This window comes from Cupriavidus sp. 22TCCZM04-2 (genome assembly GCF_057798895.1).
In genome coordinates, this window is record NZ_JBYOJS010000005.1 from 166,801 (window position 1) to 282,143 (window position 115,343).

91 protein-coding genes and 1 tRNA gene (1 of these 92 running past the window's edge) are annotated in these 115,343 nt (G+C 66.4%); 44 read left to right on the forward strand and 48 right to left on the reverse strand.

The genetic code is table 11. The features are described 5' to 3' along the window. Positions 1 to 60 precede the first annotated feature (60 nt). The 4 genes from AC3FKG_RS10810 to AC3FKG_RS10825 all read right to left on the reverse strand — a co-directional run bounded on the left by AC3FKG_RS10810 (position 61) and on the right by AC3FKG_RS10825 (position 4,831). Complete coding sequence (locus tag AC3FKG_RS10810; protein ID WP_483709863.1) at positions 61 to 1,272, reverse strand: ABC transporter substrate-binding protein; 1,212 nt, start codon at positions 1,270 to 1,272, stop codon at positions 61 to 63. A gap of 86 nt (positions 1,273 to 1,358) precedes the next feature. Continuing rightward, the gene (locus AC3FKG_RS10815) at positions 1,359 to 2,090 is read right to left on the reverse strand and encodes an ABC transporter ATP-binding protein (protein WP_488743043.1); all 732 of its coding nucleotides are present in this window, start codon (positions 2,088 to 2,090) and stop codon (positions 1,359 to 1,361) included. 13 nt (positions 2,091 to 2,103) lie between these two features. Beyond that, positions 2,104 to 2,880 carry an ABC transporter ATP-binding protein gene (locus AC3FKG_RS10820; protein WP_488743044.1) on the reverse strand — a complete coding sequence of 259 codons (777 nt, stop codon included), beginning with the start codon at positions 2,878 to 2,880 and terminating at the stop codon, positions 2,104 to 2,106. Between the two features lie 331 nt (positions 2,881 to 3,211). Beyond that, a complete protein-coding gene (locus tag AC3FKG_RS10825) occupies positions 3,212 to 4,831 on the reverse strand; it encodes a GMC family oxidoreductase (protein ID WP_483709866.1) in 1,620 nt (539 codons plus the stop codon). A 249-nt stretch (positions 4,832 to 5,080) separates the two neighbouring features. Here AC3FKG_RS10825 and AC3FKG_RS10830 point away from each other — a divergent pair, with 249 nt between their 5' ends. Then, a complete protein-coding gene (locus AC3FKG_RS10830) occupies positions 5,081 to 5,968 on the forward strand; it encodes a LysR family transcriptional regulator (protein ID WP_488743045.1) in 888 nt (295 codons plus the stop codon). Here the strand turns inward: AC3FKG_RS10830 and AC3FKG_RS10835 are convergent. Genes AC3FKG_RS10835 through AC3FKG_RS10845 form a run of 3 tightly spaced genes read right to left on the reverse strand, consistent with a single transcriptional unit; the run spans position 5,965 to position 9,862 of the window. Then, positions 5,965 to 6,909, reverse strand: coding sequence for an alpha/beta hydrolase (locus tag AC3FKG_RS10835; protein WP_488743046.1), 945 nt, complete (start codon positions 6,907 to 6,909; stop codon positions 5,965 to 5,967). The two genes, AC3FKG_RS10830 and AC3FKG_RS10835, sit on opposite strands and share 4 nt — an antisense overlap. Positions 6,910 to 6,962: 53 nt before the next feature. Next, positions 6,963 to 7,406: a Cu(I)-responsive transcriptional regulator gene (gene cueR / locus AC3FKG_RS10840; protein ID WP_483709870.1), complete on the reverse strand. Its 444-nt coding sequence runs from the start codon at positions 7,404 to 7,406 to the stop codon at positions 6,963 to 6,965. After that, positions 7,403 to 9,862 carry a heavy metal translocating P-type ATPase gene (locus tag AC3FKG_RS10845; protein WP_488743102.1) on the reverse strand — a complete coding sequence of 820 codons (2,460 nt, stop codon included), beginning with the start codon at positions 9,860 to 9,862 and terminating at the stop codon, positions 7,403 to 7,405. The genes cueR and AC3FKG_RS10845 overlap by 4 nt, the downstream gene beginning before the upstream one ends. A 174-nt stretch (positions 9,863 to 10,036) precedes the next feature. Between AC3FKG_RS10845 and AC3FKG_RS10850 the strand changes: the two genes are divergently transcribed. Further along, positions 10,037 to 10,237 carry a heavy-metal-associated domain-containing protein gene (locus tag AC3FKG_RS10850; RefSeq protein ID WP_488743047.1) on the forward strand — a complete coding sequence of 67 codons (201 nt, stop codon included), beginning with the start codon at positions 10,037 to 10,039 and terminating at the stop codon, positions 10,235 to 10,237. 61 nt (positions 10,238 to 10,298) lie between these two features. Here AC3FKG_RS10850 and AC3FKG_RS10855 read toward each other — a convergent pair whose 3' ends face one another. Both AC3FKG_RS10855 and AC3FKG_RS10860 read right to left on the reverse strand, forming a co-directional pair. Continuing rightward, positions 10,299 to 11,024, reverse strand: a complete 726-nt coding sequence (locus AC3FKG_RS10855; RefSeq protein WP_483709872.1) for an OmpW/AlkL family protein — start codon at positions 11,022 to 11,024, stop codon at positions 10,299 to 10,301. Positions 11,025 to 11,308: 284 nt separating this feature from the next. Beyond that, complete coding sequence (locus AC3FKG_RS10860) at positions 11,309 to 13,270, reverse strand: alkyl/aryl-sulfatase (protein WP_488743048.1); 1,962 nt, start codon at positions 13,268 to 13,270, stop codon at positions 11,309 to 11,311. Between the two features lie 215 nt (positions 13,271 to 13,485). On the opposite strand from AC3FKG_RS10860, the gene AC3FKG_RS10865 reads away from it, so the two are divergent. After that, the gene (locus AC3FKG_RS10865; RefSeq protein WP_488743049.1) at positions 13,486 to 14,109 is read left to right on the forward strand and encodes a TetR/AcrR family transcriptional regulator; all 624 of its coding nucleotides are present in this window, start codon (positions 13,486 to 13,488) and stop codon (positions 14,107 to 14,109) included. Positions 14,110 to 14,112: 3 nt separating this feature from the next. On the opposite strand, the gene AC3FKG_RS10870 is transcribed toward AC3FKG_RS10865, so the two are convergent. Beyond that, positions 14,113 to 15,069 carry a delta(1)-pyrroline-2-carboxylate reductase family protein gene (locus AC3FKG_RS10870; RefSeq protein ID WP_488743050.1) on the reverse strand — a complete coding sequence of 319 codons (957 nt, stop codon included), beginning with the start codon at positions 15,067 to 15,069 and terminating at the stop codon, positions 14,113 to 14,115. Between the two features lie 59 nt (positions 15,070 to 15,128). Beyond that, positions 15,129 to 16,142 (reverse strand): aldo/keto reductase, encoded by a 1,014-nt coding sequence (locus tag AC3FKG_RS10875; protein ID WP_488743051.1) that lies wholly within the window; start codon positions 16,140 to 16,142, stop codon positions 15,129 to 15,131. A gap of 96 nt (positions 16,143 to 16,238) precedes the next feature. On the opposite strand from AC3FKG_RS10875, the gene AC3FKG_RS10880 reads away from it, so the two are divergent. Continuing rightward, positions 16,239 to 17,177, forward strand: a complete 939-nt coding sequence (locus AC3FKG_RS10880; protein ID WP_483709877.1) for a LysR family transcriptional regulator — start codon at positions 16,239 to 16,241, stop codon at positions 17,175 to 17,177. On the opposite strand, the gene pbpC is transcribed toward AC3FKG_RS10880, so the two are convergent. The 4 genes from pbpC to AC3FKG_RS10900 form a co-directional block, all read right to left on the reverse strand. After that, a complete protein-coding gene (gene pbpC, locus AC3FKG_RS10885) occupies positions 17,154 to 19,337 on the reverse strand; it encodes a penicillin-binding protein 1C (protein WP_488743103.1) in 2,184 nt (727 codons plus the stop codon). The two genes, AC3FKG_RS10880 and pbpC, sit on opposite strands and share 24 nt — an antisense overlap. A 131-nt stretch (positions 19,338 to 19,468) precedes the next feature. After that, on the reverse strand, positions 19,469 to 20,179 hold the full coding sequence (locus AC3FKG_RS10890; protein ID WP_488743052.1) for a lysoplasmalogenase: 711 nt from the start codon (positions 20,177 to 20,179) through the stop codon (positions 19,469 to 19,471). Then, positions 20,176 to 26,238 carry an alpha-2-macroglobulin family protein gene (locus AC3FKG_RS10895; RefSeq protein WP_488743053.1) on the reverse strand — a complete coding sequence of 2,021 codons (6,063 nt, stop codon included), beginning with the start codon at positions 26,236 to 26,238 and terminating at the stop codon, positions 20,176 to 20,178. The genes AC3FKG_RS10890 and AC3FKG_RS10895 overlap by 4 nt, the downstream gene beginning before the upstream one ends. Positions 26,239 to 26,335: 97 nt before the next feature. Continuing rightward, positions 26,336 to 26,809 (reverse strand): Lrp/AsnC family transcriptional regulator, encoded by a 474-nt coding sequence (locus AC3FKG_RS10900; RefSeq protein ID WP_483709880.1) that lies wholly within the window; start codon positions 26,807 to 26,809, stop codon positions 26,336 to 26,338. Positions 26,810 to 26,964: 155 nt separating this feature from the next. On the opposite strand from AC3FKG_RS10900, the gene phhA reads away from it, so the two are divergent. The 4 genes from phhA to AC3FKG_RS10920 all read left to right on the forward strand — a co-directional run bounded on the left by phhA (position 26,965) and on the right by AC3FKG_RS10920 (position 30,892). Then, positions 26,965 to 27,915: a phenylalanine 4-monooxygenase gene (gene phhA / locus AC3FKG_RS10905; protein WP_488743054.1), complete on the forward strand. Its 951-nt coding sequence runs from the start codon at positions 26,965 to 26,967 to the stop codon at positions 27,913 to 27,915. Between the two features lie 98 nt (positions 27,916 to 28,013). Beyond that, entirely contained in the window at positions 28,014 to 28,316 is a 303-nt protein-coding gene (locus AC3FKG_RS10910; RefSeq protein WP_483709882.1) for a 4a-hydroxytetrahydrobiopterin dehydratase, read from the forward strand. 165 nt (positions 28,317 to 28,481) lie between these two features. Next, positions 28,482 to 29,186, forward strand: a complete 705-nt coding sequence (locus tag AC3FKG_RS10915; protein WP_211952709.1) for a response regulator transcription factor — start codon at positions 28,482 to 28,484, stop codon at positions 29,184 to 29,186. 59 nt (positions 29,187 to 29,245) lie between these two features. Continuing rightward, a complete protein-coding gene (locus AC3FKG_RS10920; protein WP_483709884.1) occupies positions 29,246 to 30,892 on the forward strand; it encodes a sensor histidine kinase in 1,647 nt (548 codons plus the stop codon). A 39-nt stretch (positions 30,893 to 30,931) separates the two neighbouring features. Here the strand turns inward: AC3FKG_RS10920 and AC3FKG_RS10925 are convergent, their stop codons facing one another. Beyond that, on the reverse strand, positions 30,932 to 31,453 hold the full coding sequence (locus AC3FKG_RS10925; protein WP_488743055.1) for an SET domain-containing protein: 522 nt from the start codon (positions 31,451 to 31,453) through the stop codon (positions 30,932 to 30,934). Between the two features lie 1,038 nt (positions 31,454 to 32,491). On the opposite strand from AC3FKG_RS10925, the gene AC3FKG_RS10930 reads away from it, so the two are divergent. After that, on the forward strand, positions 32,492 to 32,770 hold the full coding sequence (locus AC3FKG_RS10930; protein WP_211952706.1) for an HU family DNA-binding protein: 279 nt from the start codon (positions 32,492 to 32,494) through the stop codon (positions 32,768 to 32,770). A 252-nt stretch (positions 32,771 to 33,022) separates the two neighbouring features. Then, positions 33,023 to 33,994, forward strand: a complete 972-nt coding sequence (locus AC3FKG_RS10935) for a DUF2272 domain-containing protein (protein ID WP_483709887.1) — start codon at positions 33,023 to 33,025, stop codon at positions 33,992 to 33,994. Positions 33,995 to 34,058: 64 nt separating this feature from the next. Here the strand turns inward: AC3FKG_RS10935 and dinB are convergent, their stop codons facing one another. The 3 genes from dinB to AC3FKG_RS10950 all read right to left on the reverse strand — a co-directional run bounded on the left by dinB (position 34,059) and on the right by AC3FKG_RS10950 (position 37,506). Further along, complete coding sequence (gene dinB / locus AC3FKG_RS10940; protein ID WP_488743056.1) at positions 34,059 to 35,144, reverse strand: DNA polymerase IV; 1,086 nt, start codon at positions 35,142 to 35,144, stop codon at positions 34,059 to 34,061. 151 nt (positions 35,145 to 35,295) lie between these two features. Next, positions 35,296 to 36,207: an EamA family transporter RarD gene (gene rarD, locus AC3FKG_RS10945; protein WP_488743057.1), complete on the reverse strand. Its 912-nt coding sequence runs from the start codon at positions 36,205 to 36,207 to the stop codon at positions 35,296 to 35,298. A gap of 165 nt (positions 36,208 to 36,372) precedes the next feature. Continuing rightward, positions 36,373 to 37,506 carry a TRAP transporter substrate-binding protein gene (locus AC3FKG_RS10950; RefSeq protein ID WP_483709891.1) on the reverse strand — a complete coding sequence of 378 codons (1,134 nt, stop codon included), beginning with the start codon at positions 37,504 to 37,506 and terminating at the stop codon, positions 36,373 to 36,375. A gap of 453 nt (positions 37,507 to 37,959) precedes the next feature. Between AC3FKG_RS10950 and AC3FKG_RS10955 the strand changes: the two genes are divergently transcribed. Next, a complete protein-coding gene (locus AC3FKG_RS10955) occupies positions 37,960 to 39,561 on the forward strand; it encodes a carbohydrate porin (RefSeq protein WP_488743058.1) in 1,602 nt (533 codons plus the stop codon). On the opposite strand, the gene AC3FKG_RS10960 is transcribed toward AC3FKG_RS10955, so the two are convergent. From AC3FKG_RS10960 to def, 10 genes are all read right to left on the reverse strand, one after another. Further along, positions 39,545 to 40,276, reverse strand: coding sequence for an aquaporin (locus tag AC3FKG_RS10960; RefSeq protein WP_483709894.1), 732 nt, complete (start codon positions 40,274 to 40,276; stop codon positions 39,545 to 39,547). The genes AC3FKG_RS10955 and AC3FKG_RS10960 overlap by 17 nt on opposite strands. A gap of 352 nt (positions 40,277 to 40,628) precedes the next feature. Continuing rightward, positions 40,629 to 41,120, reverse strand: a complete 492-nt coding sequence (locus AC3FKG_RS10965) for a hypothetical protein (protein ID WP_483709896.1) — start codon at positions 41,118 to 41,120, stop codon at positions 40,629 to 40,631. Between the two features lie 214 nt (positions 41,121 to 41,334). Then, positions 41,335 to 41,410, reverse strand: a tRNA-Phe gene (locus AC3FKG_RS10970). Positions 41,411 to 41,462: 52 nt separating this feature from the next. After that, complete coding sequence (locus AC3FKG_RS10975; RefSeq protein ID WP_488743059.1) at positions 41,463 to 42,173, reverse strand: response regulator; 711 nt, start codon at positions 42,171 to 42,173, stop codon at positions 41,463 to 41,465. Positions 42,174 to 42,224: 51 nt separating this feature from the next. Further along, the gene (locus AC3FKG_RS10980) at positions 42,225 to 44,663 is read right to left on the reverse strand and encodes a sensor histidine kinase (RefSeq protein ID WP_488743060.1); all 2,439 of its coding nucleotides are present in this window, start codon (positions 44,661 to 44,663) and stop codon (positions 42,225 to 42,227) included. Continuing rightward, positions 44,660 to 45,514 (reverse strand): DUF4390 domain-containing protein, encoded by an 855-nt coding sequence (locus AC3FKG_RS10985; RefSeq protein ID WP_488743061.1) that lies wholly within the window; start codon positions 45,512 to 45,514, stop codon positions 44,660 to 44,662. Before AC3FKG_RS10985 ends, AC3FKG_RS10980 begins: the two co-directional genes overlap by 4 nt. Before the next feature lie 9 nt (positions 45,515 to 45,523). After that, the gene (gene rsmB / locus AC3FKG_RS10990; RefSeq protein WP_483709902.1) at positions 45,524 to 46,897 is read right to left on the reverse strand and encodes a 16S rRNA (cytosine(967)-C(5))-methyltransferase RsmB; all 1,374 of its coding nucleotides are present in this window, start codon (positions 46,895 to 46,897) and stop codon (positions 45,524 to 45,526) included. 176 nt (positions 46,898 to 47,073) lie between these two features. Further along, positions 47,074 to 47,934 carry a zinc metalloprotease HtpX gene (gene htpX / locus AC3FKG_RS10995; protein ID WP_483709903.1) on the reverse strand — a complete coding sequence of 287 codons (861 nt, stop codon included), beginning with the start codon at positions 47,932 to 47,934 and terminating at the stop codon, positions 47,074 to 47,076. Between the two features lie 197 nt (positions 47,935 to 48,131). After that, positions 48,132 to 49,136: a methionyl-tRNA formyltransferase gene (gene fmt / locus AC3FKG_RS11000; protein WP_488743062.1), complete on the reverse strand. Its 1,005-nt coding sequence runs from the start codon at positions 49,134 to 49,136 to the stop codon at positions 48,132 to 48,134. Positions 49,137 to 49,278: 142 nt separating this feature from the next. Beyond that, positions 49,279 to 49,785 (reverse strand): peptide deformylase, encoded by a 507-nt coding sequence (gene def, locus AC3FKG_RS11005; protein WP_488743063.1) that lies wholly within the window; start codon positions 49,783 to 49,785, stop codon positions 49,279 to 49,281. A gap of 161 nt (positions 49,786 to 49,946) precedes the next feature. Between def and AC3FKG_RS11010 the strand changes: the two genes are divergently transcribed. From AC3FKG_RS11010 to AC3FKG_RS11025, 4 genes are all read left to right on the forward strand, one after another. Beyond that, positions 49,947 to 51,116, forward strand: coding sequence for a LysM peptidoglycan-binding domain-containing protein (locus AC3FKG_RS11010; RefSeq protein ID WP_488743064.1), 1,170 nt, complete (start codon positions 49,947 to 49,949; stop codon positions 51,114 to 51,116). Positions 51,117 to 51,127: 11 nt separating this feature from the next. Next, complete coding sequence (dprA, locus tag AC3FKG_RS11015; protein WP_483709909.1) at positions 51,128 to 52,240, forward strand: DNA-processing protein DprA; 1,113 nt, start codon at positions 51,128 to 51,130, stop codon at positions 52,238 to 52,240. A gap of 79 nt (positions 52,241 to 52,319) precedes the next feature. Beyond that, complete coding sequence (locus AC3FKG_RS11020; protein WP_488743065.1) at positions 52,320 to 52,724, forward strand: thioredoxin family protein; 405 nt, start codon at positions 52,320 to 52,322, stop codon at positions 52,722 to 52,724. A 147-nt stretch (positions 52,725 to 52,871) separates the two neighbouring features. Continuing rightward, positions 52,872 to 55,559, forward strand: a complete 2,688-nt coding sequence (locus AC3FKG_RS11025; RefSeq protein WP_488743066.1) for a DNA topoisomerase III — start codon at positions 52,872 to 52,874, stop codon at positions 55,557 to 55,559. Between the two features lie 53 nt (positions 55,560 to 55,612). On the opposite strand, the gene AC3FKG_RS11030 is transcribed toward AC3FKG_RS11025, so the two are convergent. Continuing rightward, positions 55,613 to 56,518 carry a LysR family transcriptional regulator gene (locus AC3FKG_RS11030; RefSeq protein WP_483709913.1) on the reverse strand — a complete coding sequence of 302 codons (906 nt, stop codon included), beginning with the start codon at positions 56,516 to 56,518 and terminating at the stop codon, positions 55,613 to 55,615. 189 nt (positions 56,519 to 56,707) lie between these two features. Between AC3FKG_RS11030 and AC3FKG_RS11035 the strand changes: the two genes are divergently transcribed. Continuing rightward, positions 56,708 to 56,965: a hypothetical protein gene (locus tag AC3FKG_RS11035; protein ID WP_488743067.1), complete on the forward strand. Its 258-nt coding sequence runs from the start codon at positions 56,708 to 56,710 to the stop codon at positions 56,963 to 56,965. Positions 56,966 to 57,228: 263 nt separating this feature from the next. Here the strand turns inward: AC3FKG_RS11035 and AC3FKG_RS11040 are convergent, their stop codons facing one another. The 3 genes from AC3FKG_RS11040 to AC3FKG_RS11050 all read right to left on the reverse strand — a co-directional run bounded on the left by AC3FKG_RS11040 (position 57,229) and on the right by AC3FKG_RS11050 (position 60,175). Continuing rightward, positions 57,229 to 57,684, reverse strand: coding sequence for a hypothetical protein (locus tag AC3FKG_RS11040; protein WP_483709916.1), 456 nt, complete (start codon positions 57,682 to 57,684; stop codon positions 57,229 to 57,231). A gap of 198 nt (positions 57,685 to 57,882) precedes the next feature. Beyond that, the gene (locus AC3FKG_RS11045; protein WP_211946023.1) at positions 57,883 to 58,077 is read right to left on the reverse strand and encodes a YbdD/YjiX family protein; all 195 of its coding nucleotides are present in this window, start codon (positions 58,075 to 58,077) and stop codon (positions 57,883 to 57,885) included. Between the two features lie 25 nt (positions 58,078 to 58,102). Continuing rightward, complete coding sequence (locus tag AC3FKG_RS11050; RefSeq protein ID WP_483709918.1) at positions 58,103 to 60,175, reverse strand: carbon starvation CstA family protein; 2,073 nt, start codon at positions 60,173 to 60,175, stop codon at positions 58,103 to 58,105. Positions 60,176 to 60,572: 397 nt separating this feature from the next. On the opposite strand from AC3FKG_RS11050, the gene AC3FKG_RS11055 reads away from it, so the two are divergent. Next, positions 60,573 to 61,979 (forward strand): cache domain-containing protein, encoded by a 1,407-nt coding sequence (locus tag AC3FKG_RS11055; protein ID WP_488743068.1) that lies wholly within the window; start codon positions 60,573 to 60,575, stop codon positions 61,977 to 61,979. After that, the gene (locus AC3FKG_RS11060; RefSeq protein WP_488743069.1) at positions 61,976 to 62,674 is read left to right on the forward strand and encodes a response regulator; all 699 of its coding nucleotides are present in this window, start codon (positions 61,976 to 61,978) and stop codon (positions 62,672 to 62,674) included. Before AC3FKG_RS11055 ends, AC3FKG_RS11060 begins: the two co-directional genes overlap by 4 nt. An 80-nt stretch (positions 62,675 to 62,754) precedes the next feature. Here AC3FKG_RS11060 and AC3FKG_RS11065 read toward each other — a convergent pair whose 3' ends face one another. Beyond that, on the reverse strand, positions 62,755 to 64,611 hold the full coding sequence (locus AC3FKG_RS11065) for a phosphoenolpyruvate carboxykinase (GTP) (RefSeq protein WP_488743070.1): 1,857 nt from the start codon (positions 64,609 to 64,611) through the stop codon (positions 62,755 to 62,757). 487 nt (positions 64,612 to 65,098) lie between these two features. Here AC3FKG_RS11065 and AC3FKG_RS11070 point away from each other — a divergent pair, with 487 nt between their 5' ends. From AC3FKG_RS11070 to AC3FKG_RS11130, 13 genes are all read left to right on the forward strand, one after another. After that, positions 65,099 to 66,124 (forward strand): D-2-hydroxyacid dehydrogenase family protein, encoded by a 1,026-nt coding sequence (locus AC3FKG_RS11070; protein WP_483709923.1) that lies wholly within the window; start codon positions 65,099 to 65,101, stop codon positions 66,122 to 66,124. Between the two features lie 216 nt (positions 66,125 to 66,340). After that, entirely contained in the window at positions 66,341 to 67,513 is a 1,173-nt protein-coding gene (locus AC3FKG_RS11075) for an MFS transporter (RefSeq protein ID WP_483709925.1), read from the forward strand. Positions 67,514 to 67,641: 128 nt separating this feature from the next. Continuing rightward, the gene (locus tag AC3FKG_RS11080) at positions 67,642 to 68,277 is read left to right on the forward strand and encodes an MOSC domain-containing protein (protein WP_488743071.1); all 636 of its coding nucleotides are present in this window, start codon (positions 67,642 to 67,644) and stop codon (positions 68,275 to 68,277) included. A gap of 268 nt (positions 68,278 to 68,545) precedes the next feature. After that, complete coding sequence (locus AC3FKG_RS11085) at positions 68,546 to 69,787, forward strand: efflux RND transporter periplasmic adaptor subunit (protein ID WP_488743072.1); 1,242 nt, start codon at positions 68,546 to 68,548, stop codon at positions 69,785 to 69,787. Positions 69,788 to 69,790: 3 nt separating this feature from the next. After that, entirely contained in the window at positions 69,791 to 72,988 is a 3,198-nt protein-coding gene (locus AC3FKG_RS11090) for an efflux RND transporter permease subunit (protein ID WP_488743073.1), read from the forward strand. A 65-nt stretch (positions 72,989 to 73,053) separates the two neighbouring features. After that, the gene (locus AC3FKG_RS11095) at positions 73,054 to 73,905 is read left to right on the forward strand and encodes a ChaN family lipoprotein (RefSeq protein ID WP_483709930.1); all 852 of its coding nucleotides are present in this window, start codon (positions 73,054 to 73,056) and stop codon (positions 73,903 to 73,905) included. 274 nt (positions 73,906 to 74,179) lie between these two features. Then, complete coding sequence (locus AC3FKG_RS11100) at positions 74,180 to 75,148, forward strand: tripartite tricarboxylate transporter substrate binding protein (protein WP_483709931.1); 969 nt, start codon at positions 74,180 to 74,182, stop codon at positions 75,146 to 75,148. 264 nt (positions 75,149 to 75,412) lie between these two features. Then, the gene (locus AC3FKG_RS11105; protein ID WP_483709932.1) at positions 75,413 to 75,886 is read left to right on the forward strand and encodes a tripartite tricarboxylate transporter TctB family protein; all 474 of its coding nucleotides are present in this window, start codon (positions 75,413 to 75,415) and stop codon (positions 75,884 to 75,886) included. Between the two features lie 28 nt (positions 75,887 to 75,914). Beyond that, the gene (locus AC3FKG_RS11110; protein ID WP_488743074.1) at positions 75,915 to 77,429 is read left to right on the forward strand and encodes a tripartite tricarboxylate transporter permease; all 1,515 of its coding nucleotides are present in this window, start codon (positions 75,915 to 75,917) and stop codon (positions 77,427 to 77,429) included. A 111-nt stretch (positions 77,430 to 77,540) separates the two neighbouring features. Continuing rightward, on the forward strand, positions 77,541 to 78,599 hold the full coding sequence (locus tag AC3FKG_RS11115) for an AbrB family transcriptional regulator (protein ID WP_483709934.1): 1,059 nt from the start codon (positions 77,541 to 77,543) through the stop codon (positions 78,597 to 78,599). A gap of 65 nt (positions 78,600 to 78,664) precedes the next feature. After that, positions 78,665 to 79,090, forward strand: coding sequence for a PaaI family thioesterase (locus AC3FKG_RS11120; RefSeq protein WP_483709935.1), 426 nt, complete (start codon positions 78,665 to 78,667; stop codon positions 79,088 to 79,090). Between the two features lie 31 nt (positions 79,091 to 79,121). Then, entirely contained in the window at positions 79,122 to 80,018 is an 897-nt protein-coding gene (locus AC3FKG_RS11125) for a patatin-like phospholipase family protein (RefSeq protein WP_483709937.1), read from the forward strand. A gap of 63 nt (positions 80,019 to 80,081) precedes the next feature. Beyond that, positions 80,082 to 81,551, forward strand: coding sequence for a dihydrolipoyl dehydrogenase family protein (locus AC3FKG_RS11130; protein WP_488743075.1), 1,470 nt, complete (start codon positions 80,082 to 80,084; stop codon positions 81,549 to 81,551). A gap of 81 nt (positions 81,552 to 81,632) precedes the next feature. Here AC3FKG_RS11130 and AC3FKG_RS11135 read toward each other — a convergent pair whose 3' ends face one another. Beyond that, on the reverse strand, positions 81,633 to 83,126 hold the full coding sequence (locus AC3FKG_RS11135) for a sensor histidine kinase (RefSeq protein ID WP_488743076.1): 1,494 nt from the start codon (positions 83,124 to 83,126) through the stop codon (positions 81,633 to 81,635). 1 nt (position 83,127) lies between these two features. After that, positions 83,128 to 83,805 carry a response regulator gene (locus AC3FKG_RS11140; protein ID WP_276099002.1) on the reverse strand — a complete coding sequence of 226 codons (678 nt, stop codon included), beginning with the start codon at positions 83,803 to 83,805 and terminating at the stop codon, positions 83,128 to 83,130. Between the two features lie 253 nt (positions 83,806 to 84,058). Here AC3FKG_RS11140 and AC3FKG_RS11145 point away from each other — a divergent pair, with 253 nt between their 5' ends. Next, positions 84,059 to 85,117 carry an ABC transporter substrate-binding protein gene (locus AC3FKG_RS11145; protein WP_483711571.1) on the forward strand — a complete coding sequence of 353 codons (1,059 nt, stop codon included), beginning with the start codon at positions 84,059 to 84,061 and terminating at the stop codon, positions 85,115 to 85,117. Between the two features lie 10 nt (positions 85,118 to 85,127). Here AC3FKG_RS11145 and AC3FKG_RS11150 read toward each other — a convergent pair whose 3' ends face one another. After that, positions 85,128 to 85,853, reverse strand: coding sequence for a TetR family transcriptional regulator (locus AC3FKG_RS11150; protein WP_483709941.1), 726 nt, complete (start codon positions 85,851 to 85,853; stop codon positions 85,128 to 85,130). A gap of 571 nt (positions 85,854 to 86,424) precedes the next feature. Here AC3FKG_RS11150 and AC3FKG_RS11155 point away from each other — a divergent pair. The 6 genes from AC3FKG_RS11155 (at position 86,425) to AC3FKG_RS11180 (ending at position 95,501) form a co-directional block, all read left to right on the forward strand. Next, positions 86,425 to 87,672, forward strand: a complete 1,248-nt coding sequence (locus AC3FKG_RS11155) for an efflux RND transporter periplasmic adaptor subunit (protein ID WP_488743077.1) — start codon at positions 86,425 to 86,427, stop codon at positions 87,670 to 87,672. Between the two features lie 33 nt (positions 87,673 to 87,705). Continuing rightward, positions 87,706 to 90,861 carry an efflux RND transporter permease subunit gene (locus AC3FKG_RS11160; protein WP_483709944.1) on the forward strand — a complete coding sequence of 1,052 codons (3,156 nt, stop codon included), beginning with the start codon at positions 87,706 to 87,708 and terminating at the stop codon, positions 90,859 to 90,861. 1 nt (position 90,862) lies between these two features. Then, on the forward strand, positions 90,863 to 92,353 hold the full coding sequence (locus AC3FKG_RS11165; RefSeq protein ID WP_488743078.1) for an efflux transporter outer membrane subunit: 1,491 nt from the start codon (positions 90,863 to 90,865) through the stop codon (positions 92,351 to 92,353). Between the two features lie 116 nt (positions 92,354 to 92,469). Next, positions 92,470 to 93,420 (forward strand): LysR family transcriptional regulator, encoded by a 951-nt coding sequence (locus AC3FKG_RS11170; protein ID WP_488743079.1) that lies wholly within the window; start codon positions 92,470 to 92,472, stop codon positions 93,418 to 93,420. Between the two features lie 108 nt (positions 93,421 to 93,528). Next, complete coding sequence (locus AC3FKG_RS11175; protein WP_488743080.1) at positions 93,529 to 94,500, forward strand: Bug family tripartite tricarboxylate transporter substrate binding protein; 972 nt, start codon at positions 93,529 to 93,531, stop codon at positions 94,498 to 94,500. Between the two features lie 26 nt (positions 94,501 to 94,526). Next, positions 94,527 to 95,501 (forward strand): M14 family metallopeptidase, encoded by a 975-nt coding sequence (locus tag AC3FKG_RS11180; protein WP_488743081.1) that lies wholly within the window; start codon positions 94,527 to 94,529, stop codon positions 95,499 to 95,501. A 4-nt stretch (positions 95,502 to 95,505) separates the two neighbouring features. Here the strand turns inward: AC3FKG_RS11180 and AC3FKG_RS11185 are convergent, their stop codons facing one another. The 4 genes from AC3FKG_RS11185 to AC3FKG_RS11200 all read right to left on the reverse strand — a co-directional run bounded on the left by AC3FKG_RS11185 (position 95,506) and on the right by AC3FKG_RS11200 (position 98,309). Continuing rightward, positions 95,506 to 96,072, reverse strand: a complete 567-nt coding sequence (locus AC3FKG_RS11185; protein ID WP_483709949.1) for an Sbal_3080 family lipoprotein — start codon at positions 96,070 to 96,072, stop codon at positions 95,506 to 95,508. 158 nt (positions 96,073 to 96,230) lie between these two features. After that, positions 96,231 to 96,431, reverse strand: coding sequence for a hypothetical protein (locus AC3FKG_RS11190; protein ID WP_483709950.1), 201 nt, complete (start codon positions 96,429 to 96,431; stop codon positions 96,231 to 96,233). A gap of 20 nt (positions 96,432 to 96,451) precedes the next feature. Continuing rightward, positions 96,452 to 97,018: an OB-fold putative lipoprotein gene (locus AC3FKG_RS11195; RefSeq protein ID WP_483709951.1), complete on the reverse strand. Its 567-nt coding sequence runs from the start codon at positions 97,016 to 97,018 to the stop codon at positions 96,452 to 96,454. A 46-nt stretch (positions 97,019 to 97,064) separates the two neighbouring features. Continuing rightward, positions 97,065 to 98,309 (reverse strand): glycosyltransferase, encoded by a 1,245-nt coding sequence (locus AC3FKG_RS11200; protein WP_483709952.1) that lies wholly within the window; start codon positions 98,307 to 98,309, stop codon positions 97,065 to 97,067. A 132-nt stretch (positions 98,310 to 98,441) separates the two neighbouring features. Here AC3FKG_RS11200 and AC3FKG_RS11205 point away from each other — a divergent pair, with 132 nt between their 5' ends. Beyond that, on the forward strand, positions 98,442 to 99,056 hold the full coding sequence (locus AC3FKG_RS11205) for an HAD family hydrolase (RefSeq protein WP_483709954.1): 615 nt from the start codon (positions 98,442 to 98,444) through the stop codon (positions 99,054 to 99,056). A 245-nt stretch (positions 99,057 to 99,301) separates the two neighbouring features. On the opposite strand, the gene mnmE is transcribed toward AC3FKG_RS11205, so the two are convergent. From mnmE to rpmH, 7 genes are all read right to left on the reverse strand, one after another. Next, positions 99,302 to 100,729 (reverse strand): tRNA uridine-5-carboxymethylaminomethyl(34) synthesis GTPase MnmE, encoded by a 1,428-nt coding sequence (mnmE, locus tag AC3FKG_RS11210; protein ID WP_483709955.1) that lies wholly within the window; start codon positions 100,727 to 100,729, stop codon positions 99,302 to 99,304. Between the two features lie 94 nt (positions 100,730 to 100,823). Then, positions 100,824 to 101,621: a CHAD domain-containing protein gene (locus AC3FKG_RS11215; RefSeq protein ID WP_488743082.1), complete on the reverse strand. Its 798-nt coding sequence runs from the start codon at positions 101,619 to 101,621 to the stop codon at positions 100,824 to 100,826. Positions 101,622 to 101,789: 168 nt separating this feature from the next. After that, positions 101,790 to 102,560 (reverse strand): trans-aconitate 2-methyltransferase, encoded by a 771-nt coding sequence (gene tam, locus AC3FKG_RS11220; RefSeq protein WP_483709957.1) that lies wholly within the window; start codon positions 102,558 to 102,560, stop codon positions 101,790 to 101,792. A 98-nt stretch (positions 102,561 to 102,658) separates the two neighbouring features. Further along, complete coding sequence (yidC, locus tag AC3FKG_RS11225; protein ID WP_488743083.1) at positions 102,659 to 104,335, reverse strand: membrane protein insertase YidC; 1,677 nt, start codon at positions 104,333 to 104,335, stop codon at positions 102,659 to 102,661. Positions 104,336 to 104,356: 21 nt separating this feature from the next. Continuing rightward, positions 104,357 to 104,653 carry a membrane protein insertion efficiency factor YidD gene (gene yidD / locus AC3FKG_RS11230; RefSeq protein WP_483709959.1) on the reverse strand — a complete coding sequence of 99 codons (297 nt, stop codon included), beginning with the start codon at positions 104,651 to 104,653 and terminating at the stop codon, positions 104,357 to 104,359. 12 nt (positions 104,654 to 104,665) lie between these two features. Beyond that, positions 104,666 to 105,103 (reverse strand): ribonuclease P protein component, encoded by a 438-nt coding sequence (gene rnpA / locus AC3FKG_RS11235; protein ID WP_488743104.1) that lies wholly within the window; start codon positions 105,101 to 105,103, stop codon positions 104,666 to 104,668. Between the two features lie 112 nt (positions 105,104 to 105,215). Beyond that, complete coding sequence (gene rpmH, locus AC3FKG_RS11240; protein WP_008650850.1) at positions 105,216 to 105,350, reverse strand: 50S ribosomal protein L34; 135 nt, start codon at positions 105,348 to 105,350, stop codon at positions 105,216 to 105,218. 785 nt (positions 105,351 to 106,135) lie between these two features. Here rpmH and dnaA point away from each other — a divergent pair. The 5 genes from dnaA to AC3FKG_RS11265 all read left to right on the forward strand — a co-directional run. Continuing rightward, positions 106,136 to 107,863: a chromosomal replication initiator protein DnaA gene (gene dnaA, locus AC3FKG_RS11245; RefSeq protein WP_488743084.1), complete on the forward strand. Its 1,728-nt coding sequence runs from the start codon at positions 106,136 to 106,138 to the stop codon at positions 107,861 to 107,863. Between the two features lie 385 nt (positions 107,864 to 108,248). Continuing rightward, positions 108,249 to 109,364, forward strand: coding sequence for a DNA polymerase III subunit beta (gene dnaN, locus AC3FKG_RS11250; RefSeq protein ID WP_483709961.1), 1,116 nt, complete (start codon positions 108,249 to 108,251; stop codon positions 109,362 to 109,364). 215 nt (positions 109,365 to 109,579) lie between these two features. Further along, positions 109,580 to 112,105 carry a DNA topoisomerase (ATP-hydrolyzing) subunit B gene (gene gyrB / locus AC3FKG_RS11255; RefSeq protein ID WP_488743085.1) on the forward strand — a complete coding sequence of 842 codons (2,526 nt, stop codon included), beginning with the start codon at positions 109,580 to 109,582 and terminating at the stop codon, positions 112,103 to 112,105. Between the two features lie 634 nt (positions 112,106 to 112,739). After that, complete coding sequence (locus tag AC3FKG_RS11260; RefSeq protein ID WP_488743086.1) at positions 112,740 to 113,627, forward strand: Hachiman antiphage defense system protein HamA; 888 nt, start codon at positions 112,740 to 112,742, stop codon at positions 113,625 to 113,627. Next, positions 113,617 to 115,343, forward strand: partial view of a DEAD/DEAH box helicase gene (locus AC3FKG_RS11265; RefSeq protein ID WP_488743087.1) — the 5' portion only. Its footprint extends 1,414 nt past the window's final position; the window shows 1,727 of its 3,141 coding nt (coding positions 1-1,727); it begins with the start codon at positions 113,617 to 113,619; its stop codon lies beyond the right edge, outside the window. The genes AC3FKG_RS11260 and AC3FKG_RS11265 overlap by 11 nt, the downstream gene beginning before the upstream one ends.

The window sequence follows — 115,343 nt, forward strand, 5'->3', positions numbered from 1 at the left end:
CGTGCGACGGAGAGGAGCAAACCGGCGGGCTCTCGCTGGCTGCGGAGCCCGCCAACCTTCTTACTTCTTAAGCAGCGGGCACTTCGACTCGGCCACCGTCGTGAAGGCCTGATCGCCCGGGATGGTCGTCACGACCTTCATGTAGTCCCACGGCTTCTTCGATTCCGCCGGCGTCTTCACCTGCATCAGGTACATGTCGTGGATATTGCGGCCATCGGCGCGGATGTAGCTGCTCTTGGTGTAGAAGTCGCTGATCTTCATCTTCTTCAGCTCGGCCATGACCTTTTCCGGATCGTCGGTCTTGGCGGCTTCCACGGCCTTCAGGTACGTGCTGATCGCGGAGTAGTCGGCGGCCTGCAGGCTGCTCGGCATCTTCTTCATCTTGCCGAAGAAGCGGTTCGCGAACTTGCGCGTATCGTCGTTCATGTCCCAGTACCAGCTGTCGGTCATCAGCAGGCCCTCGGTGTTCTTCAGGCCCAGCGAATGGACGTCATTGATGAACATCAGCAGGCCGGCGATCTTCATGGTCTTGGTGATGCCGAATTCCTTGGCCGCCTTGATCGCGTTGATGGTGTCGCCACCCGCATTGGCCAGGCCGAGGATGTCGGCCTTCGAGGCCTGCGCCTGCAGCAGGAACGACGAGAAGTCCGACGCCGACAGCGGATGGCGCACCGAACCCACCACCGTGCCGCCGTTGGCCTTCACCACCGCAGCGGTATCGTTCTCGAGCGAGTGGCCGAAGGCATAGTCGGCAGTCAGGAAGAACCACTTCTTGCCGCCCTGCTTGACCACCGCGCTGCCGGTTCCCTTGGCCAGCGCCACCGTGTCATAGGCGTAGTGCACCGTGTACGGCGTGCATTCCTCGTTGGTCAGGCGGGCCGTGCCCGCGCCCACGTTGAAATACACGCGCTTCTTTTCCTGCGCCACCTTGTTCATGGCCAGGCCGGTCGCGGAGTTGGTGCCGCCGAGCAGCATGTCCAGCCCTTGCTGGTCCATCCATTCACGCGCCTTCGACGCCGCGATGTCGGCCTTGTTCTGGTGATCGGCCGAGACCAGTTCGATCGGCTTCCCGAGCACCTTGCCACCATGGTCCTCGATGGCCATCTTGACCGCTTCGAGGCCGCCGGGGCCGTCGATGTCGGCATACAGGCCGGACATGTCGGTGATGTAGCCGATCTTGACGGTGTCGCCCGATACCTGCGCGGCGGCGTTGAACGAAACAGCACCCATGACGATTGCCGCCATCGCGGCAGCGAGCCGAGTCTTCCTCATTGCGTTGTCTCCTGTGTTTTGGCGCGGCGCGCGCCACCCGTTCCCGCAAACAGCCGATCCGGCGATCCGTGCAACGGACGCGCCGATCAGACCCCAAGCAATTCGTTCAGCACCGGCATCTTTGCCTGCAGCTCGCCGGCCGCGAAGCGCTCGACGATGCTGCCGTGCTCCATCACATAGAAGCGGTCGGCCAGCGGCGCGGCGAAGCGGAAGTTCTGTTCCACCATCACCACCGTGTAGCCCTTCTTCTTGAGCATCAGGATCATGCGCGCGAGCGCCTGCACGATCACCGGCGCCAGGCCCTCCGAGATCTCGTCGAGCAGCAGCAGGTTCGCGCCGGTACGCAGGATGCGCCCGACCGCGAGCATCTGCTGCTCGCCCCCCGACAGGCGCGTGCCCTGGCTCTGGCGGCGCTCCTTCAGGTTGGGGAACATCTCGTAGATCTCGGCCTCGCTCATGCCCGCGCTTCCGCCATTCGCTTGCCCCTTCAATTGCGGGGGCAGCAGCAAGTTCTCTTCGCACGACAAGCTGGAGAAAATCGCCCGCTCCTCGGGGCAGTAGCCAATGCCGTAGTGCGCGATCTTGTGCGTCGGCAGGCCGATGGTTTCATGGCCATTGACCTTGATCGAGCCCTTGCGCGTGCCCGTCAGGCCCATGATCGCGCGCAGCGTCGTGGTGCGGCCCGCGCCGTTGCGGCCCAGCAGCGTTACCACTTCGCCGCGATTCACGGTCAGATCCACGCCATGCAGGATGTGCGATTCGCCGTACCAGGCGTGCAGGTCCTTGATCTCGAGCGCGGCTACGTTGGATGTCGTCATGTCGATGGCCTCCTCAGTGCGCGCCTTGCAGTTCGGCGTCGGCCGTGCCCATATAGGCTTCCATCACGCGCGGGTCATTCGAGACTTCCGCATACGGACCTTCGGCCAGGATGGCACCGCGCTGCAGCACGGTGATCTTGTCGGCGATCGACGACACCACGTTCATGTTGTGCTCGACCATCAGGATGGTGCGTCCTTCCGAGACCTTCTTGATCAGCTGCGTGACGCGGTCCACGTCTTCGTGGCCCATGCCTTGCGTGGGCTCGTCGAGCAGCATCAGCTCGGGTTCCATCGCCAGCGTGGTGGCGATCTCCAGCGCGCGCTTGCGCCCGTACGGCAGGTTCACCGTGACGGTCTGCGCGACCTCGGTCAGCCCGACCTGTTCGAGCAGTTCCATGGCGCAGCCATTGAGCACGTCGAGCGAACGCTCGCTGCGCCAGAACTGGAACGCGGTGCCAAGCTGGCGCTGCAGGCCGATGCGCACGTTCTCCATCACCGTCAGGTGCGGGAACACGGCCGAGATCTGGAACGAGCGGATCACGCCGCGGCGCGCGATCTGCGCGGGTTTCTCGCGCGTGATATCGATGCCGTTGAAAAGGATGGTGCCTTTGGTCGGCTCCAGGAATTTGGTGAGCAGGTTGAAGCAGGTGGTCTTGCCGGCGCCGTTGGGCCCGATCAGCGCATGGATCGAGCCGCGGCGCACGCGCAGGTTGACGTCGCTCACCGCCGTGAAACCCTTGAACTCCTTCGTGAGGTTTCGCGTTTCCAGGATGGTTTCCTGTGAATTCATAGTCTCCTGCCCGCCCTGTTGCTGAACTGCCGGCTTGTGCCCGGCACCACTGACAATCGGTTCGAACCCGGCGTTTCGCCGTTGGGTCGCATTAGTGATTTTTATATACGGTGCGACTACCGCTGTTGCCGGGGGTGCCCATCGCCATGTGCTGGGTGGTGCACCAACCGCTTTATTCTATTGTGTGCGCCTGTTGCATCGCAAAACATCGGGGTTTGCACTATAAGACATGAACCATGTGTCAGGTCTTTGACGCGCTGCGACAAGGGGTTGCGGGCGATCCGGCGCTCGAGCCCCTGCTCTGCACCTCTTGTCGCAACGCGCGACGCGCTCAGGCCGCAAGCTGCCGCCGGCGGTCCTCGCGCAGCATGTCGCTGGCCCGCTCCGCGATCATGATGGTCGGCGAATTCGTATTGCCCGACGTGATCAACGGCATCACCGACGCATCCACGACCCGCAGCCCGTCGATGCCAAGCACGCGCAGACGCTGGTCCACGACGGCAAGCGGATCGTCCGCGCGGCCCATGCGGCACGTGCCGACCGGATGGAAGATGGTGGTGCCGATGTTGCCGGCCGCCTCCGCCAGCGCTTCGTCGGTCTCGAAGCCCGGCCCTGGCAGCCACTCTTCCGGCCGGTAGGGCGCCAGCGCCGGCGACGCCACGATGCGCCGCGTCAGCCGCAGCGAATCGGCGGCCACGCGCCGGTCTTCCTCCGTGGAAAGGTAGTTGGGGGCGATCACCGGAGCCTGCCGGAAATCGGCACTGTCGATATGTACGCTGCCGCGTGAAGTCGGCCGCAGGTTGCAGACGCTGGCCGTGAATGCGTTGAACGCGTGCAGCGGTTCGCCGAACTTGTCGAGCGACAGCGGCTGCACGTGATACTCCAGGTTCGGCCGTGCCTGCGACGCATCGGACCGCGCGAACGCGCCGAGCTGCGACGGCGCCATGCTCATCGGCCCGCTCTGGTTGAAGGCGTACTGCAGCCCGATGCCCAGCTTGCCCCACCAGCTCGCCGCGCGCGTGTTCAGCGTGCGCACGCCGTTCACCTTGACCACGCTGCGCAGCTGCAAATGGTCCTGCAGGTTCTCGCCCACGCCCGGCAAGGCATGCCGGACTTCGATGCCCAGCGCCTGCAGCCGCTCGCCCTGGCCGATGCCCGACAGTTCCAGCAGCTGCGGCGTATTGACCGCGCCCGCGGCCAGGATGACTTCGTGCCGCGCCCCCGCGCTGTGCGGCTGGCCGCCGCCGACATAGTTCACGCCGGTACAGCGTCGCCCCTCGAAGGTCAGCGCACTGACCTGCGCGCCGGTGACGATGGTCAGGTTCGGACGATCCGCCGCGCGCCGCAGGAAGGCCTTCGCCGTGTTCCAGCGGATGCCGCGCCGCTGGTTGACTTCGAAGTAGCCGACGCCGAAGTTGTCGCCGCGGTTGAAGTCATCGGTGCGCGGAATGCCGGCCTGTTCCGCCGCCTCGATAAACCGCTCCAGGATGTCCCAATGCAGGCGTTGCCCTTCCACGCGCCATTCGCCGCCGGCGCCATGGAATTCGGTCGGGCCGCGGTGGTGGTCTTCGCTGCGCTTGAACAGCGGCAGCACGTTGTCCCAGCGCCAGCCGTCGTCGCCGGTCAGGCGCGCCCAGTCGTCGTAGTCCTCGCGCTGGCCGCGCATGTAGATCATGCCGTTGATCGAAGACGAACCGCCCAGCACGCGCCCGCGCGGATAGCCGAGCGAACGTCCGTTGAGGCCCTTCTCCGCGACCGTGCGATACAGCCAGTCCGTGCGCGGGTTGCCGATGCAATAGAGATAGCCGACCGGGATGTGGATCCAGTGGTAATCGTCCTTGCCGCCCGCTTCCAGCAGCAGCACGTTCACCTCCGGGTCCTGCGTCAGGCGGTTGGCCAGCACGCAGCCGGCCGAGCCGGCGCCCACGATGATGTAGTCGAAGGTCTCCATACGAGTCGTCTTGTCTCCGCTTGTGTTCTGGTGTTCCGGTGTTCAGTGACGGCCTGCCACCGGCATCGCTCCATCTTTGCGTGGGGTGAAGATGGCCGGAGCGTTTGCGCCCCGTGACCAGGCTATGGGCTCCAGTGGCCACAAGGTTGGCGCAGTTGCGCGGGCCCGTCCAATGATTTATCGTCAATCGCAATATAAGCCGCTGTAAATATTGCACCGCACACTCGCTCGCCCCCTTTGCGCTCCAACGTGGACCTCCATCACCTGCGCGCCTTCGTTGCCGTCGCCCGCGAAGGCAACCTCACCCGCGCCGCCCTGCGGCTTCACCTGACGCAACCCGCCGTAAGCCTGCAGCTGAAGGCACTGCAGTCGGCGTGGCGCATCCGTGTGTTCGAACGCACCGCAGGCGGGCTCACGCTGACCGCGGACGGTGCGGCGCTGCTGCCGCTGGCCGAGCGCATCCTCGACAGCGTCGGCGACCTGCATCACACGGTCGACGCGATGCACCACACCGTGCGCGGCAAGCTCGCCATCGGCACTATCCTCGATCCCGAGTTCACGCGGCTTGGCGTCATGCTGCGCACGCTGGTCGAACGCCATCCGCAGATCGGCACGGAGTTGCGCCACGGCATGTCGGGCTGGGTGCTACAGCAGGTACGCAGCGGCGCGCTCGATGCCGGCTTCTATCTCGGGCAGCCGCCCGATGCCGGCTTCCATGTGCTGGCGCTAACGCCGTTCTCGTACTACGTGGTTGCGCCCAAGGGCTGGAAGGAACGGACGGCGCTGCGCTCGTGGGCACAGTTGGCGACACTGCCATGGATCTGGACGCCGCCCGAGTCCGCGCACCACAGGTTGCTTTCGGCACGCTTTGCCGAGGCTGGCGTGGACGCCGCCGGCGTGCACAAGGTCGCGCACGTTGACCAGGAGGCGTCGATGCTCGATCTCGTGCGCTCCGGCGTGGGCCTGTCGCTCGTGCGCGATTCCATTGCGCTGCGCGAATCGCATGCGCACGGTCTCGTGGTTGTGGAAGGCATGTCGGTGCAGACCGAACTGTCGCTGGTCGCGCTGGCGAGCCGCCGCGACGATCCTGTCGTAAGCGCCGTATTCGGCGTAGCCGAGTCGGTCTTCCGCGCCTAGTCCTGCGTCGCCAACAGACGCCGCCGCAGCCAGTCCATCAGCACCGCGAACACTTCCCCGCGCAAAGGCTCGGCTTCATTGAAGATCTCGTGGTAGCCGTGGTCGAACCACACTTCATCGCGCAGGTCGGCCGGCGCGTGGTCGAAGAAGATACGGCTGCCTGCCGGATCGACAATGCGGTCCGCACCGCCCACCAGCATCAGCATGGGCGCTTCAAGCCGCGCGGCGTCGGCTTGCGCCTGCGCCATGCCGCGGATAAAGCTCTCCAGCACGCCCGCCGTGATCGTGGTCTGCACGAGCGGATCGGCACGGTAGCGCGCCACCACTTGCGGGTCGTGCGACAGCATGCGCGCATCGATCGGGTTCGGCACGCGCAGCCGGGGCGCCAGTGTCAGCAGCACGCGGTGCAGAGTCAGCATGGCCGGCGACAGCCGCAATGCCAGGGCCGGCGACGAAAGCACCAGCGCCCGCACCGGTCGTACCCGGGCGGTCGCGAAGCGCGCCGCCACCAGGCCGCCCATGCTGTGGCCGAGCAGGATCGGCAGTTCGTTCCACGCGCGCATGGCTGCATCGTGGATTTCCGCGAGGTCATCGAGATAAACGTCCGGATGCTCGGCCACCATGCGCGCACCACCGCTGGCGCCGTGGCCGCGCTGGTCATAGGCGCGCACACGCAGGCCCAGCCCGCAAAGTACCTCGGCAACGTGCTGGTAGCGGCCGCTGTGTTCAGCCAGGCCGTGCACGAGCAGCACGCAGCCGAGTGGTGCCGCGTTGCTGCGTGGGTCCGGCTCCCAGGTGCGCAGCAGCAGTTCGGTGCCATCGCGCATGCGTTGCCGGCTTTCCACGCAGCGCAGGTCCGGGGCGGCATCCGGCGCCTGGGCGCGCGCAGACTGCCCGTCCTTCACAGGAGGAACGGCGTCTTCCGTCATGGGCTTGTCCATCCGCGGCTCTCCTTCGGGTACGCCCCGTCCGCAGCGAAGCACTGCGCTTCAGATCATTGTTCTGGTTCCGCCGCACCGCCGAACGCGCCATGGCAATGCGCCTGGCCGTCGGGCTGCGCGAAGTCGGCAAGGATCGGGCAATCGGGCCGGCCATCGCCGCTGCACGCCTCGGCCAGCGTGCGTAGCGTATCGCGCATGGCGGCGAGTTCGGCAATGCGCTTTTCCAGGTCGGCCACATGCCGCAGCGTCATCGCCTTCACATCGGCACTGGCGCGCCGGCGGTCATGCCACAGCGACAGCAGCCCGCGGATCTCGTCGAGCGAGAACCCGAGATTACGGGCGCGCCGCACGAAGCGCAAGGTGTGCACGGCGCGCTCGTCATAGCGGCGGTAGCCGCCTTCGGTGCGCGGCGGCGCATCGACCAGGCCGATCGACTCGTAGTGCCGGATCATCTTGGCGGACACGCCCGACGCGTCCGCGGCCTGCCCGATATTCATGCCTTGCCCTCCTGTTGGCCAGCGCCGGCGCCGGGATGCCAGCGGCGCAGCAGCAGCGCGTTGCTGACCACGCTCACGCTGGAGAACGCCATGGCCGCGCCGGCAACCACCGGATTGAGCAGGCCCGCCGCCGCCAGCGGAATGCCCACCACGTTGTAGAAGAACGCCCAGAACAGGTTCTGGCGGATCTTGCGCACGGTGCGGTGCGACACGGCCAGCGCATCGGCCACCAGCGCGGGATCGCCGCGCATCAGCGTGATGCCGGCGGCATGCATGGCCACGTCGGTGCCGGTCGACATGGCAATGCCGACATCGGCCGCGGCCAGCGCCGGTGCATCATTGATGCCGTCGCCGACCATCGCCACCACCGCGCCGTCCTGGCCCAGCGCTTGCACGCGCGCAGCCTTGTCTTGCGGCAGCACCTCGGCCTGCACTTCATCCAGTCCCAGCGCCTGCGCCACGCGCGCGGCGGCGCCGCGGTTGTCGCCGGTCAGCATCACCGTGCGCACGCCAGCCGCACGCAAGCGCGCGATGGCCGCTGGCGCGCCTGGCTTGATGGCATCGCCGAAGGCGACCAGCCCGGCCACGCGCGGCGGCTGCGTTTCGACCAGCCACGATACCGTGCGGCCCTCGTCGCGCAGGCGTTCGGCCACGGCTTGCAGCGTACCCGCATCAGCGCCCAGCGCCTCGCGCAGCCGTTCGCTGCCGAGTTGCAGGGCCTGCCCGTCGACCACGCCGGCAATGCCGCGTCCCGGCAGCGCCTGCACGTCGGCGGCCACCGGCGCGGCAATGCCGCGTGCCTGCGCCGCGTTCAGCACCGCACGCGCCAGCGGGTGCTCGCTGCCGGCCTGCAGCGCGGCCAGCCGTGCCAGCAGTCGCGCGCCGTCGGCATCATCCGCATCGGCAGCGTGCAGGGCCACGACCTCGGGCCGTCCCACGGTCAGCGTGCCGGTCTTGTCGAAGGCCGCCACGCTGACGCGGTGCGCAATCTCCAGCGCCTCGGCGTCCTTGATCAGGATGCCCGCGCGAGCCCCGGCGCCGGTGCCGGCCATGATCGCGGTCGGCGTGGCCAGCCCCAGTGCACACGGGCAGGCGATCACCAGCACCGCCACGGCATTGAGCAGCGCCGCTTCCCAATCGCCCGCGAACAGGCCCCAGCCGAGCAGCGTGAGCAGCGCAATGCCGAGCACCACGGGCACGAATACCGCGCTGACCTGGTCCACCAGGCGCTGGATCGGCGCCTTGGCGGCCTGCGCGTGCTCGACCATGCGGATGATGCGGGCCAGCACGGTCTCGGCGCCCACCGCCACGGTGCGCGCCACCATCAGCCCTTCGAAGTTGATGGCGCCGCCGGTGAGCTTGTCGCCGGGGCCCTTGGGCACCGGCAGGCTTTCGCCGGTCAGCATCGACTCGTCCGCGTGGCTCGTGCCTTCGATCACCACGGCATCGACGGGAATGCGCTCGCCGGGGCGCACCACCACCTCGTCATCGACGCGGACCGAACCCAGCGGCACGGTGACTTCCTGCCCGCCGCGCCGCACGCGGGCGGTGTCGGGCCGCAGCGCGGCGAGCGCGCGGATGGCGTCGGCGGTCTGGCGCTTGGCGCGCGTCTCCAGCCACTTGCCCAGCCGGACCAGCGTGATGACCACGGCAGCGCTTTCGAAATACAGATGGGGCATGCCGCCCGGCGATCGCCACATCAGCCACAGCGACAGGCCATAGGCCGCACTCGTGCCCAGCGCCACCAGCAGGTCCATATTGCCGGCGCCGGCACGCACGGCCTTCCAGCCGGCCTTGTAGAAGCGCCAGCCGAATACGAACTGCACCGGCGTGGCGAGCAGCCACTGCACCCGGGCGGGCAGCATCCAGTGCACGCCGAACCATTCCAGCACCATCGGGGCCACCAGCGGCAAGGACAGCGCCGCGGAGAGGATCACGGGCCACGGGCCGCTCCAGAATTCGCGTTTGGCGGCATCCGGTGATGCGGCGGGCAGTGAGTCCGTCACGGGAGTGGCGCCATAGCCGGCGCGCGTCACGGCGACCGCAAGCGCGCCGGCATCGGCGGCGCCGCGCAGCAGCGTCACGCTGGCGCGCTCGGTCGCCAGGTTGACCTGCGCGTCGAGTACGCCAGGCACTGCGCGCAGCGCGCGCTCGACCCGCCCCACGCAGGAGGCGCAAGTCATGTCCGAGATATCGAGTTCCACCATCTCGCGCGGCACTTCATAGCCGGCATCGGCAATGGCCTTGGCCGCGGCCGGCAGCACGGCGCCGCTGTCCGCATGGAGAGTGGCCTGCTCGGTGGCCAGGTTCACGGCAACGTCCCGCACGCCCGGCACCTTGGCCAGCGCATTTTCGACACGCCGCACGCATGAGGCGCAGGTCATGCCGTCGATCGGCAGCCGCCACTCGGGCGCCTGGCTGCCCGTCAGGGCAGGGGAAAGGCTGGCATTCGACATCGCTTGGCTCATCCACAGTTTCAGTGACTGCATGATGGACCTTACCATGATAGGAAGGTCAAGGCGGTCTTCCCACTTTCCGGTTTTGCTTGCGCTTCCCACGGTGGGAAGGTTCACACTACGCCTGTCGCGGCGATCGTGCCGCCAGTCCATGTCAATCAGGAGGTCTCAGCCATGATCCAGTTCCAGGTCGAAGGCATGTCGTGCAACCACTGCGTCGGCGCGATTACGCGTGCCGTGCAAGGCGTCGATCCCGCGGCGCGCGTGTCGGCCGATGTACCGGCGCAGTCGGTAAAGGTAGAAAGCGGCGCCGACGCGCAGGCCTTGCGCGCGGCGATCGAGGAAGCCGGCTATCCGGTGAAATCGGCCGCATGAATCGCGGCGCCGCGAATGTTGTCGCCCCTCTCCCGCGAGCGGGAGAGGGGCGCAAAGCCGGTCAGAACTTGTAGCCCACGCTCAGGAACGTGACCACCGGATCGATCTTGATCTTGGTGTGCGACACGATCGTCACCCCGGCTGCCTGCGTGGTGAACGTCGCCCGCGTCGACACCGGCACGTAGGACACCGACAGGCCGACGAACCAGTTGTCGTTAATGGCGTAGTTGGCGCCGATATTGAACACCGGGTTCCACGAGCTGTCGGCGCTGGCGCTCATCCTGGCGCCCGGGATGCCGAAGGCGTGGTTGACGAAATCCTGGTTGCTGATGGTTTCGTCGGTGAACCACGTGTAGTTCACGCCGAGGCCGACGTAGGGACGGAACTTGGCCTTGGCCTCGAAGAAGTGGTACTTCACCAGCAACGCAGGGCTCCACTGCCGGACCGAACCAAGCTTGCCGTACTGGGCATAGTCGCCGGTGCCCTTGACGTCATGCTTGGGCGGAATGCCGGCAATGAAGTCGGCCGAGATGTTGTCCGTGAAGAAATGCGCGAAGGCAAGACCAACCGTGTCGGCGGTCTCGATGTCCGCTCCGGTGTTGGGGCGAACCATGCCGACCGGGCGGCCGTTGATGCTGTCCACCGTCAGCGGATCGGCCGAGCTGTTCGGCATGACGCGGAACCAGCCCAGGCTGATGATGTTGCTGCCAGCCGATTGTGCCTGTGCGGTACCTGCCAGCGCCATGACAGCGCCTGCCGCCAGCATCTTCTTATAGGTCGATTTCATAGTCCTCTACTCCTCATTCGGGTTACTACCGAAGGGCATTATCCGGCCTGCGGCAGCGGGACTGTTTCATCGACGATACGGATTCGTAGAATTTCTCCCCTAAATAAAGGGTTAACCACTAAAAAACCGCATCAAGGCTGACTTTCGCCCGCGGCGCCGCAGCATTCACGCAACGTTTCTGCCCCCGCGCGAAAAAACCCTCGAATCCAAGGGGTCTTATGCGGGCGCCGACCCGATTTTCACCGTGTCGACGCCCGCACGCGCCTGTTCGCTGCGTCGGGGCATCAGGGCGTCACGATGGCGAAGTTGCTGTCGAACTTGTCCATCAGGCCCATCCAGGTACGCAGCGCACCGGCATCCCCGTCGACACGGGCGCGTCCGGCCTGCACTTCGGCCGGCAGCGTGGTTTGCCCGGCCAGCACGCCGAACAGCGCCGTGCGCGGGATGCTCAGCGTCGCCTGCGGGACAGCGTGCCGGGCATCGGCCTTGTAGCGGAACACGCCGTTTTCCACCGTCAGCGCATAACGCTTGCCGGTATCGGGCTGGACCCAGTTGATGGCCAGCTTCTGTCCGGCCGCGCGCTCGCCGTTCAGGCGGATGGCCAGATAGTCCAGGAACATGGTGTCGGTCATGGCGCGCAGCACGTCAGGATTGGCCGTGCGCGCGCCCGGATCCTTCGGCAAGCCATTGCGCAGTTCCTGCGCGCCACTCAGGAAAGCGCTGCGCCAGGTGGCCGATTCGGTCTGGTAGCCGAGCTGCTCCAGGGCGTCGGCTTCCAGGTTGCGCGCCGCCTGGTTGGACGGATCGGCGAACACCACGTGCTTCATGACCTCGGCCACCCAGCGGTACTCGCCGCGCGCGTAGGAGGCCCTGGCCTGCTCGATCACCTTGTCGGCACCGCCCATGAACGCGACATAGTGCTTTGCAGCCTCTTCCGGCGGCAGCGGATACAGATTGGCCGGGTTGCCGTCATACCAGCCCAGGTAGCGCTGGTAGACGGCCTTGGCGTTGTGGTTGACCGTGCCGTAGTAGTCGCGCAAGTCCCACTGGCTGGCCAGCGACGGCGGCAGCTTCACGCGCTCGCCGATCTCGGCCGGTGTGAAGCCCTGGTTGGCCAGCCGCAGCGACTGGTCATGGATGTACTTGTAGGCATCGCGCTGGTTGCCGAGATAGCTGACGATGTTCTGCTGCCCCCACTTGGGCCAGTGGTGCTGGGCGAAGATCACCTCGGTGCGGCCGCCGAAGCGGTCGATGGTCTCGTCCAGCGCGCGCCACCACTGGTTGGCGTCGCGCACCTGCGCGCCGCGGATGGTGTACAGGTTGTGCAGGTTATGGGTGGCGTCCTCGGCCGCGCACAGCGCCTTCCACTGCGGGAAGTACATCAGCATCTCGGCCGGGGCCTCGGTGCCGGGCGCCATCAGGAACTCGATCTTCACGCCGTCGATCGTGCGCGTCTCTCCGGTCTTCGCGATCAGGTCGGTTGGCGCAATCAGCGTGATGGTGCCGTGCGACACCGCCTTGCCCAGGCCCGAATCGACATGGCCGGTAGCCGAGCGCGGCAGGTTGGACCCGTACATGTACTGCGCCCTGCGGCCCATCGCCGTACCCGCGAACACGTTCTCGCTGACGGCCTCTTCCATGAACCCCTCGGGCGCCAGCACCTTGACGCGTCCGGCCTTGACGTCCTCCTCGGTGGTTACGCCCTTGACGCCGCCGAAGTGGTCGCCGTGGCTATGGGTATAGATCACCGCCACCACCGGCTTCTTCGGGCGATGCTTGTAGTACAGGTCGAGCGCCGCGTGCGCGGTTTCCATCGAGGTCAGCGGATCGATGATGATCAGCCCGCTGTCGCCCTCGATGATGGTCATGTTCGAGATGTCGAACCCGCGCACCTGGTAGATGCGGTCCGTGACCTGGAACAGGCCGTTGTTCAGGTTGACCTGGGCCTGGCGCCACAGGCTGGGGTTGACCGTATCGGGCGCCTTGGCATCGCGCAGGAAGGCATAGGTCCCGAGCGACCAGACCACCCGGCCCTTCGCATCGCGGATCTCGTTGCCGTCCAGCGTGCCGAGGAAACCGCGCTGCGCATCCTCGAAATCCTGCCGGTTGGCGAACGGCAATTGTTGCAGGACGGCCGCGTTGGCCTTCGCCGTGGCCGGCGTAGCCGGCTGGGGGCCTTCGGCGGCATCGGCCGTGCCGGCCAGGCACAGCGCAGCGGCGGCCAGCGCCGCATATCGGTGAAGCATTCGGTTCTCCTTGAGAGATTGGCTCCATGCGAGCCCGAGGAAGCAACAGGCGGCAGCCGGACTGCCGTCCACCAGCGGGGGCGCATTGTTCTGAACGTTCAGTACAATTCACAAGTTTGGTTCGGATGCCGTCACACTGTCAAATTCGAATAATCAGGGATGCTCCGCGCGAGCACGCCCTGGATGTGCATAAACGGTTCTTTTTGATCGCCCCCATGCCTGCTTTCCCCCCACCACCCTACCCGCCCGCTGCACAGAAGAACCGTCGCGGGCTTGAAACGCGCCAACGCGTGCTCGCCGTGACGCGCGACCTGATCCGCGCGCACGGCTATGCCGAGGTAAAGCTGGATCAGATTTCCGTCAGTGCGGGCGTGGCCAAGAGCAGCCTGCTATGGCACTTCGGCAGCAAGGAAATGCTGCTGGCGGAAGCCGCGACCACGCTGTTCCGCGAGATCGGGCAGGAGATCGCGCCCGAGATACGCGCCGGAGAAACGCCGGCGCGACGCCTGGATCGTGTCTTCGATGAGGTCGCGCGAGCGTTGTCGGCCAACCCGGAAGCCAAGGGCGTGGTGCTCGGCATGCTGTTCTCGGGCAGCTTGCCGGCCAGCGTGCGTGCCGAAATCCACCGTGGCTGGGAAGGTCACGTGCAGGGACTGGTTGATGCGTTCACGCAGCCGCAGCGGGCGATGCCGGCCACGATGGCGCGGCTGATGGTGTCCACCTTCCATGGCTGCTACTGCCACTGGTACGCAGGCGGATGCAGCGAACCGATTGCCGCCTACCTTGAGCCGGCGCGAGAACTGTTCCAGATGTGGCTGGCGGCCGCGGCCGCGCAGTAGCGCTCAGTCCTGCCGGCTGGCCAGCACGCAGGCCGCAAGGTCCCACAGCGCGTAGCCCACGCTCTTGAATACCAGCGGGCTGCCGGCGCGCGCGCGGATGGCATCGGCCCGCAGGATCGCGGTCTCGAACGGCTGCACCGTGGCCCAGTCGATACCGGCCTGCAACAGGTCGCCGGCCTCCTCCTCGATGCCGAACAGCGTATCCGCGAGCAACCGCCCGCTGGCCGAGGCCGCGTGGCACAGCGCCGGCGGCAGCTCGCACATATCGGGACGGAATGCGCCGACCGCCGCAATGAACTGGTCGTCGCGCCACAAGCGGCTGTCGAGATCGGGAAGCACTGGGGTGCGGCTCGATGTCACGGTCACCACCATCGACACGCGCTGCAGCACGCTGGCGACGTCATCGACCACCTCCGCCTCGACGCCAAGCGTGCCGGCATGCGCGGCTAGCGCCTCAGCCTTGTCGCGCGTACGCGAATGCAGCCAGACGCGGCACAGCGGCAATCCGGCGATGAAGGCCTCCAGGTGCGTCAGCGCCTGCACGCCCGCGCCGATGATGAGCAGTTCGCCATCCGGTCGTGCAGCAAAGCGCTGCGCGGCCAGCAATGACACCGCCGCCGTGCGCCGGCCGGTGACCGTGGGGCCGTCGAGCATCGCCAGGCGCGCGCCGGTATGCGCATCGGCCACCACCACTTCGCCCAGGATGTTCGGCAACCCGCGCCGCGGATTGTCCGGATGCACGGTGATGTTCTTGGTCATCACCAGGCGCCGGTTGCGCGCCGGCATGACCAGCAGCGTGCCCTCCCCGTCCCGCGCATCGCCCACCGGCAGCGCGATGCGCGGCGGCGCCATGGCCGTCCCCTCGCGCAGCTCGGCCAGCATGTCGGCGATCGCTGCGGCCAGCTCGGGGTAAGGCAGGCGTGCCGCAGTGCTCGCGGCATCGAGGGGAATCAGTGACATGCAGCACTCCGGCGGGCACGGTTCAGGACCCGCCATTATGCGGCAGGCCCCGCACCCCATCAGCGCGCCAGCATCGGCATCACATGCTCGGCATAGCGCGTACCCACCGCTGCGCCGGCCGGGAAAACGGTATCGATCCCGGCGAGCTCCTTTGTATCGAGCCGCACCTCCAGCGCGCCCAGGTTGTCGTCGAGATTGGCGATGCGGCGCGTGCCGGGAATCGGCACCACCTGCTGGCCGCGCGCCAGCACCCAGGCCAGCGCGAGTTGCGCCGGTGTGCAGCCCTTGGCGGCGGCCAGTGCGCGCACCTTGTCGACCAGCGCAAGATTGCGCGCGAAGTTCTGGCCCATGAAACGCGGGTTGGACCGGCGGAAATCTTCCGCGTCGAAATCGTCCGGACTGCGGATGGCTCCCGTCAGGAAGCCGCGCCCGAGCGGGCTGTACGGCACGAAGCCGATGCCCAGCCGTTCGCACGTGGCCAGGATGCCGTCGGTCTCGACGTCACGCGTCCACAGCGAATATTCGCTCTGCAGCGCGGAGACCGGATGCACCTTGTGCGCGCGCTCGATGGTCTGCGCACCGGCCTCGGACAGGCCGATCCACCGGACTTTGCCGGCCTTCACGAGATCCGCCATGGCGCCCACCGTTTCCTCGATGGGCACCTGCGGATCGATGCGGTGCTGGTAATACAGGTCGATGTGGTCGACGCCGAGCCGCTTCAGGCTCGCCTCGCAGCTTGCGCGCACATACTCGGGCCGGCCGTTGACGCCGCGCGCCGCCGGCTGCGAGAGGTCGCGCACGACGCCGAACTTGGTCGCCAGCACGACCTGGTCGCGTCGCCCGGCAATGGCGCGTCCCACCAGTGCTTCATTGGTGTGCGGGCCGTAGATGTCGGCGGTGTCGAGCAGCGTTATGCCGCGGTCGAGCGCGTGCCGGATGGTGCGGATCGACTCCGCATCGTCGTGCGCGCCATAGAAATCGCTCATGCCCATGCAGCCGAGGCCGATCGCCGAGACCGTGGGACCGTGGTTGCCCAGTCGGCGTGAAGGAATCGAGGTGGCGTTTCCGGTCATGCTGGCTCCTGATGGATGGCGTCGCACGCGGCGACGAATGCAGGCAAGTATGGACAGTCGACGGCCACGGAACCAGCATGCTACGCTGCATGCATCATGAAGCCTGACTTCACAATCGATGCTGATTCCCTGCCCGCACTAGCGGCGTTCGTGCGCGTGGCCCGCCACGGCAGCTTCACGGCCGCCGCCGCGGCGCTCGCGGTCAGCCCGTCTGCGGTATCGCAGACCATTCGCCAGCTTGAAGCGCGGCTTGGCGTGCGTCTCCTGCAGCGCACCACGCGCAGCGTCGGGCTGACGGAAGCGGGCGCGGCATTGCTCGCCCGCATCGAGCCCGCGCTGCAGGAAATCGGCGCGGCCACCGACGACGTGCGCCAGCAGCGCGACAACCCGGTCGGCACCCTGCGCCTGACCACGCCCAATACCGCCGGTGTCATCGTGTTGCGGCCCCTGCTGGCGGCCTTCATGCGCGCGTACCCGGGCATTTGCGTCGATGTGGTCACCGACGACCGCTTTGCCGACATGGTCGCCGAAGGCTTCGACGCCGGCCTGCGCCTGGGCGAGGCCCTGCAGCGTGACATGGTGGCAATCCCTGTCACCGGCCCGCTGCGCATGGTCGTGGCAGCCGCCCCCGCCTATCTCGCGCAACACGGCACCCCGCAGACCCCCTCCGACCTGCACACGCATGCCTGCCTGCAATACCGCTTCGGTCCGCATGGCAGCGTCTACCGGTGGGAATTTATCGAAGACGGCCGCACCTTCACCGTGGACACGCACGCGGCGCTGATCGCCAATGACAAGACGCTGCTGCACCAGGCCGCGCTGGATGGCGCGGGGCTGATCTACGAGTTCCCCCACCACGTCCGCGCAGCGCTCGACGATGGCCGGCTCGTCACCGTGCTGGAACGCTGGCTGCCGCGATTCGACGGCTTCTACCTTTACTACCCTGGCCGCGCGCTGATGCCACCGAAGCTGCGTGCCTTCGTCGATTTCCTCAAGGCGCGCGCGCCTGTTTCAGCGGGCGCCGCGTCCCGCTGAAGCGGCCGGCGCACGCACGCTGGCGCCGCGCACTTCAATGCCGATGCGGTGCACCACCTTGCCGGCCGCGTCCAGCAGCTCCACCTGATGGCGGCCCGGCCATGGCAGCCACGCCACTTCGCCACCGCGCCCGAGCGGCTTGCCGTCCATGCGCCAGCTCACCGTGCGCGCGGTCTGGCCGGACACGCCTTCGGCGTGGAACCACACGCGCTGCGCGGACGGCGGCATGTCCGGATCGAGCGCAAAAATCGTCCCGTCGGCGGGGTTTGCGATCGCCGGCGCGCCAGCGCGCGCCGACGATGTGCCGACGTTGACGCGCGTCAGCGCCGTGCCTGCCAAGAACACTTCCTCGCGCGCGGGTTCAAGGTCATCGGAAAAGGTCAGTGCCACACGCTCGACACCCGCCGGCACGCCGGGGGCCATGCTCGGCTGCGAACGGTGCAGCGCGTCCATCACGTCATGCCATACCGGCGCCGCGCCCGAGACGCCTGACACATCGTGCATGCTGGCCCCGCTGGCGTTGCCGACCCACACGCCCACGGTGTAGCGCTGCGACCAGCCAATGCACCAGTTGTCGCGCATGTCCTTGCTGGTGCCGGTCTTCACCGCCGTCCAGAAGCGCGTGGTCAGCGGGCTGTCGAGACCGAAGGTGCGCGCACGCGCATGCCGGTCGGACAGGATGTCGCCGATCACATAAGTCGCCGCCGGCGACATCACCGCCGTCGAAGGCGCCAACGCCACGCCGGCGCGCATGCGTACCGGTCCGTAGCGGCCGCCGTTCGCGAGCGCCCGATACGCATTGGTCAGCGCCAGCAGCGACACGTCCGCGCTGCCCAGCGCGAGGCTGTAGCCGTAGTAGTCGCCCGCCTCGGTCAGGGGCAGCCCCAGCGCCACCAGCCGCTTGTGGAAGCGGTGCGGGGTCACCATCACCAGCGTGCGCACGGCGGGCACGTTCAGCGATGCTGCCAGCGCCGCGCGCGTGCTCACCCAGCCTGCGTAGCGATGGTCGTAGTTCTGCGGCACGTACAGCCCGCCGCCCACGGGTAAATTGACCGGACGATCGTCAAGCAGCGAGGCGGCCGTCAGCCGGCGCTCTTCCAACGCCTGCTCGTACAGGAACGGCTTCAGCGTCGAGCCGGCCTGGCGCAGCGCCTGCGCGTGGTCCACCTGCGCCGCGCCGGACAGTTCGCCCGACGAGCCGACGTATGCGAGTACGTCGCCGCTCGCGTTGTCGATCACCACCACCGCGCCGTCTTCCACGTGCCGGCCGGCGAGTTCGCGCAGATGCCGCTGCAGGCTTGCCACCGCCACCCGCTGCAGCCCTGCATCGAGCGTCGAGCGAAGATACGGCGCAACGGACGCATGCGGGCCCGCTTGCCCGCGCGCCTGGCTCAACAGCATCCGACCAAGGTGCGGTGCCACTTGCCCCGGCATGGCCGATGCCGCCGACCCGCGCTGCACGACACTGCCCGTGCGCAACAGCGCCAGTTGCGCGAAGCCCTCCAGCCCCTCGCATTCGCGCGGCACGCGCATCTCGCGCAAGATGCCGCACGCTCGTCGTGCGACTTGCGCGGCCCTGGCATTGGGCGCGCGAACGAGCGCCACGGCGAGCGCCGATTCGCGCGCATCGAGCCCTTCCGGAAACTTGCCGAACAACGCCTGCGACATCGCCGACAGGCCGACCAGTTCGCCGCGGAACGGGACCAGGTTCAGGTACGCCTCCAGGATCTGGTCCTTGCTCCAGCTACGCTCCAGCGACGCGGCGCCGGCGGCCTGCCCGAGCTTCTGCGTGACGCTGCGCCCCGCGCCCGCGCTGCCCGGTCGGCGCAGGTCTTCATCGAGCAGCCCCGCGAGCTGCATGGTCAGCGTGGAAGCGCCGCGCGTGCGCGTGTTCCAGAGATTGGCCCACGCCGCCGCGGCCACGCCTTGCCAGTCGACGCCGCTGTGCGCGTAGAAGCGCTTGTCTTCCGACAGCACGATAGCGGTACGCAGCGCGGGCGAGGTTTCCGCGAGCGTGACCCAATCGCCGCGGCGCACGCGGAAGTCATCGCGCAGGCGCGCAATGGTTTCGCCATTGCGATCGGTGACGACGACGTCGGTGCTGCGCCAGTCGGCGCGGACCTGGGTGAAGGATGGGAGTGCCTGGGCGGGCGGTGCCATCCATGTCAGTGCCACGGCAAACACGAAAGCCGATGCATGCCGGGCTACTAGTTTGCTCCCCTCTCCCGCAAGTGGGCGAGCGGAGCAAACCGGTGAAACACGAACCGCCGCGAGCCTACCCGTCAACCACTTCATGCCCTAACTTCTCCGCGATTCCCGACGATGCCCGCGACGATCAGCACCTGCGCGGCCGCATACGTCCACCAGATGCCCAACTGGAAACTGTCGAACGGCACCAGAAAGCGCGCAATGCCGATCATCATGTCCGACGCCGCGAAGCACAGTGCCCCCAGCGCGGTGAACGGCGTCGGCAGCTTCGCCACCAGCGCGGCGCAGACCATCACCGCCAACACGATGACGTACACCGTGACCGGCCCCGCCAGCGTGCCCAGGTTGGGCCAGAAGCGGCCCAGCATCGTGCCGGCCACACCGATCATCGCGCCGCACGCGACCAGCCGGTGCGCGCGCCAGTCGCCCGCTAGCGGCACCAGCACCCGCAGATAGGCGAGATGCGCGAGCAGGAACGCGCCGAGGCCGCCCACGAACGAACTGCGCAGCGCCGGCACCGCGAGCAGCAAATCCCCGATCGCGGAGCACACCAGCGCAATCACCAGCCAGCGCCGCTCCTTTAACGGGCGATGGAACCACGCGGCACGCGCCAGCATCAGCGCCATCGCGATCTTCCACGCGGGCTGGAGTGCGATCTGGCCGGTCAGCGGCGCGCCGTCGGGCAACTCCATCGCTACCTGCACCAGCAGCGCACCATAGACCACGCCCGCCAGGGTGCCGGCCAGCCACCACTCGCGCACGCGCGCCGGCATCATGAGCGCCAGCCAGCTCATGGGCGGGCTCCGACGGTCAGGCGCGCATTCGGCGCCGCGCCGAACACATCCGGCGCATACATGGCTTCGACGCGCGTCGGCGGCAGCGCGAAGTCGCCGGCGTTGTTCAGGCGCACGGTGTACTCGACCGAGCTGCTGCCCTTGGGCAGGTACTCGTAGTACTCGCGATAAGCCTGTGGCGTGCGTTCCGTGTAAGCGGGCCACGCCATCCCCTTGCGCCGCTCGCCGCGCGTGGCGATGGCCGAATCGCGCCCCAGCCCGCTGCCGAGGATGGTCGCGCCGGCCGGGACCGGATCGCTGACCACCACCCACGTCATGTCGGCCTGCGCATCGATGTCCAGCTTCACGCGATACGTATCGCCACGCGACCACTTGCCCGACACCGCCTGCTCCACCGGCGTCACCGTGCGGCGCACGCGGTAGCCGGCGGCAAGCGGTCCCGGCAGCGGCACCGCCGCCATGGCACGCACCGTGGCCCACGGATGCCCCGCGCCCGCCTGTTCGAGCTGCAGCGTGCCGCCGCCCTCCCCGCTCGGCCACGGCAGGTCGACGCTACCCTGCGCCACGCCGTCGCGGCGCTGTGCGCGGCTCCAGTCGAAGCTGCGCGCGCCTTCCCCGCCACCGCTCACCGACAGGCGCGTGCTGCCTGCCACCGGCGTCTTCTCGAAGGCCTGCGCAAAGCGCGCGATCGCCAGCATGCCCCAGGCATTGGCATTGGTCGTGCCCCATGCCCCGCGCACCTGGCGTCCGATCAATCCCGTGGCAAGCTGCGGCGCATCGTCCTTCCAGCCCGGCAGTTCCGCGGCCAGCGCGAGCAGGCGTGCCGCATTCACGTCGCCGCCGGCCATCAGCCACCACCAGTCGTCGCCGCGCTCGGTCGAGAACGCCAGCCGCGTGCCCTGCACCGTCAGGCGCGCGCGCAGCAGTTGCTGCGCTTCGGCCAGCCGCGCTTCGCGCTGCGGGATGTCCTGCATGCGCGACAGCAGCAGGGTCCAGTCGATCAGCGCCGAGGTCGGCCACTGCGCCGGCAGGATCTGGATCGACCCGAGCATGCGCGCCTGCGCGTGACCCGTGCGCGACAGCGCTTCGAGCGCGGCCAGCTTGCGGACTTCGAGATCCATCGTGGCTGCCGAAGGACTCCACGCATCCGGACGGATGCGGCCTTCGACGAACGCCGTCAGGCCCCGTTCCATCTGCGCGCGCTGTTCGTCAGGCACGCGCAGCGTCAGGCCCGCTTTCGCGGCTTCATCGCTGACCGACAGCAGATAGGCCGTCAGGGCAACGCTGCCGCTCTGGCTGTCGCTGCGCAGCGGAAAGTACGAGGCCAGGCCATTCGCATCGAGGTAAGACGGCAACTGATTCATCAGCGCTTCCCAGGCCGTGCCGTCAGCCAGGCCGATGGCCTTCGACGCGCGCTGCTCCAGGCAACTGAACGGGTAGTTGAGGAACCACTCGCGTACGCCCGGCATGCCGCCCGCGAGCGACGACTGCAGGTTCACCTGCAGGCCGCCGCGCAGCTTGCCGGCCGGGTCCTTGAGCGCATCCGGCGGCGCCTTCACGGGCACCGACAGCCCCGGCGCCAGTTGCGCCAGCGTGGCCTGCTGCGCTGTCACCGGCTCCGCCGGCACGATCTGCTGCGATACCTTGATGCGGTCCGCCGCGCCCCCCGCGCCTTGCTCGGCGGCCTGCACTTCCCACTGGATCGTGCCGCTGCGCGAGTACGCGAGCAGCGCCGGCGCGGTGACGTCCCAGCCGATCTCGCGTGCCTCGCCAGCCGGTATCTGCACGGTCTGCGCTGGCAGCGCGCTGGCATTGTCGACCAGCGCGGCGCGTGCGCTGGCCTGCACCGTCATGGCCCGCTTTGTTGTATTGCGCAGCGTGAACATGGCGCGATAGCGGTCGTCCTCGCGCACCAGCAGCGGCAGGCCGGAAATCAGCTGCAGGTCCTGCGTGGCCGCGATGGTCGCGCTGCCGGTACCGAAGCGGCCCACGCCAAGGTCGGCCACCGCGACGATGCGGAAGCTGGTCAGCGAATCATTGAGCGGCACTTCCACCGTAGCCTTGCCCTCGGCATCGAGCTGCACGCGCGGGTTCCACAGCAGCAGCGTATCGAACAGTTCGCGCGTCGGACTCTTGCCGCCGCCGCCGCCGGCCGGAACCGCCTTGCGCCCATAGTGCCGGCGCCCGATGATTTCCATCTGCGCCGTGGCGGTCTCCACGCCGTAGCTGCGCCGCTGCAGCATGGCATCGAGCAAGTCCCAGCTGTTGTTCGGCATCAGCTCCAGCAGTGCCTGGTCCACCGCGGCCAGCGCGATCTCGCCATTGGCCGCGGGCTTGCCGTCCGGTAGCTTGACCTGCAGCGCGACACACGCCTTGCCGCGCACGGTATAGGACGCCTTGTCCGGCGTCACGGTGACATCGAGCCGGTGCGCCTCGTTGCCGACGCGGATCTCCGCCAGGCCAAGCCGGAAGGCCGGCCTGGACAGGTCCACCAGTGCAGTCGGCGCCGCGTACTCCTTGCCCTCGCTGCGGAACGCACGCCACCATTCGCCCGGCTGGCGCCAGCCCCACGTGAAGAACGAATACCACGGCACTTCACGCAGGCGTCCGCGGATCGTCATCACCGACACGTAGACGTTGGGGCCCCACTCCGGCTTGACCTTCACGCGTACCGTGGGATCGCTGCCATGGAGTTCGACCACCTGCGTCTGGAGCACGCCTTCACGCTCCACCGCGACCAGCGCCGTGGCCTCGCGGAACGGCATGCGCACCTGGAACACGGCGGTGTCGCCGGGCGCGTACTGCTTCTTCTCGGGCAGCACGTCGATGCGGTCATGGTTCTCGCCGCCGAACCACAGCTCGCCCTGGCGCGTGACCCATACCGTCGAGGCCGCCTGCGTGCTGCGGCCATCCTTGTCCCGTGCAATCGCCACCAGCTCCACCTGGCCCGCCTGGTCGAGCGTGATATCGCAGCGCGCGCGGCCCTGCGCGTCGGTACGCGTCTCGCACACCGTGCCGAGGTCGCGGCCCTCGCTGCGGTTGTCGTAGCGGTAGAAGCCGCCTACCACGCGCTTGCGCGTCGACGTGGTGAGGCGTGCCCGTGCGTTGAACTTCACCGGCGTATCGGCCACCGGCTTGCCCTGCGTGTCGAGCACCAGGCCGTGCACGGCCAGCTTCTGCTTTACCGATACCCAGCCATCGGTGCGGATACCCGCCACCACGGCGGCAGGCCATACCGGCACGGTCTGGCGCAGCGTCTGGATCTCGCCGTTCGGGTCGGCAAAGCCGGCTTCGAGCACCAGGTCGCGCGGCGCATCGGTCTTCGGCATCTTGCGCAGCGTGACAGTCCCATTGCCGTTCTTGTCGAGCGTCACCGCCAGCTTGTCGGCGATCAGCTTCTGGCCGCCGTCGCGAGCCTGGCCTTCGTCGACCTGATCCATCTCCTCGTCGCCGGAGGTGTTCTCGCGCGTGGCGCGCGGCGGCGTGAACGAGTATTCGTCGTAACCAGGGAAGCTGACCCACTTGTCGCGCAGCAACGCGGACACGCGCACCGGCAGGCCAATGGCCGCGCCGCCGGATACGTAATGCACTTCGACACCGACCGGCACTTCAGACGGCGCCATCAGGGCGCCGCCCTTGCCGCCTTGTCCACCCGTAGCTTGCAGCGTGCCGGTCAGTACCGGCAGCCGGAACGCTTCCACGCGGAAACTGCCGCTGGCATAGGTGCGCGCGTGGTTGTCGTCGGCGTCATTGCCGCCACTGGCTTCGGTGTGCAGTTCGACGCCGTAGACTCCGAGCCTGGCCGCGGGCGGCACCTGGAAGCTGCTTTCGGCGCTGCGCCCGCCGGTCGCCGTATTGCGCCACTGCAGCGGCAGTTCGTAGGTCTGGCCGCTGCCTTCATGGCGGATCACCACCGTCTGCGGCAGCTTGCGGTTCGCGGGCGGCAAGGCAAAGCCCTGTGCGGTCTCGGCACGGATGAAATGCTTCATCGACACCGTTTCGCCGGCGCGCAGCAGCGTGCGGTCGAACACGGTATGCGCGCGCACCGTCTGCGCGGCGCTCGCATCGGTCGGCACGTTGAAGCGCCAGGTCTCTATGCCGCGGTTCCAGTCGGACATCACGAAGGCCATGTCCGCCTTGCCGCGCGCCTCCGGATGCGTGGCCGCGATGCGCGCGGAAACAAAATAACCCGACAGGCCATTGCCGTCGCAGCTGCGGCCGCGCACATCGTCGAGCTTGGCGAAACGCACGATGCCGCCGGCATCGGTGCGGCCTTCGCCGAGCAGCCTGCCGGAACAGTCACGCACGGCAACAGCGGCGTCGCGCACGGGCTTGCCGTCATCCAGCGCAGTCACCCACGCCAGGCCGCTCATCGCCCCGTCGCCTTCGCCACGCGCCAGCTTGAAATGCACGCCAAGGTTGGTGACCTGCGCGGCCGTGCGGACATACATGGGCGCGCGCTTGCCCAGCAGCGCTTCGCCGAGCATGGGCGAGGCGATTTCGACCACATGGAAGCCCGGTTCCGGCAGAGGAATCCCGACCACCTCGAACGGCCGCGGCGCATCGCCGGAAGGCTTTGGCACCGAAAGCTTCTGCACGCCCGCAGCGCGTTCAAGCAGCGACACGGAACGCGCTTCGATCGATGGCGCATTGCGCGGATTGTTCACGCCGTACGGCGATCGGCCGGCCAGCACCGCGTCGAGTTCCGCGCGCGTCCAGCTGGTCTCGTGCATGCGGCGCACCAAGCCGAGCCAGCGCAGCACGGCGCCATCGTCATCGACCTTGAGCTTCATCACCGTGCCCGCCTGCGCCTGCACGCCGCGCACCTGCAGGTCGGCTTCGACGTTGCGCAGCGTCACCGGCAGCAGCGGCGGATAGTCGGCCGGGGCCTTGCCCTTGGGCAGTTCGCCGAAGCGCTCCACCACGCCGAACGGCGCCGCGGCGAACTTGGCCAGCGGCGGCATGGCGGCGGTCGACACCTTGAGAGGGAACAGGTCGGCATTGGACAACGTGCGGCCGCTGTCGTCCTTCAGGTCACGCGGGATCTCGATGGTGAAATCGGCCTTCTCCGGAAACGGTGCAGCGAAGGTAAGCGACGTGACGCTGGCATCCGGTGCGAGATCGGCATCGAACTGCGGCGCGCGCGGGCCCGACGGCATCTTCAGCACCACGTGCTCGGCCAGCTTGCGCCCGATCGGCGCCGAGAACGAGATCGTCATCGGACGCAGTGGCGTGCATGGCGACTGCGCGTGCTCGCGTTCGCAGCTGAAGCTCGCGGTGAATGGTTCACGCACCGTGTAATCGAAGCGGCGCTCGTCGCGCGTGGCGATGCCCGACGGCGTGGCAATGCCCGCGCCAAGCACCAGCTGCATGCGCGCGCCAGCCGGCAGCCGCTGCTGGCAGGCCAGCAGGTGGATCGCGTCGGGCGCGTCCTTGGCCAGGCGCTTCCAGTAGATGGCGTCGAGCACGGCGTCGCGCTCCTTGCCGGCCAGCAGGCGCACGGGGATGCGCTCGCCCAGGCCTTCCGCCTGGCACCACGCGTGATCGCGCACCGAGGCCGCGGTGGCCGCGCCATTGAAGCGCAGCGCGAAGACCTGGTCCTCCTCGATCTCGCCGCCCGACGGACGGCTGGCCACGACCGTGGGGCCGCCGGTCTCGAACCGGTACTCGGCCTTGCCCGCGTAGGGCTTGCCGGCCACGCTGCGCAGGCTGGCGGACATTCGCACGGAACACCGCACACCGGGCGGCAGGTCGTGCTCGAAGTCGAACACCCAGTTGCTGGCATCGACCCAGCGTCCCTGCCCGGCCGTGGCCGCGCCGGTACAGGAGAGGGCTGCCGGCGCAGCAGCCTTGACGTCGCCCATCGGCACCATGGCCTCGTCGAAGCGGATCGCGATCTGGCGCACCTGCGGAACCGTTCCCTCTGGCGAGAAGCGCGTGACCTGCGCCGCGAACGCGGCCGACACCGACAGCCATGCCAGCACGCCAGCCATCGCGACACGGCCTGTCGACGCGTGCTGGCCAAGTTCCCGACCCCGTCGGGCAACGATTCCCATCATCCTGCGATCCTCCCGTCAAAGCACCCGGCGAGGGTGACATGTGACGTTTGGGAGTGCAAGGCCGGCACGCAAACCTGCAGCGCGGCCGACAAAAGTTTCAGCGCAGGTGCGACAGCGGCAAGGCGCCTTCGCTCTTGAGCGCGGTGAGGACGATGTTGGAACGGATGCTTTCCACGCCCGGCACCCGCATCAGGCGCTTCATGGTGAATTCGGCCAGCGTGGGCAGGTCGGGCACGACCACGCGAATCAGGTAATCGGCCTCGCCGGCCACGGAATAGCACTCCTGCACTTCCTCGAGCAGCAGGATTTCCTCGCTGAAGCGTTCGGTGATGGTGTCGCCGTGGTGCGCCAGCTTGACGCTGATAAAGACCAGTACGCCCAGTCCCAGCGCCTGCGTCGACAGGCTCACGCGATAACCCGTGATGACACCGTCGGCTTCCAGCCGGGCCAGCCGCCGGCCTACCTGGCTCGACGACAGGTGTACCCGCTCTGCCAGCTGCTGGTGGGTGGAGCGCCCGTCAGCCTGCAGGGCCGCGAGCAGCGCCAGGTCGAAGTGGTCAAGGGAAACCATACGCAATTCCCGCGTTAATCGTCTTGTTGACGCGAATTATACGCGCCATGAACGCCATAAGATCCGATTTTGCGGCTTAATTTCACCAACGGACGCCTAAACTACGCAGATAAACCGCACACAGCGCACCGCGCCAAACCCAGGAGACAAATTCGATGTCCGCTATCGCCAGCGCCCCCGTTCAAGAAGCCCCCGGCCAGTTTGACGGCGCCTTCCAGGGCACCATGACGGACAAGCTCAGGGAGCAGTTCGACGCCGGCCTGCTGTCCGGCCAGACCCTGCGCCCGGACTTCACCATCGCGCAGCCGGTGCACCGCTACAGCAGCACCGACCACGCCATCTGGCGCAAACTCTATGAGCGCCAGGCGTCGATGCTGCGCGGTCGCGTCAGCAACGAATTCCTGCAAGGCCTGGCGACTCTGGGCATGGAAAAGGACCGCGTGCCCGAGTTCGACCAGCTCAACGAGACGCTGATGCGCGCCACGGGCTGGCAGGTGGTCGCCGTACCGGGCCTGGTGCCGGACGAGGTGTTCTTCGATCACCTGGCCAATCGCCGCTTCCCGGCCAGCTGGTGGATGCGCAAGCCCGAGCAGCTTGACTACCTGCAGGAGCCGGACTGCTTCCACGACGTGTTCGGCCATGTGCCGCTGCTGATCAACCCGGTGTTCGCCGACTATATGGAAGCCTACGGCAAGGGCGGCCTGAAGGCGGCCGGCCTGGGCGCGCTGGACATGCTGGCGCGGCTGTACTGGTACACGGTGGAATTCGGCCTGATCCGCACGCCCGAAGGCCTGCGCATCTATGGCGCCGGCATCCTGTCCAGCCAGGGCGAGTCGGTCTACAGCCTCGATTCGGCCAGCCCCAACCGCATCGGCTTCGACGTGCGGCGCATCATGCGCACGCGCTACCGCATCGACACTTTCCAGAAGACCTACTTCGTGATCGACGACTTCGAGCAGCTGTTCGACGCGACCCGGCCGGACTTCGCGCCGCTGTACCAGGAACTGCGCGACCTGCCGACGCTGGGCGCGGGCGATGTGGCCGCGGGCGACCAGGTGATTCATGCCGGCACCCGCGAAGGCTGGGGCGACAGCGACGATATTTGACCGCAGTCGGCTAACCGCACGGTTTTCTGCTTTGTGAAACAATGCCGGCAAGCCCGCCAGGGCGGGCCGGCTTTTTCTTTCAACTGATCGAGCCCAACATGACACCCCTTTCGCCCCAGGCGCGCACCACCCTGCTCGCCGATCTGCCCGGCTGGACCGACGTCGACAACCGCGACGCCATCCATAAGCGCTTCACGTTTTCCGATTTCAACGCCGCGTTTGCGTTCATGACGCGCGTCGCCATCCAGGCGGAGAAAGCCGACCACCATCCCGAGTGGTTCAACGTCTACAACCGCGTCGACATCACCTTGTCCACGCACGACGCCAACGGCCTGACCCAGCGCGACATCGACCTGGCCCGTTTCATCGAGCGTGCGGCCGCCTCGCTGCAGGTGGCGTAAAGCGCGCACCGGCGGTACTGAAGGCAAACCGAAAGGAAGACCTGCGCCGTGGCCTGTACAATCTGCGGATCGCGGTTTCGCGTGTGCGCCACGCCGCGCCTGCCGCATCCTGTCTTCCTTCCCGGCTGATCCAGCCATGCCCGACGTCCTGCCCGAATTGCCGCCATGCGAATCCTGCTGATCGAAGACGACCGCCAGATCGCCAGCGGCGTCGAAGCCGGCCTGACACGCGCCGGCCACCAGGTGCGCGTGGTCCATGACGGCGTCTACGCCACCGAACACCTGCTGCGCGAGCAGCACGACCTGGTCATCCTCGACCTGGGCCTGCCCGGCATCGACGGCATGACGCTGCTGGCGCGCTACCGCGCCCGCAACCGCACCACGCCGGTCATCATCCTGACCGCCCGCGACGAGCTCGAAGACAAGCTCTCCGGCCTGAACGCCGGCGCCGACGACTATCTCGTCAAGCCGTTTGCCCTGCCCGAACTCGAAGCCCGCGTGCGCGTGCTGCTGCGCCGCAGCCAGCATGGCGAAGCCGTGCCCGACCGTGATGTGCGCCTGGGGCGCCTGCGCCTGTCGGGGAACGATCGCCGCATGTTCATCGACGGCAAGCCGCTGGAACTGTCGCCACGCGAGTTCGCGGTGCTGGAACTGCTGCTGCAGCGCCAGGGCCGCGTGGTCAGCAAGGCCCAGCTGCAGGACCACCTGGCGACCTTCGCGCATCCGGCCGGCGAAGGCGGCGATACCGTCGGCGATACCGCCATCGAGGTCTATGTGCACCGCGTGCGCAAGAAGCTCGAGGAAAGCGACGTCGAGATCGTCACGGTGCGCGGCTTCGGCTACCTGCTGCAGGTCCGCGCCGGCCAATGAGCGCGCGCGCGTGGCACGGGCCGGGACGGCGCCGGCCGGCTGACTGAAGCTTCCGCGCCATGTGGCCGCGATCCCGCATCTCCCGTTCCGCTGCCGAACCCGGCACCCCGTCGCCGCCGCCGCAGACCCGCCGCACGGCGCAGGCGCCGCGCGTGGCGGTCAACGCCAGCCTGCGCGTGCATTTGTTGCGCGCCCTGGCCACGCCGCTGTTCGCGCTGGTGCTGGTGAGCGGCTCGCTCTCGTACTGGCTGGCCGCGCACTACACCACGCAGGTATTCGACCGTGCGCTGTATGGCGTGGCGAACAGCATCGCGCAGCAGATCCGCATTGCCGGGCCACGGCTGGAGCAGGACATCCCGATGATCGCGCAGACGCTGGTCGAGGCCGAAGGCACCGACCGCATCTACTGGCGCATCCATGGCCCGGACGGGCTGATCGGCGGCATGGACACCTGGCTCGGCTACGGCACCGGCCAGACCACGCTGCACGACGCACGCCTGTTCTATGCCTGGTTCAGCGGCCGCCAGGTCCGCGCGGTGCGGCTGCCGATCATGCTGCCGAGCGCGGCAACCGATGAACTCGGCACCAGCGAGGACGGCAAGGCGACGCGCGGCCCCATCGTGGTGGAAGTGGCGGAACTGCTGGACCGCCGCGAAACGGCGGCCAACGAGATCCTGCTGTCGGTATCGGTGCCGCTGATCCTGCTGCTGCTGGTGGGCAGCCTGATCCTCTCGCACGTGCTCAAGGAAGAGCTGGTGCCGCTGCAGATCCTGACCGACAAGCTGAACCGCCAGACCGCGCGCTCCCTCGCGGCGCTCGACGAAACCCAGGTGCCGGCCGAAGTGGCGCCGCTGATCCGCGGCCTGAATGCGCTGCTGTCGCGCCTGCGGGACGCGCTGGACGCTCAGCGCAAATTCATTGCCGATGCCGCGCACCAGTTGCGCACGCCGCTGACCGCCGTGAAGCTGCACGCCGACCGTGCCATGGAAGCCGATTCGCTCGAAGTCGCCCGCCACGCGCTGCGCGAGTTGCAAACCGCCTCCGACCGCGCGGTACGCCTGTCCAACCAGCTGCTGTCGCTGGCGCGGGCAGAGCCCGGGCTGTCGCTGGAGCGGCTGGGCCCGGTGGAGTATTTCGACCTGGCTGCGCTGGCCTTCGAGACCGGCGCGGAATGGGTGCCCCAGGCGCTGGCGCGCCGCCTCGACCTGGGCTTCGAGGTCCTGCCAGGCCCGACCTTTACCGGCGGCTCGCCGGCCATGGTGCGCGGCAACCGGCTGCTGATGCGCGAAGCCCTGTCCAACCTGATCGACAACGCCGTGAAATACGTGCCCCCGGGCGGCCGCATCACGGTACGCGCGGGCGGCGAGGCGCTCGGCAATCGCGGCATGGCCGTGGTGATGGTGGAAGACAATGGCCCGGGCATCGCGCCCCAGCGGCGCGAAGAGGTCTTCAAGCGCTTTTTCCGTGGCGATCGCCAGGGCGACCAGGTGCCGGCGACCCAGGCCGCTGGCGCCGGGCTGGGGCTCGCGATCGTGCATGAAATCATCGGCCTGCACCACGGCACCATCCGCATCGAGGATGTGCCGGCCGGCAACTCGGACACGGCGGCAGATACTGCCCGCGAGCCGGCCGCGAGCCCTGAACGGCGCCCGACCATGCGCTTCGTGATCCGGATCCCGTGCGAAGCGGCCGGGCTGGCCGCCTGACGCGAGCGGCTCAGGCCGCGGCCAGGCTTTGAGCCAGGCTTACTTGCTACCCGACTTCCTGTTCTTGGGCGCAAGCATGGTGCCGCGGCATTCCGGATTGCCGCAGCGGCACTCGAATTCCTTCTTCAGCTTCTTCGTATAGCGGGCTTCGATCACCAGCCCGTAGTCATAGAAGAGCTCCTCGCCGGCCGCGATATCGCGCAGCGCGTGGATAAACACCTTGCCCTTCTTCTCGCGCGCCTCGCAGTTCGGGGCGCAGGCGTGGTTGATCCAGCGCGCGCGGTTGCCGCCGAACTTGGCATCGATCACGCTGCCGTCGTCCAGGCTGAAATAGAACGTGTGGTTGGGATCGGTCGGGTCGTGCGGGTGGCGTTCCAGCGCCTTCTTCCAGGAAATGTGCTCGCCCTTGTATTCGATCACGCGCTCGCCCTCGGCGATCGGCGCCAGCGCGTAAACGCCTTTGCCATGCACCCCCGACTGGCGTACCTCGATGCGGTCACTCGCCGACTTGCCCGCCTTGCTTGCCTTGCCGCTGTCCTTGCGCTTTGCCTTGTCAGCCATTTGCCTTTCCGTGCTGGTCGCTTTCCGTTGCATTGCAGGCGCCGATCCCCTCGACGCGATCGGGATGATACCGGCGTGCCCGGGCACCGTATACGCGGGCCGACATCGACGGCGCGTATACGTCGAATCACAACCCGGAAGCGGGTCGCATCAGGCCGCCAAAGCCTTATACGCAACCACCGGGAATGTGGATAAGGGCGCCCGTTTCTGTGGATAAGAAGCCGGATTGCATGTGGGCTGCCTGGGGCTGGCATGGGGACGCGACTGGAACAAGTTTGGCCATCGGCGAGCGCGTTTTCCGTATACCCGGAAGTCATCCACGTCCGCCAACACTGCATCCCTGTGGTTTTCGTTTACGTAAACCTTTGATCCGCCTGATGTTTACCTGCTTATCCACAGAAAACGCCCCCGTTTACCTACTACCACTATTTGTATACATGAAAAGAAAGATGTAAACCCAACGGACCACCCCTCGCGTGGCCTGAAAGCCGAGGTCGGGAACGAGGACGTAAACCTGCCGCCGGGGCCAGTTGCCACGTCGACTGCGCCTACCCGCCGTATACGTCGACCGAGGTATACGCAAAAAGCGCTGCAAACCCCATGTGGGGACCTGCAACATAGTGCATGTGGGTAGTGGAGGCAGGGAGCGAGGCCGCCTCGGGTGATGCGGGATGCCGGCGCAAGCCTTGGGAAAGGGCCGTACAGGCCTTTGGAGCCTGCTCAGGGCACTCCGGTACCCAACGGAAGGTCGTATGGCTGCCAGGCGCGTATACGCGCTTAAAGGGCGCCGAGGCGCCTCAACAGGGCAGAGCAGCGTAAACCGCACATAGAGCGCCGCTTTACCATGGATAGAGGGGCTGAGGGTCAGCAAAGTCACGGCCAGAAGCGGCTTTCCGGATAGCTTCTCGTAACAATCTCGTCCAGTGCGCCTTGTCCGGCACGGTATCATGTGGCCCGCGACGTCTTTGCCGGTCCGGTCCGCTAGCGGCCTTCCGTGCCTGGACGTCTGTGTTTTATCAACTCGATACGGAGTGAAGCATGACGAAAACCGAACTGATCGACGCTATCGCAGCCGGTGTGGACGGTCTGACCAAGGCAAAGGCCGAGCAGGCACTGAACGTGACCCTGTCGGCCATCATGGACGCCGTTGCCAAGGGCGATACGCTGAGCCTGGTCGGCTTTGGCACGTTCAGCAAGGGCGAGCGCGGCGAGCGCATGGCCCGTAACCCGCGCACCGGCGAAGAAATCAAGGTGGAAGCAGCCAAGACGGTGAAGTTCAAGGCTGGCCAGAAGTTCAAGGACGCCGTCAACCAGTAAGCCCGGAAAGTCCGGCGGGCCACTGCGCACCCCCGGCTTTGCATGTTCCCGCCATGCCGCCACCGTGTCGCCCAAGGGCGCAGGTGCGCGCCGGGCGGGGAAACGTTATCCACAGTGCCGGCAGGAGACTTCTGCAAAGGCCTGTGTACCCGGGCCCGGCCCGTCCAGCGGCTGGCCGGCAAGACCCGCAAACAGCCGTTCAGGCACGGTTGATCAAGGCCGCGGCATGGACGGCGCAACATTGGGGGCCATATGCTTCCCCGATCGGACCAGGGCACCTTTCCACAGCGTTATTCACAGCGCTTTCCACAGCGGATTCCACAGGTTTCTCCACAGGCGCGGGGTTGGGTTCTCGGTGCGGCCCTCGCGCTGGCACTGCTCGCTGGCTGCAGCACGGTAAGCGAACCCGCGCGCCCGCAAGCCACTCCCCTGCCCGACCTGGAACAGCCCGTCACCACGCCGGGCGCGACGGCGCGCGAACGCATCGTCGAAATCGCCATGCAGGAATGGCGGCGCTGGGGCTCGCAGACTGTGCGGCTGGGCCGCGACGATACCGCGTGCGTGACGTTCAGTCCGCTGCCCGCGCCACCACCGCTTGAAGCGCAGGCCGACACGGACAGCCTACCGGCCCAGGGTTCCGCCGACCAGGATGCGGACCAGGACAGTGCCGGGGCCGGCTGTGTTTCCTTTCCGGATGGCACCGGCATGGAAGCCACGCCGCTGGGCTGCCAGATGGCGCGGCGCTACTGGGGCATCGTCGGCCAGGCGCCAGATTGCCGGCAGGTCACGCGGCCATCCTGGGCATGGTCGGCGGTGTTCATTTCGTGGGTCCTGCGCAAGGCCGGACTCGACGACCGCCAGTTCCTGACCGGCCAGTCACATTCGATGTATGTCGCGGACGCGCGCGACGGCATCCTGCCCCGGCCCGCCTTCCGCATTGAACCCGTTCCTGCGCTGCCGCGCACCGGCGACATCATCTGCGCGCCACGCGGGCGGGACAGGTACCTCGATGACATCGCCGAGATCGGCTTTGGCACGACGCCTATGCATTGCGACATCGTGGTCTCCGTGGATCGCGCCGCGCGGCTGGTGAAGGCCATTGGCGGCAACGTCCAGCAATCCGTATCGATGGAGGAGATCGAACTGGGCGATTCGGGTCTGCTCGATGGCGTGACCAACTCGCATATGCCCTGGCTGCTGATCATGCGGAACAATCTGCAGTAGATTATTCGCGTGACGAATCAGATTTTTAATATTTATAGTGTGTTGATTGGTTGCGTAGATATGCTCAGGGAAACAGTTCGAGCTGCGACGTATCGCGATCGCTCGTGCCCACGCCGACGCCCAGTAACCGTACCGGCAAGCCGCGCCGTGCATGGCCCTCGGCCAGCAGGCGGGCGTAGGTATCGCGATCCGGCGCGTGGCCGCGGCATTCCACTGTAGTCTGGCGGAAGTCCGCGAAGCGCAGCTTCACGGTGAGCTTGTCGATGGTGTCGTGCGCCTGCGCCCGGGCAATGCGGGCTTCGAGCATGGCGATCAGGGGCTCCAGTTCCGCCAGGCAGGCCTGCAGGTCGGGCAGGTCGTCGGCATAGGTCTCCTCGACGCTGATCGACTTGCGTTCGCGCTCGGGCGATACCGTGCGGTGGTCGATGCCGCGGCACAGGTCATAGAGCCGCGCGCCGAAGCGTCCGAACTCGCGATGCAGCCGCTCCGCCGGCCAGTCGCGCAGATCGCCGCAGGTCTCGGCGCCCAGGCGCTTGAGCTTGGCCGCGGTGACCGCACCCACGCCATGGATGCGTCCGACCGGCAGTTCGGCGATAAAGGCGTCCACTGCCAGCGGCCGTACCACGAAGAGCCCGTCGGGCTTGTTCCAGTCGCTCGCGATCTTGGCCACGAATTTGTTCGGCCCGACCCCTGCCGATACCGTGACGCCCACCTCCTCGCGCACGCGCCGCCGGATTTCCTCGGCGATGCGCGTGGCGCTGCCGCCGTGGTGCGCACACGCGCTCACATCGAGATAGGCCTCGTCCAGCGAAAGCGGTTCGACCAGGGCCGTGTACTCGCGGTAGATGGCGAAGATCCGGCGCGAGACCTCGCGGTACTTGTCCATGGCCGGGCGCACGATCAGCAGGTCGGGACAACGCCGCAGTGCCTGCGCCGACGACATGGCCGAGCGCACGCCGAATGCGCGTGCCTCGTAGTTGCAGGTGGCAATCACGCCGCGCCGGTCAGCGGCACCGCCAACCGCCATGGGGCGCCCACGCAGCGACGGGTCGTCGCGCATTTCGACCGACGCGTAGAAGCAGTCACAGTCGCAATGGATGATCTTGCGCTGGACGGCAGGTTCTCTGGACGGAGGCGGGTTGGCGGACATGCGGTGAAGGGATGGTGGAACCTCTCCATCCATCGAAGCTATTTATGATGATGTCGTTGATGGTTACCACGTCATTTGTCGTATCGATGGATTCAGACCGAAATGGTACGATCCAGCCTTGTATTTCATCAATGCAATGAATGAAAGATGATCATTGATTTGCTGGTTCATCTTTCACGTTCATGGAATTGGACTTTTGCCGGGTGCCCGCCCACAGTCCTTCCGCCGCATACATCACCAGCGATATCCAGATCAGCGCATAACCCATCTGCTTCTGCGGCGGAAACGGCTCATGCCATAGCCAGACGCCGAGCAGCAGCTGCAGCGTCGGGCCGGTGTACTGCAGCAGGCCCAGCAGGGACAGCGGGATACGCCGGGCTCCGGCGGCAAAGAACAGCAGCGGCACCGCGGTGACCGGACCTGCCATCAGCAGCAAGAATTGCGTACCTGGTGCTGCGTGCCGGAAGCTGTCCTGGCCGGTGGCGAACAGGTAGGCCAGCGCCGCGGCGGCCAGCGGGAACAGCAGCAGCGTCTCGAGCGACAGGCCTTCAAGCGCCCCCAGGGCGCCCGTCTTGCGCAGGAGCCCGTAGCCGCCGAAGGTCGCCGCCAGTGCCAGGGCAATCCACGGCAGCTGGCCGGAAGCGATCGTCAGCCAGGCCACCCCGCCTGCCGCCACCGCGATCGACAACCATTGCCCCGGCCGCAGACGTTCATGCAGGAACATCACGCCGAGCAGCACGCTGAACAGCGGGTTGATGAAATAGCCCAGGCTGGCATCGACCACGCGGTTGGCCGACACGGCCCAGATATAGAGGAACCAGTTGCCGCACAGCAGCGCGGCGCTTGCGGCGAAGGCGAGGATCAGGCGCCGGTCCGTGACCACCTTGCCAAGCCAGGCCCACTGGCGCCTGACGGCCAGGATAGCCGCCAGGAACACCAGCGACCAGACCATCCGGTGCAGCAGGATTTCGGCCGGCGCGATGCCGGGCAGCGACTTGATGTAGAGCGGGAGCAGCCCCCAGATGGTGTAGGCCAGGAGTGCGTAAAGGATGCCGAGTCGCATGGAGAGTTCCGATAGATGCTGCGCGCGATTCTACCGGCGGGGGTGTTTTGTTGCCGAAGCGCGGCAGGCTCCGGCATTGCATTCGCCCAAAACAAAAAACCCCGTGCCTTCACAGGAACACGGGGTTTGCGCTGACGGGGACGGGTCTGCCCCCGCGTCGCGTCCTTACAGCTTGCGGGAGTAGCTGAACTGCGCGAATGCTTGCTCGGCCACGTTGAACCAGGCTGCCTCGTTGTTGCGGAACACGCGCCAGTCGTCGTAGATCTTCTTGAACGACGGGTTCTTCGCGGTTTCGTCGGCGTAGGCTTCCTGCGTCGCCTTGAAACAGGCCTCCATGATTTCCTTGGAGAACGGGCGCAGCTTCACGCCGTTTTCCAGCAAGCGGGCCAGCGCCTGCGGGTTGACCGTGTCGTACTTGGCCATCATCGTGGTGTGCGCCTCGATCGTGGCGGTTTCCAGCGCGCGCTTGTACAGCGCCGGCAGCTTCTCGAACTCGCTGGCCGAGGCGTAGAACGACAACTGCGCGCTGCCTTCCCACCAGCCCGGGTAGTAGTAGTACGGCGCCACCTTGTAGAAGCCGAGCTTCTCGTCATCGTACGGGCCCACCCACTCGGCTGCATCGATAGTGCCCTTTTCCAGCGCCGGGTAGATGTCGCCGCCGGCGATCTGCTGCGGCACCACGCCCAGGCGCGACAGCACCACGCCGGCAAACCCGGCAATGCGGTACTTCAGGCCCTGCAGGTCGGCCACGGTCTTGATTTCCTTGCGGAACCAGCCGCCCATCTGCGCATTGGTGTTGCCGCCCAGGAAGTTGACGACGTTGTATTCCTTGAAGAACTCGCGCATCAGCTTCATGCCGTTGCCTTGCAGCATCCAGGCATTCTGCTGGCGCGCGGTCAGGCCGAACGGGACGGTGGTGTCAAAGCACAGCGTGGGGTTCTTGCCGAAGTAGTAGTAGCCGGCGGTATGGCCGATCTGCACGGTGTTGTTCTGCACCGCGTCCAGCACCTGCAGGCCTGGTACGACTTCACCGGCGGCGAAGACCTTGATGTTGAACTTGCCGTCGGTCAGCTCCTTGACGCGGGTGGCCAGCAGCTCGGAGCCGCCGAAGATGGTGTCCAGCGACTTGGGGAAGCTCGATGCCAGGCGCCATTCCACGGCAGGATTGCTGCCGACGACGGCCGGGGCGGCAGGGGCGCCTGCGGCCGGTGCTGCGGCCTTTTCATCCTTGCCGCATGCGGCAAGTGCCCCGGTTGCGGCCACTGCCGACGCTTTCAACAGGAAGGAACGACGCTGCATTGACTTCTCCTCTTTTATAGATATTGGTGCGGATGCGGGCCTGGGCGCCGATCGTGTCATCGCGCCTTGCACCGACCGTGACGGGCCCTTGGCCGGGATGGTGCCGTGGGCGCACGCGGTGCGTGTTGCGGACGAGAACCCGCGGGACGATATCCAACCGCCTTGAGACACCCGTTCGTAACAGGCCGGAGCTGTCTTACCCGAAAGACAAGACCACCGATTATAGCGGTGCCTTTTTCGGCACGGAGCCCTGCGCAAGTCCGGGTTTTCGCTAATCTGGAAGGCGGCTTCGCAATCGGAACATCGCGTCCGAAGCCGTGCCATGCGCCCTGCGCTTTTCGTATTGTGATTAGGACAACGTAGTGGGATTTTGTAACCCGGCTTGCGGTCAAATCGTGCGGCTGTTAAAAAAAGACCCCCACACCGGGTCTGCCGTACCGGTCCGTTCGTTGCATGCTGTCCGAATTCCTTGCCGCTTCCTGCCGTCGCTTTCCCCGCCGCCGCCTGAGTGTTGCCGTACTGGCTGCCTGGGGGATGACGGCGTGCGCGCAGACGCCGCAGGACCTCCAGTCGCTGGCTCCGCCACGGATCCAGGCAGCGCAACCGGCTCCGCGCGTGCTGGCCATGGCCACGCCGGCCGATGATCCGCTCGCTGCCTTGATTGCCGGCGAGCAAGCGCCGCCCAAGGCTGCGGAGCCGCCCGCTGCGCCCGCTTCGGCAGATGCACAGGTGGCACAGGCCACCACGCCGTCCGAGGATGACTTCGTCGGCCCGCCCGATTCCGCCGCCCCGCCCCCTGCGCCCGTGGTGCTGTTCCCCGCAAAGCTTGGCCACTTCCTGCCCGAACCGCCTGCGCAAGGTGACAACAGCGATGCCACGCCGTCAGACGCACCGCCGGTACTGCGCTCGCAGCTCCCGGCCGACGACGCCGCGGTCGATTCCGTCTGGCGCCTCAGCTACAGCGGCCGTGCCGCCGCTGAAGAGCGCGACGCCACCATGCGCGCCTGTGCCGGCGGCGCGTTGTCCACGGGCATCGGCCACGGCCTGGCCTGCCGCAGCGCGGGCGAGGTCAAGATCCGCGAGTCGGTGCTCGACCTCGACGGGGGCGCCCAGGTCATGCTGATCGCACAGGCCCGCGGCACGGATGCCACTTCCGTCAACGGCCGGCCCGCGGCGGTCGATCCCTACGCGCTGGTGCCGCAGTTCTACACGGCCGTGAACGGCCTGTCGGTGCTGGACGGCGCCACCATGTGGGCTGGCCGCCGCGACAGCGATCCGTTGCTGATGTCGTCCGGCCTGCTGCCCCCCAATTCCGCTGCCATGCGCTTCGGCGTGGACAATGCGCGCGTGCTCGGCGATATCGGCCTGAGCTACCAGTACACCGCCCGCAATGACCAGAACGGGCAGAACCTGCCGAGCTACCACTCGCTGCGCACGGCGCCCATCGCGACCAATCCGCATGGTTCGGTGCAGTTGGGCTTCACGCGCGTCGAAGCACAATCCGTGGTGGCGGACTCGGGCAGTGCCTGGTGGGCGTCGGCGATGCATGAGCAGAAAGGCGTGCTCGCCGGTACCAACCGGGTCGGGCTGCAGTTCGGCTCCGGAGCGCGCAGTGCCATGGCGGGCTACACGGGCATGGGGGAGTCGCTGTCGCGCGTGCGGGTCGCGGAATCGCTGGAGTGGAAAGGGAAGTCGGGTCTTGGCGGTTCGGTCGAATCGAGCATGCAGTTCGACCGCTCGCCTGTCGGTACGCTGCAGTGGGCGGCCACGCGGATCCGCCCGGCCTATGTCGCCAGCGACCAGTTCAAGCTGGTCTTCGAGGTGGCGCGGGACCAGATCTCGTCCGGCTTCGGCGCCAGCGGACAGCGCACCGCGCTGACCGTCGCGCCGACGCTGACGCTGGGCAAGTCCGCCGGCAATGCGAACCTGCGCGCGTTCTACACCTACAGCCGCGCCACCGATGTCGATGGCCTCGCCTTCACGGCCCCGGCCGAGGCCTGGGCCACGCAGAACAGCGGCTCGATCTTTGGCGTGCAGCTCAATCGGCGCTGGTAGTCGCGCCAGCGCTGGCCTGGTGCCAGTGCGCCGCGGGCGCGGCCTGTACCGCTGTGGCCGGCTTGCGGTACAGCCAGTGGAACAGCAGCGTAGCGCTCAGTCCGCCGGCAATCTGCGCGATCACGAAGCCTGGCACATCGACGGGACGGATGCCGGTGAAAGTATTGGTCATCGCGCACGCAATCGTCAGCGCCGGGTTGGCGAACGACGTCGATGACGTGAACCAGTAGCCGGCGGTGATATAGCCGGCCACGACAAACGGCGCCAGGCCCGGACGGCTGCGCAGCGTGCCGATGCCGACCCCGACCAGCCCGAACGTCGCCACGAACTCGCTCCACCACATCGGCAGGCCCGTGCGGCTCTGGGCCGACCACGCCAGCACCGGTTCGCCGAACATCGCATGCGCGGCCATCACACCGGCAATGCCGCCGCCGACCTGCGCCAGCACGTAGGCCAGCGCGGTGCGCGGCGAGAGCGTGCCCTGGACCAGCCCCGACAGGCTCACCACCGGGTTGAAATGCCCGCCGGACACCGGTCCCAGCGCGACCAGCAGCGCCATGAGCCCCGCACCGGTGGCCAGCGCATTGCACAGCAGCGCCAGGCCGACATTGCCACCGGCCAGCCGCTCGGCGCGGATGCCTGAACCCACCACCACGGCGATCAGCAGTGCCGTACCCAGTCCCTCTGCCGCCAGCCGGCGCGAAAGCGTACTCACTGCTGCGCCCCCGCGGCGGCGGTCATCAGGGAACAGGTCATGCTGAGCGACCGCTTGGCGCGGCGCAAGGTCTTCAGGGGCTGGGGCATGTGTGGCCGGGGTGCAGGCATGTCCTGCACGGAACAGGACATCAGGCCGAAAGAGAGGACGACAGCAGCGTAGCAGCGGGATGCGCAACGTCGCCTGAGACGACGCCTCGATCGGGAACAAAACCGGCGCCCAGGCATGGGTCCGCCGGAACGCGAAGTTTTCCGCCGGCGGCGATGGGCGTCAATGCGCGCGCGCGATCTTGTGAACAGACCGCAGGTATGGAATCAGGCCGCGGTGTGGCCGAAGCCCAGGCGCGACGCGCTCAGCGCAACAGGAAGGCGATATCCTCTACGCCGATCTTTGCGACCGGGATGCCGCGGCGGCGCTGGAACAGGATGTGCTGCTGCACGCGGCTGCGCTGTTCGGCGAACACCGTCGGATCGATGGGCGTGCCAATGCGCATGTAATGCTGCACGAGCAGCTTGTAGGCACGGTGACGGATCTGCAGGGCGTCGGCTTCGGCGCGCAGCCGCTTGGTTTCGGCGGGGCTCCGGTCGACAGCCTGGTGAAGTTCGTCCACCGTACGCGCGTGAAGCTCGCGGTAGACATCGCGCTCGGCCTCGGCGTGGTGCAGTTCATCGCGCAATGCGCGGATCTTCTGCTGCAGCTTCAGGGTCTGCGCCATGGCCTGCTGCACATTCCTTGCCGCGCCCAGCGCGTGGCTGGCCGCGGCCATGGTGCTCTTCCAGATGCCGCGTTCGGCGGCTTCGGTTTCCTGCGGCCAGCCGATGCCTGCCTCGGACAGCGTATCCATATTGACCCCCAAATAGAAACAGCCTGAGCCGGCCGCGCATTCTGTGTGCGCGAGTCCGATACGTCTTCGGCATCAGGCAATCGTAGAGATATGTCTAACGACAGCCAAGTCAAATCTTTTTAGATCTGGTTTGTATCGCTGGGCGGATAGCGGCGTGCGGAACGGCGGCGCCAAAACAAAAAGCCCGACTCGATGAGTCGGGCTTTTGATGTTCTGGTGGCCTGGGACGGAATCGAACCGCCGACACAAGGATTTTCAATCCTCTGCTCTACCGACTGAGCTACCGGGCCAAAGAAGCGAAACTATAGCAACGGATCTTGTGCCCGTCAAGCGTTCATTGCATCACTGCTCCGCGGGTTCCTGCTTGTTGCGGCCCAGTTCCACGCCGAGCTGCTTGAGCTTGCGGTACAGGTGCGTGCGCTCCAGGCCGGTCTTCTCGGCCACGCGGGTCATGCTGCCGTGTTCGCGCACCAGGTGGTACTCGAAGTAGGCACGCTCGAACAGGTCGCGCGCCTCGCGCAGCGGCATGTCGAACGAAAAATGCATCTCGGCTTCAGGCGGGCGGGCCGCGTTGCTGCCATTTGGCGCGGCTTCACTGCCGGCCTCGGCGGCTGCAGGCGCCAGGGCAGCGTCCACGGCAGGCGCCGAGGGTGCGGGTGTCGCAGCAGTCGTCGTGCGCGGGCGTTCGATGCCACGGGCCAGGCCCTGCTCGACCGCCGACAGCAGCTTCTGCAGCGCGATCGGCTTTTCCAGGAAATTCAGTGCGCCGATCTTGGTGGCCTCGACCGCGGTGTCGATGGTGGCATGGCCCGACATCATGATCACGGGCATTGTCAGCTGGCCTTGCGCGGACCACTCCTTGAGCAGCGTCACGCCATCGGTATCCGGCATCCAGATATCGAGCAGTACGAGATCAGGGGTCGTGCCCGCCCGGTACTCGCGTGCCTGCTGCGCGTTCTCGGCGACCTCGACCACATGGCCTTCGTCACTCAGGATTTCCGAGAGCAGTTCCCGAATACCCATTTCGTCATCGACTACGAGGATCGTTGCCATACTTCCCCTCTTAACCCCACCGTAGCGCTCCGTGACGGACCGCCAAGTTGACTATGCCAGTTTAACGAACAGGATCGAGATCTGTGCACCGACGATCTCGGCACCGTCCATTCGATTGCGCAGTTCAATGCGCGCGCCGTGTTCGTCAATGATCTTCTTTACCATCGCCAGGCCGAGGCCCGTGCCCTTGGCTTTGGTGGTCACATAAGGCTCGAACGCACGGCTCAGGATACGCGGTGCGAAGCCGGGACCATTGTCCGCAATGGTTAGCTTGACTGCCTGACGGTTTTCGCCGGCAGAATCTTTATATTCTACAGTCTCGGTGTGTAGAGCGATATGGGGCGCCGCCCTACCGGCCGCGACGTTCTCGGCCGCGGCATCCTGCGAGTTCTGCAACAGGTTGTGTATCACCTGGCGCAGTTGCGTCGGATCTCCCTTGATCTCGGGAAGGCCCGGGTCCAGCGTCGCATGGATCACCGGATGCTCGTGCACGGTGTGGTCGTCGATGCCATACAGGTGCAACACCTCGGATACCAGTGCGTTGATCTGCAGTGACTGCAGCACCGCCGGTGGCGTGCGCGCATAGTCACGGAAGTCGTCGACCATGCGCTTCATCGCCGCCACCTGGTTAACGATCGTAGCCGCGCCGCGCTTGAGGACCTCGGCATCTTTGTCCTCAAGCTTTGGCGAGAGCTTCATCTGCAGGCGTTCCGCAGACAGCTGGATCGGCGTGAGCGGGTTCTTGATCTCATGCGCAAGGCGCCGCGCGACTTCGCCCCAGGCCACCGACCGCTGGACCGAAATCACGTCGGAGATGTCGTCGAACACGACCACGTAGCCGGGCTCGTCGCGTTCGCCGCCGGGCAGGCGCGCACCGCGCACCAGCAGCGTCAGCGGCTGCTCTTCATGGCCTTGCGGCAGTTCGATCTGCTTCTGCCAGTGCTCGGCGCCACCGAGCACTTCGCGCGTGCTCTGGTCGGAAAAGGCCTGGCGCACGATCTCGCCGAACGGACCCATGCCGGGAATATGTTCCATCGGCAGCCCCAGCACGGCGCCGAACGGCTGGCGGAAGATGCGCTCGGCGCCGGGGTTGGCGGTGATCAGCACGAAGCGCCGGTCAAACACCAGCACGCCGGCGGTGAGGTTCTGCAGCACGCTTTCCAGGTAGGCCTTCGATTGCTCGAGCGCGCTGCGGTTTTCCTCGACCGCCAGGCGCGCTTCGGCAAGCTGTCGCGTCATCTGGTTGAACTGCTGCGTGAGCATGCCGAGTTCATCGCGGCTCTTCAGTTCGCGCTTGGGCGAGAGGTCGCCTTCGGCCACTTCCTTGGTTCCCTGCACCAGCATCAGCAGCGGACGCGCGAGCTGGCCGCCGAGCAGCAGCGCGAGCATCACCGCGATGAACACCGCGAGGAACAGCGTGAGCGTCAGCGTGCCGATGTACATCTTGCGCAGGCCGGTGCGGCCCAGCGCCTTTTCCTGGTACTCCTGGTAGGCGCGCTGCACTTCATCCGCATTGCGCGCGAGCACGGCCGGCACGGGATGCACGACCTGCAGGTAACGCTCTTCACGCACGGTGTCGCCCACCAGCCCGAACCCGCTCGACGGCGAATCCTCGGGCCGGCGCTCCACCGAAAGGCCGGAGCCGGCCCAGCGCGTCTTCGGCGCGGCGGCGCGCGGGGCGCTGGCGGCGGCCGTGGCCGTGCCGGTATCGCCGGCAGGCGCGGCGCCGAGCGGAATGATCACGCGCAGCCGGTACAGGTGGCTGCTGTCGATGCGCTCGGTGCTGTTGCCATCCACGGACGGATCCGACCCCCCTTCCACCGCGGCGTAGCCGCCTGCCAGGCGCGCCTGCTCGGCCAGCACGCCCGACGGCAGGTCGGGGACCAGCGTGGCATAGCTGCTGGAAGCCGTGGCCAGCACGCGGCCGCTGCCGGTGAAGATCGCGGCTTCCTGTATGCCGTATTGCTCGCGCAGGCGATTGAGCTGCAGCGAGGTGGCCATGCCGGACGGCCCGCTCAGCTGGTCGGCCATCAGGCGCGCCTTGCCCTGCAGATCGGCCAGGGCGCTGTCGATGGTCGAGCGTCCCAGGTTCAGGCCCGCTTCGAGCGCGGTTTCCACGCGCACGTCGAACCATGATTCGATGCTGCGCGAAACGAACTGCAGCGACACCAGGTAGATCAGCACGCCGGGCAGCACGCCCACCACGCCGAAGAACACGGCGAGCTTGGTCATCAGGCGCGTGCCGAACTTGCCGCGGCGATAGCGCAGCCACAGCGTCAACGCCAGCGCGCCGACCGTGATCACCAGCAGCGCGCCGACGACCAGGTTGATCTTGAACAGCAGCGTGAAGTAGCGGTCGAAAAATTCGGTGTTGGCCGAAGCGCCGGCCAGCAGGCCCACCAGCACCAGCGCCAGGAACACGATGATCCCGACCACCACCCGGTAAAGCACGCGGCGAAACCGGCTGTCCCAGAGACTGCTGCTGTTCATGGCTGGCCGGGGACAGTCTGCACCAGCGCGAACGGCGAGAGTGCGGTCGACACGGTCTGGGCGAACGGGCTGCCACGCGTTTCGGCTGCCGCGGCCGGCGCCGACGCGGGTAGCGGAGGCGATGCCGGCATGGCCGGCGAGGCCGGCAGCGCAGGCGCGGGTACGGGCGCAGGCGGCGGCGGTGGCGGTGGCGCGTTCAGGTCGGTGGGCACGGTATAGGTAAAGCGGCGCCAGTCCGAAGCCAGGTTCCACTCGCGCGTATTGACCGCATTGATCTGGAACGGCTTGGGCAGCTGCGACAGGTCCAGCTTCATGCGCACCTCGGCATGATAGGACTCGCCGGGCTTGACCGCGCCCCGGTCGAACACGCGCCAGCCATGCACGCGCTGGATGAACTGCAGCGCGCTCTTCAGGCGCGCGAACGGAACTTGCAAGCCGCCCGTGGACACGCGGTACTGGCGCGTGAGCGGCTGGTAGGACAGGCGGATGGTACGGCTGGTATTGACGGGCTTTTCGTCGAACCAGTACCAGCGCGGGCGGGTGAGCTGGAACTCGACCATGAAATACAGCGAGATGCCCTTGTTCAGCGCGTCTTCGAGCGCCGGCGGCAGGTCGAAGTCGAAGCTTGCCGTGAGGTCGAAGCCGTTGTCCTGGTATTCGATGCGCGCCTCGGTGGCTTCGATGGCCTGCGCGCCGACGGCGCCCGCCCAGAGCAGGCAGGCCAGCACCAATGCCAGCACCGCGCACGTGCGCCGCAGCGCGCCGGCCGTGTCACCGCACCACGCCACGGCAACCGCGCGTACGCGGTCTGCAGGGACGCGGAAGTCTGACAAGCGCAGCGTGCTTACCATCGGATCAGATCAGGCGCGTTTCTGGAAGCGGGCGTAGAAGAAGCCATCATGATCAGACGGCAGGCCGTCCCGGCCAGCATCGTTGTCGCTGGCGGGCTGTGTTGCTTGGGAACCGGGCAATAGCTGCCCCGGTGCCTGCAATCGTATCGCATCTGTCAACTGTGCACCAAACCAGCGCGCCTGCTCCTCCCCTTCCGTTGGGAAAATAGAACAGGTGACATAGACCAGAATGCCGCCCGGCTTGAGCAGCGGCCAGAGTTGCGAAACGATGCGTCGCTGTTCATTGACAAGCCGGGCGATATCGGCTTCGCGGCGCAGCCAGCGGATATCGGGGTGGCGGCGCACGATGCCGGACGCGGAGCACGGCACGTCGGCCAGGATGCGGTCGAACTGCTGTCCGTCCCACCAGTCGCCGGGCCGGCTGGCATCGCCCACTACGATATGCGCGCGCTTGCCCAGCCGGGACAGGTTCTCGTCGATGCGGCCGGCGCGCTGCGCGTCGCTTTCGACCGCGGTCACGTCGATGTCGGCCAGTTCCAGCAGGTGGCCGGTCTTGCCGCCGGGCGCGGCGCAGGCATCGAGCACGCGCATGCCGTCGGCCACTTCGAGCAGCGGCGCAGCCAGTTGCGCGCCGGCATCCTGCACCGACACGTCGCCCTGCGCGAATCCCGGAATCTGCGTTACCGGGAATGCGCGCACCAGGCGCACGGCCTGGGCGCCGATGGCCTGGCCCGCCAGGCCGGCATTGGCCAGTTCCGTCAGGTATTGCTGCAACGGGATGCGTGCCGTGTTGACCCGCAACGTCATCGGCGGACGTACGTTGGCGCTTTCGGCCAGCGCCATCCAATGGTCGGGATACGCTTCGCGCAGCATGCGCAGCCACCATGCCGGCAGGTTCCAGCGGGCCTGCTCGTCGCGGTTCACTTCGGCCATCAGTGGCTTCTGTTCTCGCAGGAAACGCCGCAGCACGGCATTGACCAGGCCACGCGCGTGCGCAGTCTTGGGTTCGGAGGCGGCGGCGCTGACGGCCTGGTCCACCACCGTGAACGCGCTGTAGCCGCCGCGGCCGACCTTGGCCGAGTCGCCCTCCTCGCCTTCGAGCAGCAGCGACAGCGCGACGGCCAGCAAGGAGTCCACCTGCGCGCCGGGCGGCCGAGTGACCAGTTGCGTCACCAGCGCGCGTGCCGTGCCGAACTGGCGCATGGTGCGGTAGGCGAGGTCCTGCAGCGCGCCGCGCGTGGCGGCATCGCGCACGCGGTCCAGGCGCAGATGCGTGGCGGTATCTTCGATGGCCTGCGGCAGGGCTGTGCCTTCATTGACGGCACGCACGGCCATGGCGGCACCGAGCATCTGGAAGGCAAGCGATTCGTGGGGCAGGCGCATATCGGTAAGGCTTAAGACAATAGGACAAGGGGCGTGGCAACGGCCGACAGGCCAGGCAGGCGCAGGCGGCGCCGCGCGGGCAAGAAAAAGCCCGCTGGCCTGGCAAGCAAGACAGCGGGCAGTTTACCCTGTGCGAGGCGGGGCACCCGGTTTTTGGCGCCGCGGCCCGGCTGGCATCAGGCCGGGTACGTACCGGTCTGCGCCATCTGCATCAGGCGGGCAATGCGTTCTTCGGTCGCCGGGTGGGTCGAGAACAGGTTGGCGATGCCGCCGCCCGACAGTGGATTCATGATCATCATCTGCGCCGTGGCCGGATGTTCTTCCGCGGCCTGGAACGGGATGCCCTGCGCATAGCGGTGGATCTTGTCCAGCGCGCTGGCGAGCGCCTGCGGGTCGCCGCTGATCTCCGCGCCGCCGCGATCGGCTTCGAATTCGCGCGCGCGGGAAATCGCCATCTGGATCAGCGAAGCGGCCAGCGGCGCCAGGATCGCCACGGCAATGCTGGCGATCGGATTGCTGCGGTTGCCGTTCTCGTCGCGTCCGCCGAAGAACATCGCCATGTTGGCAAGTGCCGAGATCGCGCCGGCCATGGTCGCGGCGATGGTCGAGGTCAGGATGTCGCGATGGCGCACGTGCGCCAGCTCGTGCGCCATGACGCCGCGCAGTTCGCGCTCGGACAGCACGCGCAGGATGCCCGTGGTGGCGGCGACGGCGGCGTGCTCGGGGTTGCGGCCGGTGGCGAAAGCGTTGGGGGCGTCCTCGTTGATCAGGTAGACGCGGGGCATCGGCAGGCCGGCGCGCTGCGACAGGTCCTGCACCATGCCATAGAACTGCGGCGCGCTGCCGGCATCGACCTCCTGCGCGTTGTACATGCGCAGGACCATCTTGTCCGAGAACCAGTAGGAGAAGAAGTTCATGCCCAGCGCCATCACGAGCGCGAACATCATGCCGTTGCGTCCGCCGATCATGCCGCCGATGACGATGAACAGCGCCGTGATGGCGGCCATCAGCATGAAGGTCTTGACCCAGTTGAACATTGACGTGATCTCCGTGTAGTCGTCCGGTGCGCCGCCGCCACTGCGGGGCGCGCTGAACGTTAGATAGGGATGAAACGCTGAAAATTCAACGGGTTTGCGCGGCTCGCGGAATGCAGCGTGGCAGCCACGCCGGCCGCACACCCAGAGATGATGACCGTGCCCGCCAGGGTACGCAATCCGCACTTCAGATGGGGGCGTCAGGTTGCCGCGGCCGGCACGGCGAAGCGGGTTCCCGGCAGCAGCGGCGTCCCTTGCAGAAACTGCTGCGCGGGCTGGCGGCGGCCGCCCGGCTTCTGCAGTTCCGTGACCTGCAGCGCGCTGCCGTCGCCGCAGGCGATGATCACGCCAGTGGCGTCGGCGGCCAGCACCGTGCCCGCCGGATGCGGAAGACTGCTGCCGGCGGACAGCGGCACGGCCTGCCAGCACTTGATCACGGTGCTGTCGAGTTGCAGCGTGGCACCCGGAAAGGGGTTGAACGCGCGCACCTGGCTGGCCAGCTCGGCCGCCGGGCGGCGCAGGTCCAGTGGGGCTTCGTCCTTGCCGATCTTCTCGGCGTAGGTGACGCCGGCATCGGGCTGCGGCGTCGCGGGCAGCGTCTCGCCCGCGGCGAGCTTGCGCAGCGCGTCGACGATCATGCGGCCGCCCAGCGACGCCAGCTGGTCATGCAGCGTGCCGGTGCTGTCGTCGACGCCGATCGGCACCGACTCGCGCGACAGCATGGCGCCGGTATCCAGGCCTTCGTCCATCTGCATCAGTGTGATGCCGGTCTCGGCGTCGCCGGCTTCGATCGCCCGGTGGATCGGCGCTGCGCCGCGCCAGCGCGGCAGCAGCGAGGCGTGGATGTTCAGGCAGCCGAGCCGCGGCAGTTCCAGCACCTCGGCCGGCAGGATCAGTCCGTAGGCGGCCACCACCATGACATCGGGCGCGATCTTCGCCAGCGTGTCGACGGCCTCCGCGGCCTCTTCAGGATATTTTCCCGTGCGGCGCAGCGAGCGCGGCTGGAGCACCGGCTCGAGGCCATGGGCGACGGCGAACTGCTTGACGGGGCTCGCCTGCAACTGCATGCCGCGTCCGGCCGGACGGTCCGGCTGGCTGAGCACGGCGACCACCGGGAAACCGGCGGCATGGATGGCTTCAAGCGCGACACGCGCGAATTCGGGCGTGCCGGCAAAGGCGACACGCAGGGACTTGGCTGCGGACATGACTGGCTCCCTGATGCGGACCTGAAAACAGAACCGGCCGCATAGCGGCCGGTACGTTCCTGACTTCGGAAGCCATAACGATAGCAGACACGGCGCGGCTGTCCCAGCCTTGGCGCCGTGCATGTCCCGTCGTGGATGTCCGTTACATGCGCGCGCGTTCGCGCTTGTGCAGCTTGGACTTGATGCGGGTCTGCTTGAGCGGCGACAGGTATTCGACGAACACCTTGCCAAGCAGGTGGTCCATCTCGTGCTGGATGCAGACGGCCAGCAGGTCATCGGCGTCGAGTTCGAAGCGCTCGCCCTTTTCGTTGAGCGCGCGCACGCGCACGCGGTCGGGGCGCTCTACGCGGTCATAGACCTCGGGCACGGAAAGGCAGCCCTCTTCCCAGACCTTGCGGTTGTCGCTGGCCCAGACGATCTCGGGATTGATAAAGACCTGGAGCGCATCGCGCGTCTCCGACAAGTCGATCACCACCACCTGCTCGTGCACGTTGACCTGCGTGGCCGCCAGCCCGATGCCGGGTGCTTCGTACATGGTTTCCGCCATGTCCTTCACCAGCTGGCGGATGCGGTCGTCCACTTCCTTGACGGGTTTCGCCACGGTATGCAGACGGGGATCGGGATAGGTCAGGATGTCGAGTTTTGCCATGATGCTAGGGCGCAACGCCGGCGGCTCTGGGCTGTCCGGCCGCGTTGCGGCGGCGGGGGATTACATGCAGAATCGGGGCGCTAGTACAAAAATTCAAGGCGCGCCGCAGCAGGCACGCTCTCCAGGGTCAATCCGGCTGCTCTACCAGCCGGTTCACGAAAATGCGCGATCTTACCAAAGAACACCAGGCGGCGTCGGGCCGCAGGCTGCATGCGTTCACCCTCGCCATTTGGAGTGCTGCCGGCATCACCGTCGCCGCAACTGCTCCGTCCATGGCGGCAGATCTCACGGTATCACCGGCCCAGCACGCCGCAGCGCAGCGCGTGGCGCAGCAAGGGATTCCCGCCAGCGAGCTGTCGCCCAATGCCCCGTCGCAGTACACGGTTCGCAAGGGCGACACGCTGTGGGGCATTTCGGGGCAGTACCTGCGCCAGCCATGGCGCTGGCCCGAGCTGTGGGGCATGAATCGGCAGCAGATCCGCAATCCGCACCTGATCTATCCCGGCCAGGTCCTGTACCTGATCCAGCGCGATGGCCGGGCCTGGCTGTCGACCACGCCGGGCGCCAACGACACCGTCAAGCTGACGCCGCACGTGCGCGGCGACGCCGAAGGCGCGGCCATTTTCAGTATTCCGGCCAAGGACATCGAGCCTTTCCTGATCCGTCCGCTGGTGGTGGACCAGGGCACCCTGGACACCTCGGCGCGCATCGTTGCCGTGCCCGAATCGCACGTTTATCTGGGTCGCGGCGACACCGCCTACGCGCGCGGCATCGCGCCGGACGCGGCTGCCGTGGGCAGCGACTGGCAGGCCTTCCGGCCGGTCACGCCGGTGCATGATCCGGTCACGGGGCAGGTACTCGGGTATGAGGCCGAATATGAAGGCAATGTGCGCGTGGCCCGCGCCGCCGACGGTCCCGACGCGGTTTCCACGCTGCGCGTGACGCAGGCCCAGCAGGAAATGGGCGTGGGCACGCTGCTGGTGCCCCAGCCGACGCGCGAGGCCTTTCGCTACGTGCCGCGCGCACCGGAAACCCAGGTCGACGGCCGTGTCGCGAAGGTCTACGGCGGTGTGCAATACGGTGGCGCCAAGCAGGTCGTGGTGCTCAATGTCGGCACCAATGCCGGCCTGGAGCCGGGCCACGTGCTCGCGCTCTCGCGCACCGGCGAAGTCGTGGCCGACCGGACCGATGGCAACCGCCATATCGTGCTTCCCGACGAGCGCTACGGGCTGGCCTTTGTGTTCCGGGTGTTCCCGACCGTGTCGTACGCGCTGGTGACCGATGCCTCGAACGTGATCGAGGTCGGCGATCGCGTCATCTCTCCGCGTTGACGGCCCGTCTGGTGCCGGCCGCCGCATGGCCGGACGCGGATGACACGCTGGCGTGGCTGCGACTGGCCAGCGCTCCGGGCATCGGACCGGTGACGGTGCGCCTGCTGCTGGCGGCATTCGGCCTGCCGCAGCAGGTATTCGCCCAAAGCGTGGAGGCGCTGTCGTCGGTGGTGCCGCGCAAGCTCGCCGCAGCGATTCTGGCTGCGCCCGGCGCCACCTTGAGCCAGGCGCTGGCCAAGACCATGGCGTGGCTGGAGCAACCCGGAAACTATCTGCTGACGCTGGTCGATCCGCGCTACCCGGTGCGCCTGCTCGACCTGACGGACCCACCACCGCTGCTATATATCAAGGGCGACCCCGCCGCGCTGGCGCGGCCAGCGCTTGCCATCGTCGGTGCGCGCGATGCCACGGCGCAGGGCAAGGCCGATGCCGAGGCGTTCGGCCGGTCCTTCTCCCAGGCCGGCCAGACGGTGGTTTCGGGGCTTGCGCGGGGCGTGGATGCGGCGGCCCACGAGGGCGGCCTGGCGGGCGAAGGCGGTACGGTGGCGGTGATCGGCACCGGCGCCGACCGGGTCTACCCTGCGCGCCATCTCGACCTGGCGCACCGCATCGCCGAACACGGCGCGATCGTCAGTGAGTTCCCGCTGGGCATGCAGGGGTTCAAAGACAACTTCCCGCGGCGCAACCGCCTGATCGCGGCGCTCGCCCGAGGCGTGCTGGTGGTGGAGGCGGCGGCCCGGTCGGGTTCGCTGATTACCGCCCGTCTCGCTGCGGACCTGGGCCGCGAGGTATTTGCCATTCCGGGTTCCATCCACGCGCCGCTTTCGGGCGGATGCCACTTCCTGATCCGCCAGGGGGCCAAGCTGGTCGAGTCGCCACAGGACGTGATGGAAGAGTTCGGCCTCGCGGTCGGGCCGGAGAAGGTGGCGAACGCAGCACTGCCACGGTCCGACGCGCCGGATGATCCCTTGCTCGCCATGCTGACACACGAGCCCGTCACCCTTGACACGTTATGCGAGCGCAGCGGGCTGGCACCGGAAACGCTGGCGACCCGGCTGCTCGAGCTGGAACTGGAGGGGCGCGCGGAGCGTCTACCGGGGAACCTCTTTCGCGGTCTGTCCTAGACTTCGCCAGTGGCCCCGGACGTATTGCCGATACAATCGGCGGTCCTCGGTGTCGCAAGAGGCTCATGTTTGAACCGTAATGACCGTTTACTTTCCCGAACGTGACGTTGCCGCCATCGGCGCAGCGCTGTCCGACCGCCCGCAAGGTCGGCTGGTCGCCTGTCTGTGCGCGCAATGGTGCGGGACATGCCGCGATTACTTGCAGGCGTTCTCCACGCTGGCCGCGCGCCATCCGGAGGACTGCTATGTGTGGATCGATATCGAGACGCATGCGGACCGGCTTGACGACATCGACATTGAGAATTTCCCCACGCTGCTGGTCCAGCCGGTGGCCGGCGGCCCGGCGCAGTTCTACGGCACGGTGCTGCCGCATATCGAGGTACTGGAACGGATGCTCGCGCGGGGCACGACCATGCCCGGTGTGCAGGCAGATGTCCCGGAAGTGCTGGAGTGGTTGCTTGCCGGGGGACGGTGCGCCGCGTAGCGGCGGATTTCACACCGGTGCGGCTGGCTTGCACCGCCGTTGAAACCGCGCTTATGATTGGCGCCTCAATGCCCCCCGTGGGCGATGTCACCTTATATTGCTGTGCAAATCGCGCGTTGCCGGAAGCAACCCGCAAGGACCCGTTCAATGTCAAAAGCCCTCATCATCGCGGAAAAGCCATCGGTCGCGGCCGATATCGCCCGTGCCCTCGGGGGCTTTACCAAGCACGACGAGTACTTTGAAAGTGACGACTTCGTGCTGTCGTCCGCCGTGGGCCACCTGGTGGAGATCGCCGCGCCCGAGGAATACGAGGTCAAGCGCGGCAAGTGGAGCTTCGCCAACCTGCCGGTGATCCCGCCCCACTTCGACCTGCGCCCGATCGCCAAGACCGAGTCGCGCCTGAAGGTGCTCAACCGCCTGATCAAGCGCAAGGACGTCACCGGCCTGATCAATGCCTGCGACGCGGGGCGCGAAGGCGAACTGATTTTCCGGCTGATCGCCCAGCAGGCCAAGGCCAAGCAGCCGATCCGCCGGCTCTGGCTGCAATCCATGACGCCGCAGGCGATCCGCGACGGCTTCGCCAGCCTGCGCGAAGACCAGGACATGCTGCCGCTGGCCGATGCCGCGCGCTGCCGGTCCGAGGCCGACTGGCTGGTCGGCATCAATGGCACGCGTGCCATGACTGCCTTCAACAGCAAGGGCGGCGGCTTCTTCCTGACCACCGTCGGCCGCGTCCAGACGCCGACGCTGTCGATCGTGGTGGAGCGCGAGGAGAAGATCAAGCACTTCGTGCCGCGCGATTACTGGGAAGTGCACGCCGAGTTCATCGCCGCAGCCGGCCTGTACGAAGGCCGCTGGTTCGATCCGAAATTCAAGAAGAGCGAGTTCGATCCCGAGGCGCGCGAGTCGCGCCTGTGGAGCGAGGCCGAGGCGAAGAGCATCGTCGCCGCGTGCCGCGACAAGCCCGGCACTGTCACCGAAGAATCGAAGCCGTCCACGCAGCAGTCGCCGGCGCTCTTTGACCTGACCACGCTGCAGCGCGAGGCCAACTCGCGCTTCGGCTTCTCGGCCAAGAACACGCTCGGCCTGGCGCAGGCCCTGTATGAAAAGCACAAGGTCCTGACCTACCCGCGTACCGACGCGCGCGCGCTGCCCGAGGACTACATGGAAACGGTCAAGCAGACCATGACCATGCTGTCGGACAGCTCGCCCAACTACCTGCCGCACGCGAAGAAGATCCTGTCGCAGGGCTGGGTCAAGCCGAACAAGAAGATCTTCGACAACAGCAAGATCAGCGATCACTTCGCTATCATCCCGACCCTGCAGGCGCCCAAGAACCTGTCGGAGCCGGAGCAGAAGCTGTACGACCTGGTCGTGCGCCGCTTTCTGGCGGTGTTCTTCCCGGCCGCCGAGTTCCAGGTCACGACTCGTATCACGGAAGTCGCCGGCCATCACTTCAAGACCGAAGGCAAGGTGCTGGTCAATCCGGGCTGGCTCGTGATCTATGGCCGCGAGGCGCAGGGCGACAAGGATGCCGCCAACCTGGTGCCGGTAGCCAAGGACGAGAAGGTCAAGACCGACAAGGTCGAGAGCGTGGGCCTGACCACCAAGCCGCCCGCGCGCTACAACGAAGCCACGCTGCTGTCCGCCATGGAAGGCGCCGGCAAGCTGGTGGACGACGACGCGCTGCGCGAAGCCATGGCCGGCAAAGGCCTGGGCACGCCGGCCACGCGCGCGGCCATCATCGAAGGGCTGCTCACGGAAAAGTACCTGGTGCGCGAAGGCCGCGAGCTGATCCCAACCGCCAAGGCGTTCCAGTTGATGACGTTGCTGCGCGGCCTGGGCGTGCTGGAACTGACGCAGGCCGAGCTGACCGGCGAATGGGAGCACAAGCTGTCGCAGATCGAGCGAGGACGCCTGAAGCGCGACGAGTTCATGCTCGAGATCGCGCAGATGACGCAGCAGATCGTCAAGCGCGCCAAGGAATACGACAGCGACACCATCCCTGGCGACTACGCCACGCTGGCGACGCCCTGCCCGCAGTGCGGCGGCCAGGTGAAGGAGAATTACCGCCGCTTTGCCTGCACCGTGTGCGAATTTTCGATCAGCAAGATCCCTGGTGGCCGCCAGTTCGAGATCAACGAGGTTGAAGAACTGCTGCTGAAGCGGGAAATCGGCCCGCTGCAAGGGTTCCGCAGCAAGATGGGCCGGCCGTTTGCCGCCATCCTCAAGATCGCCAAGGACGACGAAGGCCATTACAAGATGGAATTCGATTTCGGCCAGAACGATGACGAGGGCGACGGCGAGCCGGTCGATTTCAGCGGGCAGGAGCCGGTCGGCACCTGCCCGAAGTGCAGTGGCGCGGTGTTCGAGCACGGCATGAAGTATGTGTGCGAGAACAGCGTGGCCAGCCCGAAGACCTGTGACTTCACCACCGGCAAGATCATCCTGCAGCAGGAAATCAGCCGCGAACAGGTCGGCAAGCTGCTCAACGACGGCCGTACCGACCTGCTGACGGGTTTCAAGTCGTCGCGCACGGGCCGCAACTTCAAGGCGTTCCTGGTGAGGCAGGCGGACGGCAAGATCGGCTTCGAATTCGAGGCCCGCGAGCCCAAGGCCGGCGCCAAGGCATCGGCGAAGACTGCGTCGCGCACGGCCGCAAAGCCGGACGAAGCCGAGGCCGCTGCGGCCAAGTCGCCGGCGAAGAAGGCAGCCACCAAGACCGCCGCGACCAAGACCGCGGCCAAGACCGCGGCCAAGAAGGCGCCCGCCAAGACGGTCGCGGCCAAGAAGACCCGCGACGCGGGCAAGGCCACGGTCGAGGCCGAAGAGTAATGGTATAGGGCGGGGGGAGACGGCGCGTCAGCGCCTGCGTCCTCCCGATTGCCTTACGAAAGCTGCTCGCGGCCCCGGACGCCCTCTTCCAGCAGGAAGTCGATAAACGCCCGGACTTTGGTCGGCAGGAATTTGCGGCTCGGATAAACCACGCTGACATCGCGCCGCGGCAACTGGTACTGCGGCAGGACGTGCACGAGGCTGCCTGACTCGATATTCTGCTTGGCCAGGTAGGACGACAGCATCGCCACGCCCATATTCGCGAGTGCCGCTTGGTGCGCGAGTTCGGCATTGCTGCACAGCAGTCCAGGACGGATCGGCACCGTCACTTCGCCTTCGGGCCCAAGCAGCGTCCACTCGTGTTCCACGTTGGGCAGCCGCATGGCGATGCAGCGGTGATTGGTCAGCTCGTGCGCGTGCCGCAGCGGCGGGTGCATGCGGACATATTCAGGCGAGGCACACAGCACAATTTCGGCCGAGATCAGTGGCCGGGCCACCAGGTGCGAGCCGAGGCCCAGATCCGACAGCATGACCGCGACGTCCCGTCCCTCTTCCACGATATCCACGTTGCGGTCGGACAGGAGCACGTCGAAGACCACATCGGGGTACAGCTGCTGGAACCGCGCCATCAGGCTTGGTAGCAAGTGCAGTCCGAACATCACTGGAGTCACCAGTCGCAAGGTTCCCGATAGCGACTGGCTGCGCGCCGTCACCACGCCTTCGGCTTCTTCCACGTCTTCCAGGATCTGCTGGCAGCGCTGCAGGTAGGTTTCCCCGGCGTCGGTCAGCGACAGGCTGCGGGTCGTCCTGTTCAGCAGCCGCGTACCCAGGTGGCTTTCCAGGTCCGCCACATAGCGCGTCACGACCGCGTTGGACATCTCCAACTGCTGCGCTGCACGAGCAAAGCTGCCTAGCTCCACCACTTTGGCGAACACGCGCATCGATTGCAGGCGATCCATGACATAGTCTCCCGTCGTTCTCCTGAATTTTTCCTGGTTCAGGTGACTTTATTGTTGGAATCAGAACTAATCATTGTGCCAGGCGATATTTATTGATATGAGGGAAACGCCTAATATCTACCCATCGGATGCCGCATTGCAGCAACCTAGACTGCACAAACCGGCACCAAGTTGAAGAAACACTGAGCCATGAAAACCACCCGTCTTTCCCTGATCGCTATTGCCACCCTCGCCGCAGCCCTTTCCGCTGCACCGGCGTTTGCCAAGGCCGGCAAGTTCGACCCGTACGCAGATGGCGCCAAGGCCGGCAGCAAGTACGACGTCTACAGCGACGGCGCCAAGGCTGGTAAGTACGACGTCTACAGCGATGGCGCCAAGGCCGGCAAGTACGACGTGTACAGCGACGGCGCCAAGTACGATCTTTCTTCCGACCGCGCGCCCCTGTAATCGACAGGGCCCGCAAGCCGCGGTCCGGGGCCGTATCTCCCCTATGCGGCCCCTACCTCTCAACCTGGTCTCCACAGGTCGTTTGGAGAGCGTCTGACAGACCTCTCCTTGTTTATCCGGAGAAGAAGCCCGCACTGGTTTGCGGGCTTCTTTGTTTCTGTGTCCGGTCAGGAGGGACTGCTTCTGCCTGGCATTATGCCAGAGCACGCAAAGAAAAACGGGCCAGCGGCCCGTTCCTGGATCCTGCCCGGCTGAGGATGGGCTCAGTCGTCGTAATGATGGTGGTGCTTGTGCTTCTTATGCTTGTAGTGGCCACCACCATCGTAGTAGCGGCGGTCGTTCTCATAAGAATTGCTGCGCGAAACGTTGCCGCCCAGCGCTGCGCCTGCGCCACCGCCCACCGCCGCGCCGACCAGGCCGCCGGTGCGGCCGCCCATGGCGTTACCCGCCGCCGTACCTGCGCCACCGCCCAGCGCGCCGCCGATGATGGCACCCGTGCGCTCGCGCCGGTTGGACGTCACCGCCCCGCCCGCGCCGCCGCCAACGGCACCGCCGATCACGGCACCGGTGCTGCCGCCCAGGGCGCCGCCTACAGCCGCCCCTGCCACGCCGCCGAGGGCGCCGCCAAGGGCATTGTTCATGTCGCTCGCGAAGGCCGGCAGCGCGGACGCCGCCAGGGCGAGAGCCAGGGTCATATTGCGAACGGGATGGCGAGACATATCGTTTCCTTTCTTTGCCATGTTGTGCCGCAAGTGTAGAGAACGAGCCTCCGTCTTGCTGTAACCACGTGTAAAGCCATGTAACCCGCTGCTGAAACGTATGGTTTGAGCGACAACACGGCAGACGCGTGGATCCCGACGCCCAAAAAAACGGGCAACCCGAAGGTTGCCCGTTCCATCAGACCCAGCCGGTGCAGCTCAACAGCACTTGCCCTGCCCGCCGCCGTAGCGGGCTTCCTGGCGTTCGCGGAAGAACTCCTCGTAGGTCATCGGTGCGCGGTCCGGGTGGGTGCTTTCCATGTGGGCCACATAAGTCTGGTAGTCGGGCAGGCCGACCATCAGCCGCAGCGACTGCCCCAGGTAGCGTCCCATCGTTCCAAGTTGTTCCAGCATGGCGGGGCTCCTTTGAACCGGGCGATCAGGATTGTGCCGAGGCGGCTGCCGGCAGCGGCTCGAACGGCGTTTCCTTGTCGGTCGGACGGTTCGCGGCACGCGCTTGCATGGCGGTCTTGAAGCCGTAGACCACGATCGACAGCACCACGAACATGAACAGCGCGCACAGGCCGGCGTCCAGGTAGTCATTGAAGACGATGCGGTGCATCTGCTCCATGGTCTTGGCCGGGGCCAGCACCTTGCCTTCGGCGATGGCGGCGCTGAACTTGCCGGCGTGGGTCAGGAAGCTGACCTTCGGATCGGCATCGAACAGTTTCTGCCAGCCGGCGGTAAGCGTGCAGATCAGCAGCCAGATGGTCGGCAGCAGCGTCACCCAGGCGTACTGGCCGCGCTTCATCTTGACCAGCACGCAGGTGCCAAGCACCAGTGCCACGGCGGCCAGCATCTGGTTGGAGATACCGAACAGCGGCCATAGCGTATTGATGCCGCCCAGCGGATCGACCACGCCCTGGTACAGGAAGTAGCCCCAGGCCGCAACGGTCAGCGCGGTGGCGATCAGGTTGGCCGGCAGCGAGTCGGTGCGGCGCATGCTCGGCACGAAGCTGCCCAGCAGGTCCTGCAGCATGAAGCGGCCGGCGCGGGTGCCCGCGTCGACGGCGGTCAGGATGAACAGGGCCTCGAACAGGATGGCGAAGTGGTACCAGAACGCCATCATGGCCTGGCCGCCCACCACCTGGTGCAGGATATGGGCGATGCCCACCGCCAGCGTCGGCGCGCCGCCGGCACGCGAGATGATGGTGTTCTCGCCAACGTCCTTGGCAGTCTGGATCAGCACGTCAGGGGTGACGACGAAGCCCCAGGTCGATACGGCGTGGGCCACGGCGTCCGGCGTGGTGCCGATCACGGCGGCGGGGCTGTTCATCGCGAAGTACACGCCGGGCTCGATCACCGAGGCCGCCACCAGCGCCATGATGGCGACGAAGGATTCGGCCAGCATCGCGCCGTAGCCGATGAAGCGCGCGTGGCTTTCATTCTCCAGCAGCTTGGGCGTGGTGCCCGACGAGATCAGCGCATGGAAGCCCGACACCGCGCCGCAGGCGATGGTGATGAAGAGGAAGGGGAACAGGTTGCCCGACCACACCGGCCCGCCGCCCTGGGCGAACTGCGTGAAGGCCGGCATCTTGAGTTCCGGCGCGACGATCAGGATGCCGATGGCCAGCGCGATGATGGTGCCGATCTTCAGGAAGGTCGACAGGTAGTCGCGCGGCGCCAGCAGCAGCCACACCGGCAGCACGGCGGCGATAAAGCCGTAGATGATCAGCATCCAGGTCAGCGCCTTGCCGTCATACGTGAACAGCGGCGCCAGCACGGCGCTTTCATGCACGTACTGGCCGCCCAGGATGGCGAGCATCAGCAGCACGAAGCCGATCACCGACACCTCGCCGATGCGGCCGGGACGGATGTACCGCGTGTAGATGCCCATGAACAGCGCGATGGGAATGGTCACCGCCACGGTGAACGTGCCCCACGGCGAGCCGGCCAGCGCCTTCACCACAATCAGCGCCAGCACCGCCAGGATAATGATCATGATCATGAAGCAGCCGAACAGCGCGATCATGCCCGGCACCGTGCCCATTTCGGACTTGACCAGGTCGCCCAGCGAACGGCCGTCGCGGCGCGTGGAGATGAACAGGATCATGAAATCCTGCACCGCGCCGGCGAACACCACGCCGGCCAGGATCCACAGCATGCCCGGCATATAGCCCATCTGGGCGGCCAGCACCGGGCCGACCAGCGGGCCGGCGCCGGCGATGGCGGCGAAGTGGTGGCCGAACAGCACCGCCTTGTTGGTCGGCACGTAGTCCAGGCCGTCGTTGTGGCGCCAGGCCGGGGTCATGCGTTTCGGGTCCAGCTGCATGACCTTGTCGGCGATGAAGCGGCTGTAGTAGCGGTAGGCGATCAGGTAGATGCAGAGCGCGGCAACCACGATCCACAGCGCACTGACCGCCTCGCCGCGCGACAGCGCGACCGTGGCGAAGGCAAACGCGCCAAGGATGGCGACGGCCAGCCACACCAGGTGTTCTCCGATGCGATTCATAGTGAAGGTCTCCTCAGACCGGGGGATTTCGATAGCCTGCGGCGGCGAAGGACTGGTAACTGGCAGGTCGACGGCGGGCGCGCGCCTGAGGGCGGGCAGCGGGGCAATCCGGCGGTGAGGGTGTCTCTTCGGATCTTGCTGCTGCTCGCCCGGTTCTTGTCGTTTCCGGGTCTCGTCTTGCAGGCAGGCAATGCACCATCCGGGTGGGCGGCGCACCAGCTGCGTCGACGCACGCGCCTTGTTGGGGCGGCTCAAGCGTCCGGCGTGTAGTATTGACACCCGCCAAACCCCGCACAAGCGCGTAACTACGCAGCACTTCTGCGTAGTACTACGCAGATCGACGGTGGCATGCCGCCCACGCGGCATCGGTGTTTACCCCCGGTCGTCCGGTTCATGTATGAAACTCCGCCACAAGATCCTGTTGCTAGCCGTCGCGCCCCTGGCGGTGGCGATGCTTGGCATTGCGCTTGCCGTGCGTTTCCAGGCGACGCAGCTGGCGAGGCATGAGCGCGCGCTGGTCGAGTCGGCCTATCTCCAGAGCAAGGAAACCGAACTGCGCCACTACGTAGAGCTGGCGCAGAGCGCGATCGCGCCGATGGTGCGTTCGGGCCGCGCCGACGCCGCCACGCGCCAGGCCGCCATGGACGCACTGGCGCGGCTCGACTACGGGCCCGACGGCTACTTCTTCCTGTATGACCTGCAGGGCCGCAACCTGATGCATCCGCGCCAGCCAGAACTGGTCGGGCAGGACTTGTGGATGCTGCGTGACCCGCAGGGCGCCCTGACCATCCAGAAGCTGATTGCCGCGGCCAAGGCCGGCGGCGGCTCGGTGCGCTACCTGTGGAGGAAGCCATCGTCCCGGCAGCTCGCGCCCAAACTCGGCTACGTGGTGGCCGTGCCCGAATGGGGCTGGATGCTCGGCACCGGCATCTACCTGGACGATGTGGAAAACACGTTGCGCCAGCTCGATGCGCGCGCCGCGACCGATATCCGCGAGACCATGGCGTGGATCGGCGTGATTGCCGCGGTCAGCATCCTGCTGGTGGCGGCGAGCGGCCTGGCCCTCAATATCAGCGAGCACCGCGAGGCCGACGCCAAGCTGCGCCAGCTGGCGCAGCGCGTGGTCCAGTCACAGGAAGAGGAGCGCGCGCGGCTGTCGCGCGAACTCCATGACGGCATCAGCCAGTTGCTGGTGTCGGTCAAGCTGGTGCTGGAAGCGGCCGCCAACCGGTTGCGCCTGGCGCCGGCAGAAGGCGCGGCGGTGGCGCCGGTTCTCGGCATGGCGCTGAACCGGCTCGACACGGTATTCAACGAGGTCCGGCGCGTGGCCCGCAACCTGCGGCCCGCCCTGCTCGATGACCTCGGCCTGGTTGCCGCGCTGGAGCACCTGGCGCGCGAGATGCAGGGCGGCAGCCACCTGCAGATCAGCGTGACCCAGGCCGGCACGCCGCGCGAGCTGCCTGACGAACAGGCCACCGCGTTGTACCGGATCGCCCAGGAGGCCCTGACCAATGTCGAGCGCCATGCCGGCGCCCGCAAAGTCACGGTGGCCCTGGCTTTCGATGCCGACGCGACGCGCCTGACCGTGCGCGACGATGGCCGCGGGTTTGACGTGGCCCGCATGCAGGTCGATCCCCGGCGTGGCATCGGGCTGCGCAATTTGCGCGAGCGGATTGCGGCGCTGGGCGGGCAGTTCGGCATTGTTTCGGGCATGGGCGGCACGGAACTGGTAGCCGCGCTGCCGCTCGTGAAAGTACAGGCGCGGCCCGTCGTCCCCATTCCGGAAGAACCTTCGCAGTCATGACCCAGATCCCCGACCCGGCCGAAGGCCAATCCGGCCACGCCGCTGATACGCCTGCGCGCGTGCTGCTGATCGACGACCATGCGCTGGTGCGCGACGGCATGCGCATGCACCTGGCGCTGCAGCCCGGCCTGCGCGTGGTGGGCGAGGCCGACGGCGGGGAAGCCGCGCTGGCGTGGCTCGATCGTGCCGGCGCGGCCGAGCGCCCGGACCTGGTCATCACCGACATCGGCATGCGCGGCATGGGCGGCATTGCGCTGACGTGCGTGCTGCATGAGCAATACCCTGAAATTGCCGTGCTGGTGGTCAGCATGCATGACAACCTCGAATACGCGCGCCAGGCTGTGCGTGCCGGCGCGCACGGCTATGTGTTGAAGGATGCCCCTGCGGAAGAACTGATGGCCGCCATCGAGGCGGTACTGGCGGGGCGCGTGTTCTACAGCGCGCGCATTGCGCGCGGCATGGCGGAACAGATGCCGGCGGCGGGCCCGCTGGACGCCCTGACCAAGCGCGAACGCGATATCCTGGGCTACATCGGGCGCGGCATGGCCAACAAGGAAATCGCGGCGCAGCTGGGTGTGTCAGTGCGCACGGTGGAGACCCATCGGCTCAATCTCAAGCGCAAGCTGGGTATCGAGGGCCGGGCGGGGTTGGTGAAGTATGCGGTGGAGCAGTCGGGGGAAAGCGAAGGGGGATAGGCAATAAACCCTCGGTTTGCGCCCCTCTCCCCCAACCCCTCTCACGCAAGCGGGAGAGGGGAGTCAGGCAGCGGCAAGAATCAACCTTCCAGCCGCTTGCCCAGTGCCGCCCGCGTTTCGGCCAGCGCCTGAGGCAGGTTGTGCTTGAGCTGCGTGAACAGTTCGTCGTGCAGCACCAGCTCCTGCTTCCAGGCGTCGACGTCGATCGAGGTAACCTGCGCGAACTGCGCCGGCGAGAACTCCACGCCGTTCCAGTTCAGGTCTTCATAACGCGGGCTGGTGCCGAACACGTGCTCGGCGCCCTGGCCCTTGCCGTCGACGCGGTCGATCATCCACGACAGCACGCGCATGTTCTCGCCGAAGCCCGGCCACACGAAGCTGCCGTCTGCGTCCTTGCGGAACCAGTTGACGCAGTAGATCTTCGGCAGCTTCGCGCCCGACGCTTCCAGCTTCTTGCCGAGCTCGAGCCAGTGGCCGAAATAGTCGCTCATGTTGTAGCCGCAGAACGGCAGCATGGCGAACGGGTCGCGGCGCACCACGCCTTGCTGGCCGGCGGCAGCGGCGGTGGTTTCGGAGCCCATGGTCGCGGCCATGTAGACGCCTTCGGTCCAGTTGCGCGCCTCGGTCACCAGCGGCACGGTGGTCGAGCGGCGGCCGCCGAAGATGAACGCATCAATGGGTACGCCGGCAGGGTTGTCCCAGTTCTCGTCGATCGACGGGCATTGCACCGCCGGCGCGGTGAAACGCGCGTTCGGGTGCGCCGCCTTGGCGCCGGTGGCCTTGGCGATTTCCGGCGTCCAGTCCTTGCCTTGCCAGTCGACCAGGTGCGCCGGCGCTTCCTTGGTCATGCCTTCCCACCACACGTCGCCGTCGTCGGTCAGCGCCACATTGGTGAAGATGACGTTTTCCTTCAACGTCGCCATGGCGTTGAAGTTGGTCTTCTCGCTAGTGCCCGGGGCCACGCCGAAGTAGCCGGCCTCCGGATTGATCGCGTACAGGCGGCCATCCTTGCCCGGCTTGATCCACGCGATATCGTCGCCGATGGTGGTGACCTTCCAGCCCTCGAAGCCCTTGGGCGGGATCAGCATGGCGAAGTTGGTCTTGCCGCAGGCCGACGGGAAGGCGGCGGCCACGTGGTATTTTTTGCCCTCGGGCGAGGTCACGCCCAGGATCAGCATGTGCTCGGCCAGCCAGCCTTCGTCGCGGCCCATGGTCGAGGCAATCCGCAGCGCGAAGCACTTCTTGCCGAGCAGCGCGTTGCCGCCGTAGCCCGAGCCGAACGACCAGATCTCGCGCGTCTGCGGGAAATGGACGATGTACTTGGTCGGGTTGCACGGCCACGGCACGTCTTTCTCGCCGGCGGCGAGCGGCTTGCCGACGGTGTGCACGCACGGCACGAAGTCGCCGTCGGTGCCCAGCACGTCATACACGGCCTTGCCCATGCGCGTCATGATGCGCATGTTGACGGCCACGTACGGGGAGTCGGACAGTTCCACGCCGATATGCGCGATCGGCGAGCCCAGCGGTCCCATCGAGAACGGGACCACGTACAGCGTGCGGCCGCGCATGCAGCCGTCGAACAGGCCGTTGAGCGTCTGGCGCATCTCGGCCGGGGCGATCCAGTTGTTGGTGGGGCCGGCGTCTTCCTTTTTGTCCGCGCAGATGAAGGTGCGGTCTTCGACGCGCGCCACATCGGACGGATCGGACAGGGCCAGGTAGGAATTCTTGCGTTTGGCCGGGTTCAGGCGCTTAAGCGTGCCGGCAGCGACCATCTGCTCGCAGAGGCGGTCGTACTCTTCTTGCGAACCGTCGCACCAGTGGATGCGCTCCGGCTTGGTCAGCGCGGCGATCTCGGCTACCCAGGCCACCAGTTTCTGGTTCTTGACCCAGGCCGGCACGTTCAACGCCGCCGTGCCTTGCATCGAGGGGTGGTTCATCCTGCAACTCCAAAATGTGTAAAGGGAAGGAAGGGGAAATCTTTTCAAAGCCCGACCTGAAACCAGCCAGGCCGATGCATGTCGCGGCGCACTTTTGCGGCTCAAGTCAGCGACTCGCACCGGTCGTCACATCCCGTTACAACTCCTCTGCGGCCCGGGTAACGCAAAGGGTCGCAGCAGTCCCTGCGCCTGCGCTAAAGTTGCGCTTCGCCCGCGCGGGGCTAGCTGCATGGGGCCAGCGGGCTTTGTCCGGCGGCACCGGATGTCGGGAGCCAAGCTCGACCGAACATTCCCCGGCGGCACCGGAACGGGCAAGGATACCACTGCCGCACACCGCTGTTTTTTGCTCCGCAGCATTGCCGGACCCCGATTCACGCATGGAATGTGCCGGCCCCGGATACCCGACAATAGCGCTGGTCGCGCGCGTGCTCCGTTGCCGCGCGCACCAATCCCGGGTCACCAGGCCAGCAGACAAAAAGAGTTGCCGATGAAGATTGCCGTACTCGACGATTACCAGGACGCCGTGCGCAAGCTGCCTTGCTTCAGCCTGCTGGAAGGCCACGACGTCAAGGTGTTCAACAACACCGTCAAGGGCGTGGGCCAGCTGGCCGCGCGCCTGTCGGACGTGGAAGCGGTCGTGCTGATCCGCGAACGCACGCGCATCACGCGCCAGTTGCTGGAGAAGCTGCCCAAGCTGAAGATCATCAGCCAGACCGGCCGCGTCGGCGCCGCGCCGAACACGCATATCGATGTCGATGCCTGCACCGACCGCGGCGTGGCGGTGCTCGAAGGCGCGGGCTCGCCGGTGGCACCGGCCGAGCTGACCTGGGCGCTGATCATGGCGGCGCAGCGCCGCATTCCGCAATACGTGGCCAGCCTCAAGCACGGGGCCTGGCAGCAGTCGGGCCTGAAGTCGACCACCATGCCGCCCAACTTCGGGCTGGGCCAGGTGCTGCGCGGCCAGACCCTGGGCATCTGGGGCTACGGCAAGATCGGCCGGCTGCTGGCTGGCTATGGCCGCGCCTTCGGCATGAACGTGCTGGTGTGGGGACGCGAGGCGTCGCAGGAAGCCGCCCGTGCCGATGGCCTGGCGGTGGCGGAGTCAAAGGACCAGTTCTTTGCCGACAGCGATGTGCTGTCGCTGCACCTGCGCCTGAACGACGACACGCGCGGCGTGGTCAAGCTGGCCGACCTGACCCGCATGAAGCCGACGGCGCTGTTCGTCAACACCAGCCGCGCCGAGCTGCTGGAAGAAAACGCGCTGGTCGCGGCGCTCAACCGCGGGCGTCCGGGCATGGCGGCGGTGGATGTGTTCGAGTCCGAGCCGATCCTGCAGGGCCACGCGCTACTGCGGATGGAGAACTGCATCTGCACGCCGCATTTGGGGTATGTGGAGCGGGATAGCTACGAGATGTACTTCCGCATTGCCTTCCAGAACATCCTGGATGTGCTGGCGGGGCAGCATGAGAGCATTGTGAATCCGAAGGCGTTGACGCCGGTACTGTCGCGCTGAGCCCCATCCAGCACCGCTGGTTTGCTCCCCTCTCCCCTTCGCGGGCCAGGGGAGCCTCCTTCCAATGGCGTCGGCAAAGGTCCGGCGCTTCAAGGCTTCCGCCCGCGGACGCGAATTTCGCGGAACCGCTACACTCGAGACTTCCCTGACCGCCGGCCGCAATGGCCCGCGGCGCGTCCCGACAACAACGACAAGGCGCCACGCGCCACCCCCGGCATGGACCCCAGGCTTGTGACGCTCTGCGTCGGCAATTTCATCATTGGCACCGGCGCGATGATCGTGACCGGCATGTTGAACGACATTGCCGCCGATTTTGGCCTGGGCGTGGCCAGTGCCGGCCAGCTGATCTCGGTGTTCGCCCTGGCCACCTGCGTGGGCGCGCCGGTGTTCGCCACGCTCGGTTCACGCATCGATCGCCGCCTGTTGCTGTCCGGCTCATTGCTGATCTACGCCGTGCTGCACCTTGCGGCCGCCCTGGCGCCGAACTTCGCCACGCTGATGGCGATCCGCTTCCTGACCGCGATCGGCGCGGCCATCTACACGCCGCAGACTGCCGCTACCCTGCCGCTGCTGGTCAACGCGCAGACCCGCGGCCGGGCCATCAGCTTCGTGTTCCTGGGCTGGAGCATCGCCAGCGTGGTCGGCGTGCCGCTGGGCACTTGGATCGCGAGCACGCTAGGCTGGCGCGTCAGCATGGCGGTGGTGGGCGTGCTGGCGCTGCTGGTGTCGGCGGCGGTCTGGCGCGCGTTGCCGCGCGGCCTTTACGTGCCGGCTGTGGGCCGCGAGGCCTGGAGCGCCGTGCTGCGCCACCGGCCGATCATGCTGGTGGTGGCCGCCACCATGATCCAGTCGGCCGGCATGTTCACGATGTTCACCTACATTGCCCCGCTGATGCGCGACGTGCACGGCATCTCGGGCGCTGCGCTGAGCCTGATGTTCCTGGCCTACGGCGCCTGCGGGGTCTTCGGCAATGCCATGGCGGCCTCCCGCATGGACCGGATCACACCCAGCCGCATCGTCCAGTTCGCGCTGCTGACGTCGATCACGGCGATGGTGCTGTGGCCGCTGGCGGGGCTGGGCACCGTGCCGCTGGTGCTGCTGTTCATGCTGTGGGGCGTGGGAGGCTTCGCTACCAACAGCGCGCAGCAGGCCCGGCTGGTGATGATCGCGCCGGACCGCGCATCGGTCTCGATCTCGCTCAACTCGTCGTCGATCTACCTCGGCCAGGCCATCGGCGCCATGGCGGGCGCGGCCCTGTATACAGTGGCCGGCACCGGTTCGCTGCACTGGGGCGCCGCGATACTGATGCTGGCGGCGCTGGTGATCTCGCAGCGGGCCCGCGCGCTCGGCTGCCAGTGGCCGCCGCGGCAGGTCCCGCAACAGGCCTGAGCGGCCCCGCCCGTCCCCGGGCCAGGTCTCGCTCCACAGCTTTTCCACAGTGTTGTCCAACGCACTGTCCACCACCTGTTCCCTGCGTTATCCACGGAGTTGTCCACAACTCGCGCGGCGGGGGCATCGTGAGCGAACCGAATGGAATCCTGAGTGGTGCACGCGTGCTGGCGATCAATATCGGCAAGGCCATTCCGCTGGTGGTATCCCGTGCCGGCACCGAGGCGGTGGTGATGTCCGGCATCCGCAAGCACCCGGTCAGCACGCTGGTCCACCCGTTGCGCGTGCAGGTGCGCCCGCAGGGCGTGGCCGGCGACGAGCAAGCCGACCTGGCCGTGCACGGCGGCCTGGACAAGGCTGTGTATGCCTATCCGTCCGAGCACTACGCGTGGTGGAACAAGCGCCGCCGCGCCGCGGGCCAGCCCGAGGCATACCGCGGACTTGCGTTCGGCGCCATGGGCGAGAACCTGACCATCGAAGGCCTGGTCGAGGCCGACCTGTGGATGGGCGACGTGCTGTACATCGGCAGCGCAGTGCTGCGCGTGGCGTCGCCCCGGCAGCCTGCATGCAAGTTCAACGCCGTGCTGGGCTACCGCCACGCCGTCGGCGACATGGTCGAGAGCGGCTACTCCGGCGTCTACCTGGGCGTGCTGCGGTCCGGCGAGGTGCGCGCCGGCGATGCCATCCATGTGCAGCATGGGCCGCGAAAGCTGTCGATCGACAGCATAAACCGCTCGCGTCGCGATGGCTGGCGGCTTTTCTGATAATGTTTGTGTCTTGATACAAGCAATCCGCCCCGCATCCGCCACGCCACCCCTCGTAGCAAGCCAAGCCAGGTCCGGATCACGCCGTTACCGCTGTAACGCGCTGTAATAGTCCGTGCTGGCTCCGCGGGGCGAACCGCTGTACTAGTAGAGGTTTGCGCGACACGTATCCGCCCGGCCCCGGGCTGCCCGTACCGGGCGGCCACGGCGGGAACAGAGGCGGGACGTCACCGGGGGGGCGCGCTGCAGCCAAGAGGGTCCACACAAGATGAAGACAGACAGGATCGACCAGCCCAAGGGGTTTGTCGACGGCAACTGGAGTGCATCCGCCGGAACCGGCCGTGGCCGGGTATCGCCGTGGGTGGTGGTGATCACCGTTGCGGTACTCGCCGCAGCGGGATGGTTTGCATGGCACACCTGGCTGGTACCGAAGCCCGTCGCCAAGGGGCCCGCGCCGGTGGCGGTCGCTACGGCACTGGTGACGCAGGGCGACGTGCCGCTGCAGTTCACCGCCAACGGCAATGTGACGGCGTTATCCACGGTCGAAGTCCGCCCGCAGGTCTCCAGCACCGTGCGCGCCGTCCACATCAAGGAAGGCCAGACCGTCAAGCCGGGCGACCTGCTGTTCTCGCTCGACACGCGCATGGACGAGGCCAACCTGGCCAAGGCCCAGGCGCAATTGCTGCGCGACCAGGCCGACCTGTCCGACGCGCGCCGCAACCTGGCGCGCAGCAAGGAACTGCTGGAGCGCAACTTCATCTCCAAGAGCGCGGTGGACACGGCCCAGGCCAAGGTGGACGGCTTCGAAGCCACCATCCGCGCCGACCAGGCCGCAATCGACGCCAGCCGCGTCGCGGTCAGCTACGGCGCGATCCGCGCCAGCATTGGCGGGCGCACCGGCGTGATCAATGTCTTCCCGGGCTCGATGGTGCTGCCCAACAGCACCGGGCCGATGGTGACCATCGCGCAGGTCCAGCCGATCGCCGTGACCTTCAGCCTGCCCGAGCGGCAGCTCGCCGCGCTGCGCGACGCGCTGCGTGCGGGGCCCGTGAAGGTCACCGCCCAGCCCAACGACGGCAGCAAGACGCCGGTGACGGGCAAGATCACCTTCATCGACAACACGGTCGATCCCCAGTACGGCACCATCCGCGTCAAGGCGCAGTTCGACAATGACGAGCAGCGCCTGTGGCCCGGCACCTACGCCAACGTCAGCGCCGTGGTGCAGACGCTCAAGGACGCGCTGTCGGTGCCGCCGCAAGCCGTGGTGACGGGGCCCGAAGGCCGCTTCGTCTACACCGTGCAGCCGGACAGCAAGGTCGCCCGCGTGCCCGTGAAGCTGCTGACCACCACCGCCACGTCGGCCGTGATCGAAGGCGTGCCGCCGGGCACGCGCGTGGTCGTGGAAGGCACGCAGAACCTGCGTCCGGGCGTGCTGGTGCGCGAAGTCGCGCCGACGCCTGCCGCTGCTGCCACGCCGGCGAGCGCGCCGGCCGCGGCCCAGGGGCACTAAGCCATGACGCTGTCCGAGCTTTGTATCCGCCGTCCGGTGATGACGGTGCTGCTGTGCATCGCGGTCATCGTCACCGGCATCGTGCTGTACCCGACGATCCCCATCGCCGCGTTGCCCAGCTTCAACTCGCCCGTGATCCAGGTCACGGCGACCTTGCCGGGCGCAAGCCCCGAAACCATGGCCGCCTCGGTGGCCACGCAGCTTGAGAAGCAGTTTGCGACGATCCCGGGCGTGAAGGTCATCAGCTCGTCGAACACGCTCGGCAATTCAAGCATTACGATCGAGTTCGACAGCGACCGCGATATCGATGCCGCGGCCGTGGACGTGCAGGCGGCGCTGTTCCGCGCGCAGCGTTCGCTGCCGATCGAGATGACGGTGCCGCCGTCGTACCGCAAGGTCAACCCGGCCGATGCGCCGGTGCTGCTGCTGGCGATCAACTCGCCGGCGATGAGCCTCGCCGAACTCAACGCCTTTGGCGACAACCTGATCTCGCCGACGCTGGCCACGCTGCCCGGCGTGGCGCAGGTGCAGGTGTTTGGCCAGAAGCGCTTTGCCGTGCGCGTGCGCGCCCATCCGGATGCGCTGGCCGCGCGCGGCCTGACGCTCGACGAGCTGGCCACGGCGCTGAACCGCGCCAATGCCAATACGCCGGTCGGCACGCTCGACAGCGCGCGCCAGACGCTGACGATCCAGGCCAATCGGCAGCTCGCCAATGCCGATGCGTTCCGCAACATCATCGTCGCCAGCCAGCCCAACGGCGCCCTGGTGCGCCTGTCCGACGTGGCCGAGGTCGAGGACAGTGTCGAGACCCTCAAGACCGGCAGCTGGCTCAATAACGAACGCTCGATCGTGCTGGCCGTGCTGCGCCAGCCGGATGCCAACACCGTGGCCGTGGTCGACGCCATCAAGGGCGCCCTGCCCCGCCTGGTCAGCCAGATGCCGGGCTCGGTCAACGTGGCGGTGGTCAACGACCGCTCCAACTCGATCCGGGAATCGATCCACGACGTGCAGTTCACGCTGGCGCTGACGGTGGCGCTGGTGGTGATGGTGATCTTCCTGTTCCTGCGCCGCGCCGCCGCCACGCTGATCCCCACGGTGTCGCTGCCGATCTCGCTGATTGGCACGGTGGCGCTGATGAAAGCGTTCGGCTACAGCCTGGACAACGTGTCGCTGCTGGCCATCACGCTGGCCGTGGGCCTGGTGGTGGACGACGCCATCGTGATGCTCGAGAACATCGTGCGCCATATCGAGGAAGGCGTGCCGCCGCTCAAGGCCGCGCTGGTGGGCTCGCGCGAGATGGGCTTCACCATCCTGTCGATCTCGATCTCGCTGGTGGCGGTGTTCATCCCGATCTTCTTCATGCCGGGCGTGATCGGGCTGCTGTTCCACGAGTTCGCCGCGGTGGTGTCGCTGTCGATCCTGGTGTCGGCGCTGGTGTCGCTGACGCTGATCCCGATGCTGTGTGCGCGCTTCCTGTCGGCCGAGAACGTGCCGATCGATGAGTCGCAGCACGCCTACGGCGATCACGCCGGCCATGCGCCGGCCGTGGTGCAGAAGCAGACGCTGGGGATGCGCTCGACGCAGTGGTTCGAGAACCTGTTCGAGTGGACGCTGCACAAGTACGCGCACGGCCTGGACTGGTGCCTGGCGCACCGGCGCGTGGTGTTGGCTGCCGCGGGCCTCACCTTCGTGCTGACTGCCGTGCTGTTCGTCAAGATTCCAAAGGGCTTCTTCCCCGAGGAGGACATCGGCCAGATCCAGGTGAACGCCGAAGGCCCGCAGGACATCTCGTTCGATGCGATGGCCGAGCGGCTGCGCGATGCCGCCGAGCGCATGCGCGCGAATCCGGCGGTGAAGAGCATCGTGGTGTCGATTGGCGGCGGCCCGTCGCCGGCGATCAACACCGGCCGCATGTTCATCGAACTCAAGCCGCTCGGCGAGCGGCCCAAGATGCCGAAGGTGGTGGAGTCGCTGCGCAAGGACGTGTCCGGCATCGCGGGACTGGCGGTGTACTTCTCGCCGGTGCAGAACCTGCGCCTCGGCGGGCGCCAGAGCAAGAGCCGCTACCAGTACACGCTGCAGAGCGTAAAGGCCGGCCAGCTGCAGGAGTTCAGCGACAAGCTCATGGCGAAGATGCGCGCGGACTCGATCTTCCGCGACGTCACCAGCGACTCGCAGCAGTCGGGCCTGGAGGCGCAGCTGTCGATCGACCGCGACAAGGCCAACGCGCTCGGCGTGCAGATGCAGGACGTGCGCACCGCGTTGTACTCGGCGTTCGGCGAGCGCCAGGTATCGACGATCTATACGCCGATCGACAACTACTACGTGATCCTGCAGGCCGCGGATGTCGATCGCCAGGACGAGAGCGCGTTCACCAAGCTCTACGTGCGCAGCAAGACCGGCCAGATGGTGCCGATCTCCGCGTTCGCCACCACCGAGCGCCGGGTCGGGCCGATTGCCGTGAACCACCAGGGCCAGCTGCCTTCGGTGACGGTGTCGTTCAACCTGGCCCCTGGTGCGGCGCTGGGCGAGGCTTCGGCCAAGATCGACCGCTATCGCCAGGACATCGCCATGCCGACCTCCATCTTCACGAGCTGGGGTGGCGACGCGGCGGTGTTCCAGTCGTCGCAGGCCACGCAGATCGTGCTGCTGGTGGCGGCCATCGCGGTCATCTATACGCTGCTGGGCGTGCTGTACGAGAGCTACATCCACCCGCTGACGATCCTGGCGGGCCTGCCGTCGGCCGCCATCGGCGCGCTGCTGACGCTGTTCCTGTTCAACGTGGAGTTGTCGCTGATCGCGACCATCGGCGTGCTGATGCTGATCGGCATCGTCAAGAAGAACGCCATCATGATGATCGACTTCGCGCTGGCCGCGCAGCGCGAGCAGGGCATGGCGCCGGCGCGGGCTATCCGCCAGGCATGTCTGCTGCGTTTCAGGCCGATCATGATGACCACGTTCGCCGCCGTGATGGGGGCGCTGCCGCTGGCGCTGGGCCTTGGCGCGGGTGCCGAACTGCGCCAGCCGCTGGGCCTGGCCGTGGTAGGCGGCCTGCTGTTCTCGCAGGTCATCACGCTGTTCATTACGCCGGTGATTTATCTGGCGCTGGACCGGTTCTCGGGTACCGGGCCGTTGCAGATCGACGCGGAAGGCAATCGCCTGGCCGAGCCGGTGCATGGCGAGGTGGCGCACCAGCATTGAGCCGTGGTGCCGTGCCCGCAGGCGCGGCACCGCTTTCGGATGTTCAAGCTCCTGGAGACCACTGCATGACTTTGCCTCGCATTGCCGCGGCCGCATTGCTCGCCACCGGTTGCGCCGCCACGCCGCCGGCGCCGGGTCCCGACGCGGTCAGCGCAGCATTCGCCGGCAAGTCCTACGTGCTGCTCGGTGAAGTCCATGACAACGCCGCCGGACAGCAGCAGCGGCTCGCCGCCCTCGCGCGCGCCGTTGAGCAGGGCTGGCGCCCCGCGATTGCCATGGAACAGTTCGACCGCGAACGCCAGGCCGACATCGACCGCGCACGGCGCGAACGCCCGACCGACGCCGACTACCTGATTGCGCAGGCCGGCGGCAGCGGCTGGCAGTGGCCGCTGTACCAGCCGGTGGTGGCACTGGCGCTGCAGTACGACCTGCCGCTGCTGGCCGCGAACCTGTCGCGTGCCGACGCGGCGAAGATCGTGCGCGCCGGCCTTGATGGCCTGTTCGCGCCCCAGCAGCGCGCGCAACTCGGCCTGACCGGTGCGTTGCCCCCCGACCTGGTGGCGGCGCAGACCGCGGTGCTGGACGAAGGCCATTGCGGCAATTTCCCCAAGGCGATGCTGCCCGGCATGCTGAACGCGCAAGCCGCGCGCGATGCCGTGATGGCCGCCACGCTGCGGCCCTACGCGGCGCGCGGGGCGGTGCTGATCGCGGGGAACGGGCATGTGCGCAACGACATCGGCGTGCCGCGGTGGCTGGGGGCCGGTGACGGCAAGGCGGTCAGCATCGGTTACCTCGAACGCGGCCACGGCAACCCGGCGGGCTTCGACCGCGTGGTAACCGTGGCGCCGGTGGAACGCGAAGATCCCTGCCGCGACGCCGTGGCAGGCAAGGCCATGCAGGCGCCCGCCGCACGCTGAATCGCCCGCCATCCACGTAAACCCCGATGCCATGGCTGTCAATCTGACAGCCTTTTGACAGTTTCCAACGCCTAGAATCCGGCACATGACTTGTCAACAGGTCATGCAGACATTCAAAAACAAGGCCGGCATGCCACGCGTGCAACGGACAGGAGACAGCGAGCTACGGTTTTTCGTGACGGTAGCCATCCCCTTTCTCCCGATTTCCGGACACGCTACGCCATGACGGCGAGCCGAAGATACGGCAAGAACATTCCAGGAGAAGGAGACCGTTATGCGCCGCTCGATTCAGCGTTTCGCCCACGTCGTCATGGCCTCGGCCGCCGTTGCGGCCACCGTCGCCGCCGCACCGGCCTTCGCGATGGACACCGTCAAGTTCATGATCGGCGCCAACCCGGGCGGCGGCTACGACCAGACCGGCCGTGGCCTGGGCGCGGCGATGATCGCCTCGGGCGTTGCCAAGACGGCCACCTATGACAACAAGGGCGGCGCCGGCGGCACCATCGGCCTGACCCAGTTCGTCAATACCGACAAGGCCAACCCCAACGCGCTGATGGTCGTCGGCGCGGTGATGGTCGGCGCCATCGAGACCAACCATCCGCCGGTCACGCTGAAGAACGCCACGCCGATCGCGCGCCTGTTCGCCGACACCATGGTCATCACCGTGCCGGCTGCCTCGCCGATCAAGTCGATCAAGGACCTGACCACGCAACTCAAGGCCAATCCGGGCAGCGTGAGCTGGGGCGGCGGCTCGAAGGGTTCGATCGACCACATCCTGGCCGGCCTGATCGCCAAGGACATCGGCGTCGACCCGAAGAAGATCAACTATGTGCCGTTCCAGGGCGGCGGCGAGGCCTCGGCCTCGATCCTCGGCGGTCACGTGACCGTGGGCATTGCCGGCGTCTCGGAATTCCTGCCGTTCATCAAGAGCGGCAAGATGCGCGCGCTGGCGGTGACCTCCAAGGACCGCACCGCGGATATCCCGACGCTCAAGGAGCAGGGCGTGAACGTCGAGATCTACAACTGGCGCGGCGTCTACGGCGCGCCGGGCACCACGCCCGAACAGCGCAAGGCCATGATCGACGCCGTGGTGAAGGCGACCGAGAGCAAGGCCTGGAAGGAAACGCTGCAGAAGAATGACTGGACGCCGTTCCTGCTGACCGGCGACGAGTTCGGCAAGTTCGTCGACAGCGAATCGGCCCGCCTGGGCGGCACGCTGCGCGAACTGGGCGTGGCGAAGTAAGCAGCAAAAAGGCGCCTTTGCGCGTCTTGCAGTACGGGTCCGCTGCCCCGCGGACCCAAGCAGTGCTGATGAGTTACCTGTCGTGCCTGCCGAAGCCACTGGTGTAGAGGGTGGCCCGGAAAACGGCGCGGGGCCCGGCGTCTGCCACCTGCGATACCCAAACCAAAACTACATGTCGCCGGGCCCTGCGGCCGCGCAGGAATCAGAAAGCCAGCGTCGCGGACGCCAGCCTCTCCCGGTTGGCGACAAAGGCAAGGAGTCTCCATGAAACCCTCCCATCTCGCCATCGGCATTGCCGTGCTGGCGCTCTCGCTGTTCTTCTTCCTGGGCCTGTCGGGCATTTCGGGTGAAGAAGGCTATGCCGGCCTGTCGCCGCGTTTCGCACCCACGCTGGTGGCGATCGGCCTGGCCGTATGCGGCGCGCTGCTGACCTGGCAAGGCGTGCGCGGCGGCTTCCGCAACATGCCGGAAGAAGATGCCGAACTGCCCGACGCCCCGCACAACTTCAAGGGCTTCCTGTGGGTCGCGGCGGGCCTGGTGCTGAACATGGCGCTGATCGGCACGCTCGGCTTCGTGCTGTCGTCCACGCTGCTGATGATCTGCGTGGCGCGCGGCTACGGCAGCCGCCGCATCGTGCGCGACGCCATCATCGGCCTGTGCATCACGCTGCCGATGTGGGCGCTGTTTGAATTCCTGCTCGGCATCAACCTGCCGCTGCTTCCCATCGCCGGCTTCTGAGCCCGCCAAGTCCAGCAAGGAGTCAAGCATGGATACCCTGAACCTGCTGATGCACGGCTTTGCCGTGGCCATCACGCCAATCAACCTGATGTGGGCCCTGGTGGGCTGCTTCCTCGGCACCGCCATCGGCGTGCTGCCCGGCATCGGCCCCGCGCTGACGGTGGCGATGCTGCTGCCGCTGACGGCCAAGGTCGAACCTACCGCTGCGCTGATCATGTTCGCCGGCATCTACTACGGCGCGATGTACGGCGGCTCGACCACCTCGATCCTGATGAATACGCCGGGCGAGTCGTCCACCATGGTCACGGCCATGGAGGGCAACCTGATGGCCAAGAATGGCCGCGCTGGCCCGGCACTGGCTACGGCCGCGATCGGCTCGTTCGTGGCCGGCACCATCGCCACCGTGCTGCTGTCGATGTTCGCGCCGGTGGCGGCGGATGTCGCGCTGGAGTTCGGCCCGGGCGAATACTTCATGATCATGTTGCTCGCGTTCACCACGGTCTCGGCCGTGCTGGGCTCGTCGCTGCTGCGCGGCATGACCAGCCTGTTCCTGGGCCTGGGCATCGGCCTGATCGGCATGGATTCGCTGTCGGGCCAGACGCGCTATTCGATGAACATCCAGGAGTTGTACGACGGCGTCGATATCGTGGTGGTCGCCGTGGGCCTGTTCGCCGTGGGCGAGGCGCTGTTCAATGCGTTCTTCCCGCAGCCGGAAGGAACCTTCAACAAGCTCAGCTCGGTCCACATGAACAAGTCGGACTGGAAGCGGTCGGTGCCGGCGTGGATCCGCGGCACCATCATCGGCTTCCCGTTCGGCCTGATCCCGGCCGGCGGCGCGGAGATCCCGACGTTCCTGTCCTACGCCACCGAAAAGAAGCTGTCGAACCACAAGGAAGAGTTCGGCAAGGTCGGCGCCATCGAAGGCGTGGCTGGCCCCGAGGCCGCCAACAACGCCGCGGTGACGGCTACGCTGGCCCCGCTGCTGACGCTTGGCATCCCGACCTCGAACACCACCGCGATCCTGCTGGCGGCGTTCCAGAACTACAACCTGCAGCCGGGCCCGATGCTGTTCCAGACCTCGGGCGACCTGGTGTGGGGCCTGCTGGCGTCCCTGTACATCGGCAATGTGATGCTGCTGGTGCTGAACCTGCCGGCGATCGGCCTGTGGGTGCGCATGCTGCGCGTGCCGACGCCGCTGCTGTACGGCGGCATCCTGATCTTCGCGGGACTCGGTGCCTACGGCATCCGCCAGTCGTGGTTCGACCTGCTGCTGCTGTTCGTGGTCGGCCTGCTCGGCATGGTCATGCGCCGCTTCGACTTCCCGACCGCGCCGGTCATCGTCGGCCTGATCCTCGGCCCGATTGCCGAGAAGCAGTTGCGCAATGCGCTGTCGATCGGCCAGGGCGACTGGAGCCTATTCGTGAAGCAGCCGATCTCGGCCACCATCCTGGCCATGACTGTGGCCGTGGTGGTGATTCCGCGCCTGCTGCGCTGGCATGCCAACCGCCCGTCTGCGCACGAACAGGCGGACAATGCGGCGTGATAAGCTGCCCGCTGCCATAAGCTGAACGAAGCCCGGCGCTCTCGCGCCGGGCTTCATGCATTCCGGAACACGACAACAAAGGCGCCGGCTCCCCCGCCAGGCCGCTGCATCATGAGTCTTGCCTCCCATCGCTGGTTGCCGGTCGCGCTGACGCTGCTGCTCGGCCTGGCCGCCGCCCTGCTCTGTACCGTGCTGCGCACACCGCTGCCGTGGATGATCGGGCCGCTGCTGTCCGTGGCTGGCGCGCGCATGGCCGGCGCGGACCTGCGTTCGCCGACGCAGGCGCGCAATGCCGGCCAGTGGGTGATCGGTGCATCGCTGGGCCTGTATTTCACGCCGGACGTGGTGGCCCGCCTGCTCGAGTTCCTGCCCTACATCGTCGCCGCCTCGCTGTTTGCGCTGGTACTGGGCGCGGGCGGTGCGCTGCTGCTGCGCAGGACCACGGGCGTGGCGTTCAAGACCGCGTATTTCTCCACGGCCATCGGCGGCGCCTCGGAAATGGCCAACCTGGCCGAACGCAATGGCGCGCGCATCGACCAGGTTGCGGCCGCGCATTCGCTGCGCGTGCTGCTGGTGGTGGTAGCGGTGCCGGCCATCTTCCAGTACGGCGGCATCCATGGACTCGATCCGTACATCCCGGGGCCGCGCACGGTCAGCGCGCCGGGCCTGCTCGCGCTGATCGCCATCACGCTCGGCGTGGCGCTGCTGGTGCGGCGGCTCAATATGCCGAATCCGTTCGTGATCGGCACGCTGCTGGCTGCGGCGGTGCTGACCGCTTCCGGCATCGAACTGTCGGCCATCCCGACGTGGATGAGCCGCGCCGGGCAGTTGCTGATCGGCGTATCGCTGGGCGCGCGATTCTCGCGCGACTTCCTGCATACCGCGCCGCGCTTCCTGTCGGGCGTGGCGCTGTACACGGTGGTGGCGCTGCTGGTGTCGGCGCTGCTTGGCTGGGTGATCTCGATCCTGTCCGGCGCGCACCCGGCCACGATGATCCTGGGCACCACGCCTGGCGGCATTGCCGAGATGTGCATCACCGCCAAGGTGCTGGAGCTTGGCGTGCCGCTGGTGACAGCCTTCCATGTGATCCGGATGGCCTTCGTGGTGCTGGCCACGGGCCCCCTGTATCATTGGCTCAAGCTTCGCGTCGCGCCGGAGGAGACGGAATAGCGGCCACCCCTTGCCGGGCGGCCACCGGGCGACAATCCCAGCGGGATAACAAGACCAGGATCGCCATGTCCGAATCCGCCGAAGGCCGCATGACCCTTGCCGATATCGATGCCACGCTGGAGCGCGTGCTCGCGCCGTGGGTGCGCCAGCTCGGGCTGCGCGCCGAGGCCGTCGATGCCGCCGGCATCACGCTGCGGCTGCCGTTCCAGGAGATGTTCCGCCATGCGGGCGGCGTGGTGTGCGGGCAGGTGCTGATGTCCGCCGCCGACACGGCGATGATCGTCGCGGTAGCCAGCGCGCTCGGCGCGTTCCGGCCGATGACCACCGTTACCCTGAACACCAATTTCATGCGTCCCGTGATCGACGGCGACGTGCTGGTGCGGGCCAACGTGCTGCGCCTCGGCAAGACCGTGGTGTTCGGCGAAATCGAGCTGACCGGCACCGATGGCAAGCTGGCCGTGCAGGCCACCACGACCTACGCCCTGCTGTGACGCGGCAGGCCAACGACTTCCGGAACGCTGCATGACCGCAGGCACGGCCCAACCATTCGACCAGATCGTCTTTGCCGGCGGCGGCAACCGCTGCTGGTGGCAGGCGGGCTGGTGGGACGTGGTCGCGCCGGAACTGCATTTGCGGCCCCGCGTGATCGCCGGCATTTCCGCCGGCGCGGCCACGGCCTGCATGATCTATGCGCACGACTCGCAGCAGACCATGGCGTACTACCGCCAGGTGCTGTCGAACAACAAGCGCAATGCCTACTGGGGCAACCTGCTGCGCGGCGAGCGCGTGTTCCCGCACTACGGCATCTACCGCACGGCGCTGCTGTCGATCTTTGCCGACGGACGCCTGGCGCACCTGCAGCAGGCGCCGGAAATCCGCATCGGCGTGGCGCATATCCCGCGCTGGAGCGGGCCGCGCCTGGCTGTAGCGGCGGGCCTGCTGGCGTACAACATCGACAAGCACGTGCTCAAGACGCTGCATCCGCGCCTCGGGCGCAAGCTGGGCTTCCGGCCGGAGTTCGTGCGCGCGCAGGACTGCGGCTCGCCGGAACAGCTGGCCGATCTGCTGCTGCAATCCGCCTCCACGCCGCCCTTCACGCCGGTGCTGCGGCGGGAAGGGCGTGCCGTGCTCGATGGCGGCCTGGTGGACAACGTGCCCGTGGACGCGCTCGACGCCACGCCGGGCAATGTGCTGGTGCTGGTGACGCGGCTGTACCCGCGCCCGCGCCGTTTCGTGGTGCAAAGCGGCGGCCAGCGCCGCCTGTACCTGCAGCCTTCGCAACGCGTGCCGATTTCGAGCTGGGACTACACCCGGCCCGATGCCATGACGCACGCCTATGACCTTGGCCGCCGCGACGGGGAAACTTTCCTGCGCGATTGGCCGTCGATCCTGAATACGGAACTGAAGTCCGGCGCCTAGCGCGTTGCTGGTGCCGGTCCGATCGTTTGTCGATGCGGCCGCGTGCCGCGACAGGAGGCATGGATGAGCAAGCGCCAGACAACAACCGCCACGTCCGACAACGGACCAAGGCGGGCCCGTCAAGTCAGTGCGGAACCAGCCGTGGAGCGCGTGCCGCGTGCGCGCGGCAAGGGCGGCAAGCCGTCGCGTGCGCGCAAGGCGGACTTCGTCGTGATCGGCGGCGGCTCCGCCGGCGTCGCCTGCGCGCGGCGCGCGGCGTCGCATGGGGCCAGCGTCGTGCTGATCGAGCGCGACGAGATCGGCGGCACCTGCGTCAATCGCGGCTGCGTGCCCAAGAAAATGCTGTCCTACGGGGCCGGCTGGGCCGCGATCCTGTCCGGGTGCCTGTCGCATACGGGCGGGCACGAGGACTGGCGCGACGCCATCGTGCGCGTCAATGCGGAGGTCGCGCGGCTGAACGTGGCCTACGCGCAGCGCCTGCTCGAAGCGGGCGTGGATATCATCCGCGGCGACGCCACCGTCACGGCGCCCGATGAAGTGCGCGTGGGTGATGAAGTCATCCGCGCCAAGCGCATCCTGATCGCCACGGGCGCGCGTCCCAGGACGCTCGACATTCCCGGCGGTGAACTCGCCAGCAATTCCGACGATGTCTTCACGTGGCAGAGCGTTCCGGGATCGATCGCCGTGATCGGCGGCGGCTACATCGGCGTGGAGCAGGCGTCGATCCTCTCTCGCTACGGAGTCAAGGTAGACCTGATCGTCGCCGGCGACAGGCTGCTGCCGCATTTCGACGCGGAAATCGCCGAGGCGCTCGCCGGTGCGCTCGAAGCCAAGGGCGTGCGGCTGCACCTGAATGCCAGCGTCAACCTCATCAGCCAGGCCAATGGCGCGCTGGAGGTTTGCTATCGCCCGCGCAACAAGCCGGGGCAGACTGAATCGGTGCGCGCGCAAGCGGCGCTGGTGGCCGTGGGGCGTGTGTCCAACGTGGACGGCCTTGGACTCGAAGCGCTCGGTGTGAAGCTAGGCGACAAGGGCGGGATCGCGGTGGATCGTCAGTTCCGCAGCTCGGTGCGTTCGATCTATGCGATCGGCGATGCGATCGAAGGCCTGCACCTGACGCCGGTCGCGACAGCGCAGGGCCGGTGGCTGGCTGACCGGTTGTTTGGCCGGCGCGGCGAACGGTCGGATTTCGACTTCGTGCCCACCGCCGTGTTCTGCGAGCCAGCCATCGGCACGGTCGGCCTGACCGAGGCCCAGGCTATCGAAGACGCCGGCAAGCCCGAGCGCATCCGCACCGTGGTCAAGCGCTTCGTCTCGCTGGAGAACCGCTTCGGCGGCAGTGCGTTGCAGTCGGTGTTCAAGCTCGTGCTGAATGCGCGCACGGGGCGCGTGCTCGGTGTACACCTGATGGACAACGCGGCACCGGAGATCGTGCAGGCGATGGCGGTGGCGCTGCGGCTCGGGGTGCGCGAATCGCACCTGGAGACGACGCTGCAGCTGCATCCCACGGTGGCGGAAGAACTGTTCGGCTGACGGGGAGGTTGAATCGGTTCAAGCCCCCACTGTCATTCCCGCGCACGCGGGAATGACGGCGTCAACTGAACGGCATTCCCGTCAAAAACCCTGTTCGCTGACCGGCAGCTGCAGCAGTGCCCTGACGCCCTGCCCTTGCGATCCTTCGGTCAGTTCCACGGTGCCGCCGAAACGCGCGGCCATTTCGCGCGAGATGGCCAGCCCGAGTCCCGAGCCCGGTTCCGTGTTGCCGACGCGCCGGTAGAAGCGCGCAAATACCTTCTCGCGCTCATTGGCCGGAATGCCCGGCCCGTCGTCCTCGACCATCAGGCAGGCGGTCTGGTCAATGCGCTGCGCCGACAGCGTGATGCGGCTGCCGCGCGGCGAATACTGGATGGCGTTGTGGACCAGGTTGGCCAGCGCCTCGCGCAGCAGCGCCGCATCGGCGCGCACGGGCAGCTTCAGGCCCGGCGTCGGCTCCCAGCCGAAGTCCTGCTGCTTGCCGCGCGCGAGCGGCAGGTAATCCAGCGCGACCTGCTCGGCCACGGTGACGGCATCGAAAACGTCGACGGAATCCACGGCCTGCGCCGCGGCTTCGCCATGGTGCTGCCGTACGCGCGCCAGCGCGAGCAGCTGGTTGGTCAGCCGCGCGGCCTGCTCCAGTTGCGTGACGATGCCGCCAACCGCTTCGCCGGCGGCCTGGCGCGATGCCGGGTCATCGCCATGCGCGCATAGCTGGCGCTGCGCGAATTCCGCCTGCGTCTTGAGGATGGCCAGCGGCGTGCGCAGCTGGTGCGCCGCGTCGGCGATGAATTGCGCCTGTGCCTGCGCCATCGCTTCGGAACGTGCGACATGCAGGTTCACGGCATCGACGAGCGGGCTCACTTCAATCGGCACGCGTTCGAACCTGAGCGGCGTGAGGTCGTCGGGGGAGCGGGCCTCGACATCATCGCGTACCCGTGCCAGCGGGCGCAGCACGTAGGTCACGCCGCCGACCAGGATCGCCGCGCTCAGCACGACCAGCAGCAGGTCGCGCGCGAGCGCGCTGCGCCAGACCTTGCCGATCAGCGCGGTGCGCGGCTCGGAGGTTTCGGCGACCTGGATGATGACGCGCATGCGCGCGTCGGGCCGGTACACGGGACGCGCCATGGCGGCGATGCGCACGGCCTCGCCCCGGTAGTCGTCATCGTCGTAGAAGCGCGGCTGGTTGCTGGCGAGCGCGCCCTTGGGCAACGGCAGGTCGTCGTAGCCAGTGACGGTTTCAATGGTCCCTGCACGTTCAAGCGAGACGCGGTAGTACACATGGGTCTGCGCCGCGGTCTCGAACATTTCCATGGCGGCATCGGGCAGCGACAGCTGGACGCTGTCGCCGGCCATGCCGATGGCGTTGTCGATGGCGCGGATCGAGCCGTACAGCGAGCGGTCGTAGGCGGTGTTGGCGGCATCGCGCAGTGTGCCGTAGGTGAGCCACGTGTCGATCGCCATCATGGCGGCCAGCGCCGGCACCAGCAGCAGGAGCAGCTGGCGGCGCAGGCTGCCGCGCCGCCACAGCAGGATCGGGTGCCGCGCGCGCAGGCGCAGCTTGCGGGGCCACATATCAGGCGGCCGGGGTCTCGGGCTCGAGCAGGTAGCCGAAGCCGCGCAGCGTGACGATGGTGACGCCGTGCCCGGCCAGCTTCTTGCGCAGGCGGTAGACCAGCACCTCGATGGCGTCGGGGCTGACATCGGCGTCGAGCGAGAACACCTTGTCGAGCAGCTGCGCCTTGGTGAGCGGCTGGCCGCTGCGCGCGAGCAGCGCGCCGAGCAGTGTCGATTCGCGCGGGGTCAGCGCCAGCGGCTGGCCGTCGAGCGTGAAGCCGCGGCTCTCGCCGTCGAACACCAGCGTGCCGCATTGCAGGCGCGGGTGCGCGCGGCCGCGGCTGCGGCGGATCAGCGCGAGGATGCGGGCTTCGAGTTCGGCAATGGCGAAAGGCTTGGGCAGGTAGTCGTCGGCGCCCAGGTTCAGGCCGCGCACGCGTTCGTCGAGCGTGTCCTGCGCGGTGAGGATCAGCACCGGGGTGCGGTCGTCGCGCGCGCGCATGGCCTTGAGCACGGCCAGGCCGTCCTTGCCGGGCAGGCGCAGGTCGAGCACGACGACGTCGTACTCCTCGGCCACCAGGCGCGCCTCGGCCTGCAGGCCATCGGTCACGTGCTCGATTACGAAGCCGCCCTGCTCCAGCGCGCGGGCCACCCAGCGCGCCAGCTCCACTTCATCTTCCACCAGCAGGATGCGCATGCTGGTTCTCCTCCGGCAGGTTCTGTTGATGCGGCCCACAGGCCGCGGGCGCCTATAATACCCCCGCCCTGCCGTTACCGGCGCACGTCGCGCCCGCCCTTCGTTGCCGCTCCGCACCATCGTGTCCCAGCGCCTGACCACGCCGCCATCCGAACCCGCACTGCTGCAAGCCCCCGCCTCGGCCCTTCGCCGGCAACTGCTGGCCGGCGCCGCGCTGGTTCCGCTCGCCGGCGGGTCACTGGCACAGGACGCCATGCCGGCGCCGCCGGCCAGCTATCCGTCCGAGTACGAGGTCACCGTCGCGCGCGCCATGCGCGAGGGCACGGTCCATGTCTATGCCTCGACCGATCTGGACGTCGCGCAGCCGCTGATCCGCGCGTTCGAGGCGCGCTATCCGGGCATCCGCGTGCGCTACGAGGACCTGAACACGATCGAGCTGAACCAGCGCTTCCTGGCGGAGAGCGCGGCGCTTGGCAAGGCCCAGCCGGCGCCTGACTCCGCCTATGCCGATGTGCTGTGGAGCACCGCCATGGACCTGCAGATCAAGCTGGTCAATGACGGCTACGCGCAGCGTTACCAATCGCCCGAGCGCAGCGGCCTGCCGGGCTGGGCGGTGTGGCGCGATGAAGCCTGGGGCACGACGTTCGAGCCGGCGGTCATCGTCTACAACCGCAAGCACTTCGCCGGCACGAAGCCGCCCGGCAGCCGCAGCGGCCTGGCGCGCCTGCTGCAGGAGCATGCGCCGCGCTGGCGCGGCAGGGTTGTCACCTACGATGTGGAACGTTCGGGGGTCGGCTACCTGCTGGCGCAGCAGGATGCGCGCATGGGCAGCGAATTCTGGTATCTGGCGCAGGCGCTCGGGCGGGCTCATGCGAAGTTGTCGGTCTCGACGGCGGACATGATCGAGCGCATCGCCAGCGGCGAATTCGTGCTCGGCTACAACCTGCTTGGATCGTACGCGCTGTCGCTGATGGAACGCGGGGCCGCCATCGACGTCATCGCGCCACGCGACTACACGCTGGTGATGTCGCGCGTGGCCTTTATCGCACGGCGCGCGCCGCGGCCGAACGCGGCGCGGCTGTGGCTGGATTTCCTGCTCTCGCGTGAAGGGCAGACCGTGCTCGGCAAGTCCACCTCGCAGCTCTATACGGTGCGCACCGATACCGAGAACCCGCACACGGCGGCGGTGCTGTCAGAGCGGCTGGGCTACGCGCTGAGGCCGATCAGCGTGGGTCCGGGCTTGCTGGCGGCGCAGGACACGCTGCGCAAACGCACTTTCCTGGCGCGCTGGCGCGAAGCCATGCGCGGCTGATTTCAGGCGCTCAGGTCGTCAGCGGGCAGTCGCCGCTCTGTCCGGCTTTTTCGCACAGCGTGGACAGTTCCCGGTCCAGTTCGGCCATCGGGCGCGGTACATAGCCCAGGCGCAGCGCCGTGGAATATCTGAGGGTATCGATAAAGACGTCCGCCAGGCGCTCGGCATTGGCGTCCAGGTCAAAGTCCTGCGGCGAGAACAGCCAGTGCGCCAGCACGCCGCCGATGGCGGCATGGAAGGCGTTCACGGCCAGGTCCAGGTCCAGGTCGGCCGGCAGCTGGCCGCGCTCCACCGCCAGGCGCAGGTGCTCGCGGATCTTCACCATGCCTTCCTGATGCGACTGGCGCTGGCGCTCGAAGATGGCGCCGTTGTCCTGCACCATCTCGCACTTGTGGAAGATGATCTCGAACACGCGCCGCCAGCGCGGGTTGACCACGGTCTGGCGAAAGACAAAGGCGCAGATGTCGCGGATGCCGCCGAGCGGATCTTCCTGGCGCGCGATGCGCTCGGGATCGCAGAGTGCTTCCACCGGCAGGTTCACGCGGTCGCACATGGCGGCGAACACGTCGCTCTTGTTCTTGAAGTGCCAGTAGATCGCGCCGCGCGTGACCCCTGCCGCCTCGGCGATGTCCGCCAGCGACGGGCGCGCGACACCGCGCGCGTGGAACACGGTTTCGGCCGCGTCGAGAATCCGGTGGCGTGTTTCGAGCGCCTCTTCCTTGGTGCGTCTGACCATCTCTATCTCTGGTGCCGGCCTTCAGGCCGGTCAGTTTTGCTCTCCCTGGCGTGACTGCCTTGACAGCCGCGCGTGCTGGTGGCCTGCACCAACGGGTCGTTATCGTTACTTACGGAATACAGCGAAGCGCGAACCCGCGGCGCCGACCGGCGCGCATCGTAACGCGTACGGAACAGGTACGCATTGATTCAACGCGTGAAGGGCAATTCCGTTGCACACAGTCAGCCAGAAAAGGCAAGGCAGGCGCCTAATACCCCGCTTTGCTGCACAGGCTTAACATACATGCTTGAATGTATATATAATACGCCCTTGCCCGACGATCGGCCAGCCCGCTGGTTTGTGCGCACAGACGCACCATCGCCATCACTGACCAGTCGGTCATCCATACCATTCATCAAAGAAAAAGCCGCATTCGTCGCATCTTCGTTGCTGTGACGCTTCGTTTGGCTAGCATCACGCTTTTTCCGCTGCCGGGCACGCAGCGGACCGCATCGCGCCCCGGTTGTCCCGATGACAAGCAGGCATGCCGGGCCGGCGCGGCAGATCTCAAAATTTCATCATGGGGTTATCGATGAGGAAGTCCCAACGTATCCATTGCGTTGCCGTCGCCGCGTTGTCGGCGCTGGCGCTGACCGCTTGCGGCGAGAAGAAGCCACAAGGCGGCGCCATGCCCCCGCCGGAAGTGGGCGTAGTCACCGTGACGCCGTCGTCCGTCGCCATCGTCAATGAATTGCCGGGCCGCCTGGAAGGCGTGCGCACCGCCGAAGTGCGGGCGCGCGTGGAAGGCATCGTGCTGTCGCGCAACTACACCGAAGGCGGCGAAGTGAAGGCTGGCCAGGTTATGTTCCGCATCGATCCCGCCTCGTACCAGGCGCAGCTGGCATCCGCCAAGGCCCAGCTGGAGCGGGCCGAGGCCAACGCCGTGTCGGCGCGCCAGAAGGCCGAGCGCTACAAGCCGCTGGTCGCCGTCAACGCCGTCAGCAAGCAGGAATATGACGACGCCGTGGCCGCCGCCGGCCAGGCCAACGCCGACATCGCCGCGGCCAAGGCCGCCGTGACCACCGCGCAGATCAACCTGGGCTACACCACCGTGACCGCCCCGATCAGCGGCCGTGCCGGCCGCGCGCTGGTGACCGAGGGCGCGCTGGTGGGCAAGGGCGAAGCCACCAAGCTGACCGTGGTCGAGCAGGTCGACCCGATCTGGGTGACGTTTACGCAGCCGGCCGCCGAAGTGACGCGCCTGCGCCGTGCCATCGAATCGGGCTCGGTCAAGGGCGTGGACGGCGGTGCCCGGGTGCACCTGTATGTGGAAGACGGGCGCGAGTACAGCCAGACCGGCAAGCTGCTGTTCTCGGACATGACCGTGGACCCGACCACCGGCGCCATCACGCTGCGCGCGCAGTTCCCCAACCCGAAGCGCGAGCTGCTGTCCGGCACGTTCGTGCGCGTGAAGATCGAGCAGGGCGTGGATGAGAACGCGATGACCGTGCCGCAGCGCGCGCTGATCCGCAATGCCCAGGGCGCCAGCGTGCTGGTGGTGGGCAACGACGGGAACGTGGCAGCGGTGCCGGTCAAGGCGCCGCAGGCGATCGGCGACCGCTGGGTCGTGACCGAAGGACTCAAGGGCGGCGAGAAGGTGATCGTCGAAGGCCTGCAGAAGGTCAAGGTCGGCGCGCCGGCCAAGGCCGTGCCGTTCCAGCCCGCCGGTGCTCCGGCGCCTGCCAAGCAGGCTTCGGAGCCGCAACCGGCTTCGGACGGCAAGGCCGGCGCCAAGGCGGAAGCGCAGGCTGACGCCAAGTCCGACGCCAAGCAAGGCTAAACCCAGCGCATCAGACAGAGGGAGCCAGTATCTATGGCCAAGTTTTTCATCGACCGGCCGGTGTTCGCGTGGGTGCTCGCGCTGATCATCGTGCTGGGCGGTCTGCTGTCGATCGCGCAGTTGCCGATCGCGCAGTACCCGAATATCGCCCCCCCCACCATCTCGGTCTCGGCCACCTACCCCGGTGCGTCGGCAAGGACGCTCGAGGACTCCGTCACCTCGGTGATCGAGCAGGAGCTCAACGGTGCGCCGAACCTGCTGTACTACCAGTCGACCAGCGAGTCGTCGGGCCTGGCATCGATCACCATCGCGTTCGCGCCGGGATCGAACGTCGACCTGAACTCGGTCGAAGTGCAGAACCGCCTGAAGCGCGTCGAGGCGCGCCTGCCGGCGGAAGTGCGCCAGCAGGGCGTGCGCGTCGACAAGGCGGGCAACAACTACATGATGTTCCTGACGGTGTCGTCGAAGTCGGGCGCCGCCGATGCCATCCAGCTGGGCAACTACGTCTCGTCGCAGGTGATCGACTCGATCCGCCGCGTGCCGGGCGTGGGCCAGGCCGACCTGTTCGGCACGGAATACGCCATGCGCGTGTGGCTGGACCCTTCCAAGCTCACCGGCTTCAACCTGACGCCGCTTGACGTCACCGCCGCGGTACAGGAGCAGAACATCCAGGTCGCCGTGGGCGAACTGGGCGGCACGCCGTCGCCCAAGGGCACCGAGCTGAACGCCACCGTCACCACGGAAAGCCGCCTGACCACGCCGGAGCAGTTCGGCAACATCCTGCTGCGCACGAATCCGGACGGCTCGTCGGTCCGCATCAAGGACGTGGGCCGCGTGGAGCTGGGCGGCGCCGACTACTCGACGCTGGCCCGCACCAACGGCAAGCCGTCGGCGGCCATCGCCATCAAGCTGGCCCCGACCGGCAACGCGCTGGCCACGGCCACCGCGGTGCGCGCCAAGATGGAAGAGCTGTCGAAGTACTTCCCGGCGGACTACACGTACAGCGTGCCTTACGACACGTCGGCCTTCGTCAAGATCTCGATCGAGGAAGTGATCAAGACCCTGCTCGAAGCCGTGGTGCTGGTGTTCCTGGTGATGTACCTGTTCCTGCAGAACTTCCGCGCCACCATGATCCCGACGCTGGTGGTGCCGATCGCGCTGCTGGGTACGTTCGGCGCGCTGCTGGCTTTCGGCTTCTCCATCAACGTGCTGACCATGTTCGGCATGGTGCTGGCGATCGGTATCCTGGTGGACGATGCGATCGTCGTGGTGGAAAACGTCGAGCGCATCATGAGCGAGGAAGGACTCTCGCCACGCCAGGCCACGCGCAAGGCGATGGGCCAGATCACGGGCGCCATCGTCGGCATTACGCTGGTGCTGACCGCGGTGTTCATCCCGATGGCGTTCTTCTCGGGCTCGGTGGGCAACATCTACCGCCAGTTCTCGCTGTCGCTGATCGCATCGATGGCGTTCTCGGCGCTGCTGGCGCTGACGCTGACCCCGGCGCTGTGCGCGACGCTCCTCAAGCCCGTCGAGGCTGGCCACCATCACGAAAAGAAAGGCTTCTTCGGCTGGTTCAACCGCACCTTCGCGCGGGCCTCCACCAGCTACCAGGGCGTGGTGGGACGCGTGCTGGCGCGCAGCGGCCGCTACCTGATCATCTACGCGGTCATCATCGCGGGCGTGGTGGTGCTGTACAAGCGCCTGCCGTCGTCGTTCCTGCCTGACGAAGACCAGGGCTACATGATCACCGTGGTGCAGCTGCCCAACGGCGCGACGCAGGACCGTACCATCGGCGTGCTCAAGCAGATCGAGGACTACTACCTGCAGAAGGAAAGCAAGGTGGTGGACCAGATGATCACGGTGGCGGGCTTCTCGTTCTTCGGCCGTGGCCAGAACGGCGGTATCGCGTTCGTGCGCCTGAAGGACTGGAAGGAGCGCACCGGCGCCAACGAGACCGCGCAGGCGCTGGTCGGCCGTGCGTTTGGCGCGCTGTCGTTCATCAAGGACGCCATCATCTTCCCGCTGAACCCGCCGGCGATTTCCGAACTGGGCAACTCGTCGGGCTTCGACTTCCGCCTGCAGGACCGCTCGGGCCAGGGTCACGCCAAGCTGATGGAAGCGCGCAACATGATGCTCGGCATGGCGGCCAAGAACCCGGTGCTCGTGGGCGTGCGCCCCGAAGGCCAGGAAGATGCCGCGCAGCTGCAGATCGACATCGACCGCGAAAAGGCGAAGGCGCTTGGCATCACGGTGGCGAACATCAATTCGACGCTGTCGATTGCGTTCGGCTCCAACTACGTCAACGACTTCATCTATGAAGGCCGCGTGCGCAAGGTGATCGTGCAGGCCGAAGGCGCCGACCGCCGCCTGCCGGACGACCTGACCAAGCTGCGCGTGCGCAACAGCAATGGCGACATGGTGGCGTTTGCAGCGTTCGCGACTTCGAAGTGGGTGATGGGCTCGCCGCGCCTGGAGCGCTACAACGGCATGCCGGCGGTGAAGATAGCGGGCCAGGCCGCGCCGGGGCACAGTACCGGTGAAGCCATGCGCGCGATGGAAGAAGCCTTTGCCAAGCTGCCGCCGGGTTTCGGCTACGAGTGGTCGGGCCAGTCGTATGAAGAGCGCCTGGCCGGTTCGCAGGAGCCGATGCTCTACACGCTGTCGCTGATCATCGTGTTCCTGTGCCTGGCCGCGCTGTACGAGAGCTGGTCGATCCCGTTCTCGGTGCTGCTGGTGGTGCCGCTCGGCGTGCTGGGCGCGCTGCTCGGCGTGACGCTGCGCGGCATGCCCAACGACGTGTACTTCAAGGTGGGCCTGATCGCGACGATCGGTCTCTCGGCGAAGAACGCAATTCTGATCGTGGAATTCGCCAAGGACCTGCAGGCCCAGGGCAAGGGCCTGATCGAAGCCACGCTGGAAGCGGTGCACCTGCGTTTCCGTCCGATTTTGATGACCTCGATGGCGTTCATCCTGGGCGTGCTGCCGCTGGCGATCGCCACCGGCGCGGGCTCGGGCAGCCAGCGCGCCATCGGTACCGGCGTGATGGGCGGGATGATCACGGCCACCGCGCTGGCGATCTTCCTGGTGCCGGTGTTCTTCGTCGTGGTGCGCAAGCGCTTCAAGGGCAGCGAGCGCCAGCACGAGTTCGAACGTGCGCGCCTGACCGCAGCGCAGGAGGACAACTGATATGACCAAGACACTGACCACGCTGCTGCTGGTGGCCGGCGTTCTGACGGGCTGCACGCTGGCGCCGAAGTATGAGCGCCCGGTGCCGCCGGTGGCGGCCGGCTTCCCGGCAGCGCCGGAAGGCTATGCCACCGCCGAAGTGAAGAGCGGCGAGACGCGCCGCGCCACCGATATCGGCTGGCGCGAGTTCTTCCGCGACCCGCGCCTGCAGGCGCTGATCGCCACCTCGCTGGAAAACAACCGCGACCTGCGCCAGGCAGCGCTGCGCATCGAGGAAGCGCGCGCGCAGTACCAGGTGCAGCGTGCGGACCTGTTGCCGACCGTGAATGCGAACGCGGGCTACACCCGGGCCCGCACCACGGCCGCCCAATCGGCGACCGTGCTCGGCCAGTCCGGCGTGACCGACGTCTACCAGGCCAACGTGGGCATCTCGTCCTACGAGCTCGACTTCTTCGGCCGCGTACGCAGCCTGTCGAACGCGGCGCTGGCGCAATACTTCTCCACCGAGGAAGCGCATCGGTCGGCGTATATCTCGCTGGTGTCGGAAGTGGCCAAGGCCTACCTGTCCGAGCGCTCGTTCGCCGAGCAGTACGAGATTGCGCGCGACACGCTCAAGGCACGCGAGAGCACCTATGCGCTGGCGAAGCAGCGCTTCGACGTCGGTGCGACGTCCGCGCTGGACCTGCGCGACAACGAATCGCTGGTAGCGCAGGCGCGCGTCTCCGCCGCGCAGCTGGCACGCCAGCGCGCGCAGGCGCAGAACGCGCTTGAAGTGCTGGTGGGCAAGCCCGTCGGCGCCATCGAGAACCTGCCGGAGCCGATGCGGCTGTCGGACGAACGCATCATCAGTGATATCCCTGAAGGCCTGCCTTCAGACTTGCTGGAGCAGCGCCCCGACATCCGCCAGGCCGAGCAGCAACTGCTGTCGGCCAATGCGAACATCGGCGCGGCACGCGCCGCGTTTTTCCCGCGCATCACGCTGACCACCAGCGTTGGCACCATCAGCCCGACGTTCTCGAACCTGTTCGATTCCGGCACCGGGGCGTGGTCGTTCGCGCCGCAGCTGACGCTGCCGGTCTTCGACTATGGCCGCAACAAGTCGAACCTGGACCTTGCCAATGTGCGCAAGAACATCCAGATCGCCAACTACGAGAAGACCATCCAGACGGCCTTCGCGGAAGTGGCTGACGCGCTGGTGGCTCGCGGCACGCTGGAAGACCAGGTGGCGGGACAGGAGCAGGTGCGCAATGCAGAAGCGGCGCGCTACGAGCTGGCGCGCCTGCGCTTCCGCAGCGGCGTGGCCAGCTACCTGGATGAGCTTGATGCGCAACGGCAGTTGTTTACCGCCGAGCAGGCGCTGATTCAGGCACGGCAACTGCGGTTGAACAACTCGATCGATCTGTATCGTTCGCTGGGTGGCGGAATGAAGGAGACGGGCGAGGTCGCGCAAGCGCCGGCCCCGGCCGCACCGGCGGGAACGGTCACGCAGTAAGGCTCGCCCTGACTGGCTGATGACGGCGCACTTTGGTGCGCCGTTTTTTGTGGTGGGTCCGATTGTGCCGATAATGCGATGTCCCCATCCGTCGACGCTACCCGACCCCTGCTCCCATGCACATTCGCTGGCTTGAAGACTTCATCTGCCTGGCCCAGGCTGGCAGCCTGGCGCGTGCGGCCGAGCTGCGCAACGTGACGCCACCCGCGTTCGGGCGGCGCATGCAGGCGCTGGAAGTGTGGGCCGGCGCGCCACTGATCGACCGCAGCGCGTTCCCGGTACGCCTGACCGCCGAGGGCCGGCAGTTCCTGGAAGCCGCACAAAGCGCGCTGCAGACGCTGGAGGAGGCGCGGCTCGCGCTGCGTACGGCGCATCGCGCCGACGCCAGCACGCTGACCATCGCCACGGGCAAGACACTCGCGCGTTCGATGGTGCCGGCCTGGCTTGCCGGCCTGCGCCATACGCTGCGCAACGACAAGGCAGCTGCGGGCTTCCGCACACGGCTGTCCACGTTTCCGATGCACGATGCGCTCGCGATGTTCACCGAGGGCGATGCCGATTTCCTGCTGTGCTACAGCCCGCCGGATATTCCGGTGATGCTCGACGATGCGCGCTATCGCTTCCACATTGTCGGGGTCGAGCGACTCGTCTGCGTGAGCGCCGCCGACGCGCGCGGCGCGCCCCAGTTCCGGCTGCAAGCGGGCAAGAGCAGTGCGGGCTCGGCCCCTACGCCCATGATCGCCTATGCCGACAGCCTGACGCTCGGCCGCATGGTCAACCAGGAGATCGCACGCCGCAAGCTCGCCAGCCGGCTCGACGTGATTGCCGTCAGCGACTTCGCCGAGTCCGTGCACGAGATGGTGCGCCAGCGCATGGGCCTGGCCTGGCTGCCCGCGCGGCTGATTGCTGACGATCTCCACGCCGGGCGCCTGGTGCGCGCCACGGCGGGCCGCGGCGCGGACGAGGCCGACCTCGCACTCGAGATACGCCTGTACCGGCAGCGCGCGCCGATGCGGCCGCTTGCGGAGGCGTTCTGGGAGGCCGCAATCAGCCAGGCACAGGGCTGAGGCATTGCCAAAACGGCAACCCCCCTTGCCAAAGCCGCAATCCGCAGCCCGGCTCGCTCACTAATATCGGGCCAGCGTCATCCCCATTCCAATAATCCGATCCGAGCCATGACCACGAAGACCCTGCTGCGCGCGGCCGCCGCCACCCTCGCCTTCTCCGCGCTTGCCGCCCATGCCTCCGGCTGGCCGGCCAAGCCGATCACGCTGGTGGTCGGCTACACCGCCGGCGGCAGCGTCGACCTGGTGGCGCGCACGATCGCGCCCGAACTGGGCAAGCGCCTGGGACAGAGCGTGGTCATCGAGAACCTGGGCGGCGCCGGCGGCACCATCGGCGCGTCCAAGGTGGTCAAGGCCGAGGCCGACGGCTATACGCTGCTGATGGGCTCGGGCAGCGAAGTTTCCATCGCCCGGCTGACGAATCCGGCGGTGCGTTATGACGGCGAGAAGGACCTGGCGCCGATCACCTTCGTCGGCACCCAGCCAATGGTGTTGGTCGGCAAGACTTCGCTGCCGGCGAAGAACGCGGCGGAGCTGATGGCGCTGGCCAAGGAGCAGCCGGGTAAGCTGTCGTATGCCTCGTCGGGCGTCGGCACGCCGCTGAACCTGGCGGGCGAGCTGATCAAGCAGCAGGGCCACGTCAACATCACGCACGTGCCGTACAAGGGGGCCTCGGCCATGGCGACCGACCTGCTTGGCGGCCAGATCGACCTGGCGGTGATGGTGCTGTCGTCGGCGCTGCCGCATATCCAGGCCGGCCGCGTGAAGGCCTACGGCGTGACCGAGGCCAAGCGTTCCGGCGTGGCGCCGAACGTGCCGGCGCTGGCGGAAACCCCGGCGCTCAAGGGCGTTGACATGGGCGTGTGGTTCGGCCTGATGGGCCCGGCCGGCACGCCGCGCCCGGTGATCGACCGCCTCAACACCGAGATGCAGGCCGTGCTTGCCATGCCCGACGTGAAGAAGAAGCTGGCGGAGGCCGGCGTGGAAGTGGCGCCGGCCAATCCGGCCCAGTTCGGCGCGTTCATCAAGCGCGAGACCGGCCGCTACCGCACCATCGTGCAGACCGCCGGCATCCGCGAATAAGCCGTCACCACGCAGGACACTCCAGCATGACCCACGCTCCCCTTACCCTCGACGCTTATCCGGTCGAGGTCGAATTCCCGGATATCCGCCCGTATGCCGATGGCAACCGCGGCATCCCTTACGTGTTCACGTTCGACAGCGGCGTGCCCGGCCCGCACGTGATGATCAATGCGCTCACCCATGGCAACGAGGTGTGCGGCGCCATCACCGTCAAGGGGCTGCTCGACGCCGGCGTGTCGCCGCGCCGTGGCCGCATGACGCTCGCCTTTGCCAATGTGGACGCGTATCAGCGCTTCGACCCGGCGCGCCCGGATGCGTCGCGCTTTGTCGACCAGGACTTCAACCGCGTCTGGACCGCTGCGGTGCTGGATGACGCCGGCCGTGATTCGTCCGAATTGCGCCGCGCACGCGCCATGCGCCCGGTGATCGATACCGTCGACCTGCTGCTCGACCTGCACTCGATGCATGAGAAGAGCCGTCCGCTGATCGTCTCCGGCCCGCTCGACAAGGGCATCGCGCTGGCTCGCCAGCTCGGCGCGCCGGCAGACGTGATCGTCGACGAAGGCCATCCGGAAGGGCGCCGCATGCGCGACTATGCGGACTTCGGCGATCCGGCCAGCGCGCGCAATGCGCTGCTGGTCGAATGCGGCCAGCACTGGGAGGCCGCAGCCGTTACGGTCGCGAGGGACAGCGCGGCGCGTTTCCTGATCCATGCGGGTGTGATCGATGCGCAGGACGTGCCTGCAGGCTGGCTGCAGCCATTGCCGGCCGCGCAGCGCGTGGTGCGCGTGACCGAGCCCGTGGTGGCCAGCAGCATGGATTTCCGCTTTGCGGGCCCCTATACCGGGCTGGAGACGTTCGCCAGGGCCGGCACCGTGATCGGTTGGCGCGAGGGCGAGCCGGTGGTTACGCCCTATCCGAACTGCGTGCTGGTGATGCCCTCGTTGCGCCAGCTGCGCCCGGGCGTGACCGTGGTGCGGCTGGGCCGGCTGGAGGACTGAACGCTCAGGACGCGGCGGCGGGCGCGGCCACGGGCGTGCCGGCTGGCGGAGGCGGCGGGGGCAGCATGCCGGGGAACAACTGTTCCACCAGTTCATCGAGCTTCCTCTCCGGCATGACGAAGTTGCTCAGGTTGATGCCGCCGGCGCTACGGTTCGCGCTGTAGACCGCCTTGCCCGCCCGTGCGCCGTTCTGGTACACGATGATGTCGACGCTGTTCAGGTACGTCATCCAGAACCAGGCGCTCTTGGCCGAATACGTGGCCACCAGCGGGCAAGACACCACGGGCGCGTACGGCGGCAGCAGCTTCACTTCGAAATTGCGCGCCTGCAGCGACGCGCGGAACGCGTCGAGATATTCATTGCCGCTCACCGGGTTCGCCACCACGCACAACAGCGCGCCATTGGCGCCATAGTTGCCGCGCGGACCCGCCGCGACAGCGCTGCCGGCGGGAATCTGGAAGGCGGCGAGCGGGTCGCCTTGCTCGGGCCGGTCCACAGGCATGACGGCCTGGTAGGTGGAGCAGCCGGTAATCATCAGGCCCAGCGCGGCGGCCAGCAGTGCATTGTTCATGGAGTGTCCTGGATGGCATCGATGCCCACCGCGCCGCTTGCAGCGGACGGAGCATCGGGAACTTATCCACGCACTGTAGGCGCTGGCCGCGCGCGCCAATACCCGGAACAGAGGCGCAAAACAGGTGCTACTGCCCGGTGCCCGCGCCGCGTGGCGTTTCAGCCGCCCGCGACGGGCTGTGCCAGGCGCCCGACCAGAATCAGCAACACCGCAGCCAGGCACAGGCCGATCACGGCAATCTGCAGTCGCCCGACGGGCTTGCCTTGCAGCAAGGTCTGGCTGATGAATGTGGGAGAAACCAGCCCGACGATGGTGCCGATCAGGATGAGCAAGGCAAGGACGGAGAGGACAGTTTGCATCGGGTTGACTCGGTCAGTGCTTAATTGGCGCCGCCGCGCAGCAGGCAATCGCTCAGCACCGGCGTGCCGTCGGACAGCCCTGCGCCGTTGCATTCCACGGCTACCTTCTGCCCGCGCCGGACCATGGTGGCGCGCGCTTCCACTTCGCACACGCGGCCGGCCGGGCCGCAGATCTGCCGGCGCAGCAACTGGGCGCGCACGACCACGTTCGGGTCGCTCGTGCGGATATCGACAAACACATTGTCCGCCTCGCCGCGCCGCACGCCGCTGGCCACGCCTTCGACGATGATGTACTTGCCGCGGTAGCGGTCATCGGCCGCGCTGGTATCGTCGCGGTAGTCGTTCAGGATGGCATCGGCCTGGTACTGGGGCAGGCGGTCGGCCGGACGTTCGGGGTCAATGCTCACCGGATCGAGCGTGCCGTTGCGCGGCACGCCGCGCACCTCGCTGGCGGCCGGTGCGGTGGCGGCTGCGTCGTCCTTCGCGGGTGCCTGGATCGGGCCCTTGTCATTGCCGGCAAACCAAAGCATGCCGAGGACGGCCACGGCGACAACGGCTATAAGGATCTGCTGGGTACGGTTCAACATCTGGATTTCCTGCTTGAAATGATTGGCTGCCGTGTTGCGGCAGCCGTTATGTTCTGCCCCGCAGGCAGAAAGTCTCGATGGCGGCCACGGCGTTATCTACGCCACGTTCCGCACGGATGGCAGCGCCGAGCGCCACGGCTTTCTCGCGCGCCTCGGGCTGTTGCGTAAAGGCGAGCATCGCCGCGAGCTTGCCCGCATCGATGTCATGCCCGGCCACGTAGCGAGGCGCCACGCCAAGGGATGCGAGCCGCCCGGCCCAGAAGGACTGGTCGCCCGCGAACGGCAGCACGATCGAAGGCACGCCGGCCGCCGCGACGGCGTGGGTAGTGCCGGCCCCGCCATGGTGGATGGCCGCGCTCATGCGTGGCAGCAGCCAGTCATGCGGCGTCGTGCCAGTCACATGGAAGTTCGGCGGCAGCGCCGAAACATCGATGCCGCTCCAGCCCGGATAGAACAGCGTGCGCCGCCCGTCCAGGGCCTGCACGAGCGCGCGCACCACCTTGTCGCGGTCGAAGCCGGCCATGCTGCCGAAGCCGACATAGACCGGCGGCTCGCCCGCATCGAGGAATTCCTGCAACGCAGCGGGCGGCTGCCAGCCGTCCTGCGCGGGCAGCGTCCACGCGCCGCAGACCAGCCAGTCCGCATGCCAGTCGCGCGGGCGCGGCACCAGATGCGGTGAAATGCCATACAACGACGGGAAGTCCTGCCACACCGCCTTGCGCGGCGCGAGTCCGAACTGCGCCTGCCGGCCCGCATTGATGGCAGGCCGGAACATGCGCCACAGCACGTAGTTGATCAGTTGATGGGTGGCCCGATTGACCCAGCCTGGAAGGCGCCATGGCGGCAGAAACGCAGACGGGAAATCGCGTGTCGGCGAGAGCGGGAACATGGCGGCGGCGATGGCGGGCTTGCCCAGCGCATCGCCAACGGCCATGCCGACATAGGCGGCCAGACCGGAGAACACGATCGCGTCGCGCTCGCGCGCCGCAGCGGTGAGCTGCGCCATCCACTGCGCGGTGTTGTCCTCCGCAATGCGCGCGAAGGCACGCGTAGCCTCGCTGACGTTGCCGCCTTCGGTCATCAGCTTGTGCAGCGCGCCGCCCGGCGCCAGCGTGGCCTGGATGTCACCGCACAGGGCCTCGAACGCCAGCCCGTGCTCGGCCGCCAGCGCCCCCGCCGACCGTTCCCCGAGCATCAGCACCTCATGGCCGGCCGCGCGCAGCCCCGCGCCGAGGGCGACGATGGGGCGGCAGTCACCCTGGGTGCCGAAGGTGATGAGGGTCAGGCGCATGCAGTGGAAGTTTTCGGGATCGGCGGCTTGCGCGGATGGGGCAGCGGGGCCGGCCCGATAGTGTACCCGCATGGCATGGTACGGCCTGCCCGTGCACAATGGGGCCTCGGGTCATCCACCGGAACCGACGCCATGACAGTACCGATCACGCTCGTCCTGTTCGACATGGAAGGAGTACTGACCCACTATGACCGCGTGGCGCGGGCGGAGCACCTGGCCGCAGCCACGGGCCGGTCACCGGAGCAGGTGCGTCACGCCATCTGGGGATCCGGGCTTGAAGCACGCGCCGATGCGGGCGAGATCAGCGATGACCAGTACCTGCAGGAACTCGGGCAACTGCTGGGCTGCCGCGTTGATCGTGCCGACTGGCTGGCCTCCCGACGCGCATCGATCACGCCCAATGCCGACACGCTGGCGCTTGCGGCCAGGCTGTCCGGCCGCCACAGGATCGCGATACTCACCAACAACTGCCGGCTGGTGACAGACCATATCGACTATCTGAATCCGGTGGTCGCTCGGTTGTTCGGCAAGCACGTTTATCCGTCCGCCGCGTTTGGTGCGACCAAGCCGGATGTGCGGTCCTATCTCGGCTGTATCGGCCAGCTCGGATGCAGTGCCGCACAGACGCTGTTCATCGATGACACGGAAGCCAACGTCGATGGGGCAATCGATGCTGGCTTGCTCGGGTACAGGTTTGTGGGGGCGGACGCGTTGGCAGGGGAGTTGGCGCGAAGGCAGTTGCTATAGCGCTTCGGACCAGAGGGCGAAGCCCAATGGGTCCTTAATCGTTTTATCACGCTGTCACCGTGATAAAACGACCGCTTTGAAAGCAAAACCGAATGGTGACTGCGATGGCGACCTTAGTCGTGCGCGCGGCCCACCGGATTCGGCAATGGTGCCAATGCTCTTGCAGTGCTCGCAGTAGGCTTGCCCACCGATCAATGCCGGGTGGTGTCCGTGGCGCTCGACCATTGGCAACGCTTGGCAGCCCATCACTTCCCAATACAAAACCGCGTAAAAATCGTCCCCAGCAGATCATCGCTGGTGAACTCGCCCGTGATGCTGTTCAGATGCTCCTGCGCCAGCCTTAGCTCTTCGGCAAACAAATCCAGCGCCTGCGCCTGTTGCTGGCTCTGCTCGGTCGCCACATCCAGATGCGACTGTGCCTGGCGCAGCGCAGTCAGGTGCCGCTCGCGCGCGAGGAAGGTGCCCTCATTCCCGGACTGCCAGCCGACCAGCCGCAGCAGTTCCTTGCGCAGCAGTTCGATGCCGGAGCCGTTGCGTGCGGAAATCCAGATCTCGGTCGGGTTCGGGCCGTTGGCGGCCACCACGTGCGGGCGGTTGCCGCTGAACATCATGCCGCCGACCGTCGGCGCGAGATCGATCTTGTTCACCACGCGCACGATCGGCGCGCCGGGCGGCAGCTGGCCGCTCAGGCGATCGTCGATGGCGTCATCAAGCTCGGACAGGCCGTGGCGCAGGTAGTCGGTGGCATCGACCAGATGCAGCACGATATCGGCGCGGCGGATCGCGTCCCACGTGCGTTCGATGCCGATGCGCTCGACCTCGTCCGTGGCTTCGTCGCGCAGCCCCGCCGTGTCGATGATATGCAGCGGGATGCCTTCGACCTGGATGGTTTCCTTGACGCGGTCGCGCGTGGTGCCGGCAATCGGCGTGACAATGGCCAGCTCGGCGCCCGCCAGCGCGTTCAGCAGCGATGACTTGCCCACATTGGGCTGGCCCGCCAGCACCACCGACAGGCCTTCGCGCAGCAGCGCGCCCTGCCGGGCCTGCGCAAGCACGTTGCCCAGGTCCGTGCGGATGGTGGCGAGCTGGCCGCGCGCGTCGGAGGCCTCGAGGAAATCGATTTCTTCTTCGGGGAAATCCAGCGTGGCCTCCACCAGCATGCGCAAGTGGATGACCTTCTCCACCAGCGCGTGAATGGCGCTGGAGAACTCGCCCTCCATCGAGCGGGCCGCGGAACGCGCGGCGGCTTCGGTGCTGGCCTCGATCAGGTCGGCCACGGCCTCGGCCTGGGCCAGGTCGAGCTTGTCGTTGAGGAAGGCGCGGCGCGTGAATTCGCCTGGCTCGGCCAGGCGCAGGCCGATCTCGTGGCCGGCCTGCAGGCAGCGGGTGAGCAGCATCTGCATGACCACCGGCCCGCCGTGGCCCTGCAACTCCAGGACCTCTTCGCCGGTGTATGAATTCGGCCCCGGAAAATACAGCGCGAGGCCATGGTCGATGACCTTGCCCTCTGCGTCCAGGAACGGCAGGTAGGTGGCATGGCGCGGCTTGAGCGCGTGGCCGCAGATGGCGTGCATGACCGGGCGCACATCCGGGCCCGACACGCGCACCACGCCAATGCCGCCGCGGCCCGGTGCGGTGGCGATGGCGGCGATGGGAGGCAGGGTAGCAGTCATGGCGCTATTGTCTCAGATCGATGTGACTGGGCTCGCCAGCGTGCGTCGCAAGGCGCATTGCACGCAGAAGGCGGCGAAGTGACAAGAGGAAGTTTCACGCAGCGACGGGTCCGGCGTCGTGTTCCTGCGGCGCCACGCCCAGGCATTGGGACATCAGCCGGCGCGCAACGTTCTCATCGACCACGCTGCCCAGCTTGCCCTGCCGCATGACCAGCTTGTGATGCAGGCGCCTGGTCTTCTGCTTCGGCAATACGGGCGCGAGCGCCTCGATGGCGTAGCGCAGGCGCTTGCCCGCGATGCGCTGGCGGTGCAGTGCACGCAGGCCGTCGTGGCGCGCGGCAAGACCGCGTTTGCGCAGCGTCTTGCGCGCCTTGCGCACGCGCTTGCGGGCGAAAGGTCCGAGGCAGCCGCTGCCATCGTCGGTGTGCAGCGGAAGGTGCGCCAGGTCCCGGTGCAGGGCGGCGAGCGGATCGTCCTGAGACTGCGCCAGCCGGGTCACCATGGCCTCGCGCGCGAGGCGGCGGCGTGCGCGTGCCGCCTCGGCCACGGCATGGAGCATCGAGTCGCCGGGCTGGCGCTCCAATGCCGGCCCTACGGTTTCGGCAAGGAACACGTCCCAGTCGCGCACCTCGCCGGCCGTGTCGCCCAGTGCACGAAGATCGTTCTTCCACCGCTGTGCGATGCCTGGTGGCAGGAGGGGGCCAAATACCCACAACACCGCGCGCAGGTGACGGACGCCGACGCGCAGCGCATGCACATCCTCCGCCTCGTCGCGCTGCAACAGGTTGGTGATGCTGTCTTCGATGCGGCGCAACCCGGTCTCGCCCAGCGCGGAGAAGGCCGCGGCCGGACGAGTCTTGCGGCGCAGCCTGACGGAGGAGTCAGCATTCATGGAAAGGCCTCCCGAAGTTCGGCAGAGGGGCGGGACGCAAGTTCCAGTGTAGGCGATACCGCACGTCAGCAAGCTGGCTCGCGTCGCATCGGGCGCTTGGTGGATGGCCAGGGCCGATCCATGGCGCCGCTCCCATGCATGGGAGCGGGGAGAAACCGATTCGGCTGTCTAGCGCGTCGCCACAATGAACAACCGCGGGAACGGCAACAACACCGACCCATCCGGCAACGCCGGATACGCCCTGGCAATATCGGCCTCATACTGCTCCAGATAAGCCGCCCGCTCCGCCTCATCCAGCGGTTGGATGAACGGCCGCAGGCCGCTGCCCTTGAACCACTCCACCACCGCCTTGGCGCCGCCGGCCAGCGGATGGTGGTAGACCGTCAGCCACACATCCACGCGCGTGCAATGCGGGCGCAGCAGCTCGTAGTACCAGCGCGCCGGAGCCCGCGCCGAGCGCGCATTGCTTGCGCTGGCCAGCTTGGCGGCCCACGGGCCATTCGCCGCGGTCTCGCGCATCAGGCGGTGTGCGGGTTCTTCCAGGTTGTCCGGCATCTGTACGGCCAGCGTACCGCCGGGCGAGAGCTTCTGCACCAGTGCCGGAAACAGCGTGGCGTGGTCCGGCACCCATTGCAGCACGGCATTGGCCAGGATCACGTCATAGGGACCAGCGTCGTTCCAGGCCGTAATGTCGGCCACGCCGAACTGCACATCAGGCAGGCGTTTGCGCGCGGCTTCGATCATGTCGTCCGAACTGTCCAGCCCGGTGACGGACGCGCCGGGATAGCGCCCCATCAGCACCTCGGTGGAGTTGCCCGGGCCGCAGCCGATATCGACAGCCGTGCGGATCATCTGGTTCGGAATGGCGGCGACCAGGTCGCGCACCGGGCGCGTGCGTTCATCTTCAAAGGCGACGTATTGATTGGCGGACCAGGTCACGAATCTCTCCTCGGAGTACAAGGCATCGACGGATGCCCAAAACAAAAAAGCCCGGTGTTTCCACCGGGCTTCCGTCAAGACTTCTGCATCGCCTGCGATCAGCTCTTGGCTGCCACAGCCGCCTTGCCCTTGCCGAGCATGCGGTTGATCTGCCATTGCTGGGCGATCGACAGGATGTTGTTCACCACCCAGTACAGCACCAGGCCGGCCGGGAAGAAGAAGAACATGAACGAGAACACCAGCGGCATGATCATCATGACCTTGGCCTGGACCGGGTCCGGCGGGGTCGGGTTCAGCTTGGTCTGCAGGAACATCGATGCCGCCATCACGATCGGCAGGATGTAGAACGGATCCGGCACCGACAGGTCATGGATCCAGCCCAGCCACGGCGCGCCGCGCATTTCCACCGACGACAGCAGCACCCAGTACAGCGCGATGAACACCGGGATCTGGATCACGATGGGCAGGCAGCCGCCGAGCGGATTGACCTTCTCGGTCTTGTACAGCGCCATCATCTCCTGGTTCATCTTCTGCGGATCGCCCTTGTGGCGCTCGCGCATGGCGGTCATGCGCGGCTGCAGCTCCTTCATCTTGCCCATCGACTTGTAGCTGGCGGCCGACAGCGGGAAGAACACCAGCTTGATCAGCACCGTCAGCGCGATGATCGACCAGCCCCAGTTGTTCAGGAAGCCGTGCAGCTTTTCGAGCAGCCAGAACAGCGGCTTGGCCAGGATGGTCAGCCAGCCGTAGTCCTTCACCAGTTCCAGGCCCGGGGTGATCTTCTCGAGCATGCGCTCTTCCTGCGGGCCGGCGAACAGGCGCGCATCGGTCGTCACCGTGGCACCCGGGGCGATCTGCCCCAGCGGCTGTTGGATGCCCACGCGGTACAGGTTCGGATCGATCTGCTGGACGTAGAAGCTGTGCTCCTTGCCGGCTTGCGGAATCCAGGCCGAGGCAAAGTAGTGCTGCACCATCGCCACCCAGCCATTGGTGGTGGCGGCCGGTGCGCTGGCCTTGCCCTTGGCGATGTCGTCGAAGGTGATCTTGTGGTACTTGTTCTCGTCCGTGTAGATGGCCGGGCCAGTGAAGGTGCTGTAGAACTGCGACTGCTCCACCTTGCTGCCGTCACGTGCCAGTTCCAGGTACAGCGTCGGCGAGACCGGCGCGGTGCCATCGTTGGTCACGGCAAAACGCGCGTCCACCACGTAGCTGCCCTTGTGGAACACGTAAGTCTTCACAAACTTCACGCCGTTCTTGTCCGCGGTCAGCGTGACTTCCAGCTTGTCGGCACCGTCCAGCGTGCGCGGGCCAGGGGTGGCCGTGAACACGGTGGTGTGGTTCGGCAGGTCGCCGCCGATCAGGCCGGAGCGGGCCAGGTACGTGCGCGTGGTGTCGCGCTCGAACAGCACCACCGGCTTGCCGTCCTTCTCGTGCTCGTTGAGCAGTTCCAGGCGCGACAGGATGCCGCCGGCGGTGTCGATCTCGGCGCGCACCTCGTCGGTGGTGACGATGATCTTTTCGCCGGTGGGCTGGGCGGCTGCCTGCGGAGCTGCACCCGGGGCGCCCGGGACTGCCGGCGCGGCGGCGCCTGCGGTGGCGTTGGCCTTGGGCACATCGCCCTGGGCTGCGCCGGCGGCGGGCGCCGAGGCGGCCTGCTGCTGCGTCGCGCTCGGGAAGAACATCGACGCGTGGCCGTTGGCGCGCTGCCAGTTGTCATAGAGCAGCACGAGGGCCATCGAGAAGATGACCCAGAGGATTGTGCGTTTGATATCCATGTCTCGCTATGGTCGGGGAAATCAGGGTCGTGGGAGACGGACGGTGACAGGCTGGTGGCCTGTCGCGGGATGGGCAAACCTGCCCTTCTGTGCCGTTTCCGCTTCCGCACCCGGCACGGGATCATACCCGCCTTGTGCGAAAGGATGGCAACGACATAGCCGGCAGGCCGCCATCCAGCTGCCGCGCGCGGCACCATGTCGGATCACGGCGTCGCGGGCGTAGTCGGAACAGGTAGGCCAGAAGCGGCACCGCGAGCCCAGGTAAGGACTCAGGGCGATCTTGTAGATGCGTAGCAGCGCTAGCAGGATTCGCTTCATGGCTGGGGGCGGTCAGGCCGGAAAGCCCGTGGGCGGTTCTGGCGAGGCCGGTGGTGATGACGGCGGCGCTGGCGGCGGTGGCAAGGGCCGGGCGGCGACTTCCAGCAAGCTGGTCATCTCCGTCAGGCACGCCTGTCGGACCGCTGTGCGGCTGGTAAATTCCTTGCGCGGAAACCTGGTCTGCAAGCGCAGCAGCACGTCGCGCCCGCCAAGCTCGCCTTGCCGCTGACGGAACAGCTCGCGCGCCATGCGCTTGACCAGGTTGCGCTCGGCCGCGCGCGGTGCGAACTTCTTGCCCACCACGATGCCCAGCCGGGCTTCGGCCCGGCCGTTGGCGCGCACGTAGAGCACGAAGTGCGTACTGCGCTTGCGAGGCCGCAAAGCAAAAACGGATGAAAACTCATCCGTCTTTGTCAGCCTCGCGGCTTTGGGAAAGGCAAAGGTAGACACGCTTGGCAAAGCTAGCGGGAACACTGCAGCCTGCGGCAAGCTACCGGCCATCCAGAACGCGAGGCGGTTGGCATGGACGGCGTTGCCACCGTCCAGACCGGTCGCCCGGCCCTTAGATTGCCAGGCGCTTGCGGCCCTTGGCGCGACGAGCGTTGATGACGGCACGGCCGCCACGGGTCTTCATGCGCACGCGGAAACCGTGGGTACGCTTGCGACGGGTAACGGAAGGTTGGTAGGTACGTTTCATGTTGCACTCTCTGGTTGATCTGGGCTAGCCCGCCTCCGGCCGGTGCCGGGGTGCCGTGGCCGCCGCGTATGGTTCGCGTTGGGGTTGCCGCGCGTCGGAAAGCCGAGGCGTTTACCGACATGTCACGACGATTCTGGTTCTGTCTTGGTGCCGGCCCTGAAGCCAGCCAGCGCCGGTTTGCAGGAGGTATACCTGCAGGCGCGGGAGGCACGGACAGGCCAGACCCGGCGATGCGCATACGTGATCCCCTGCCGCATCGCAGAACCCGCCATTTAAACGAGTTTCGGCGCGAGTGTCAAGACTTCGTCATGTGGGCAAGGGCAGAAGCGCGACAGCGCTACGTAAACCATCGTGCGTCATTGTCCACAACAGCCTGTTAACAAGTTTGTGTACGGATTTATGCAGTGCGACAGGCTCTCTAACTGAGCGAAGTCCCTGTTTCCGCTGGATTTTCCGGCACTGCAGCATGCCGGAAACCCGCGCCGCTGCTTGGGTTGTGCACATCAATCCACTGAATTTGCACAAGTTGTCCACAGACTTATCCTTTGTGGATAACTTGGGGGCGGGGGTACAATCCCGGTCCAATCACAACACGGGTTGCGTGGCGCAGGCGCATCCCGGGCTTCCCCCCAATGTTTTTCAGGTCGTCGCGGCGGACCGTATACATCGATGTATACGTAAGTCGCTGCCGGCGTTGCAGACATGGGTACGGGGAAGGCCGGGCTGACGAGGCGCGACAGTAGCCAGTGGCGCACCCTGGGGATGCGCTTACTTAACAAAAAACAATGCAAGACTTCTGGCAGGCGGCAGCCGCGCAGCTCGAGCGCGAACTGACGCCGCAACAGTTCAAAACCTGGATCAAGCCGTTGGCGCCCGTCGGTTTCGACGAGGAAGCGCTCACGCTGCGCATTGCTGCGCCGAACCGGTTCAAGCTGGATTGGGTCAAGAGCCAGTTTTCGGGGCGTATTACTGCCCTTGCCTGCGAATATTGGGAAGCGCAGGTCAGTGTTCACTTTGTCCTGGATCCTTCTGCATCGGGCCGCGCCGCGGCCTATGCGCAGCCGCCGGTGGGCGGCGGCATGGGGGCCGGACAGGACGGTCACGCAGCACCGGGTACGGGAATGCAGGGCTATGGCGGCCAGCCGGCGGGGCAACCCATGGGGCAGCCGATGGGCCAGCAGTTCGCCCAGCCCGGCATGCAGCAAGGCTACGGCGAGTACCAGTCCGCCCGCGGTCAGGGCTACGGGCAGGCGCCCTACCCTGGCCATCCGCTGCAGGGCGGTTCTCGCCAGCAGTCGGCGCAAGGCGCACAGCACGGTGTCGACATGGGCGAGATCGATGTGGTCCAGATGGACCCGGCCGAAGTCGCCGCCCGCTCCTACCGCGTGCAACAGCAGCAAGCGCCCATGCAGTCGGGCCCGATCGTGCAGCACCCCAGCGGGCCCGGTGCCCAGCCCGGCCAGCCGAGCCAGTCCAGCGACACGGTGCATGAGCGCTCGCGCCTGAACCCGATCCTGACGTTCGACAATTTTGTCACCGGTAAAGCCAACCAGCTGGCGCGCGCCGCCGCCATTCAGGTGGCCAACAACCCGGGCAAGTCCTACAACCCGCTGTATCTCTACGGCGGCGTGGGCCTGGGCAAGACGCACTTGATCCACGCCATCGGCAATTTCATGCTGCTGGAGAACCCGCGCGCCCGTATCCGCTACATCCACGCCGAACAGTACGTGTCCGACGTGGTGAAGGCTTACCAGCGCAAGGCGTTCGACGAGTTCAAGCGCTACTACCACTCGCTCGACCTGCTGCTGATCGACGATATCCAGTTCTTCTCCGGCAAGAACCGCACGCAGGAAGAATTCTTCTACGCGTTCGAAGCACTGATCGCCAACCGGGCGCAGGTGATCATCACCAGCGATACGTACCCGAAGGAAATCACCGGCATCGACGACCGCCTGATCTCGCGCTTCGACTCCGGCCTGACCGTGGCCATCGAGCCGCCCGAGCTGGAAATGCGCGTGGCGATTCTGATGAAGAAGGCCGCCGCCGAGAATGTGAGCGTGCCGGAAGAAGTCGCGTTCTTCGTCGCCAAGCACCTGCGCTCCAACGTGCGTGAGCTGGAAGGCGCGCTGCGCAAGATCCTGGCGTTCTCGAACTTCCACGGCCGCGACATCACCATCGAGGTGACGCGCGAGGCGCTGAAGGACCTGCTGACGGTGCAGAACCGCCAGATCTCGGTCGAGAACATCCAGAAGACGTGCGCGGACTTCTACAACATCAAGGTCGCGGACATGTACTCCAAGAAGCGGCCTGCCAACATTGCACGGCCGCGCCAGATTGCGATGTACCTGGCCAAGGAACTCACGCAGAAGAGCCTGCCCGAGATCGGCGAGCTGTTCGGCGGACGCGATCACACCACCGTGCTGCACGCGGTGCGCAAGATCGCGGACGAGCGCAGCAAGGACGCGCAGCTCAACCACGAGCTGCACGTGCTGGAACAGACGCTCAAGGGTTGATTTTGGATGGACTCCGGCCCGGGAAACCGGCCCGGGGGGATTTTGAAGGGCCGCCCCGAAGGGGTGGCATACTGTAGGTTCGGCGTCACTGGAGGAGTCTCCGTGGCGCCTGTTAAACAACATCGGTCCAGCCGCAGCCGAGTGCAGTGTCAGCCACAGAATAAGGCTTTGCGGTGAGTCGGGACGGAATGCCGAAAGTGCGGTGGAAAGTGCGCAGCGAGCATCGTGGCTTTTTGTGCACAGATCCCACTTCCGGCGGTTTCGCCCCGCTTCACCGCAGCGGCTTATCCTTGGTACAATGGCATATTAACTCCTTGATTTCTAAGTGAATTGGAGTTGCCTGGAGTTTGCGGTCGCCGACGACAAACGACGAAGGATAAATTCAATGCAATTGGTCAAAACCTCGCGAGACAATCTGCTGCGTCCGCTGCAAATCGTGAGCGGCATCGTGGAGCGCCGCCACACCCTCCCGATCCTGGCCAACCTGCTGATTCGCAAGTCCGGCTCGAACGTATCCTTCCTCTCGACCGACATCGAGATCCAGATCACCACGCACGCCGAATGCGGCGTGGGCAATGACGGCGTGGCCACCACCGTGGCCGCACGCAAGCTGCTCGACATCCTGCGCGCCATGCCCGACGGCGACGTCGCCCTGTCGCTCAACGACAAACGCATGACGGTGCAATCCGGCAAGAGCCGCTTTGCACTGCAGACCCTGGCCGCCGAAGAATTCCCGACCGTTGCAGAAGCCACCGAATTCAACGCCAGCGTCTCGCTGCCGCAGAAGACCTTCAAGCACCTGCTGGCGATGGTCCACTTCGCCATGGCGCAGCAAGACATCCGTTACTACCTGAACGGCATGCTGCTCGTCGTCGATGGCAAGAAGGTCATGGCAGTCGCCACCGACGGCCACCGCCTGGCGTACTGCGGCGTGGAGCTGGACACCGAAGCCGCCGGCGTCGGCGCGCGCCAGGAAGTCATCATCCCGCGCAAGACCATCCTGGAACTGCAACGCCTGCTCGAGGACAACGACGATCCCGTGCAGGTGCAGCTGGCCGCCAACCAGGTCAAGTTCAGCTTCGCCAATATCGAGCTGATCTCCAAGCTGGTGGAAGGCAAGTTCCCCGACTTCCAGCGCGTCATTCCCAAGGGCTACAAGAACGCCTTTGCGATTGACCGCGTGAAGCTGCAGCAGGCGCTGCAACGCACGGCCATCCTGACGACCGACAAATTCAAGGGCGTGCGCTGCATCATGGACACGCACATGCTGAAGATCAGCTCCACCAACGCCGATCAGGAAGAGGCGCAGGAAGAGCTGGAACTCGATTACACGGGCGACGCGCTCGACATCGGCTTCAACGTGACCTATCTGCTCGACGTCCTCGCCAACCTGAAGAGCGAGCAAGTGCAGGTCAGCCTCGGCGACTCGAATTCGAGCGCGCTGATCACCGTGCCGGAAGACGACAACTTCAAGTACGTCGTCATGCCGATGCGCATCTGATGATCCGGTAACAGGACACGCAGACAACGACATACCGGAGCAGCAAACGGCACGCAACGACACCCGCATCCATACGGGCAGTCTTCTCGCAGCAGGGGCAGGACCGAAACCGGTCCGCCCCTTTTGCCGTTTTTAGTAACCGCCTTGCGGAGCCTCCCGGGCCTGGCCAATGTGCCGCCGTGGCCGGATTCCGCATTTGCCGTGAGTAGGAAAACATGACCGAACAGCAGAACCCGCAACAGGAAAACACCTACGGAGCCTCCTCGATCCAGATCCTGGAGGGCCTGGAGGCGGTACGCAAGCGTCCGGGCATGTACATCGGTGACACTTCCGACGGCACCGGCCTGCACCACCTGGTGTTCGAGGTGCTGGACAACTCCATCGACGAAGCGCTGGCCGGCTACTGCACCGAGATCCAGGTCACCATCCACAGCGACAACTCGATCTCCATCGTCGACAACGGCCGCGGCATCCCGCCCCTGGTCAAGTTCGACGACAAGCACGAACCCAAGCGCAGCGCGGCGGAAATCGCCATGACCGAGCTGCACGCCGGCGGCAAGTTCAACCAGAACAGCTACAAGGTGTCCGGCGGCCTGCACGGCGTGGGCGTGTCGTGCGTGAACGCGCTGTCCAAGTGGCTGCGCCTGACCGTGCGCCGTGACGGCAAGGTCCACCTGATCGAATTCGCCCGCGGCGACGTGCAGAACCGCATCGTCGAAACCGTCAACGGCCCGGACGGCCAGCCGGTCGAAGTGTCCCCGATGAAGATCATTGGCGACACCGACAAGCGCGGCACCGAAGTCCACTTCCTGGCGGACGAAGAAATCTTCACCAACGTCGAGTTCCACTACGAGGTGCTGTCCAAGCGCATCCGCGAACTCTCGTTCCTGAACAACGGCGTGCACATCAAGCTGGTCGACCAGCGCACCGGCAAGGAAGAAGACTTTGCCTTCTCCGGCGGCGTGAAGGGCTTTGTGGAATACATCAACCGTTCCAAGACCGTCCTGCACCCGAACATCTTCTACGCCAACGCCGAGAAAGACGGCATTGCCGTGGAAGTGGCCATGCAGTGGAACGACGGCTACAACGAGCAGGTGCTCTGCTTCACCAACAACATCCCGCAGCGGGATGGCGGCACCCACCTCACCGGCCTGCGCGCCGGGATGACCCGCGTCATCAACAAGTACATCGAAGAAAACGAGATCGCCAAGAAGGCGAAGATCGAAACCAGCGGCGACGACATGCGCGAAGGCCTGGCCTGCGTGCTGTCCGTCAAGGTGCCCGAGCCCAAGTTCAGCTCGCAGACCAAGGACAAGCTCGTTTCGTCCGAAGTGCGCCTGCCCGTGGAAGAGCTGGTCGGCAAGGCGCTGACCGACTTCCTGCTGGAAACGCCCAACGACGCCAAGACCATCTGCGGCAAGATCGTCGACGCCGCCCGCGCGCGCGAAGCCGCCCGCAAGGCCCGCGAAATGACCCGCCGCAAGGGCGTCATGGACGGCATGGGCCTGCCAGGCAAGCTGGCCGACTGCCAGGAAAAAGACCCGGCCCAGTCCGAACTCTTCCTGGTGGAGGGTGACTCCGCAGGCGGCTCCGCCAAGCAGGGCCGCGACCGTAAGTTCCAGGCCATCCTGCCGCTCAAGGGCAAGATCCTGAACGTCGAGCGCGCGCGCTTCGACAAGATGCTCTCCAGCCAGGAAGTGCTCACGCTCATCACCGCGCTGGGCACCGGCATCGGCAAGGACGACTACAACCTGGAAAAGCTGCGCTACCACCGCATCATCATCATGACTGACGCGGACGTGGACGGCTCGCACATCCGCACGCTGCTGCTGACGTTCTTCTACCGCCAGATGCCCGACATCATCGAGCGCGGCTACGTGTACATCGCCCAGCCGCCGCTCTACAAGATCAAGCACGGCAAGGAAGAGCGCTACATCAAGGACGACGTCGAGCTCAACGCCTACCTGCTCAAGCTGGCCATGGAAAAGGCCGTGCTGGTGCGCCCGGATGGCACGGAGATCAATGGCGATGCGCTGACCGAGCTGGCGCGGCAGTACCAGCTGACGGAAGGCGTGATCGGGCGTCTGTCACGCATCGTGGATACGGATGCGCTGCGCGCGATTGCTGATGGCGTGACGCTGGATCTGGACAGCGCGCCGGCGGCTGAGGCATCGGCCGTGGCGCTGAAGACCAAGCTGGCGGAGATGCATGCCAAGACGTTGATTGGCGCCGCGGTCAATGACGATGGCACGGCGGATGTGTATGCCCAGTTTGATGAGAAGACGGACAAGCATCGGCTGATGATTGCGCGTCGTCATCATGGCAACGTGCGGCTGTCGCACCTGGATGCGGACTTTGTCCACGGGGCGGATTACGCGGCGCTGGCCAATGCGGCCAAGACGTTCCAGGGGCTGACGCCTGAGGGGACCAAGGTGCAGCGCGGGGAAGGGGACAAGCTGAGGGATCAGACTGTCAATGACTTCCATGGGGCGATGCAGTGGTTGCTGTCCGAAGCCGAACGTGGTGTGTCGCGTCAGCGGTATAAGGGTCTTGGTGAGATGAACCCTGAGCAGTTGTTTGAAACCACCCTCGACGTTACGCAGCGGCGTCTGCTGAAGGTGCAGATTGAGGATGCTATTGCGGCGGATCAGATTTTCACCACCCTTATGGGTGATGAGGTGGAGCCGCGAAGGAACTTTATTGAGTCGAATGCGTTGGTGGCGCGGAATATTGATGTTTGAGTGCCATTGTAGATAGACGTATAAGCTGAGAATTTTGGACCCATAAGCTGAGAAGCTTATGGGTCTTTGCTTTTTGATAACCAGGTCTTATTGACTGCCTCTCCGTGGCGCACTTGCTACGCCAGGGATTTCCGAAAGGGGTTGCGACGCCAGCATCGGTGGGGCCAAGCAAGCCTCTCGCCGAACACATACAGCTAGCTGGCGGCCGCGGTCAGGTTTACTGCCGACACGGAATAGGCACGCGGGACGACCACCAAGGTGCACTTGGCGCCTATCCACTCACGTCAGCAGGTATCGAGTCGACCGGCTGAACAATGACGGCGCAAATGCCAGGCATATTCACTGCTATGACTGTCCAGACCGGGCGCCAATCGCTTCTCGAACTCGCGCGGCGTTTTGAAGGCTAGGAATCGCTTCCCCGTCTCTCCTTTCGCGACACTTTGCGTGCTTTGCCTGATGAAGGACCCCGCACGCTCAGTGTTGGCGATGAACAAAGAAATGCACTGTGACCAGCATGTTCATCGGGCCGTGCAAAGCGAGCATTGGTTCATCTTGGCTATTGGTGTCACTAGAAGCTGCCCAGACAACTTCACTGTGATAGGCTGAACGTGCACAGTCCGTCGAAGGTAGAACAATGAAAAAAATTCCTGACGCCACAGCGGCTTCTTGCGATGCCCTTGTTGCACACGAATCCATATCGACTTGCACTTCCGAGCGACCGTGGCTTGCATGCCTGACATCTGGGGGCGCTCCACTTACGACTACCGAGGGCTCGCAAATCGAGGTGCTCCAATTGATTGTGCCTACAGACATCAGGGTGCTCTCCGCCTGGGCACGGTCCTTTCGCCAACGCTATTGTCTCGACGACGAAATAGATGACCTGCGGGCCGGTACCGGCCTGTCGCGCGCCGACTACCTTCTCCAGTACGTCTTTCCTGATGCAAGTGCCAAGCCGGGGCCAAGTATCCGCGCCGGCGATTTCGCGGAATTACTCGTCTCAGACTACGTCGAGCAGACTCTAGGATACTGGGTGCCGCAGGGAAAGTACGCGGAAAAGGCGGTTAGGAATGAATCGATCAAAGGCGTAGACATACTGGGCTTCAAAATTTCAGACCCAAGTACACCTCAGGCTACTGATGCCATGCTGGCCTTCGAAGTCAAGGCTCAGTTGTCTGGCACGAAGTATGTTGACCGTTTGCAGGTTGCAGTGGACGACTCTTCTAAGGACTACCTTCGCAGAGCTGAGTCCCTCAATGCAACAAAGCGGCGCCTTATTCGTGCAGACCAGAAACGGAATGCGCAAATAGTGCAACGGTTTCAGCTTCTCACGGACCATCCTTACGAATACAAATCTGGTGCTGCGGCTATGCTCTCCGACGGGTCGTTCGACACCAGTGGCTTGGTACTGACGACGACGAAGGAGCATCAAAACGCTGCAAATTTAAAGCTACTTGTCATAAAGGGAGTCGACCTGATGGCACTAGTAAAGTCGTTGTACGAACGCGCCGCAAATGAAGCCTGAATTCAATAGTCGCAGGTTGTTCGGCATTACGCGCTCGAAGGGCAAAATGTACGAGTTTGGCCTGCCAGAATCTATGCATCTTGCATTGCCGGAAAGGACGGACCCGAATCAACTCATCCTCCTCACAGTTGGAACGCTCGGTGACGTAGCTGCTGACGTGTGCGAAGGTGATGTTCCGCCTATCGATGGTAGCACTCCTGAGTTTGACGACCTTGATTTCGCTGCGAGCTATTTTGATGCTCTTCTCGAATCGAAATACTCTGAAACTATTCGACCAGACATCCTCCTGCTGGCCTCTGCTGCGTACTATCTCGCCAGGCGTCCCGGTAGTAGTCTGGTACTAGCACAGGGTCTAGGAAATGCGCAGGAAACCGACCAAGTCAAGGAGATTGTGCGTTGGGTGCTACAGGGCCGGTGGAATACGTACCCCGTCGCTGGTCACTCGGTTTTCGGGAGCGAACTCACTGACATAGCGCAACATCTTGCGTTTCACTTCTACGATGGTTCTGGTCGAGAAAACATAGTAGGTCGATTGGCGTCGCTGCGGCAACGCGCGTACACAACGTCGACGCCGCATGAATTGCTGCTCGTGGATTTGCTGGTTGCGGTTATCAAGATGCGGCTCGCTGCGTCAGTCTGGACGACCCTTCCTATATTCACGGACATCCCGGTTACACAGCTCCAATCAACGCTACAGAGGTCAGACTTCCCCAAGGAGCTCTGGCCAGCTCAAATGCTTCTCGGTGAAAGGGGGATATTCAAGGGTGCATCCGGTGTCGTACAGATGCCCACAAGTGCAGGGAAGACCCGTTCAGTCGAAATCGTTCTTCGCAGCGCGTTCCTCTCCGGTCGAGCGCGGGTCGCTGTCGTAGTAGCACCATTTAGAGCTCTTTGCCATGAGATTGGCTCATCACTGCGGCGAACCTTCAAAGCTGACGGTATCAAAGTAAATGAACTGTCGGATGCCATCCAGCTTGATTTCCTGGACCAGATTGCTGAATTGCTCGGAAACTCGCTGTCAGGCGCTCGCTTCGTGTTAGTGGTGACCCCGGAAAAACTGCTCTATGTCCTCAGGCAATCACCGAAGCTCATCGATGACATTGGCGTGGTGGTTTACGACGAGGGCCATCAATTCGACTCCGGGAGTAGGGGCATCACGTATGAGCTATTGCTGACAGAAATCAAGGGACTGTTGTCTTCTAACGCTCAGACGTTACTTATCTCAGCAGTCGTAAGCAACGCCCAAGCAATTGGCGATTGGTTGATTGGTCCGAAGACAGTCGTGGTCTCTGGAAACCGCCTGACGCCAACAACGCGTTCGATTGCGTTTGCAAGTTGGCTGGAGACCATGGGCCAGCTCATGTTCTATGAGTCGAGAGACTTTTCCCAGCCTGACTTCTTCGTTCCTCGGGTTATCGAGCAACAGTCTCTAACCGTGACACCGAAAGAGAAACCGAGAGCCTTTCCGGAAAAGAATGATTCAACCGACATCTCGCTGTACCTCGGCCTTCGGCTGTCCTCGCAGGGGGCAATAGCGGTTTTTTGCGGCAAGAAGACCATAGCGGCAAAGTTTGCAGCGCGGGCAGCGGAGGTCTATCGTCGGAACCTGCAATTGGAGGCTCCTGCGCGATACTCAGACACAGAAGAGCTGGCACGCCTTCAACGCCTCATTGCCGAACACTTCGGATCGGATTCTGAGTTGTGCAAGGCGGCTGA

Bases quoted from the DNA above. Each gene is read 5' to 3' on its own strand.
- AC3FKG_RS10810 (WP_483709863.1), bottom strand. From the start codon at position 1,272: ATGAGGAAGACTCGGCTCGCTGCCGCGATGGCGGCAATCGTCATGGGT.
- AC3FKG_RS10815 (WP_488743043.1), bottom strand. From the start codon at position 2,090: ATGACGACATCCAACGTAGCCGCGCTCGAGATCAAGGACCTGCACGCC.
- AC3FKG_RS10820 (WP_488743044.1), bottom strand. From the start codon at position 2,880: ATGAATTCACAGGAAACCATCCTGGAAACGCGAAACCTCACGAAGGAG.
- AC3FKG_RS10825 (WP_483709866.1), bottom strand. From the start codon at position 4,831: ATGGAGACCTTCGACTACATCATCGTGGGCGCCGGCTCGGCCGGCTGC.
- AC3FKG_RS10835 (WP_488743046.1), bottom strand. From the start codon at position 6,909: ATGGACAAGCCCATGACGGAAGACGCCGTTCCTCCTGTGAAGGACGGG.
- cueR (WP_483709870.1), bottom strand. From the start codon at position 7,406: ATGAATATCGGGCAGGCCGCGGACGCGTCGGGCGTGTCCGCCAAGATG.
- AC3FKG_RS10845 (WP_488743102.1), bottom strand. From the start codon at position 9,862: ATGTCGAATGCCAGCCTTTCCCCTGCCCTGACGGGCAGCCAGGCGCCC.
- AC3FKG_RS10850 (WP_488743047.1), top strand. From the start codon at position 10,037: ATGATCCAGTTCCAGGTCGAAGGCATGTCGTGCAACCACTGCGTCGGC.
- AC3FKG_RS10855 (WP_483709872.1), bottom strand. From the start codon at position 11,024: ATGAAATCGACCTATAAGAAGATGCTGGCGGCAGGCGCTGTCATGGCG.
- AC3FKG_RS10860 (WP_488743048.1), bottom strand. From the start codon at position 13,270: ATGCTTCACCGATATGCGGCGCTGGCCGCCGCTGCGCTGTGCCTGGCC.
- AC3FKG_RS10865 (WP_488743049.1), top strand. From the start codon at position 13,486: ATGCCTGCTTTCCCCCCACCACCCTACCCGCCCGCTGCACAGAAGAAC.
- AC3FKG_RS10870 (WP_488743050.1), bottom strand. From the start codon at position 15,069: ATGTCACTGATTCCCCTCGATGCCGCGAGCACTGCGGCACGCCTGCCT.
- AC3FKG_RS10875 (WP_488743051.1), bottom strand. From the start codon at position 16,142: ATGACCGGAAACGCCACCTCGATTCCTTCACGCCGACTGGGCAACCAC.
- AC3FKG_RS10880 (WP_483709877.1), top strand. From the start codon at position 16,239: ATGAAGCCTGACTTCACAATCGATGCTGATTCCCTGCCCGCACTAGCG.
- pbpC (WP_488743103.1), bottom strand. From the start codon at position 19,337: ATGGCACCGCCCGCCCAGGCACTCCCATCCTTCACCCAGGTCCGCGCC.
- AC3FKG_RS10890 (WP_488743052.1), bottom strand. From the start codon at position 20,179: ATGAGCTGGCTGGCGCTCATGATGCCGGCGCGCGTGCGCGAGTGGTGG.
- AC3FKG_RS10895 (WP_488743053.1), bottom strand. From the start codon at position 26,238: ATGATGGGAATCGTTGCCCGACGGGGTCGGGAACTTGGCCAGCACGCG.
- AC3FKG_RS10900 (WP_483709880.1), bottom strand. From the start codon at position 26,809: ATGGTTTCCCTTGACCACTTCGACCTGGCGCTGCTCGCGGCCCTGCAG.
- phhA (WP_488743054.1), top strand. From the start codon at position 26,965: ATGTCCGCTATCGCCAGCGCCCCCGTTCAAGAAGCCCCCGGCCAGTTT.
- AC3FKG_RS10910 (WP_483709882.1), top strand. From the start codon at position 28,014: ATGACACCCCTTTCGCCCCAGGCGCGCACCACCCTGCTCGCCGATCTG.
- AC3FKG_RS10915 (WP_211952709.1), top strand. From the start codon at position 28,482: ATGCGAATCCTGCTGATCGAAGACGACCGCCAGATCGCCAGCGGCGTC.
- AC3FKG_RS10920 (WP_483709884.1), top strand. From the start codon at position 29,246: ATGTGGCCGCGATCCCGCATCTCCCGTTCCGCTGCCGAACCCGGCACC.
- AC3FKG_RS10925 (WP_488743055.1), bottom strand. From the start codon at position 31,453: ATGGCTGACAAGGCAAAGCGCAAGGACAGCGGCAAGGCAAGCAAGGCG.
- AC3FKG_RS10930 (WP_211952706.1), top strand. From the start codon at position 32,492: ATGACGAAAACCGAACTGATCGACGCTATCGCAGCCGGTGTGGACGGT.
- AC3FKG_RS10935 (WP_483709887.1), top strand. From the start codon at position 33,023: ATGCTTCCCCGATCGGACCAGGGCACCTTTCCACAGCGTTATTCACAG.
- dinB (WP_488743056.1), bottom strand. From the start codon at position 35,144: ATGTCCGCCAACCCGCCTCCGTCCAGAGAACCTGCCGTCCAGCGCAAG.
- rarD (WP_488743057.1), bottom strand. From the start codon at position 36,207: ATGCGACTCGGCATCCTTTACGCACTCCTGGCCTACACCATCTGGGGG.
- AC3FKG_RS10950 (WP_483709891.1), bottom strand. From the start codon at position 37,506: ATGCAGCGTCGTTCCTTCCTGTTGAAAGCGTCGGCAGTGGCCGCAACC.
- AC3FKG_RS10955 (WP_488743058.1), top strand. From the start codon at position 37,960: ATGCTGTCCGAATTCCTTGCCGCTTCCTGCCGTCGCTTTCCCCGCCGC.
- AC3FKG_RS10965 (WP_483709896.1), bottom strand. From the start codon at position 41,120: ATGGATACGCTGTCCGAGGCAGGCATCGGCTGGCCGCAGGAAACCGAA.
- AC3FKG_RS10975 (WP_488743059.1), bottom strand. From the start codon at position 42,173: ATGGCAACGATCCTCGTAGTCGATGACGAAATGGGTATTCGGGAACTG.
- AC3FKG_RS10980 (WP_488743060.1), bottom strand. From the start codon at position 44,663: ATGAACAGCAGCAGTCTCTGGGACAGCCGGTTTCGCCGCGTGCTTTAC.
- AC3FKG_RS10985 (WP_488743061.1), bottom strand. From the start codon at position 45,514: ATGGTAAGCACGCTGCGCTTGTCAGACTTCCGCGTCCCTGCAGACCGC.
- rsmB (WP_483709902.1), bottom strand. From the start codon at position 46,897: ATGCGCCTGCCCCACGAATCGCTTGCCTTCCAGATGCTCGGTGCCGCC.
- htpX (WP_483709903.1), bottom strand. From the start codon at position 47,934: ATGTTCAACTGGGTCAAGACCTTCATGCTGATGGCCGCCATCACGGCG.
- fmt (WP_488743062.1), bottom strand. From the start codon at position 49,136: ATGTCCGCAGCCAAGTCCCTGCGTGTCGCCTTTGCCGGCACGCCCGAA.
- def (WP_488743063.1), bottom strand. From the start codon at position 49,785: ATGGCAAAACTCGACATCCTGACCTATCCCGATCCCCGTCTGCATACC.
- AC3FKG_RS11010 (WP_488743064.1), top strand. From the start codon at position 49,947: ATGCGCGATCTTACCAAAGAACACCAGGCGGCGTCGGGCCGCAGGCTG.
- AC3FKG_RS11020 (WP_488743065.1), top strand. From the start codon at position 52,320: ATGACCGTTTACTTTCCCGAACGTGACGTTGCCGCCATCGGCGCAGCG.
- AC3FKG_RS11025 (WP_488743066.1), top strand. From the start codon at position 52,872: ATGTCAAAAGCCCTCATCATCGCGGAAAAGCCATCGGTCGCGGCCGAT.
- AC3FKG_RS11030 (WP_483709913.1), bottom strand. From the start codon at position 56,518: ATGGATCGCCTGCAATCGATGCGCGTGTTCGCCAAAGTGGTGGAGCTA.
- AC3FKG_RS11035 (WP_488743067.1), top strand. From the start codon at position 56,708: ATGAAAACCACCCGTCTTTCCCTGATCGCTATTGCCACCCTCGCCGCA.
- AC3FKG_RS11040 (WP_483709916.1), bottom strand. From the start codon at position 57,684: ATGTCTCGCCATCCCGTTCGCAATATGACCCTGGCTCTCGCCCTGGCG.
- AC3FKG_RS11045 (WP_211946023.1), bottom strand. From the start codon at position 58,077: ATGCTGGAACAACTTGGAACGATGGGACGCTACCTGGGGCAGTCGCTG.
- AC3FKG_RS11050 (WP_483709918.1), bottom strand. From the start codon at position 60,175: ATGAATCGCATCGGAGAACACCTGGTGTGGCTGGCCGTCGCCATCCTT.
- AC3FKG_RS11055 (WP_488743068.1), top strand. From the start codon at position 60,573: ATGAAACTCCGCCACAAGATCCTGTTGCTAGCCGTCGCGCCCCTGGCG.
- AC3FKG_RS11060 (WP_488743069.1), top strand. From the start codon at position 61,976: ATGACCCAGATCCCCGACCCGGCCGAAGGCCAATCCGGCCACGCCGCT.
- AC3FKG_RS11065 (WP_488743070.1), bottom strand. From the start codon at position 64,611: ATGAACCACCCCTCGATGCAAGGCACGGCGGCGTTGAACGTGCCGGCC.
- AC3FKG_RS11070 (WP_483709923.1), top strand. From the start codon at position 65,099: ATGAAGATTGCCGTACTCGACGATTACCAGGACGCCGTGCGCAAGCTG.
- AC3FKG_RS11075 (WP_483709925.1), top strand. From the start codon at position 66,341: ATGGACCCCAGGCTTGTGACGCTCTGCGTCGGCAATTTCATCATTGGC.
- AC3FKG_RS11085 (WP_488743072.1), top strand. From the start codon at position 68,546: ATGAAGACAGACAGGATCGACCAGCCCAAGGGGTTTGTCGACGGCAAC.
- AC3FKG_RS11090 (WP_488743073.1), top strand. From the start codon at position 69,791: ATGACGCTGTCCGAGCTTTGTATCCGCCGTCCGGTGATGACGGTGCTG.
- AC3FKG_RS11095 (WP_483709930.1), top strand. From the start codon at position 73,054: ATGACTTTGCCTCGCATTGCCGCGGCCGCATTGCTCGCCACCGGTTGC.
- AC3FKG_RS11100 (WP_483709931.1), top strand. From the start codon at position 74,180: ATGCGCCGCTCGATTCAGCGTTTCGCCCACGTCGTCATGGCCTCGGCC.
- AC3FKG_RS11105 (WP_483709932.1), top strand. From the start codon at position 75,413: ATGAAACCCTCCCATCTCGCCATCGGCATTGCCGTGCTGGCGCTCTCG.
- AC3FKG_RS11110 (WP_488743074.1), top strand. From the start codon at position 75,915: ATGGATACCCTGAACCTGCTGATGCACGGCTTTGCCGTGGCCATCACG.
- AC3FKG_RS11115 (WP_483709934.1), top strand. From the start codon at position 77,541: ATGAGTCTTGCCTCCCATCGCTGGTTGCCGGTCGCGCTGACGCTGCTG.
- AC3FKG_RS11120 (WP_483709935.1), top strand. From the start codon at position 78,665: ATGTCCGAATCCGCCGAAGGCCGCATGACCCTTGCCGATATCGATGCC.
- AC3FKG_RS11125 (WP_483709937.1), top strand. From the start codon at position 79,122: ATGACCGCAGGCACGGCCCAACCATTCGACCAGATCGTCTTTGCCGGC.
- AC3FKG_RS11130 (WP_488743075.1), top strand. From the start codon at position 80,082: ATGAGCAAGCGCCAGACAACAACCGCCACGTCCGACAACGGACCAAGG.
- AC3FKG_RS11135 (WP_488743076.1), bottom strand. From the start codon at position 83,126: ATGTGGCCCCGCAAGCTGCGCCTGCGCGCGCGGCACCCGATCCTGCTG.
- AC3FKG_RS11140 (WP_276099002.1), bottom strand. From the start codon at position 83,805: ATGCGCATCCTGCTGGTGGAAGATGAAGTGGAGCTGGCGCGCTGGGTG.
- AC3FKG_RS11145 (WP_483711571.1), top strand. From the start codon at position 84,059: ATGCCGGCGCCGCCGGCCAGCTATCCGTCCGAGTACGAGGTCACCGTC.
- AC3FKG_RS11150 (WP_483709941.1), bottom strand. From the start codon at position 85,853: ATGGTCAGACGCACCAAGGAAGAGGCGCTCGAAACACGCCACCGGATT.
- AC3FKG_RS11155 (WP_488743077.1), top strand. From the start codon at position 86,425: ATGAGGAAGTCCCAACGTATCCATTGCGTTGCCGTCGCCGCGTTGTCG.
- AC3FKG_RS11160 (WP_483709944.1), top strand. From the start codon at position 87,706: ATGGCCAAGTTTTTCATCGACCGGCCGGTGTTCGCGTGGGTGCTCGCG.
- AC3FKG_RS11165 (WP_488743078.1), top strand. From the start codon at position 90,863: ATGACCAAGACACTGACCACGCTGCTGCTGGTGGCCGGCGTTCTGACG.
- AC3FKG_RS11170 (WP_488743079.1), top strand. From the start codon at position 92,470: ATGCACATTCGCTGGCTTGAAGACTTCATCTGCCTGGCCCAGGCTGGC.
- AC3FKG_RS11175 (WP_488743080.1), top strand. From the start codon at position 93,529: ATGACCACGAAGACCCTGCTGCGCGCGGCCGCCGCCACCCTCGCCTTC.
- AC3FKG_RS11180 (WP_488743081.1), top strand. From the start codon at position 94,527: ATGACCCACGCTCCCCTTACCCTCGACGCTTATCCGGTCGAGGTCGAA.
- AC3FKG_RS11185 (WP_483709949.1), bottom strand. From the start codon at position 96,072: ATGAACAATGCACTGCTGGCCGCCGCGCTGGGCCTGATGATTACCGGC.
- AC3FKG_RS11190 (WP_483709950.1), bottom strand. From the start codon at position 96,431: ATGCAAACTGTCCTCTCCGTCCTTGCCTTGCTCATCCTGATCGGCACC.
- AC3FKG_RS11195 (WP_483709951.1), bottom strand. From the start codon at position 97,018: ATGTTGAACCGTACCCAGCAGATCCTTATAGCCGTTGTCGCCGTGGCC.
- AC3FKG_RS11200 (WP_483709952.1), bottom strand. From the start codon at position 98,309: ATGCGCCTGACCCTCATCACCTTCGGCACCCAGGGTGACTGCCGCCCC.
- AC3FKG_RS11205 (WP_483709954.1), top strand. From the start codon at position 98,442: ATGACAGTACCGATCACGCTCGTCCTGTTCGACATGGAAGGAGTACTG.
- mnmE (WP_483709955.1), bottom strand. From the start codon at position 100,729: ATGACTGCTACCCTGCCTCCCATCGCCGCCATCGCCACCGCACCGGGC.
- AC3FKG_RS11215 (WP_488743082.1), bottom strand. From the start codon at position 101,621: ATGAATGCTGACTCCTCCGTCAGGCTGCGCCGCAAGACTCGTCCGGCC.
- yidC (WP_488743083.1), bottom strand. From the start codon at position 104,335: ATGGATATCAAACGCACAATCCTCTGGGTCATCTTCTCGATGGCCCTC.
- yidD (WP_483709959.1), bottom strand. From the start codon at position 104,653: ATGAAGCGAATCCTGCTAGCGCTGCTACGCATCTACAAGATCGCCCTG.
- rpmH (WP_008650850.1), bottom strand. From the start codon at position 105,350: ATGAAACGTACCTACCAACCTTCCGTTACCCGTCGCAAGCGTACCCAC.
- dnaA (WP_488743084.1), top strand. From the start codon at position 106,136: ATGCAAGACTTCTGGCAGGCGGCAGCCGCGCAGCTCGAGCGCGAACTG.
- dnaN (WP_483709961.1), top strand. From the start codon at position 108,249: ATGCAATTGGTCAAAACCTCGCGAGACAATCTGCTGCGTCCGCTGCAA.
- gyrB (WP_488743085.1), top strand. From the start codon at position 109,580: ATGACCGAACAGCAGAACCCGCAACAGGAAAACACCTACGGAGCCTCC.
- AC3FKG_RS11260 (WP_488743086.1), top strand. From the start codon at position 112,740: ATGAAAAAAATTCCTGACGCCACAGCGGCTTCTTGCGATGCCCTTGTT.